The organism is Acinetobacter sp. GXMZU3951 (assembly GCF_054457875.1).
In genome coordinates this window covers 1-115,343 of record NZ_JBTLFO010000005.1, presented here as the reverse complement: position 1 = coordinate 115,343, position 115,343 = coordinate 1, and the positions used below count along the sequence as shown (strand labels likewise).

At 41.6% G+C, this 115,343-nt stretch carries 115 protein-coding genes, 3 tRNA genes and 1 pseudogene (1 of these 119 running past the window's edge); 31 read left to right on the top strand and 88 right to left on the bottom strand.

The window, feature by feature from the left end; all coding sequences use genetic code 11:
* Window positions 1–327, top strand: the 3' end of a protein-coding gene (locus ACX17N_RS09650) for an alpha/beta hydrolase family protein (RefSeq protein WP_458892360.1). It extends 540 nt beyond the left edge of the window; 327 of the gene's 867 nt are visible here — the last part of the coding sequence; its start codon lies off the left edge, out of view; its stop codon occupies window positions 325–327.
* Window positions 328–421: 94 nt separating this feature from the next.
* Here the strand turns inward: ACX17N_RS09650 and ACX17N_RS09645 are convergent, their stop codons facing one another.
* Entirely contained in the window at window positions 422–1,954 is a 1,533-nt protein-coding gene (locus ACX17N_RS09645; protein WP_458892359.1) for a TerC family protein, read from the bottom strand.
* A 514-nt stretch (window positions 1,955–2,468) separates the two neighbouring features.
* Between ACX17N_RS09645 and ACX17N_RS09640 the strand changes: the two genes are divergently transcribed.
* Together ACX17N_RS09640 and ACX17N_RS09635 are read left to right on the top strand one after the other, a co-directional pair.
* The gene (locus tag ACX17N_RS09640; protein WP_458892358.1) at window positions 2,469–2,609 is read left to right on the top strand and encodes a hypothetical protein; all 141 of its coding nucleotides are present in this window, start codon (window positions 2,469–2,471) and stop codon (window positions 2,607–2,609) included.
* A 110-nt stretch (window positions 2,610–2,719) separates the two neighbouring features.
* Entirely contained in the window at window positions 2,720–3,184 is a 465-nt protein-coding gene (locus ACX17N_RS09635) for a MarR family winged helix-turn-helix transcriptional regulator (protein ID WP_458892357.1), read from the top strand.
* 180 nt (window positions 3,185–3,364) lie between these two features.
* On the opposite strand, the gene ACX17N_RS09630 is transcribed toward ACX17N_RS09635, so the two are convergent.
* The 3 genes from ACX17N_RS09630 to ACX17N_RS09620 all read right to left on the bottom strand — a co-directional run bounded on the left by ACX17N_RS09630 (window position 3,365) and on the right by ACX17N_RS09620 (window position 8,131).
* Window positions 3,365–5,530, bottom strand: coding sequence for a malate synthase G (locus ACX17N_RS09630; protein WP_458892356.1), 2,166 nt, complete (start codon window positions 5,528–5,530; stop codon window positions 3,365–3,367).
* 361 nt (window positions 5,531–5,891) lie between these two features.
* Window positions 5,892–7,040, bottom strand: a complete 1,149-nt coding sequence (gene zapE / locus ACX17N_RS09625; RefSeq protein WP_458892355.1) for a cell division protein ZapE — start codon at window positions 7,038–7,040, stop codon at window positions 5,892–5,894.
* 83 nt (window positions 7,041–7,123) lie between these two features.
* A complete protein-coding gene (locus ACX17N_RS09620) occupies window positions 7,124–8,131 on the bottom strand; it encodes an AraC family transcriptional regulator (protein ID WP_458892354.1) in 1,008 nt (335 codons plus the stop codon).
* Window positions 8,132–8,331: 200 nt separating this feature from the next.
* Between ACX17N_RS09620 and ACX17N_RS09615 the strand changes: the two genes are divergently transcribed.
* The gene (locus ACX17N_RS09615) at window positions 8,332–9,240 is read left to right on the top strand and encodes a LysO family transporter (RefSeq protein ID WP_458892353.1); all 909 of its coding nucleotides are present in this window, start codon (window positions 8,332–8,334) and stop codon (window positions 9,238–9,240) included.
* Between the two features lie 62 nt (window positions 9,241–9,302).
* Here ACX17N_RS09615 and pyrF read toward each other — a convergent pair whose 3' ends face one another.
* From pyrF to ACX17N_RS09470, 29 genes and pseudogenes are all read right to left on the bottom strand, one after another.
* The gene (gene pyrF / locus ACX17N_RS09610; protein ID WP_458892352.1) at window positions 9,303–9,983 is read right to left on the bottom strand and encodes an orotidine-5'-phosphate decarboxylase; all 681 of its coding nucleotides are present in this window, start codon (window positions 9,981–9,983) and stop codon (window positions 9,303–9,305) included.
* A 103-nt stretch (window positions 9,984–10,086) separates the two neighbouring features.
* Window positions 10,087–10,182, bottom strand: a pseudogene (locus ACX17N_RS09605) (transcriptional regulator); the annotation flags it as partial.
* Between the two features lie 288 nt (window positions 10,183–10,470).
* Entirely contained in the window at window positions 10,471–10,836 is a 366-nt protein-coding gene (locus ACX17N_RS09600; protein ID WP_458892351.1) for a lipopolysaccharide assembly protein LapA domain-containing protein, read from the bottom strand.
* Between the two features lie 17 nt (window positions 10,837–10,853).
* Window positions 10,854–11,159 carry an integration host factor subunit beta gene (locus ACX17N_RS09595; RefSeq protein ID WP_458892350.1) on the bottom strand — a complete coding sequence of 102 codons (306 nt, stop codon included), beginning with the start codon at window positions 11,157–11,159 and terminating at the stop codon, window positions 10,854–10,856.
* A gap of 161 nt (window positions 11,160–11,320) precedes the next feature.
* Window positions 11,321–12,997 carry a 30S ribosomal protein S1 gene (rpsA, locus tag ACX17N_RS09590; protein ID WP_458892349.1) on the bottom strand — a complete coding sequence of 559 codons (1,677 nt, stop codon included), beginning with the start codon at window positions 12,995–12,997 and terminating at the stop codon, window positions 11,321–11,323.
* Window positions 12,998–13,107: 110 nt separating this feature from the next.
* A complete protein-coding gene (gene cmk, locus ACX17N_RS09585; RefSeq protein ID WP_458892348.1) occupies window positions 13,108–13,791 on the bottom strand; it encodes a (d)CMP kinase in 684 nt (227 codons plus the stop codon).
* Window positions 13,792–13,809: 18 nt separating this feature from the next.
* Window positions 13,810–14,241, bottom strand: a complete 432-nt coding sequence (locus ACX17N_RS09580) for an SRPBCC family protein (RefSeq protein ID WP_458892347.1) — start codon at window positions 14,239–14,241, stop codon at window positions 13,810–13,812.
* A 74-nt stretch (window positions 14,242–14,315) separates the two neighbouring features.
* Window positions 14,316–14,816 carry a tRNA adenosine(34) deaminase TadA gene (gene tadA, locus ACX17N_RS09575; RefSeq protein WP_458892346.1) on the bottom strand — a complete coding sequence of 167 codons (501 nt, stop codon included), beginning with the start codon at window positions 14,814–14,816 and terminating at the stop codon, window positions 14,316–14,318.
* Between the two features lie 4 nt (window positions 14,817–14,820).
* A complete protein-coding gene (locus ACX17N_RS09570; protein ID WP_458892345.1) occupies window positions 14,821–15,945 on the bottom strand; it encodes an enoyl-CoA hydratase/isomerase family protein in 1,125 nt (374 codons plus the stop codon).
* Window positions 15,942–16,655 (bottom strand): uracil-DNA glycosylase, encoded by a 714-nt coding sequence (gene ung / locus ACX17N_RS09565; RefSeq protein WP_458892344.1) that lies wholly within the window; start codon window positions 16,653–16,655, stop codon window positions 15,942–15,944. Before ung ends, ACX17N_RS09570 begins: the two co-directional genes overlap by 4 nt.
* 42 nt (window positions 16,656–16,697) lie before the next feature.
* Window positions 16,698–17,294, bottom strand: a complete 597-nt coding sequence (locus ACX17N_RS09560; protein ID WP_458892343.1) for a 6-pyruvoyl trahydropterin synthase family protein — start codon at window positions 17,292–17,294, stop codon at window positions 16,698–16,700.
* Between the two features lie 108 nt (window positions 17,295–17,402).
* Window positions 17,403–18,350 (bottom strand): type II secretion system minor pseudopilin GspK, encoded by a 948-nt coding sequence (gene gspK / locus ACX17N_RS09555; protein WP_458892342.1) that lies wholly within the window; start codon window positions 18,348–18,350, stop codon window positions 17,403–17,405.
* A 37-nt stretch (window positions 18,351–18,387) separates the two neighbouring features.
* The gene (locus tag ACX17N_RS09550) at window positions 18,388–19,020 is read right to left on the bottom strand and encodes a type II secretion system protein GspJ (protein ID WP_458892341.1); all 633 of its coding nucleotides are present in this window, start codon (window positions 19,018–19,020) and stop codon (window positions 18,388–18,390) included.
* 2 nt (window positions 19,021–19,022) lie between these two features.
* Complete coding sequence (gene gspI, locus ACX17N_RS09545; RefSeq protein WP_458892340.1) at window positions 19,023–19,394, bottom strand: type II secretion system minor pseudopilin GspI; 372 nt, start codon at window positions 19,392–19,394, stop codon at window positions 19,023–19,025.
* The gene (locus ACX17N_RS09540; RefSeq protein ID WP_458892339.1) at window positions 19,384–19,959 is read right to left on the bottom strand and encodes a prepilin-type N-terminal cleavage/methylation domain-containing protein; all 576 of its coding nucleotides are present in this window, start codon (window positions 19,957–19,959) and stop codon (window positions 19,384–19,386) included. The genes gspI and ACX17N_RS09540 overlap by 11 nt, the downstream gene beginning before the upstream one ends.
* Window positions 19,960–19,972: 13 nt before the next feature.
* Window positions 19,973–20,572 (bottom strand): TetR/AcrR family transcriptional regulator, encoded by a 600-nt coding sequence (locus ACX17N_RS09535; RefSeq protein ID WP_458892338.1) that lies wholly within the window; start codon window positions 20,570–20,572, stop codon window positions 19,973–19,975.
* 54 nt (window positions 20,573–20,626) lie between these two features.
* Window positions 20,627–21,400 (bottom strand): TatD family hydrolase, encoded by a 774-nt coding sequence (locus tag ACX17N_RS09530; RefSeq protein ID WP_458892337.1) that lies wholly within the window; start codon window positions 21,398–21,400, stop codon window positions 20,627–20,629.
* A 25-nt stretch (window positions 21,401–21,425) separates the two neighbouring features.
* Window positions 21,426–21,767: a PilZ domain-containing protein gene (locus ACX17N_RS09525; protein ID WP_458892336.1), complete on the bottom strand. Its 342-nt coding sequence runs from the start codon at window positions 21,765–21,767 to the stop codon at window positions 21,426–21,428.
* A gap of 11 nt (window positions 21,768–21,778) precedes the next feature.
* Window positions 21,779–22,765, bottom strand: a complete 987-nt coding sequence (locus ACX17N_RS09520; RefSeq protein WP_458892335.1) for a DNA polymerase III subunit delta' — start codon at window positions 22,763–22,765, stop codon at window positions 21,779–21,781.
* A 12-nt stretch (window positions 22,766–22,777) separates the two neighbouring features.
* On the bottom strand, window positions 22,778–23,539 hold the full coding sequence (gene kdsB / locus ACX17N_RS09515; RefSeq protein ID WP_458892334.1) for a 3-deoxy-manno-octulosonate cytidylyltransferase: 762 nt from the start codon (window positions 23,537–23,539) through the stop codon (window positions 22,778–22,780).
* A gap of 9 nt (window positions 23,540–23,548) precedes the next feature.
* Window positions 23,549–24,553: a tetraacyldisaccharide 4'-kinase gene (gene lpxK, locus ACX17N_RS09510; protein WP_458892333.1), complete on the bottom strand. Its 1,005-nt coding sequence runs from the start codon at window positions 24,551–24,553 to the stop codon at window positions 23,549–23,551.
* A gap of 3 nt (window positions 24,554–24,556) precedes the next feature.
* Window positions 24,557–26,284 carry a lipid A export permease/ATP-binding protein MsbA gene (gene msbA / locus ACX17N_RS09505; protein ID WP_458892332.1) on the bottom strand — a complete coding sequence of 576 codons (1,728 nt, stop codon included), beginning with the start codon at window positions 26,282–26,284 and terminating at the stop codon, window positions 24,557–24,559.
* Window positions 26,284–26,706 (bottom strand): ExbD/TolR family protein, encoded by a 423-nt coding sequence (locus tag ACX17N_RS09500; protein WP_458892331.1) that lies wholly within the window; start codon window positions 26,704–26,706, stop codon window positions 26,284–26,286. Before ACX17N_RS09500 ends, msbA begins: the two co-directional genes overlap by 1 nt.
* A gap of 8 nt (window positions 26,707–26,714) precedes the next feature.
* Complete coding sequence (locus ACX17N_RS09495; protein WP_458892330.1) at window positions 26,715–27,353, bottom strand: MotA/TolQ/ExbB proton channel family protein; 639 nt, start codon at window positions 27,351–27,353, stop codon at window positions 26,715–26,717.
* Between the two features lie 28 nt (window positions 27,354–27,381).
* Complete coding sequence (locus tag ACX17N_RS09490) at window positions 27,382–28,269, bottom strand: ParB/RepB/Spo0J family partition protein (protein ID WP_458892329.1); 888 nt, start codon at window positions 28,267–28,269, stop codon at window positions 27,382–27,384.
* Window positions 28,266–29,048, bottom strand: coding sequence for a ParA family protein (locus ACX17N_RS09485; protein WP_458892328.1), 783 nt, complete (start codon window positions 29,046–29,048; stop codon window positions 28,266–28,268). Before ACX17N_RS09485 ends, ACX17N_RS09490 begins: the two co-directional genes overlap by 4 nt.
* A 23-nt stretch (window positions 29,049–29,071) precedes the next feature.
* Window positions 29,072–29,704: a 16S rRNA (guanine(527)-N(7))-methyltransferase RsmG gene (gene rsmG / locus ACX17N_RS09480; protein WP_458892327.1), complete on the bottom strand. Its 633-nt coding sequence runs from the start codon at window positions 29,702–29,704 to the stop codon at window positions 29,072–29,074.
* 85 nt (window positions 29,705–29,789) lie between these two features.
* Window positions 29,790–30,479 carry an N-acetylmuramate alpha-1-phosphate uridylyltransferase MurU gene (murU, locus tag ACX17N_RS09475; protein WP_458892326.1) on the bottom strand — a complete coding sequence of 230 codons (690 nt, stop codon included), beginning with the start codon at window positions 30,477–30,479 and terminating at the stop codon, window positions 29,790–29,792.
* The gene (locus ACX17N_RS09470; RefSeq protein ID WP_458892325.1) at window positions 30,476–31,492 is read right to left on the bottom strand and encodes an aminoglycoside phosphotransferase family protein; all 1,017 of its coding nucleotides are present in this window, start codon (window positions 31,490–31,492) and stop codon (window positions 30,476–30,478) included. The genes murU and ACX17N_RS09470 overlap by 4 nt, the downstream gene beginning before the upstream one ends.
* A 120-nt stretch (window positions 31,493–31,612) precedes the next feature.
* Between ACX17N_RS09470 and ACX17N_RS09465 the strand changes: the two genes are divergently transcribed.
* Window positions 31,613–34,057 (top strand): LPS-assembly protein LptD, encoded by a 2,445-nt coding sequence (locus ACX17N_RS09465; RefSeq protein WP_458892324.1) that lies wholly within the window; start codon window positions 31,613–31,615, stop codon window positions 34,055–34,057.
* A gap of 16 nt (window positions 34,058–34,073) precedes the next feature.
* Window positions 34,074–35,384 carry a peptidylprolyl isomerase gene (locus tag ACX17N_RS09460; RefSeq protein ID WP_458892323.1) on the top strand — a complete coding sequence of 437 codons (1,311 nt, stop codon included), beginning with the start codon at window positions 34,074–34,076 and terminating at the stop codon, window positions 35,382–35,384.
* Window positions 35,385–35,578: 194 nt separating this feature from the next.
* On the opposite strand, the gene hfq is transcribed toward ACX17N_RS09460, so the two are convergent.
* The 4 genes from hfq to tsaE form a co-directional block, all read right to left on the bottom strand.
* Window positions 35,579–36,103 (bottom strand): RNA chaperone Hfq, encoded by a 525-nt coding sequence (gene hfq / locus ACX17N_RS09455; protein ID WP_458892322.1) that lies wholly within the window; start codon window positions 36,101–36,103, stop codon window positions 35,579–35,581.
* A 94-nt stretch (window positions 36,104–36,197) separates the two neighbouring features.
* On the bottom strand, window positions 36,198–37,142 hold the full coding sequence (gene miaA, locus ACX17N_RS09450; RefSeq protein WP_458892321.1) for a tRNA (adenosine(37)-N6)-dimethylallyltransferase MiaA: 945 nt from the start codon (window positions 37,140–37,142) through the stop codon (window positions 36,198–36,200).
* A gap of 6 nt (window positions 37,143–37,148) precedes the next feature.
* Window positions 37,149–39,086 (bottom strand): DNA mismatch repair endonuclease MutL, encoded by a 1,938-nt coding sequence (gene mutL, locus ACX17N_RS09445; protein ID WP_458892320.1) that lies wholly within the window; start codon window positions 39,084–39,086, stop codon window positions 37,149–37,151.
* Entirely contained in the window at window positions 39,076–39,555 is a 480-nt protein-coding gene (tsaE, locus tag ACX17N_RS09440; protein ID WP_458892319.1) for a tRNA (adenosine(37)-N6)-threonylcarbamoyltransferase complex ATPase subunit type 1 TsaE, read from the bottom strand. The genes mutL and tsaE overlap by 11 nt, the downstream gene beginning before the upstream one ends.
* A 132-nt stretch (window positions 39,556–39,687) precedes the next feature.
* Between tsaE and ACX17N_RS09435 the strand changes: the two genes are divergently transcribed.
* The 3 genes from ACX17N_RS09435 (at window position 39,688) to ACX17N_RS09425 (ending at window position 41,586) form a co-directional block, all read left to right on the top strand.
* Window positions 39,688–40,593, top strand: coding sequence for an RluA family pseudouridine synthase (locus ACX17N_RS09435; RefSeq protein ID WP_458892318.1), 906 nt, complete (start codon window positions 39,688–39,690; stop codon window positions 40,591–40,593).
* 109 nt (window positions 40,594–40,702) lie between these two features.
* Window positions 40,703–41,050, top strand: coding sequence for a type II toxin-antitoxin system RelB/DinJ family antitoxin (locus ACX17N_RS09430; protein WP_458892317.1), 348 nt, complete (start codon window positions 40,703–40,705; stop codon window positions 41,048–41,050).
* A 92-nt stretch (window positions 41,051–41,142) separates the two neighbouring features.
* A complete protein-coding gene (locus tag ACX17N_RS09425) occupies window positions 41,143–41,586 on the top strand; it encodes a GNAT family N-acetyltransferase (protein WP_458892316.1) in 444 nt (147 codons plus the stop codon).
* Here ACX17N_RS09425 and ACX17N_RS09420 read toward each other — a convergent pair.
* Complete coding sequence (locus ACX17N_RS09420; protein ID WP_458892315.1) at window positions 41,579–42,289, bottom strand: pseudouridine synthase; 711 nt, start codon at window positions 42,287–42,289, stop codon at window positions 41,579–41,581. The two genes, ACX17N_RS09425 and ACX17N_RS09420, sit on opposite strands and share 8 nt — an antisense overlap.
* 126 nt (window positions 42,290–42,415) lie before the next feature.
* Between ACX17N_RS09420 and ACX17N_RS09415 the strand changes: the two genes are divergently transcribed.
* Window positions 42,416–42,868 (top strand): DUF441 domain-containing protein, encoded by a 453-nt coding sequence (locus ACX17N_RS09415; protein ID WP_458892314.1) that lies wholly within the window; start codon window positions 42,416–42,418, stop codon window positions 42,866–42,868.
* Between the two features lie 69 nt (window positions 42,869–42,937).
* On the opposite strand, the gene ACX17N_RS09410 is transcribed toward ACX17N_RS09415, so the two are convergent.
* The gene (locus ACX17N_RS09410; protein WP_458892313.1) at window positions 42,938–43,858 is read right to left on the bottom strand and encodes a LysR family transcriptional regulator; all 921 of its coding nucleotides are present in this window, start codon (window positions 43,856–43,858) and stop codon (window positions 42,938–42,940) included.
* Between the two features lie 537 nt (window positions 43,859–44,395).
* Entirely contained in the window at window positions 44,396–44,908 is a 513-nt protein-coding gene (locus ACX17N_RS09405) for a hypothetical protein (RefSeq protein WP_458892312.1), read from the bottom strand.
* Window positions 44,909–45,330: 422 nt separating this feature from the next.
* On the opposite strand from ACX17N_RS09405, the gene ACX17N_RS09400 reads away from it, so the two are divergent.
* Window positions 45,331–46,275 carry a 3-carboxyethylcatechol 2,3-dioxygenase gene (locus ACX17N_RS09400; protein WP_458892311.1) on the top strand — a complete coding sequence of 315 codons (945 nt, stop codon included), beginning with the start codon at window positions 45,331–45,333 and terminating at the stop codon, window positions 46,273–46,275.
* 241 nt (window positions 46,276–46,516) lie between these two features.
* Window positions 46,517–47,758: an MFS transporter gene (locus ACX17N_RS09395; protein WP_458892310.1), complete on the top strand. Its 1,242-nt coding sequence runs from the start codon at window positions 46,517–46,519 to the stop codon at window positions 47,756–47,758.
* Between the two features lie 82 nt (window positions 47,759–47,840).
* Here ACX17N_RS09395 and ACX17N_RS09390 read toward each other — a convergent pair whose 3' ends face one another.
* The 3 genes from ACX17N_RS09390 to ACX17N_RS09380 all read right to left on the bottom strand — a co-directional run bounded on the left by ACX17N_RS09390 (window position 47,841) and on the right by ACX17N_RS09380 (window position 52,835).
* On the bottom strand, window positions 47,841–48,824 hold the full coding sequence (locus tag ACX17N_RS09390; protein ID WP_458892309.1) for an ion transporter: 984 nt from the start codon (window positions 48,822–48,824) through the stop codon (window positions 47,841–47,843).
* A 99-nt stretch (window positions 48,825–48,923) separates the two neighbouring features.
* Entirely contained in the window at window positions 48,924–50,639 is a 1,716-nt protein-coding gene (locus ACX17N_RS09385; protein WP_458892308.1) for an AAA family ATPase, read from the bottom strand.
* Window positions 50,640–50,816: 177 nt separating this feature from the next.
* Window positions 50,817–52,835, bottom strand: a complete 2,019-nt coding sequence (locus ACX17N_RS09380) for a hypothetical protein (RefSeq protein WP_458892307.1) — start codon at window positions 52,833–52,835, stop codon at window positions 50,817–50,819.
* Between the two features lie 285 nt (window positions 52,836–53,120).
* Between ACX17N_RS09380 and mdh the strand changes: the two genes are divergently transcribed.
* Both mdh and ACX17N_RS09370 read left to right on the top strand, forming a co-directional pair.
* Window positions 53,121–54,332: an iron-dependent methanol dehydrogenase gene (gene mdh, locus ACX17N_RS09375; RefSeq protein ID WP_458892306.1), complete on the top strand. Its 1,212-nt coding sequence runs from the start codon at window positions 53,121–53,123 to the stop codon at window positions 54,330–54,332.
* A gap of 217 nt (window positions 54,333–54,549) precedes the next feature.
* Window positions 54,550–55,518 (top strand): alpha/beta hydrolase, encoded by a 969-nt coding sequence (locus ACX17N_RS09370; protein WP_458892305.1) that lies wholly within the window; start codon window positions 54,550–54,552, stop codon window positions 55,516–55,518.
* Here ACX17N_RS09370 and ACX17N_RS09365 read toward each other — a convergent pair whose 3' ends face one another.
* Window positions 55,519–56,709 (bottom strand): transcriptional regulator, encoded by a 1,191-nt coding sequence (locus ACX17N_RS09365; RefSeq protein WP_458892304.1) that lies wholly within the window; start codon window positions 56,707–56,709, stop codon window positions 55,519–55,521.
* A 196-nt stretch (window positions 56,710–56,905) separates the two neighbouring features.
* Between ACX17N_RS09365 and exaC the strand changes: the two genes are divergently transcribed.
* Entirely contained in the window at window positions 56,906–58,417 is a 1,512-nt protein-coding gene (gene exaC / locus ACX17N_RS09360) for an acetaldehyde dehydrogenase ExaC (RefSeq protein WP_458892303.1), read from the top strand.
* Between the two features lie 125 nt (window positions 58,418–58,542).
* Here exaC and ACX17N_RS09355 read toward each other — a convergent pair whose 3' ends face one another.
* The 4 genes from ACX17N_RS09355 to ACX17N_RS09340 form a co-directional block, all read right to left on the bottom strand.
* Complete coding sequence (locus ACX17N_RS09355; RefSeq protein ID WP_458892302.1) at window positions 58,543–59,493, bottom strand: DMT family transporter; 951 nt, start codon at window positions 59,491–59,493, stop codon at window positions 58,543–58,545.
* Window positions 59,490–60,068 carry a TetR/AcrR family transcriptional regulator gene (locus ACX17N_RS09350; RefSeq protein ID WP_458892301.1) on the bottom strand — a complete coding sequence of 193 codons (579 nt, stop codon included), beginning with the start codon at window positions 60,066–60,068 and terminating at the stop codon, window positions 59,490–59,492. The genes ACX17N_RS09355 and ACX17N_RS09350 overlap by 4 nt, the downstream gene beginning before the upstream one ends.
* 173 nt (window positions 60,069–60,241) lie before the next feature.
* A complete protein-coding gene (locus ACX17N_RS09345; protein WP_458892300.1) occupies window positions 60,242–60,835 on the bottom strand; it encodes a DsbA family protein in 594 nt (197 codons plus the stop codon).
* Window positions 60,836–60,863: 28 nt separating this feature from the next.
* Window positions 60,864–61,616 (bottom strand): SDR family oxidoreductase, encoded by a 753-nt coding sequence (locus tag ACX17N_RS09340; protein WP_458892299.1) that lies wholly within the window; start codon window positions 61,614–61,616, stop codon window positions 60,864–60,866.
* A 90-nt stretch (window positions 61,617–61,706) separates the two neighbouring features.
* Here ACX17N_RS09340 and ACX17N_RS09335 point away from each other — a divergent pair, with 90 nt between their 5' ends.
* Window positions 61,707–62,267 (top strand): TetR/AcrR family transcriptional regulator, encoded by a 561-nt coding sequence (locus ACX17N_RS09335; RefSeq protein WP_458892298.1) that lies wholly within the window; start codon window positions 61,707–61,709, stop codon window positions 62,265–62,267.
* 78 nt (window positions 62,268–62,345) lie between these two features.
* Complete coding sequence (locus ACX17N_RS09330; protein ID WP_458892297.1) at window positions 62,346–63,059, top strand: glutamine amidotransferase; 714 nt, start codon at window positions 62,346–62,348, stop codon at window positions 63,057–63,059.
* A gap of 106 nt (window positions 63,060–63,165) precedes the next feature.
* Here ACX17N_RS09330 and ACX17N_RS09325 read toward each other — a convergent pair whose 3' ends face one another.
* Window positions 63,166–63,750 (bottom strand): YceI family protein, encoded by a 585-nt coding sequence (locus ACX17N_RS09325; protein WP_458892296.1) that lies wholly within the window; start codon window positions 63,748–63,750, stop codon window positions 63,166–63,168.
* A gap of 289 nt (window positions 63,751–64,039) precedes the next feature.
* The gene (gene tkt, locus ACX17N_RS09320) at window positions 64,040–66,028 is read right to left on the bottom strand and encodes a transketolase (RefSeq protein ID WP_458892295.1); all 1,989 of its coding nucleotides are present in this window, start codon (window positions 66,026–66,028) and stop codon (window positions 64,040–64,042) included.
* 847 nt (window positions 66,029–66,875) lie between these two features.
* Between tkt and metK the strand changes: the two genes are divergently transcribed.
* Window positions 66,876–68,042, top strand: coding sequence for a methionine adenosyltransferase (gene metK / locus ACX17N_RS09315; protein WP_458892294.1), 1,167 nt, complete (start codon window positions 66,876–66,878; stop codon window positions 68,040–68,042).
* A gap of 341 nt (window positions 68,043–68,383) precedes the next feature.
* Window positions 68,384–68,587, top strand: a complete 204-nt coding sequence (locus tag ACX17N_RS09310) for a hypothetical protein (RefSeq protein ID WP_016167644.1) — start codon at window positions 68,384–68,386, stop codon at window positions 68,585–68,587.
* A gap of 300 nt (window positions 68,588–68,887) precedes the next feature.
* Here the strand turns inward: ACX17N_RS09310 and ACX17N_RS09305 are convergent.
* The 5 genes from ACX17N_RS09305 to ACX17N_RS09285 form a co-directional block, all read right to left on the bottom strand.
* Window positions 68,888–68,972, bottom strand: a tRNA-Leu gene (locus ACX17N_RS09305).
* Between the two features lie 34 nt (window positions 68,973–69,006).
* Window positions 69,007–69,080: transfer RNA gene (locus ACX17N_RS09300), tRNA-Trp, on the bottom strand.
* A gap of 31 nt (window positions 69,081–69,111) precedes the next feature.
* A tRNA-Leu gene (locus tag ACX17N_RS09295) sits at window positions 69,112–69,196 on the bottom strand.
* A gap of 107 nt (window positions 69,197–69,303) precedes the next feature.
* On the bottom strand, window positions 69,304–70,140 hold the full coding sequence (locus tag ACX17N_RS09290; protein WP_458892293.1) for a protein kinase domain-containing protein: 837 nt from the start codon (window positions 70,138–70,140) through the stop codon (window positions 69,304–69,306).
* A complete protein-coding gene (locus ACX17N_RS09285; protein ID WP_458892292.1) occupies window positions 70,118–71,629 on the bottom strand; it encodes a DUF3336 domain-containing protein in 1,512 nt (503 codons plus the stop codon). The genes ACX17N_RS09290 and ACX17N_RS09285 overlap by 23 nt, the downstream gene beginning before the upstream one ends.
* A gap of 178 nt (window positions 71,630–71,807) precedes the next feature.
* Between ACX17N_RS09285 and ACX17N_RS09280 the strand changes: the two genes are divergently transcribed.
* Window positions 71,808–72,680 carry an ATP-binding protein gene (locus ACX17N_RS09280; protein WP_458892291.1) on the top strand — a complete coding sequence of 291 codons (873 nt, stop codon included), beginning with the start codon at window positions 71,808–71,810 and terminating at the stop codon, window positions 72,678–72,680.
* A gap of 198 nt (window positions 72,681–72,878) precedes the next feature.
* Here ACX17N_RS09280 and ACX17N_RS09275 read toward each other — a convergent pair whose 3' ends face one another.
* Window positions 72,879–73,502 carry a class I SAM-dependent methyltransferase gene (locus ACX17N_RS09275; protein ID WP_458892290.1) on the bottom strand — a complete coding sequence of 208 codons (624 nt, stop codon included), beginning with the start codon at window positions 73,500–73,502 and terminating at the stop codon, window positions 72,879–72,881.
* 553 nt (window positions 73,503–74,055) lie between these two features.
* Window positions 74,056–75,081: a tRNA (adenosine(37)-N6)-threonylcarbamoyltransferase complex transferase subunit TsaD gene (tsaD, locus tag ACX17N_RS09270; RefSeq protein ID WP_458892289.1), complete on the bottom strand. Its 1,026-nt coding sequence runs from the start codon at window positions 75,079–75,081 to the stop codon at window positions 74,056–74,058.
* Between the two features lie 145 nt (window positions 75,082–75,226).
* Between tsaD and rpsU the strand changes: the two genes are divergently transcribed.
* Together rpsU and ACX17N_RS09260 are read left to right on the top strand one after the other, a co-directional pair.
* Window positions 75,227–75,442 carry a 30S ribosomal protein S21 gene (gene rpsU / locus ACX17N_RS09265; protein ID WP_001136722.1) on the top strand — a complete coding sequence of 72 codons (216 nt, stop codon included), beginning with the start codon at window positions 75,227–75,229 and terminating at the stop codon, window positions 75,440–75,442.
* Window positions 75,443–75,479: 37 nt separating this feature from the next.
* Complete coding sequence (locus ACX17N_RS09260; RefSeq protein ID WP_458892288.1) at window positions 75,480–75,926, top strand: GatB/YqeY domain-containing protein; 447 nt, start codon at window positions 75,480–75,482, stop codon at window positions 75,924–75,926.
* 73 nt (window positions 75,927–75,999) lie between these two features.
* On the opposite strand, the gene ACX17N_RS09255 is transcribed toward ACX17N_RS09260, so the two are convergent.
* The 14 genes from ACX17N_RS09255 to ACX17N_RS09190 form a co-directional block, all read right to left on the bottom strand.
* Window positions 76,000–76,365 (bottom strand): hypothetical protein, encoded by a 366-nt coding sequence (locus tag ACX17N_RS09255; protein ID WP_458892287.1) that lies wholly within the window; start codon window positions 76,363–76,365, stop codon window positions 76,000–76,002.
* A 72-nt stretch (window positions 76,366–76,437) separates the two neighbouring features.
* Window positions 76,438–76,803 (bottom strand): GFA family protein, encoded by a 366-nt coding sequence (locus ACX17N_RS09250; protein ID WP_458892286.1) that lies wholly within the window; start codon window positions 76,801–76,803, stop codon window positions 76,438–76,440.
* A 50-nt stretch (window positions 76,804–76,853) separates the two neighbouring features.
* On the bottom strand, window positions 76,854–78,266 hold the full coding sequence (locus ACX17N_RS09245; protein WP_458892471.1) for a M48 family metalloprotease: 1,413 nt from the start codon (window positions 78,264–78,266) through the stop codon (window positions 76,854–76,856).
* Window positions 78,267–78,377: 111 nt separating this feature from the next.
* Window positions 78,378–79,343 (bottom strand): 2-hydroxyacid dehydrogenase, encoded by a 966-nt coding sequence (locus ACX17N_RS09240; RefSeq protein WP_458892285.1) that lies wholly within the window; start codon window positions 79,341–79,343, stop codon window positions 78,378–78,380.
* The gene (locus tag ACX17N_RS09235) at window positions 79,336–80,025 is read right to left on the bottom strand and encodes a hypothetical protein (protein ID WP_458892284.1); all 690 of its coding nucleotides are present in this window, start codon (window positions 80,023–80,025) and stop codon (window positions 79,336–79,338) included. The genes ACX17N_RS09240 and ACX17N_RS09235 overlap by 8 nt, the downstream gene beginning before the upstream one ends.
* A gap of 97 nt (window positions 80,026–80,122) precedes the next feature.
* Window positions 80,123–82,003: a M48 family metalloprotease gene (locus ACX17N_RS09230; protein ID WP_458892470.1), complete on the bottom strand. Its 1,881-nt coding sequence runs from the start codon at window positions 82,001–82,003 to the stop codon at window positions 80,123–80,125.
* 100 nt (window positions 82,004–82,103) lie between these two features.
* Window positions 82,104–83,645, bottom strand: a complete 1,542-nt coding sequence (purF, locus tag ACX17N_RS09225) for an amidophosphoribosyltransferase (RefSeq protein ID WP_458892283.1) — start codon at window positions 83,643–83,645, stop codon at window positions 82,104–82,106.
* A 24-nt stretch (window positions 83,646–83,669) separates the two neighbouring features.
* A complete protein-coding gene (locus ACX17N_RS09220) occupies window positions 83,670–84,254 on the bottom strand; it encodes a CvpA family protein (protein WP_458892282.1) in 585 nt (194 codons plus the stop codon).
* Window positions 84,251–85,261, bottom strand: a complete 1,011-nt coding sequence (locus ACX17N_RS09215) for a quinone-dependent dihydroorotate dehydrogenase (protein ID WP_458892281.1) — start codon at window positions 85,259–85,261, stop codon at window positions 84,251–84,253. The genes ACX17N_RS09220 and ACX17N_RS09215 overlap by 4 nt, the downstream gene beginning before the upstream one ends.
* Before the next feature lie 90 nt (window positions 85,262–85,351).
* Window positions 85,352–85,831, bottom strand: coding sequence for a type II secretion system protein GspM (gene gspM, locus ACX17N_RS09210; protein ID WP_458892280.1), 480 nt, complete (start codon window positions 85,829–85,831; stop codon window positions 85,352–85,354).
* Window positions 85,831–86,973 (bottom strand): type II secretion system protein GspL, encoded by a 1,143-nt coding sequence (gene gspL / locus ACX17N_RS09205; protein WP_458892279.1) that lies wholly within the window; start codon window positions 86,971–86,973, stop codon window positions 85,831–85,833. Before gspL ends, gspM begins: the two co-directional genes overlap by 1 nt.
* Window positions 86,974–87,001: 28 nt before the next feature.
* Window positions 87,002–87,457, bottom strand: coding sequence for a SixA phosphatase family protein (locus tag ACX17N_RS09200; RefSeq protein ID WP_458892278.1), 456 nt, complete (start codon window positions 87,455–87,457; stop codon window positions 87,002–87,004).
* Window positions 87,458–87,570: 113 nt separating this feature from the next.
* Window positions 87,571–88,644, bottom strand: a complete 1,074-nt coding sequence (locus tag ACX17N_RS09195) for an NAD(P)H-dependent glycerol-3-phosphate dehydrogenase (protein WP_458892277.1) — start codon at window positions 88,642–88,644, stop codon at window positions 87,571–87,573.
* 31 nt (window positions 88,645–88,675) lie between these two features.
* Window positions 88,676–89,251, bottom strand: a complete 576-nt coding sequence (locus ACX17N_RS09190; RefSeq protein WP_458892276.1) for a nitroreductase family protein — start codon at window positions 89,249–89,251, stop codon at window positions 88,676–88,678.
* 195 nt (window positions 89,252–89,446) lie between these two features.
* Here ACX17N_RS09190 and ACX17N_RS09185 point away from each other — a divergent pair, with 195 nt between their 5' ends.
* On the top strand, window positions 89,447–89,824 hold the full coding sequence (locus tag ACX17N_RS09185) for a hypothetical protein (RefSeq protein ID WP_458892275.1): 378 nt from the start codon (window positions 89,447–89,449) through the stop codon (window positions 89,822–89,824).
* Window positions 89,825–89,895: 71 nt separating this feature from the next.
* On the opposite strand, the gene rhlB is transcribed toward ACX17N_RS09185, so the two are convergent.
* Window positions 89,896–91,047, bottom strand: coding sequence for an ATP-dependent RNA helicase RhlB (gene rhlB / locus ACX17N_RS09180; RefSeq protein ID WP_458892274.1), 1,152 nt, complete (start codon window positions 91,045–91,047; stop codon window positions 89,896–89,898).
* 101 nt (window positions 91,048–91,148) lie between these two features.
* Window positions 91,149–91,361 carry a cold-shock protein gene (locus tag ACX17N_RS09175; protein WP_005177104.1) on the bottom strand — a complete coding sequence of 71 codons (213 nt, stop codon included), beginning with the start codon at window positions 91,359–91,361 and terminating at the stop codon, window positions 91,149–91,151.
* A 385-nt stretch (window positions 91,362–91,746) separates the two neighbouring features.
* On the opposite strand from ACX17N_RS09175, the gene ACX17N_RS09170 reads away from it, so the two are divergent.
* The 6 genes from ACX17N_RS09170 to ACX17N_RS09145 all read left to right on the top strand — a co-directional run bounded on the left by ACX17N_RS09170 (window position 91,747) and on the right by ACX17N_RS09145 (window position 95,271).
* Complete coding sequence (locus tag ACX17N_RS09170) at window positions 91,747–91,980, top strand: sulfurtransferase TusA family protein (RefSeq protein WP_458892273.1); 234 nt, start codon at window positions 91,747–91,749, stop codon at window positions 91,978–91,980.
* Between the two features lie 140 nt (window positions 91,981–92,120).
* Complete coding sequence (gene rpoH, locus ACX17N_RS09165) at window positions 92,121–92,990, top strand: RNA polymerase sigma factor RpoH (protein ID WP_458892272.1); 870 nt, start codon at window positions 92,121–92,123, stop codon at window positions 92,988–92,990.
* A 141-nt stretch (window positions 92,991–93,131) separates the two neighbouring features.
* Window positions 93,132–93,497 (top strand): DUF423 domain-containing protein, encoded by a 366-nt coding sequence (locus tag ACX17N_RS09160; RefSeq protein ID WP_458892271.1) that lies wholly within the window; start codon window positions 93,132–93,134, stop codon window positions 93,495–93,497.
* Between the two features lie 25 nt (window positions 93,498–93,522).
* Complete coding sequence (gene thiS / locus ACX17N_RS09155) at window positions 93,523–93,720, top strand: sulfur carrier protein ThiS (RefSeq protein ID WP_458892270.1); 198 nt, start codon at window positions 93,523–93,525, stop codon at window positions 93,718–93,720.
* A gap of 12 nt (window positions 93,721–93,732) precedes the next feature.
* Window positions 93,733–94,518, top strand: a complete 786-nt coding sequence (locus ACX17N_RS09150; protein WP_458892269.1) for a thiazole synthase — start codon at window positions 93,733–93,735, stop codon at window positions 94,516–94,518.
* A gap of 63 nt (window positions 94,519–94,581) precedes the next feature.
* The gene (locus tag ACX17N_RS09145) at window positions 94,582–95,271 is read left to right on the top strand and encodes a hypothetical protein (RefSeq protein WP_458892268.1); all 690 of its coding nucleotides are present in this window, start codon (window positions 94,582–94,584) and stop codon (window positions 95,269–95,271) included.
* 42 nt (window positions 95,272–95,313) lie between these two features.
* On the opposite strand, the gene gstA is transcribed toward ACX17N_RS09145, so the two are convergent.
* On the bottom strand, window positions 95,314–95,925 hold the full coding sequence (gene gstA, locus ACX17N_RS09140; RefSeq protein ID WP_458892267.1) for a glutathione transferase GstA: 612 nt from the start codon (window positions 95,923–95,925) through the stop codon (window positions 95,314–95,316).
* A 215-nt stretch (window positions 95,926–96,140) separates the two neighbouring features.
* Here gstA and ACX17N_RS09135 point away from each other — a divergent pair, with 215 nt between their 5' ends.
* Together ACX17N_RS09135 and trmB are read left to right on the top strand one after the other, a co-directional pair.
* A complete protein-coding gene (locus ACX17N_RS09135; RefSeq protein ID WP_458892266.1) occupies window positions 96,141–97,589 on the top strand; it encodes a SulP family inorganic anion transporter in 1,449 nt (482 codons plus the stop codon).
* A 223-nt stretch (window positions 97,590–97,812) separates the two neighbouring features.
* Complete coding sequence (trmB, locus tag ACX17N_RS09130) at window positions 97,813–98,529, top strand: tRNA (guanosine(46)-N7)-methyltransferase TrmB (protein ID WP_458892265.1); 717 nt, start codon at window positions 97,813–97,815, stop codon at window positions 98,527–98,529.
* 75 nt (window positions 98,530–98,604) lie between these two features.
* Here trmB and ACX17N_RS09125 read toward each other — a convergent pair whose 3' ends face one another.
* The 14 genes from ACX17N_RS09125 to ACX17N_RS09060 all read right to left on the bottom strand — a co-directional run.
* Complete coding sequence (locus ACX17N_RS09125) at window positions 98,605–99,381, bottom strand: Rossmann-like and DUF2520 domain-containing protein (RefSeq protein WP_458892264.1); 777 nt, start codon at window positions 99,379–99,381, stop codon at window positions 98,605–98,607.
* A gap of 87 nt (window positions 99,382–99,468) precedes the next feature.
* Window positions 99,469–100,509 (bottom strand): DUF1311 domain-containing protein, encoded by a 1,041-nt coding sequence (locus ACX17N_RS09120; protein WP_458892263.1) that lies wholly within the window; start codon window positions 100,507–100,509, stop codon window positions 99,469–99,471.
* 145 nt (window positions 100,510–100,654) lie between these two features.
* A complete protein-coding gene (locus ACX17N_RS09115) occupies window positions 100,655–102,706 on the bottom strand; it encodes a TonB-dependent receptor domain-containing protein (RefSeq protein ID WP_458892468.1) in 2,052 nt (683 codons plus the stop codon).
* Window positions 102,707–102,854: 148 nt separating this feature from the next.
* Complete coding sequence (locus ACX17N_RS09110; protein ID WP_458892262.1) at window positions 102,855–105,284, bottom strand: glucose/quinate/shikimate family membrane-bound PQQ-dependent dehydrogenase; 2,430 nt, start codon at window positions 105,282–105,284, stop codon at window positions 102,855–102,857.
* Between the two features lie 179 nt (window positions 105,285–105,463).
* Window positions 105,464–106,780: a carbohydrate porin gene (locus ACX17N_RS09105; RefSeq protein WP_458892261.1), complete on the bottom strand. Its 1,317-nt coding sequence runs from the start codon at window positions 106,778–106,780 to the stop codon at window positions 105,464–105,466.
* Between the two features lie 60 nt (window positions 106,781–106,840).
* Window positions 106,841–108,301, bottom strand: coding sequence for a right-handed parallel beta-helix repeat-containing protein (locus ACX17N_RS09100; protein WP_458892260.1), 1,461 nt, complete (start codon window positions 108,299–108,301; stop codon window positions 106,841–106,843).
* A gap of 27 nt (window positions 108,302–108,328) precedes the next feature.
* Window positions 108,329–109,189 carry a type I 3-dehydroquinate dehydratase gene (gene aroD, locus ACX17N_RS09095; protein ID WP_458892259.1) on the bottom strand — a complete coding sequence of 287 codons (861 nt, stop codon included), beginning with the start codon at window positions 109,187–109,189 and terminating at the stop codon, window positions 108,329–108,331.
* Between the two features lie 151 nt (window positions 109,190–109,340).
* Complete coding sequence (gene pcaG, locus ACX17N_RS09090; protein ID WP_458892258.1) at window positions 109,341–109,970, bottom strand: protocatechuate 3,4-dioxygenase subunit alpha; 630 nt, start codon at window positions 109,968–109,970, stop codon at window positions 109,341–109,343.
* A 15-nt stretch (window positions 109,971–109,985) separates the two neighbouring features.
* On the bottom strand, window positions 109,986–110,711 hold the full coding sequence (pcaH, locus tag ACX17N_RS09085; RefSeq protein ID WP_458892257.1) for a protocatechuate 3,4-dioxygenase subunit beta: 726 nt from the start codon (window positions 110,709–110,711) through the stop codon (window positions 109,986–109,988).
* A gap of 26 nt (window positions 110,712–110,737) precedes the next feature.
* Window positions 110,738–111,172, bottom strand: coding sequence for a 4-carboxymuconolactone decarboxylase (gene pcaC / locus ACX17N_RS09080; protein ID WP_458892256.1), 435 nt, complete (start codon window positions 111,170–111,172; stop codon window positions 110,738–110,740).
* 14 nt (window positions 111,173–111,186) lie between these two features.
* Window positions 111,187–112,542, bottom strand: a complete 1,356-nt coding sequence (locus ACX17N_RS09075) for an aromatic acid/H+ symport family MFS transporter (RefSeq protein ID WP_458892255.1) — start codon at window positions 112,540–112,542, stop codon at window positions 111,187–111,189.
* 41 nt (window positions 112,543–112,583) lie between these two features.
* Window positions 112,584–113,360 carry a 3-oxoadipate enol-lactonase gene (gene pcaD, locus ACX17N_RS09070; RefSeq protein WP_458892467.1) on the bottom strand — a complete coding sequence of 259 codons (777 nt, stop codon included), beginning with the start codon at window positions 113,358–113,360 and terminating at the stop codon, window positions 112,584–112,586.
* 8 nt (window positions 113,361–113,368) lie between these two features.
* Complete coding sequence (pcaB, locus tag ACX17N_RS09065; RefSeq protein ID WP_458892254.1) at window positions 113,369–114,724, bottom strand: 3-carboxy-cis,cis-muconate cycloisomerase; 1,356 nt, start codon at window positions 114,722–114,724, stop codon at window positions 113,369–113,371.
* Between the two features lie 36 nt (window positions 114,725–114,760).
* On the bottom strand, window positions 114,761–115,343 hold a 583-nt coding region (locus ACX17N_RS09060; RefSeq protein WP_458892253.1), incomplete at its 5' end, for an acetyl-CoA C-acyltransferase.

The following is a 115,343-nucleotide window of genomic DNA, read 5'->3' as shown; positions in this document are numbered from 1 at the left end:
GGAGAAAATCTACCCAAGAAGGTTGCCAAACAATGGGCACAATTTTGCGGGACACAGGGTTATGTCATGCATGCGGTGAAAAAAGAAAAACTACCTGACTTTCATGCTGAAATTACATGCCCGATTACTGCCATTTGGGCCTCTGATGATGAAATTGCCACCCCTGCTAATGTAAATGCTTTTCTTCAGCTCTATCCAAATGCCACTACCTCCATGATTGAACTTAAACCTCAGCAATATCAGCACAAAAGCATTGGCCATATGCACATGTTCCGCAAATCACACCGCAACTTATGGCAAGTTATTGAACAACAATTCAGGATCTAGTTTCGACATTAAGCCAACAACACGCTCCAATCTTACTTAATAACCTTTTTATAAAAAAAGCCCGAGAATTTCGGGCTTTTTTTATCAATCAAATTTAGTGACGATGAATAATCGTGACATATTTAATTCGATTCTCATCCAGTTCAGTCACTTCAAAATGAACGCCATGATAATCCAGTTGGGTACCCACCTTGACATCACCTTGGGTCTTATCCAGAATCAAGCCAGCCACACTCATATAACCAGCATCTTCTTCAACCAGATCCAGCATTCCCAGTTCAAGTTCTAATTGGTATAAATCTAGCATTCCTGATGCTTTCCAAGTTTCTGCATCAATCTTGACTAAATCAAGCTGCTCATCTGCATCAGGGAATTCACCCGCGATTGCCTCAAAGACATCCAAAGGAGAAATCAAACCTTTAACATTCGCAAATTCATCCGTCACCAAAACCAAAGAACCTTTTGAAGTTCTAAGGGTATTAATGGCATCAATAACCTTCATTTTTTCAAAAATGAAAATCGGGCGCTGACGCTTAATCAAAGCTTTTAAAGCTTCTTCGCCATCATCCAAGACATCCAATAACTCTTTAGCACGTACCACACTAATTACTTTATCCAAACTGCTGCGACAAACTGGAAATAAACTATGTGGAACCGCCAAAACCTGCTCACGAATCTTCTCGGGAGTATCATTGATATCCACCCAAGAAATTTGATTTCGCGGCGTCATGATTGAAGCGACTGAGCGCTCAGCTAAGGTTAACACCCCTCCAATCATATAACGCTCTTCAGCAGCAAATGCTTCTTGTGCTTCAATTTGCTCAGCATCTAATTGCGATGACTCAACTTTACCACCCATCAATTTTAAGATTGAATCCGCAGTACGATGACGCAGTGGTATTTTAGATTCATGTTTCGCCACATTACGTTTTGAATATTGATTAAAGGCTTCAATCAAAATAGCCACACCAATACCCGAGTAAATATAGCCTTTTGGAATATGGAAACCAAAGCCTTCAGCAATCAAACTAATCCCGATCAGCAATAAAAAGCTTAAACAAAGAATAACTACTGTTGGATGACGGTTCACAAAACTGGTTAGTGGCTTTGATGCAAACAACATCACGATTACTGCAATCGTCACTGCCGCCATCATCACATAAATATTGTCCACCATACCAATAGCAGTAATAACCGAGTCGAGCGAGAAGACCGCATCAAGGACAATGATTTGCGCCACAACAGCCCAGAAACCTGCATAGACAACCGATGAGGTTGATTTGATTTCGGGCTTACCCTCCATCTTCTCATGCAATTCCGTCACAGCCTTGTAAACCAAGAACAAGCCACCAAAGAGCAAAATTAAATCTCGCCCCGAAAATGATAGATCTGCAATTTGTATCAGCGGCTTAGTCAATGTGACCAGCCAAGAAATAACGGACAAAAGCCCTAAACGCATAATCAATGCGAGAGAAAGACCAATAACACGTGCTTTATCACGTTGTTCTGGTGGTAATTTATCGGCCAAAATGGCAATAAAGACTAGGTTATCAATACCTAAGACAATTTCTAAAACAATTAGGGTAAGTAAACCAACCCAAATACCTGGATCTAATAAGAATTCCATTATTTCATCACCTCAAAAAACTCAAGGCGTAAATTCGACAAACTAGACCTGCACGGCGACGGATCCATGTATAACCTCTTTTCAACTATAGACGGTTTTATTATGCATACTCTCAAGACTTTGTAATTACTTTTTTTATTTTTTTACAAAATCAAAAGATTAGATTTGATTTCACACATAGATTCACATAATATTTAACTGTACAATTCAACAACACTGATTAAGTTGATTGTCACAAAATAAGAAAACCATTCAGTCACTACCCACATTTCATGATTTTTAAAAAGGTGATAAATTTAAATAAGCAATTGTTATATAAAATTATTTTTAAAATAAATGAATTAATTTCTTATATTAATGTGACTGACAATTGAAATGTTTTGTAAACAAAGCCAGTTTTAAAATTATTTTTTTACACTAAAATAACAAGAAGTTTGTTTTGCCATGCTGTTGTTACCCCCTAAGCGGTGCATGCGTGCAATTCAAATAAAACAAATTTACAGGATGAATTGCTATGGCAAAGGAACAAGCATTAACCTTCACAACCATTGATTCTATTGCCAATGCTTGGGCGATAAACAATGGAAAATTGAAGTGTATAAAAATAAACGAGCAGCAACAGAAATACATTGTCGTCCCGCTTAATTTGGCTTAAAACTCAGACCAACCTCTTTATTTTCAACAATTTCATCACAATTATATTGCTTAACGTGAGTTTTTCCTCATAAAATTAAGTAATATAAAAATAAATGACGGAAATCACAAATGACTAAAAAGTATGCGAAGTTTTTACCAAGCTCTGATGACTTCACCTTAGAAAATTTCCCGTTTTTTTGGGTGACTCAAGTTTATTCGCAGCACGTACAAAAGGTCGATCAAGTCCTAAAAAAATATGGTCTAGATAATTCACGCCGTCGTATCTTGCTCGCACTCAAATCCAAACCCCATGCCAGTGTTTCAGACCTGTCAGACATGGTCGTTTCAAAAATGTCGACCACAACTAAAATCGTATATCGACTCAAGGATGAAGGTTTAGTTAATACTTACTCTTGTGAAGATGATGCTCGAATCACCCGTGTTGTACTAACGGAAAAGGGCAATGAAATGACTTATAAAATTAACGACTTAACTAATGCAGTACTAGAACAATCTTTTGAAGGTCTTACTCCACTTCAGATAGAAAAAATGATGGATAGCCTGAAGCACATTTTTAACAATCTCAACCGTTAAATTACCCCCCAGATAACCTCCTGATCTACTTAAAGTTAAACGATAAGTCGATCAGGCCATTACTTTTGTAATCCGAAATATAGTTTTAAGCTCTTCAAGCACACCCCTATCCGCACCTCTATGCCATATATTTTCCCCATAAAAAAAGCCTCCGAAGAGGCTTTTTTCTTAACAAGCAACTTAGTCGCCTGTATAACCTTTTAATTTTAAACGTGCAGCATGTAACAATGGCTCAGTATAACCTGAAGGTTGTACACCACCTTTGAAGATCAAATCTGAAGCCGCTTGGAAGGCAATATTATTAGCAAAATCTGTTGCCATTGGTGTATACAATGGATCATCAGCATTTTGACCATCTACAATTTTTGCCATACGCTTAAGAACTTCTTCAACCTGTTCACGCGTAACAATGCCATGACGCAACCAGTTCGCAACATGTTGCGAAGAGATACGTAATGTTGCACGGTCTTCCATCAAACCTACGTTATTAATGTCTGGAACTTTCGAACAACCCACACCCAAATCAACCCAACGCACCACGTAACCCAAAATACCTTGACAGTTATTTTCAAGTTCGTTGTTAATTTCTTCGGCCGACCAATTGGTGTCAGGTGCAAATGGAGGCGTTAACAAATCATCCAAAGAAAGCATTTCTTCTGCTTTTAATTGGTCTTGACGTGCCTTAACATTCACTTGATGGTAATGCATAGCGTGAAGCGCAGCACCAGTCGGAGATGGTACCCAAGCACACGAAGCTCCAGCATTTGGATGAGCCGCCTTAGTCGCCAACATATCCTTCATACTATCTGGCTTAGGCCACATACCTTTACCAATTTGCGCTTTACCTTGTAAGCCACACGCTAAACCAATCGCTACGTTACGGTTTTCGTATGCTGCGATCCATTTTTGTGTTTTTACTGCTTCTTTACGAACGACTGGCGCAGCTTCCATAGACGTATGGATTTCATCACCAGTACGATCCATAAAGCCCGTATTAATAAAGATCGTACGATCTTTTGCAGCCGCAATACAGTTCTTCAAGTTCACTGATGTGCGACGCTCTTCATCCATAATACCGATTTTAATAGACTTAGCCGGCAAACCAATGGCTTGTTCTGCGCGCTCAAACAACTCAACCGCAAAGGCAACTTCTTCCGGACCATGCATTTTCGGTTTAACGATATACATTGAACCTTTACGAGAGTTTTTATTCTCGTTTTCACCACGAATGTCCGCAACGCTGAGTAATGGCGTTACCAAAGCATCCATAATTCCTTCAAAAATCTCTTCGCCATCAACCAAAATTGCAGGGTTAGTCATCAGGTGACCAACATTACGAAGAAGCATTAATGAACGACCATGTAAAGTGGTTGTACCACCAATCAAGTTCTTAATGGTACGGTCTTTATTCAATCTACGAGTAATGGTCTTACCTTTTTTCTCGATAGATTCTTGCAAATCACCCTTCATTAAGCCCAACCAGTTACGGTAGCCTTCTACTTTTTCTTCAGCATCTACCGCAGCAACAGAATCTTCTAAATCCTGAATAGTTGTAATCGCTGCTTCAAGCACTAAATCTTTTACACCAGCCGCATCAGTTTGACCAACTGGACTTGTCGCATCTACTTCAATAATTGCATGTAAGCCGTTATTAAGCAGTACAACTTCTGATGGACTCGCCTCTTCGCCATTAAAGCCCACAAATTGTGCTTCATGTGCCAAGCCAGTTGTTGAACCGTCTTTCAGCGTTACAACTAATTTGTTATTTTCCACTGCATAACGAGTTACATCAGCATGTGAGCCTTGCGCAAGCGGGAAAGTTTCATTTAAGAAGTTTTTTGCAAACGCGATAACTTTGTCACCACGTACCGGGTTATACCCCTTGCCTTTTTCTGCACCACCTTCTTCCGAGATGACATCAAAACCGTAAAGTGCATCGTAGAGTGAACCCCAACGAGCATTTGCCGCGTTTAAGCAATAACGAGCATTACGCACAGGCACAACCAATTGCGGTCCTGCCAATAGAGCAATTTCTTCATCAACATTCTCTGTGCTGATCTGGAAATCTTCTACTTCTGGTAACAAGTAGCCAATTTCTTTAAGGAAAGCTTTGTAAGCCTCTAATTCAAATGTGTTGTTGCGGTGCCATTCATCAATTTTAGCCTGAAGATCTTCACGCTTCGCTAAAAGCGCTTTATTTTTTGGGCTAAGATCAACAACGACTTGCTCAAAGTTTTTCCAGTATGTTTCGCTGTCCAAACCAGAACCTGGTAAAGCTTCATTCTCGATGAAATCGTAAAGTTCTTTAGCAATCGCTAACTTACCTTTTTGAATACGTACAGTCATTGTCTTTCCTGATATTGCTACTTTTTATAACAAGAGATTCTAGTATACCGATTTATACTTTGCTGAATAGTAATATCACATTCCTAAATAGTAAGCATTTTCTTTAAAATAAATATTGACATCATCAAATTAAATGCTATTAAGCTTGTATTATTACTTCCATGAATACTCTTTTTACAGTGTATTAAGTTTTAGAAATGTCGAAATTAGACTTAAGTTCAGAACACACAACAAACTCATCCCAATTACTTATTATCATTTCTTGTTGAATCCCCACCATTTCCTATAAACAAGCAAAATGTCGATTTAACATACAATACTTTTAGCCATAAAAAAACGCCATTTCATGGCGTTTTTTTATTTATTCGTTAAAATCTTTAGCAGATTTCTCAATTAAACGATGCTCTGAATGCAAATATTCATCCGACTGCATTTCCAGCAATCTTGAACGCGTCCGTTCAATTTCAAATGCCAATTTATCCCCTTGATAAATATCAATGATCGCATCTTCCGAAGTCAGCAATAATTTGACTCCTCGGTCATAAAATTCATCAACCAGATAAATAAATCGGCGGGTTCCTTCAGATAAATAATCCGTTAGATGCGGAACATTACTCACCAATACCGTGTTATAGATATTTGCAATCTCAATAAAATCAGCAGGACTTCTTGGTTTTAAACACAATTCCGAGAATTCACACCATAAAACATCTTCGGTATGTCCAATCGTTTCAACTAAACGGCTATTAATCACAATTGGTTCTTGTGATTGGTGCTGTGTTTGGGTTAAAGCCGTAAAACGTTGCGCAATCCAGACCTTATGATCATGCGTCAGCGGATGCTTAAACAACTGCGCCTGTTTTAACACGCGTAAACGATAATCAACCCCTGCATCTACATTTAAAATAGCACAGTTCTTCTTCACCATCTCAATCGTTGGAATGAAGCGATCTCTATGAATGCCATTCTTATATAAACCATCTGGAGCAATATTCGAAGTTGCCACTAAAGTAACACCGCGGCTAAATAACTTTTGGAACAAATCACTTAGAATCATTGCATCAGTCACGTTCGATACAAAAAACTCATCAAAACAGATGATTACCGCATCTTTGTAAATTTGATCTGCCACAGCATCTAGCGGATTGCGCTGACCTGACAATTTATTTAATTCACGATGCACAAATTGCATAAAGTGGTGAAAATGCATACGTGTTTTACGACGGAATGGAATCGATTCATAAAATTGATCCATCAACCATGTTTTACCACGACCCACACCACCCCACATATACACACCCTGCGGGGAAGTTTGACGACGAAAGCGACGAAATGCCTTCTTCGATGCTTTATAGCGCTGAATCAATTCTTGCCAGACACGATCTAATTCATGCACAGCTTGAGCTTGTGCTTCATCGGGCATAAATTGTCCAGAAGCCAAGGCTTGCGCATAACGTTCAGCTGGCGATAAGGGTGCAAAGGCGGTGCTGTGAAGATTTAAATCCGACATATCTTGATTACTATTTTGGTCTGACGAAAGTATAACGAAAATTAAGAAACAATAAATAAAACTTTGGCATGAGTGCCAAAAAGCTACTTAGAATACTGCCTTGGACTTCGACCAAACCAACGTTTAAAGGCATGGTTAAAGGCTGCAGGTTCAGAATAACCCAGTAACTCAGCTATCATTTCTATGGTGTACTCCTGATATTCAATTAACCTCAAAGCTTTCTCTTTGATCAATTGCTCACGAATTTGTTTATAACTACTGTTTAACTGCTGTAATTGATGTCTCAATGTACGTTCAGGAATATGTAATGCTTGAGCGGTTTCTGCCATAGTCGGAATAGAGCCATGCTGTAAATCCAAATAATCATGCACACGCTCTACCAAATCAGGCAATGCTGGCTCTTGCAAGAGCCGCTTCATTTCCGCCTTACATTTGTAATCGTAAATCCGAAAAGTCATTTGATCCGCTGATGGTATTTTAATATCCAGCACCGTCTCATCAAACCAGAACGCTGCTTGTTGCTGCGAAAATACGATTTCAGCCCCGCAATACGCCTGATATATAGACAAGATTTCACTATTCTCAGGCGGTGCAAACGGCAATTCGACTTTTAACTGCGGTACCGCAAGCCCCATTTTTTTATATAATTCTCGAATAAATTTATACGTGCCAGCCAATTCAGATTGCGCACGGAGCATATTTAATTCATCCGTTAAATCCGGTGCGTCATAACACAATGCCACCTGATGATTTTGAAACTTGAGGCTTAACTTTGCCGTTAAATGCGTTAAAGGCTGATACGCTATGACTTTTTCCAAAGCCGTTCTTATGGTATCACTGGTGACCAACAACATTAACAAAGGTCCATAGCCAGCCAGAGCATAATGCTGACCTATATAAAGTCCCCGTTCAGGCGCAATATTCTGTCCTAAGACCTTCAACACATCTCGCTCTAAACGCGGGTGAATAATCGCTGTCGAATCCAGCGCATCTGCACTTAAACCAATACTACTCAATTGCTGATCAACATCAATCTCAGCTTTACGCATTGCTTGTATTAAATACATTAGACTGAGGATGGATCTTTTCATATTTGTTTCAATAAGGTTTAGAACCCATTTTTTAACCCAATTCTAAGCATTTGGAAATTGCCGAATCTATCAAACTACAATCGTATAAAAATATTACAGCCTTATTGGCAGAATCAATCTATCACTATATTTATTTTAGGTACCTGTATAATTCATAGCATTACGTTATGATGATATAACTCTAATAAATCCTTTCATCTATGCAAGCCCTTATTCTGATCACCCAACTACTTTTCTGTTTAGCCACTGGGTATATTTTTGCGAAAAAAATTCCAACAGCATTTATCCAGTTTTGCTTTAAAGTATTGCCCTATTTTTCTTATATCCTACTCATTGCAATAAGCATGGAATTCACCCATGCCCTACAAGATATGAGCGGGTCTTCACAAATACTCAGCAGTGCGATCACTTTAGCCTTATTCACAACACTCGGTGCTTTTTTTTGCTGTTTTGCCTTATATAAGTTTATCGGCCTACAACCCATGTCAGGCAAAATCTCACTCGCACTACTGTTAAAATCTTTTCTAAGCATTTCTTATGCCTGTTTAGCCCTAGCCGTCGGTTTTCTTATTGCGAAAACCCTTGAGCATCATGCCGTTAGTTTTCAAGTGAATACTTGGTATCTTTTACTGGTGTTTATGTTTTTGATTGGACTTGATCTTGCCTTTAGTCCATTAGATCGATCTTGGCTCAACCTGAAAATTTTACTTGTACCCTTCGGCTGTATCATCGGGTCAATCGCAGGGGCTTTGCTGGCGAGCCTATTTCTCAAGCACATTCAGCTTAAAGACATTATCATGCTCTCCCAAGGATATGGTTTTTACTCGATGAGCGGGATTGTGATTTCTGAGCTCAAATCGGCAGAACTTGGAAGTATTGCCTTAATCAATGATTTATTCCGTGAAATTATTGCAATTTTACTGATGTATTGTATTGGTTGGCGTTACCCACGTTCCGCAATTGCTTCAGCAGCAGCAACCGCGATGGATGTTTCACTCCCAATGGTTAAACAAGCTTGTGGTAATGATTTCATCCCACACGCTATGGTCAGTGGTTTTATTCTTTCAATACTTGCTCCTATCGCGGTCAGTATTTTAGCCGCCATTTAAAATGCATCAATGCAAAAAAGCCGACGTTAATGTCGGCTTTTTAATAACAATCTCTAAGAAGCTTAGATTGTTCCAAGAATATCGCGCAAAGTTTGGCTTGGATTTGCCGACTGTGTAATCGGGCGACCAATCACCAAATGTGTTGAACCATCTAGCATCGCCTGTTTAGGCGTCACAATGCGTTTTTGATCATCTGCATTTGCACCTTCTGGACGAATCCCCGGGGTCACCAAAGCAAAATCCTGTCCCAACATCTCACGAAGTAGTTTAGCTTCTTGTGCTGAACATACCACACCATCCAAACCACTTTCTTGAGTCAGCTTAGCCAAACGCTTAACTTGTTCCACTGGCTCGATATCTAAACCGATATCGCGTAAATCTTCACGACCCATTGAAGTTAAAACAGTCACCGCAATTAATTGGGTTTGGTAATTACCCGCTTTTAAGCGCTCTACGCAGGTTTCCATCATTTTACGACCACCCGAGGCATGCACATTCACCATCCACACACCCAAATCTGCAGCAGCGCACACAGCCTGAGCAGTGGTATTGGGGATATCGTGAAATTTAAGATCTAGAAAAACCTCAAAACCTTTGTCTTGTAAATTTTTAACAATAGATGAGCCTTCATGAGTAAAAAGCTCTTTGCCCACCTTAACTCGACAAAGTGATGGATCAAGCTGATCTACAATTGTTAAGGCGTCATATTGGCTTTTTGCGTCTAGGGCAACAATAATACTCACGTGTCTAGTTCCATCACATAAAAATCGGCTAATTATAAAGTGATTAACTCAATCAACAAAGCGCGAAAGCTCGGATAATGAAAAAAACCTTGAATGGCATCCCTCATCTTAGTTCCGATATACGCATAGCCCTTGTATCAGCTTCCAAGACTTCAAAAATATGCGCTTGATCAGCAGGATAACAAATGTAATTACCCTCATCTCAAAACACAGATGCCACACTTCAACCCACTCGAACCAACCTGATTCACCAAAAATGAATTCAGCAGCATACGTAAAACTATTAATGGTTTAATTACGCTTATTTTACATAGAAAAAATTTTCTTTAATGATCGTGATTCTTATCACAATGATTATGACTGCATTTTTAGGTTTAGGCTGTTTAGACTTTTCATAAGCAAAAAAATAGCTCTAACATTCACATATAGAGCTATTCAATACAGATCATTAACATCATCGGATTGTTAAGATCATATCAATTCTTAATTACAATGGAGTACGTGGATTATTGTCTGGGTGAATATCCATGACTGTTTTCTCGTGTCTCACATTTGCCGCAGCTTCAGCAGCAGCCAATTGTGCTGCATGTATCTGCTCTTTACGTAGATGGTCAATGTCTTTACGCAACCGCTTAATCTCCCAACTTGTTTGAAACACGCGGAATACTTGAACACCAAGTAATAATCCGACCACCACACCCAATGCCAAAGTCAGTAATAAAACCAAGCCTAAACGCATTGCTGGAACTTGTGTAAACAACAAATCGACCGTAACCTCAGTGCCATTTTGTAAAACCAAGGCCAAGGAGTAACCAAATAAAATGATTAATATAGCGACTAACACATAACGCATAGACACCCCACTTGTTATTATTTATTTATTGCTTCATTCACTGCATCACGAAGTGCCTTACCAGGCTTGAAATGCGGTACTGCTTTAGCAGCAACCTCAACAGATTTTCCTGTCTTCGGGTTACGACCAATACGTGGTTCACGATGATGTAAAGCGAAGCTACCAAAACCACGAATTTCAATACGGCTATCAGACGAAAGTGATGCGATCATTTGATCAATCATAATCTTAACAGCTTCTTCCACTAATGGTTCCGCTAAATGCGGGTTTTTTAGAGAAATACGCTCAATTAAGTCAGACTTATTAAGTGCTTCAGTAGTCATCGGCGACCTCTTTAATTATCAAGCTACTTGTACCTAAACTGATAATAACCTGTTTAAATACAAAACGGTAGCGCAATAATTAAATACTACGCTACCGTTTACAGTATTTGTGTAAAAAGTATTAGTTAATTTACATTAACAATACATTTTATACGACCTACTTAGTGGTTCATTTGAGCTTTGATCAAGTCACCAATAGTCTTAGGACCATTGTCTTGAGATGCAGAAGCTGTTTTCAAGTTAGCAACTGCTTCTTTCTCTTCAGCTTCGTCTTTCGCTTTGATAGACAAGTTGATAGAGCGAGATTTACGATCAACGTTGATGATTTTCGCTTCAACTTCTTGACCAACTTCTAAGAATTTAGTTGCATCTTCAACGCGATCACGGTTGATTTCAGAAGCTTTTAATTGAGCTTCTACTTCGTCAGCCAACTTAACAGTAGCGCCTTTAGCGTCAACTGCAGTTACAGTACCTTTAACCAAAGCACCACGTTCGTTAGCAGCTAAGAAATCGTTGAATGGATCGCTGTTCAATTGCTTGATACCAAGGCTGATACGGTTGCCTTCAGCATCTACAGACAAGATAACCGCTTCAACAGTGTCACCTTTCTTGTAACGACGGATAGCTTCTTCGCCTTGTTCGTTCCAAGAAATATCAGACAAGTGAACTAGACCGTCGATACCGCCAGGTAAACCGATGAAGATACCAAAGTCAGTGATAGATTTGATCGTACCAGAAACTTTTTCGCCTTTGTCGTGGTTCTTAGCAAACTCTTCCCATGGGTTAGCACGAGTTTGTTTGATACCAAGAGAAATACGACGACGTTCTTCATCAACTTCAAGAACCATAACATCAACTTCGTCACCGATCTGAACAACTTTAGATGGGTGGATGTTTTTGTTTGTGTGGTCCATTTCTGAAACGTGTACTAAGCCTTCAACGCCTTCAGCGATTTCAGCGAAGCAACCGTAGTCAGTTAAGTTAGTTACGCGAGCTTTAACGATAGAACCTTTAGGGTAACGGCTCATGATCGCTAACCATGGATCTTCGCCTAATTGCTTAAGACCTAAAGATACGCGGTTACGCTCTTTGTCAAATTTAAGTACTTTAACAGTAACTTCTTGACCAACTTCAACAACTTCTGATGGGTGCTTGATACGTTTCCAAGCCATGTCAGTGATGTGAAGAAGACCATCGATACCGCCAAGGTCAACGAACGCGCCGTAGTCAGTAAGGTTCTTAATTGTACCTGTAACTGTTTGACCTTCTTCAAGCTGAGCAAGAAGAGCTTCACGGTCAGCTGAAGATTCAGCTTCCATAACAGCACGACGAGATACAACAACGTTGTTACGTTTTGCATCAAGTTTGATTACTTTGAATTCTAACTCTTTACCTTCAAGGTGAGTCGTGTCACGGATAGGACGAGTATCTACCAAAGAACCTGGTAAGAACGCACGAACTGGACCGATGTCAACAGTGAAACCGCCTTTAACCTTACCAGAGATAACACCAGTAACGATTTCGCCATCTTCAAAGATTTTTTCGAGTTTAGTCCAAGTTTCAGCACGCTTCGCTTTTTCACGTGATAAAACAGTTTGGCCCATACCGTTGTCAAGAGCTTCAACAACAACATCAACTGTATCGCCAACTTGAACTTCTAGTTCACGTTGTTCGTTTAAGAATTCAGCACGGTCAACTACGCCTTCAGATTTAAGGCCAGTGTCAACTGTTACCCAGTCAGAGTCGATGCTTACTACAACGCCTTGGATGACAGCACCCTTTTCAACGTTGAGGTTTAATTCGCTTTCTTCAAAGAGGGCTGCAAAAGATTCGGTCATGATATACCCGATAAAGTATGCGGTCTTGGATCAGACAAGGCCGGTTTAGTTATGCGTCTACATAGTCCCTTATAAAAACTGATCAAGCTATGCTTTCGCTAAAAATTTCTTTACTTCGCTAACTGCTTGTCTATATATTGAGTCATCAGATTAAACACTTCATCAATGTTTAATTCAGAGCTATCAATAATAAAAGCATCTGCCGCTGGCTTGAGTGGAGCAACTTCTCGCTCCATGTCTCGTTTGTCGCGAGCTTCAATATTAGCTAAAATGTCGTTTATTTTAACATCCAGCCCCATACCCTGCAACTGTTTTACTAGACGCTCTGCCCGAGATTGTGCTGATGCCGTCAAATAAATCTTGGCTTGAGCTTCTGGAAAAATCGCAGTGGCCATATCTCGACCATCAGCAACCAAGCCTGGCAATTGTGCAAAAGCACGTTGGCGCTCAAATAATGCTGTTCTAAGCACTGGAATTGCTGCAACTTTTGAAGCAAACTCTCCCACACGTTCTGTGCGAATTGTCTGCGTTACATCATCTCCATCCAGCAAAACTTGCGTTCCATTGGCAGTTGTCACAAATTTTATGTCTAAATTTGTTGCAATTTCGGCACAGCGCTCGAGCTGCTGTTCTAATTCATCTAATAAGTTTTGCTTATGCAACGACAAACCCAATAAACGGTACAAAGCACCAGAATCTAAAAGATGAAACTGATAATGCTGAGCCAGCTTTGCCGCGAGCGTACCTTTACCTGAACCACTTGGTCCATCTATGGTAATAATCTTAACTGTCATTGCCTTTCCGTTATTGCCTCATATAGATTTTGCGAGTTTTGAAAAACCTAGTTTAATCGCAGATTTAAGCTGTGCAAGAATTAATTTATTTACAAAAGGTACACGTGCTTGCAATTCAATCGTATAGGTCACCATGGTTGACCCTGGATTTAAGGCTTCGAACTGAATAATACCAATATGATGCTTAATTAAAGGATTCTGAATAATTTTATATTCAATTCGCTGGTTTTCTTGCATCAGGGTAATTTCTTCTTTGAGTGGCTTGACTGGTCCAAAGCCTAAACGTCGTACCGAACCGAGTCCATCAGGACGTTGCGGATCTGATGAATCTACAATGCGTTCAACCTGTATCGGGGCAAAAGCAACATTATAGGTTGCATGCTGTGCTAATAAATTGAATACATCTTGAAGAGGTGCATTAAATTTTTTCTGTACTTGAATAGAATCCACGTGATTTCCCCAATTTGACAATTATTATTGTCATGAGATTCTACACGATATTCATCAAGAAGTTAGGAGATATTCTATTTCGCAAGTTTCTTTTCTTGCTTTTTTTGCTCGCGGCGCATTTTAAAAAATTCAGTCAACTGCTGTGAACATTGCTCTTGCAGACAACCTGCCACAACATCAAATTGATGATTATAATACCCCGTTTCTAACAATTTACGCGCACTCACCAAGGAACCAGCTTTGGGTTCCAATGCGGCAAATACCACCCGTGAAACACGCGCGTGAATCAGCGCGCCAACACACATCGTACAAGGCTCTAAAGTGACATATAGCACAGAGTCTTCAGGTAAACGATAGTTCTGCATATGCTGACATGCTTGGCGAATAGCTTGGATTTCTGCATGTGCAGTAGGGTCCATTTTTGAAATAGGAGCATTATGACCACTACCCAAAATTTGATTTTGGCTGACCAAAACTGCCCCTACAGGAATTTCCTGCTGAGATGCAGCGATTGCAGCCTGCTCAAAGGCAAGCTGCATCCAATATTCATCGGAATAAAGTTCGAATTCAGACATTAAGTTAGGCAATTACACCATATTGTTTTAACAATTGATTCCAGCTGTCAATTGTGGTCACTGGCGGGTTAGCAGACAGGATACCTTTTAAGGATAAATCTGTGCCTTTATCCCATTCTGGAGCCAAATCTTTATCGACCAGACGCGCACGCACCCCCTCAACAAAGTCAGCATGGCGAATTTTCCAGTTAGAAATTTGGGTTTCTAATTCAAAGACTTCATTCCAAGAGTGAACCTGCTTACCCCACTGCCACAACAACCAAGTGAGTGCAGCCGTAGCTGGAGAACCTTTTTGCAAGTTTTCGCTGGCTTGACGTAACCAATCACTGCGCGCATCTCGCAAACCAATGATCGACTCATAATCATGTTCAAAATTGACACCACGACAGACACTTTGAATTACATCCAAAGAATTCTGTAGCGGTCCAGGACCTACAGGACGATGTAAACTATTTAAAGTATCATCAATTGCACGGAAATCACCTGCAGGGTAGTGACCCCAATCAATATTGATGAGTTTATCTAATACCTTATCACGATGCGCATCACAAATATGTGTCGCCCAACCAATGCTATAAGCACCCGCTGCAGTCATGATAGAACCGGTTAAACCTGTAAATAAGCCAATTGCACCACGGTCTGCCAAGAAGCGTGTCGCCCCGACATCAGGATATAAACCAATATTGATTTCTGGCATGGCAAGACGTGAATATGGGGTCACCATACGGAATGGCGCCGCCATAAATAGACCTAAACCACCTCCCATGACATAACCTTCACCCCAAACCAATACTGGTTTCGCATAGTTATGCAGCAACAAATCCAGTGCATATTCTTGCTCAAAGAATTTATTTGCAGCATCTACTTCAGAGTTAATCACTAACTGGCGTAGTTTACGTACATCACCACCCGCACAGAATGCTTTTGGTGTGGTTGAATCTAGCCAAATCGCTTTGACTTGATCATCATGATGAAAGTCCTGAAAGACCTCTAATAAAGCCGTTACGATTGATTCATCTAAAGCATGTAATGACTTTGGGCGGTTCAGACGCACAATACGCCAACCATTTACCGCCTCTTCTACAAGAATGTCAGGATGATAACTTTTTAGTACGGGAGAATGTGTCATGCGTCCAGCTGCCAATCAATAGGCTCAATGCCATTTTGTTTAAGATAATTATTTGTTTTAGAAAAGACTTTACAGCCAAAAAAACCACCACGATTTGCAGCCAACGGAGATGGGTGTGCTGCTTTTAAAATCAGGTGTTTATTTGGGTCAATTCTTTGTCCCTTACGTTGAGCATATGCACCCCAAAGGATAAATACAATATGCTCTCGTTGTTCATTTAATACATCAATTACATGATCCGTGAAATGTTCCCAACCGCGCTTTTGATGTGATGTTGGTTGCCCAGCTTCCACAGTCAGTACACTGTTAAGTAATAATACTCCCTGCTCTGCCCAGTGCGTTAAATCACCGTGACGAGGAATATCAACACCCACATCTGCATGTAATTCGTGAAAAATATTGCGCAAAGATGGCGGAAGTGCAACACCTTTTTGCACCGAAAAGCTTAATCCATGGGCTTGATTCGGACCATGATAAGGATCCTGCCCAAGAATCACGACCTTCACTTGTGCTAAAGGTGTCGTATTGAATGCATTAAAAATCAAACCGCTCGGTGGATAGATTTCTTTCTGCGCTTGCTTCTCTAACAGCAAAAACTCTCTTAACTCATCCATTTTCGGGCTGAGCAAGAAATCGCTGAGTCCATATTTCCAACTTTCATCAAGCTGGACTTTATCCAACTTGTGAAGTTGTTGATCGGTATAAGACATGCTTATTTCCTAATCCCTTTAAATTCTTTCTTAATTTGTAAATTAAATTTTTACTTGTAAATCCACGCTCGGATTTTGAAATTTGTAGCCCTGTTTTAGCTTCTCGTACATAGCTGGATCAGTCCATTCAGCTTGAACTTGCTCTGAGAACACAATCTGGTCTAACAACAATCTACCCATCTGTTCATTTTCAATATCCTCTAAAAAGCTTTGTGCATATCCAGTATCGGTTTCATGCACGATAACTGAATACACTTCAACATCACCTTCACCATTTTGCGTTTCAGTTGAGGCTAAAATTTGTTGTGCTAGAAAGAAAAAAATACGGGAAAATTGTTCAGCTGACGGAGAAACAGGCAATGCAACCCAACGGGCGCTGAATTTTTGGCAGGCTTGAATATATTCTGGATCATCCTGCTGCCAGAAGCAGATGGCATGGTCAAAGCTGTCAAAGATATCTTTGATTAATCCTTTCAGCAAACCAAAATCATACACCATTTGACCATGATCCAATTTCGAAGCTTTAAGTAATAATTCAACTTTATAACTATGCCCATGAATCGAACGCTTACAGCGATCCGATGTGCAATTCCGCACAATATGCGCATTTTCAAACTTAAATAACTTACGAATTAACATGTGCCTTAATGGTATCTGTCTTCAATAAAATAATGCTAATTATAGAACAAAAGTGATCTAAAGCGCATTAATTTTACCATTTATCACGATCGTACAAACAAGAAATGTCTATTCTGGTGCAAGTGATTGGCTCACCACATAGACTTTCTTATCTTCTCGCAATAAATAGGTTCGAAATTGACGCTTTCGCTCACTCAGCATCACCTCAATTTTCGCTTGGAAATAGCTAGATTTCACCCCCATTAAGCCTTGTAGCGCAGTCCGTGTTTCCGAATTGATTTGCGCAAAAGGCGCAAGCCCCCATAATTCATCAGTATTGGAAAAGTGCTCCATAGATTGTTGTTTTTTTTCCAATTCCGCTTCTACAGCTTGCACATCGATATTTTCGCCCAAACTCGCCAAAATAAGCGCAGGTGCTGTATTTATATTCACCGTCACCGAGCTAAGCGGAATAGCACTCACATACGCTGATATTTGCAAATATTTTTCACCTTCGAAGCCACGTACCATTTTTAATTCTTCAACGCTGTGAAACTTTGCATTGGCCGGCAAATAGGCAGGTGCAAGACCGCGATAATAGTTTTCTTCCGCTCCCATTGGACCCATGACTTCATTATCAGCATCCTGCCAATCAATCACCGCTTGACTCAACTCCACCGGCAAACCAACATTGAGTAATATCCGCTCAAACCACTGCTTTGCAGCAATATTCACTTGCCCTGAGTCATTCACCAGACTATTGAGATTAAACTTTCCAGTTTCATCCCTTAATTGTCCAGTTATGTATCCGTCCTCCACAGGAAATGCTGGCATTGGTTTGGCCCAGTTTTCCTGCAAATGATCGACGTCCGCTGCATTTTCTGCATCTTCTTCCAATAATGCAGAAAAAAAAGTCTCTGCACTTTTGGCATACCACAGAGATTGATTCTGACGAATCAAATAGGCGGTGTTTTCTGTGGTAAATTTTTGTCGTTGAGCAATGGTTGCTGCCAAAATGGTTGCCAATGCCACCATGACTAAAATGGTAATAAGCGCAATTCCTTTTTGCTTTTTCATATGCGCTCCGCAATAGCAGGCAAACCCGTTAATCGTTTCATGTTGCTTTATTCTGTTTATTTTCTAAAAAATCCGTATTGAGTAGGCTAAAAATCCACTCATATGCAATACCATTCACGGTCAAATTAATTTTTATACCTTTAGGTAATCGTTGTTTTTGCTCATTTTCATCTTGCTGCCCCGCTACATCTGGCCAAGATGTCCTCTCACCAGGATTCAGCACAGCAACCTGAAATTGTTCAACATTCTCCAGCATTACACTATTCTCAGGCTGAGTCTGTCCCAATGAATTTAGGCCACGTGTACGCAATCGATTTAAGGTTTGCGTATCTGATTGATATTGATACTCTACGCGCTCTTCAGGAGGAATACCTTGCAGTAATGGATCTGTCACTCCAACTTTACTGAAAACAAAACGGCCATTTTGCAACATTAATGCAGGTTGCAGTTCTCCATTCTGATTGGCTGTCAGTGGAGCTATTTGAACACTGTCTTTTAATATTTGTTGATAGGCTTGTTGTAAATCTGCCAGTTTTTGCTCATGTTGAGCGTTACGCGCTTTGACCTTGATTAAATAGTCAAACACCTTCCACCCCAAAACGGATAAAACTGCAAAAATTGAAATTGCAACCAACAGTTCAACCAAAGTAAACCCTGCTCGTTTTTGCATGATTATGTTCTATTATTAAAAAAGATCATGTGTGTAACACCTGACTCAGCCTTGCCCGTTTCAGGATTAAATAATCGCACCTGAATCTCTACACGCTGCACATTTGGACTAATGGTCGATTGTGCTTTTTTTTCAATTTGCCAGTTTTCACCCTGTTGACTGATCTGTTCAGTTTGCGTGCCTTCCAACCACTGTGATTGTATTTGCATTTTTGCAATTTCATTTTGTGCAACAAATTGCGCTTTCGTCCTTAAAATGGCTTGTGCAGTCGCTTGTGTATATTGCATCGCCACTTTGGTCAACGCCATTGCAGCAGTAGAAAATATTGCCAATGCCACCATGACCTCTAATAGCGTGAACCCCTTATTTTTCATTGATTTTACCCAAGTGATCAATTTCGATTTCAGGACCTAATGGCTGTTGTGAAAAATAAAACTGAATGCGAACTGGCTTTAACTCACCATTCCCAAACCAGATCAATTTAGGTGCTTGAGCATCTAAGAGCTTTGCATTCTGGGCATTTTCATATTGGTAATCAGTAGACTGAATTTGGAAACTCACATCGTCTGGCAGTTGTTGGGTTTTCATCGACGTATATTGAGTCCAAGCCGATGCTGGTGTCGAATTAGTCTGATTCTTGTGGGTATTATTCGCAGCCGCCTGCTGTAAGGATTGATACTCGAAAACCGCATATTGAAATGGGCGTACATCTGTGGCAGGTTCTACATTCAGTGCCAGAATACGCGCTTGGTCATTCGCCTCACGACTGATGCGCTGCAGATCCATCAGGAAAACTTCGCGGGCTTGCATGGCTTTACGCTGTTCAATTCCGCCAAAATTCATCATGATTAATGAAGTCACAATGGCTATGACAACAATCACCACCATGACTTCTACCAGTGTAAACCCACGAATCGAAGCCTGTTGATGAAAGTGCATCGCGTAAAATCTTTTATGAGTTAACTTGCTTGGGCAAGGCAAGTGCTTGATCAATATAAGCAACGCGTAACGTATCCCGCGAGCCTAAATAACGCTGATAAAAGCTAGAATTTAAGATAGCAGCTGCGCCATGAGTTAATGACCAAATTGAAGCTAAATAATCACGCACTGACATCATGCTCTGAATAGAGGCCAAATACGTTTCTGTCATATTAATAATGAGTCGCAAACGATGGCGTCTAACTTTATATAATTCACTGAATAAGTGCTGAATGCCCTGCCCCGTGATTGACAAGCGCTCTTCAATTTGATGAAAAAGTACTGTCCGTTCCGGATGGTGTAAATGATGTAGCATAAAGAAAGCCAAATGCTCAGGAAAGGCCTTAGCAGAGTCCATAATCATTTCCAGCAACATGCGCTCATTGCGGATAATCAGCAGCATATAAAGCTCATCTTTACTTTGAAAATGCTTATATAGCGTACCTTTTGCTAAATCCAACTCCGCGGCCAAAGCATCGAGTGTCATGCCTGATTCGCCATTTTCCAATAACAACTGTTCAGCCACTTGAAAAATTAAGGTTTCTCTTGCTCGAAACTGAGCTTGACGATCCATCTTCACTCTACACTCTCTTCAATTCTTATATTCAGTCTAAAACAATGCAGTCTATTACTTATTTTGCAGTAAGTTTTCAAAATTCTGCGAGGTAATCAAAGCCATTTCTTCCAGCGACTTATCATATACATCAGCCAAGGCTTTGGCTACATATGGCACATATTTTGGTTCATTTGTTTTACCACGGTACGGTACTGGCGCAAGATATGGACTATCGGTTTCGATGAGCACGCGATCCAATGGGACTTGTTTGGCCACATCTCTTAAATCTTGAGCATTTTTAAAAGACACAATACCTGAGAAAGAAACATAATAACCGCAATCTAACACGGCTTTTGCAGTCGACCAGTCTTCGGTAAAACAGTGCAAAATACCATGGGTCGATTTTTCTGCGCGAATAATATCTACCGTGTCATGCTTTGCTGAACGGGTATGCACAACAACTGGTTTTTTCACAATTTGTGAAGCATGAATATGCCGAGCAAAACATTCTTTTTGCGCTTGAATAAAATCCGTACTGTGAAAATAATCTAAACCGGTTTCACCCAATGCCCAGACTTTATCCGCTTGAGCCAACTCAACCAAATACTCCGTAGTCGCTCGTGCCATAGTGTCTGCATTCTCACAAGGATGCACACCAACGGTATAGCCAACATCCGCATGCCGTGCAGCAATTTCAGCTAATGCAATATGATCATCCAAATCAACAGAAATACTCATGAATTTAGTCACACCAGCTTCACGTGCTTTTGCTAAAGCCATATCCAGATCTCCATTATAAGGAGTCAGATCAAGCATGGTTAAATGGCAATGAGTATCTACAAACACAATTATTTCCTATTTTCCAACCAAATTACATGGTGTAACTATAACGCCCTTCAGCTTTAAAGCCTGCGAGAATCTTTTCTGCTTCAGCCTTAAAATACACCCCTTTTTCACCCATCAATTGCATACCAAAACCCTGAGGCTTAATACCATTTTGCTTTTGCGAGATCCAAATTACTTTACCTGTTAAGGGGATTTTTTGAGACTGATCTGGCAATGTGGTCAACACAAAAACCTCATCACCCAACTTGACTGCTTGCTTTGAAGGAATGAATAAACCACCACCAGACACATAAGGCATGTACGATTTGTACAAGGTTTCCTTATCTGAGATATTCGCATGAATAATACCGCCCATACGTGGTTGCATTGTTTTCCCCTTTAAACATTCATTAGTTTTATACACAGCTGATCGAGTACTAAATTTGTTTGTACGTTTTGCTCAATAAACTGCTTGGACTGTTGTAATTCAGAATATAAATCGAATAGTGCCTCTAAAGAATATTGCTCCGCGAGTTGAGTTAATTGCAAATCAATATTTTTAATCGGTTGATTTAGCTTGACACAAATCAGGTCTGCCAACAAGTACTCAAACATGTGGCTGAAGTCATCAAATGGCAATGCTTTTTGCCATTTGGTTGCAATTGCCATAGGCATATTTTTTTCTTGTACCAATCTTTGCCAATCCAAGACAAAATCCTGTCTTAAATTTAACCATTCACTTTGGGCCAACACCAAAGCTTCCAGAGGCATATGATTGGATAAATTTAATAACAGCTGAATTTGCTCTTGGCTTAATGCGGTCGGCAAATGCGATGTAAGATAAGACTCGGTTTGTTCCGAACTAATGCGGTCCAAAGCAAAATGTTGCAAGCGACTGCGAATCGTGGCAGGTAATTTCAAATAGTGCTCAGCCAGCAAAATAATTACAACGCGATCACCGGGTTCTTCTAGTGTTTTCAGCAAGGCATTCGCAGATGCTGTATTCAAGGCCTCAGCAGGTTCAATTACAATCACTCGCCACCCATCGACAGTCTGCTGCACAAAGGGCAATAACTCTCGGATTTTTTCGATCTTTATTTTTGCATTTTGCTTTTTATTCTCTTCATCCGTCGAAATATAGACATAATTGGGATGGGTATCAGATTTTAACCACTGACAACTTCCACACTCTCCACAAGGCATGTTTCGCACATGGCGTTGCTGACAGAGAATCCATGCCAAGAAATATTGCGTAAAGGCTTCTTTACCACAGCCTTTTTTTCCATAGAACAACAAACCATGTCCCAACTGTGGAAATCGCCCCGTCAACGTATCCCACACCTGTTGTTGCCAAGGAAAAATTTGAGGCTGAATTTCTGTCTGCATTATGAATAAATCTTATTGAAAGTGATGAACATCCATCGCATTTAAGCGATCAAGATCTTCTTGTGTATCTACCCCAGGTGGCAGGTTCGCTTCAGCCACAGCAATCGCAATACGATGACCATTTTCCAAAACCCGAAGCTGCTCCAGGCTTTCCAGTTTTTCAAGCACACCCATATCCCAAGTCACATATTCCTGTAACAGACTTACACGGTAAGCATATAAGCCTAAATGACGGAATGCTTGCTCATGCAATGCTGGACTGGCATGTTTCGCACCATCACGATCATAAGGAATGGTGGCACGACTAAAATAAAGTGCTTGATTGAATTTAGATTTCACCACTTTCACAATACTGTCGCGCTTGAATTCATCCAGAGCATGAATCGGCTCACACAAAGTCGACATTGAACACTCTGGCTGGTTAACCAAAAGCTCGGCAACTTGTTTTACTAAGGTTGCAGGCAATAGTGGTTCATCCCCTTGCACATTCACAATAATATCGTCTTGATCCCAACCTTTAATACGCGCCACTTCGCTTAAACGGTCTGTACCTGAGGGATGATCCGCACTGGTAAGCACCACATCAACACCTTCTGCACGACACACTTCAGCAATACGTGCATCATCTGTTGCCACACACAGATCATCAAAGCCCTGAACTTTTTTAGCCTGATCAACCACACGTAAAATCATCGGACGACCGTGAATTTCCAATAGTGGCTTACCGGGTAATCTTGAACTGGAAAAACGTGCAGGAATGACGATATGTTTCATAGTTAACTCTTATTGAAGTTGAATGCCTAAATCAGTCAGTTGCTGATCTAGCACGCGGTAACAAGTACTGGAAAGAACAGCCTCTACAGGCACCACCCAAATTTCACGCTTGAAGTCAGGATACTGCTTTAAAATCGGGAGTAATTTCACTGCATCTTTTTCGGTCGTAATAATGGGATTACTGTCTTCAAACTGTAAGTCCGTTAAATCATAATCATAATGATCTGGAAATTCATGACATTGAAACTTCTGCACACCTATAGACTCCAGTGTGCGATAAAATCGCTGTGGAAAACCAATACCCACCACTGCATAAAAGTCTTGATCAGGATTAAAGCGACCCGCGTCATAAGCATTTAGCAAATAAGGCTCGCCAACTTCTAAATGCATATTCAATGCTGTTTCAGGTTGTGCTGCATGTTCTATGACCGTTCCAGTCAATAATCGACTTTTCGGTTCACGCAAATAACCCTCAGGTAACAATTTTTCATTACCCAAACCTCGATTACGGTCTAGAACAATCCATTCCAGCTGGCGAGCCAAGGCATGATGTTGCAAACCATCATCGCTGATAATTAAATCCAACTCATGTTTTGCCAGTAATAACTCAATACTCTGCTGACGGTTCGACCCAACCACCATGGCAACACCGGTTGACTGAACAATCAGACAAGGCTCATCACCCACTTGATCAGGCGTCGCCTCCAAAGTCACCAGTGCAGGAAAAGGCCCTTTACCACCATAACCTCGACTAATAATCCCGACTCGTACATTTTTGGCTTGCAAATAATTAACCAGATGAATCAGCAGTGGTGTTTTACCACTGCCACCAACGGTAATATTTCCAATAATCATGACAGGGACTGGTGCTGTATAAACCGGTATTAAACCACTGTCATACAACTTTTTATTCAACCAGAAACCAAAATGATATAAGCAAGACAATGGACGCAGCACAATTAACCACTTCGCCTGTGTATTCCAAGCATTTTGAATCAATTGTGCGACGGACATTGCTTAGTTTTCCTCGAAATTACGCTGATGTAACTGGAAATACGCACCACGCTTTGCTATCAATTCCGCATGTGAACCATGTTCAACGATACGCCCTTGATCCATCACCACAATACGGTCAGCATTTTCAATGGTCGATAAACGATGTGCAATCACAATCGTTGTCCGATTTTCCATCGCGGTATCGAAAGCACGCTGAATAAAATATTCAGACTCATTATCTAAAGCACTGGTGGCTTCATCGAGAATTAAAATTGGTGCATTTTTCAGAATTGCGCGTGCAATCGCAATACGCTGGCGTTGTCCACCTGACAAATTCAAGCCTTGAGCACCCAACTGAGTATCATAGCCCTGTGGTAAAGCCATAATAAAGTCGTGTGCATAAGCTGCTTTTGCCGCTGCAACCACTTCTTCATCTGTCGCATCTTGCAATAAGCCATAGGCAATATTTTCACGTACAGTCCGATTAAATAAGACCACTTGCTGATTGACCATCGCAATCTGTGAACGCAAGCAATTTACTTCAATTTCATCAATTTGATATTGATCTAATCGTAATTGACCAGAAGTGATTTCTTGGAATCTCGGTATAAGGTTAACCAAAGAGGTTTTCCCCGCACCAGAGCGCCCTACCAATGCTACTGTTTCCCCAGATTTCACCTGCAAGTTAAAATCTCGAATGGCATGATGACCATCGGGATAAATCAAATAGATATGATTAAACTCAATATTGCCTTTGAGCTTAGGCGTCAACGTTCCGGTATTTTTTTCTTCTGGCAAATCAAGAAGCTCAAAAACCGAGTGAGCTGCGGCCATACCCCGTTGTAGTTTTTCATTCACATCCGTCAATGCCTTAATCGGCTTGCTGAGCATACCTGCCGCAGTGATATACGCGACAAACTCACCTGCCGTCGTGTCTCTTAAAATTTCTGGACGTAAAGCAATCCACATGATGATGGCCATGGCAATTGACATAATGAACTGCACTATAGGGCTGTTCATCTGTTGTACCACCACCATTTTTAAACCACGCTTTAAGTTTTCAGTCGATGTTGCTTTGAATCGATCCTGTTCAAAGCTCTGCCCACCAAAACCTTTCACCACGACATTGCCATTGACCGTTTCTTGCACCACATGGTTAACATCCCCCATGGTGTCCTGCACTTGTAATGACAATTTACGCATACGTTTGGAAGCTTTACGAATAAGCAACCCAATTAAAGGAGCAAAAACCAGAATAATTAAGGTAAGACGCCAATTGGTATAAATTAAATAACCCAACAAGCCCAAGGTAATTAAACCTTGCTGCACAATGGTTTTTAACGATTCAGAAGAAGCCGCTGTCAGCTGCTCCACGTTATACATAATTTTGGAGGTAATATGCCCAGTGGTATTATCTAGGTAATATTGAGAAGGTAAACGCATTAACTTTGCGAATACCTCTTGACGGATATCGTAAACCAGATTTCTTGAGATAACCGCAGTGAAATAGCCCCCAATAAAGGAACCGACCCCACGGAAAAACATTAACAATACGACTAAAAACGGAATCAAGTTTGTAAAACCTTGATCCCGATGTTGGATTGCTGTAATGATTTTTTCTAGCAACTTTGCAATAGATACTTCGGTTGCCGCGTTAATAGCAAAACCAATGACGATTAAAATCGCTACGCCCCAAAATCGCTTCAGATAACCCAGAAGACGTAGATAGACCTTGAAATCCTGATTCACTAATAACCTCGAGATGGTACTTTGGTACTGATATTAATATTGACAAAACCGAGTTGCCCAGCAACATCCATCACTCGAATAACATCTTGATGAGTTGCTTTCGCATCTGCTGCAATGACAAACATTAAATCACGTCGTTCGTTAGAAATCTGTTTAATTGCAGTACTCAGGTCTGCGACTTCTTTACTTGACAGTGCCTGACCATTAACTGCGTAATGTCCCGAAGCATCCACAATCACTTCAATCTTCTGATTGTATTGCTTTGGCGGTACACCTTGAGCATCTGGCAAGGTCAGGTTCATACGACTAAATTGATTAAATGTGGTCGATAACAGCAAAAATACCAAGATAAACAATAAGCAATCTATCATTGGTGTCAAATTAATATGAATATCTTCAACTTGCTTACGCTTGAATTTCATATTCCACCTTAACCTGCTTTACGAAGTTCATGCTCTTCAACAGCAGAGTGTTGGTAGAAAAGTGCTGCGTGGAATAATGTAGATTGCTGCTCTAATTCAGCCACATATTCCTGAACCAAACGTTGAAAATAACGATAAGCGAACAACGCTGGAATTGCAATCAGCATACCCGCTGCAGTGGTAATGAGTGCCTTAGAAATCCCTGGAATCATCATGGTCGGATTACTATTGGTACCAACATCAATCACCAAAAAGGATTCAATAATACCAACCACAGTCCCCAGCAATCCTAATAATGGTGCAACTGCACTGAGCGTACCCAAGAAATTAATGTTCTTTTCTAAATAGCCAATTTCTTGAGATGCCGTTGCTTCCATTTGTGCGCGTGCATATTGTTCAGACTGTTTTCGACTCTGCAAACCAGCAAGCAAAATACGCCCTAGACTGCTATTTTGCAGTGGATTACTTTGTTGTAATTGCTGAACAACCTGCTGAACATCTTTTCCACCAGTTAAAAACAGCGCTTTTGGCAACACCATAGCTCGCTTCAATCGAACAAAACGCTCAATGGCAATTGCGACCGTAAAAATGGAACACAAAACCAGCGGAATCATTAACCACCCACCAGCTTTTACTAATTCCCACATTATTCTTCCCCAAGAATTTTTAAAAAAATTAATCAGCTAAACAAATATTCAAAATACCATCCAACTCATCTAGGGAATGATAATGAATCACCAGTTTGCCTTTACCCTGCTTATTATGATCAATTTTAACATCTGCGCTGAAACGTTCAGATAAACGCTGCGTCAGCTGTTGTAAATCTGATGCCACTTCCGATTTGGCTTTTTCGGTCTTTGGTGCCGTTAAATCACGCACCAACTGCTCTGTTTGACGTACCGATAAACTCTTCGCGATCACCAACTCAGCAATTTTTAATTGTTCTTTTGCTTTCAAGGTGAGGATCGCACGCGCATGCCCCATATCGAGCTGGCCTTGCTGCATAAAATCTTTAACTGGTTCAGCCAAAGTCAATAAACGCAATAAGTTGCTCACCGTAGTTCGTGCTTTACCGACCGTATCGGCAATTTCCTGATGACTTAAACCAAATTCATCATGAAAGCGCTGTAAAGCCAGTGCTTGATCAATCGGATTCAAATCCTGACGCTGAATATTTTCAATCAACGCTAATGCAATGGCGACTTGATCATTTAAATCACGCACTAAAGCAGGAATTTCAGTCAAACCTGCTAACTGTGCCGCACGCCAACGACGCTCACCCGCAATAATTTCATAAGGATGAGTTTCATCCGCAATGGGACGAATCACGATGGGCTGCATTACACCATGCTTCTTGATTGAAGCGGCTAATTCTTGCAAATCATTTTCTTGAATAAAGCGACGCGGTTGATACTCGCCACGTTTCAGCAAATTAACATCAATTTGTTTTAGCTGACCATGATCCAAAGCTTGCACTTCAAGTTGTAGTTTTTCTTTTTGGATTGACCCAAGTAAGGCATCCAAACCACGACCTTTGGCAAGTCCGCGTTTTTTTAAGGTCATGCTTTACTTCCTTTTTTCACTTTGCTTTTCTTTAACAATTCAGCCGCCAAATTTAAGTAAGCAACTGCACCCTTGGAACTTTTCTCAAAATAAATAATTGGTAAACCATGCGCTGGGGCTTCAGCCAAACGAACATTACGCGGAATTACTGAATCATAAAGTTTTTTGCCAAAATATTGCTCGAGTTCTGCAGAAACATCACGGGTTAAAGCATTACGCCCGTCGTACATGGTACGCAGCACACCAACAACTTCTAACTCAGGATTAAGTGCCTGTTGAATACGGTCAATGGTTTGGGTCAAATCTGCCAAGCCTTCCAGTGCGTAATATTCACATTGCATAGGAATAATGACTCCATGAACAGCCGCTAAGGCATTCACGGTAATTAAGCTCAGGCTTGGTGCACAATCAACAATAATATAATCATAAGCATGATCAATGCTTTGCAAAGCATCACGCAAAATAAACTCACGACCTTCTTGCTCGGCAATCGCTAACTCTACCCCAGCCAAGTCACGGTTTGCGCCAAGAACTTTATAACCAACTTCTGCTTTGGTGATTGCTGTTTCAATCGGCACTTCACCTAATAATACATCCGTCACCGAATATAAAAGGTCATTCTTTTGAATGCCTGACCCCATCGTGGCGTTACCCTGCGAATCCATATCCACAAGTAAAACTCGTTTTTTCAGCACCGCTAGCGATGCTGCCAAATTAACTGCGGTTGTGGTTTTTCCTACGCCACCTTTTTGGTTCGCAATCGCAATAATTTGAGCCATGGTAACCCCAGTCCTTCGAAAAATTAAATCTGTTTCAATAACAATAAATGGCGTTGCTCATCTAATCGAGGAACTTTTAACTCGATAATTTCACAACTATATTCATCTTTTAATGCAATAATTTCATCTTCAGGAATCAGCCCTTTCATCGAGGCAATAATGCTGTTCTCATGCATATATGGTTGAGATGCTGTGACAAAATCAGTCAGTGAAGCAAAGGCACGACTGGTAATGACATCGAACTGTCCTAAATCACGAATACTATCTTCATCTTCAACACGTGTTTGTACTGCGATCACGTTTTTTAATTTTAAGTCAGCAATAAACTGCTTTAAAAAGCGAATTTTCTTACCGTTAGAATCTAACAAAACACAGCGACGTTCAGGTTGGCATAATGCAATGATCATGCCTGGCATACCACCACCTGTACCAATATCGAGCAAACGACCTTCAGGTAAATCCTTCAGAATGCTAAGGCTATCTAACAGATGCTTCACCAACATTTCTTTGGGATCACGAATTGCGGTTAAGTTATACGCCTTATTCCAAAGAACCAAAGCGTCTTGGTATTTGAGTAATAAATTTAAAGTCTCGTCACTGAGCTCTAAACCTAAAGCCTGACTACCCTGCTTTAGTTCTTGAAAAAACGTGTGCATATACAATTAACGTCTCGAAAATATTAGGTGAAGTATACCGATTTATCCATGAAGTCATAGTAGCTTGTGCTTAGTGAATATGCACTTAAGCGTACATGCCTTGTCGAATCTGCAAATCTAGGGCAGATAAACGCTCTGGCGTACCGACATCGACCCAAGATGCCTGCATTTTTTCTGCAGAAACACGACCATCCAGCATGGCCTGTTTTAATAAAGGTGCCAATGGACGCTTACCATTTTCCAAACCAGCAAACATCTCTGGGTGTAATACGGCTACTCCACTATAGGTTAGGTCTTCGCCCTGTTGCTCCTGTTCAAAGGTATAGGCACGCCCATTCGCCAAAGTGAAATCACCCTGTAAATGCTGTGGAGGATTCTTTACAAACACCAAATGCGCCAAATCCTGATTGAGTTCGACATCAAGTAATGAGGCAAAATCAAAAGTCGTCCAGACATCGCCATTGACGAGAATAAACGGCTCAGTTCCCAACAACGGTAAAGCATTAATAATGCCGCCTGCGGTTTCCAAACCTTCCTCTTCGCGTGTCCACAAAATATTGACCCCAAATTGCGAGCCATCACCCAATGTACCAATCAGCACATCGGCCAACCACGCAGAATTGATAACAATCTCGGTCACACCAATTTCTTTGAGTTTTTCGATGTGCCAAACGATCAGAGGCTTACCACCTACTTCAAGTAACGGTTTTGGCTTATAAAGCGTCAAAGGACGCATACGATTACCCAATCCCGCAGCTAAAATCATGGCTTTCATGCAGCAACAACCTCGTATTTGCCATATTTTTGTTCAAATTTCGGCATTACTTTAACCTGAATGAACTGCATAAATGGTTGTAGTTCTGCATAGGACTGGCTTTCTTCCAGCAAATACCACATCACACGTGGTAAATCTTTGAGATAACCCGATTTGCCATCACGCTCAAACAGGCGCACAAAAATGCCTAAAATTTTAATATGACGCTGTATTGCCATTAAATCTGCATCGCGCTTGAATTGCTCAAAATCACGCCCTTCTTTAGCTGAAGCTGGCAACAAGTCATAAAACACTTTAAACCAACCATATACACGCGCAGGATCCCACTGCACATAAGCATCCCGTGTAATGGAGATCAGATCATAGGTATCCGCACCAATCACGGCATCCTGAAAGTCGATTACACCTTGCTCTTGCTCATCTGCCAAAAGCATTAAATTACGACTATGGAAATCACGGTGCACAATCACTTGAGGCTGCGCCAATGCTGAATTCGCTAAAATCGCAAATGTTCTTTTAATTAGGGCAGACTCTTCATCCGTAGGTTGAATCTGTAAACTTGGCAATAACCAATCAGTTAATAATGACATTTCAGCGAGCAGCTTCTCATAGCAATACGCTGGGAAATGCCCTTCACCATTAATTGACTGTAATTGAATCAACTGTTTAAAACTTTGCTCATAATGCGCATCAACCGTGTTGTCATCTAGTTGTGTTGACAGTAACACATCACCAAAATCTTCCAACAATAAAAAGCCTTGTGTTAAGTCTTTGGCCACAATACGTGGCACACGCACGCCATGTGCATCAAAAAATTCATCAATCGACACAAAAGGTACACAATCTTCTTTCTCAGGAGGTGCATCCATCAACATAAATGTTTTATTATTCAAATTGATTCGTGCATAACGACGGAAGCTAGCATCGCCTGCTAAAAAATTAATTTCAAATCGATCTGAACCAAGTACAGATGTAATCCAAGTTTGTATCAATTGTTCACGTTGTGTATTCATTTGCGATAAATTCTAATACAGGCTGAGTTTTTAAAGTACTAAGTGTAGCCACTTATCAACTTTTTCTCTATGATGCGACAATAATTAATTGCGATTAAGCATACTTGGTTAATGATACAAATGAAGCATCAGTTTAAATTCAATCCTTTAGCGACTGCTATTTTCAGCCTCTTATGTGGAAGCTCGATTACGGCATACGCCGATACATCTAATACTGTTTCATCCCTAACCAACGAGCAACTTAAAGCAAGCATAAAAGAAGCCTATGCAGGGCAACACTTCTTTGAACAATATTATGTGGATAAATCCGCACCTGAAGCACAACAACGCCAAAGCAAATCCCTGACTGGTGCATATTGCCAAGGGGCTTGGGTGACACCTATTGCCACCAATGCTGAAACAACAGATCCAAGCAAAGCCACTTCAGTAGTTACTGCTGATTATGGACATTATGATCCAAATGGCGATTCAGTGCTTGAAGGCAATGTGCTGATTGACCAACAAGGTCGCCAAATTCGTGCCGATAAAATTACCATTGATAAGACTCAGACCTATGCCAATGCGCAAGGTCGTGTGCAAATGGCGCAAGCTGGACTGCTCGCTCAAAGTGACCAAATTAACTACAACCTTAAAACACAGCAAGGCGACCTAAGCAATAGCTATTATATTGCTGAAGAACAGCATGCCCATGGTCGTGCAGAAAAAATCGCCCGCACTTCTGAAAGCGTCGTGGTTTTAAGCAATGCAACCTATAGCACGTGCCCACCTGAACAAAAACCGACATGGAAAATTCAAGCGAACAGTATCGAACTTAATCAGGATACTGGTCGTGGTGTCACCAAAGGTACCAAACTCTATGTCAAAGATGTGCCCGTTTTAGCGGTTCCGTATTTCAATTTTCCAATTGATGACCGCAGAACCACAGGGATTTTAACCCCTGGTTTTGGTTATACCAACGATGGCGGTATTGAATTTTCAGTGCCAGTTTATCTCAATCTTGCCCCTAATTACGATGCCACTTTAACACCACGTTATATGAGTGATCGTGGTGCAATGATTGATGCTGAATTCCGCTATTTAACGGAAAATTTTGGAGGGGGTAAAATCTGGGGTGGTTATTTACCTTCAGATGAAAGCTATGAAAATCAAGATCGTAAAGACTTACATGTCTTACATCAATGGCAAATCAACGATAGCTTTTCAACCAATCTGGAATATAACTACGCATCGGATAAAGACTATTTTACTGACTTAAATAACAATCCTAACACTAAAACAGACTTAAACCTGCGTCGTGCTTGGGAGCTGAATTATAAAAATGGTGTTCCAGGACTTACAGCACAATTAAAGGTCGAAGATTTCCAGACTTTGGATAAAACCGTATCTGATGAAGACCGTCCTTATGCACGTTTACCACAATTCTTACTGACCTATAAAGGCGGTAATCCGCAAGGTTTCCAGTACGAGTTTAATAACGATACCGCTTACTTCAAGAAAGATATTAATAGCACATCTTCAGCCACTTCTGAGCCGAGTGGTACGCGTTTCTACAATGATTTCGCCGTTCGCTATAACTACCTCAACCAATGGGCCTTCGTTATCCCTGAAGTTTCAGTACGCAGTATCAACACCTTCTATGATCAGGACACGATTACAGCTCAGCAAAACCAGACGACCAGTGTTAGCAATGCAGACCAAAATAAATCTGTGGTGGTACCGCAATTTAGTTTGGATGCGGGCTTAATTTTTGAAAAAGATGGTAAATATCTTCAAACCATCACCCCACGTGCATTTTACGCGTATGCACCGTATGAAAACCAATCCGACTATCCAAACTTCGACACGATTAGTGCTTCGATTAACTACGATCAGTTATTTAGTTCAAGACGTTTTTACGGGCATGACCGTTTAGAAGACAATAATTTCTTGTCTTTAGGTTTAAGTTACAGCTTATTTGATGAAATTGGGCTTGAGCGCTTAAAAGCTAGTGTTGGGCAAAGCTTCTATTTTGATGATCGCCGCGTCACTTTAGATGGCACAACAGACGAGCTAAACACAGAAACCCACACAGGCCCAATTATCAGCCTATCTAGCCAACTCTCAGAGCACTATCGCCTAAGTGCCAACTCAGCTTGGATGGCGAATGGTGATAATGCCCAACGTGATATTCAGCTTTACTATATGGGTGATCAAGGGAATGTGTATGGAGCTGGCTATTTCTACCGTAAAGAAATTGCCAATCGCCAAGATAAATATGACCAATTTGTTGCATCATTTATACAACCCGTTCACAACAACTGGCGTATTATGGGGCACGCTCAATATGACATGGATAACAATGTTGCACGTGAATACCTACTGGGTGTGAACTATGAATCTTGCTGCTGGGGACTCTCTCTCTACGGACGTTCATACTACAACGACTTAGATGATGTTAGTGATTCAAGTGTTAAACCAAAACGTGCTTTCATGGCGGAAATTAACCTGAAAGGATTGGCTGGTTTCAACAACAAACTTGCATCCATGCTTGAAAATCGAATTTTAGGTTACGATCGTATTAATTAATTTGGACACGATGTTAATGAAGACAAAACAGTTAAAACAATTCTTTAAGGCGACTGCGCTTGCGATTGCCCTCTCTTCATCAATGCCGACTTTTGCACAAACATCAGATGAAGTTGTTGCAGTGGTCGACAATAGTGTCATCTTACGAAGTGATTTAGAGCAAAGTGTCGCTGAAGTAAAACATCAACTAGAAGCACAAAAAAGACCTGTTCCGCCCCAACAGTATTTGGAGCAACAAGCTTTAGAGCAATTGATTATTCGTCAAACTCAACTTGAGCAAGTCAAACGCTACAATATTAAAGCAGATGAAAAAAGTTTAAACGAAGCCGTTTTAAAAGTTGCCAATCAATCAGGTGCCACCTCACTAGAGGCTTTCCAGCAAAAGCTCGATAAGATGGGACCAGGTACCTATGATGCTTTACGTAGTCGTATTGCTGAAGATTTAGCCATTAACCGCTTACGCCAACAAGTCGTGATGTCACGTATTAAAATTAGCGACCAAGATGTTGCTAACTTTTTAAAAACCCCTCAGGGTCAAGCAGCGTTAGGCAGCCAAGTGCATGTAATCCACGCACGCGTATCAGGTGATACTAATGTCGAAGCGGTAGCCAAACAAGTTCGTAGTGCATTAAGCAATAGCAATGATATTAATGCTATTAGCAAACAATACAGCAGCAAAGATGTGACTGTAGAAGGTGCTGATATGGGCTTCAGAAATCTCTCTGAAATCCCGACAGAACTCGCAGCACGTGTAACCCCTTTACAAGTGGGACAGACCAGTGAGCTAATCACTGCACGTGATGGTATTCATATTATTAAGCTTTTAGAGCGTAAAGGTTCTGAGCAGAAAGCCATTATTCCGCAATACAAAACTCGCCATATTCTGATTCAACCCTCAGAAGTGGTGAGTCCTGATAATGCAAAACAAATGATTGATAGTATCTATAATCGTCTAAAAGCCGGTGAAGACTTTGCTGTACTCGCAGCAACCTTTTCTAACGATGCAGGTTCTGCACGTGACGGTGGTAATCTTGGCTGGGTAAGCCCAGGTGTTATGGTGCCACAGTTTGAAGAGAAAATGAAAAGTACTACAGTCGGTCAAATTAGTGAACCCTTCCAAACGCAGTTTGGTTGGCATATTCTCCAAGTGACAGATACACGTCAACAAGATATGACCCAAGAGTATCAAGAGCGTATGGCCCGCCAAATTTTAGGTGAGCGTCAATTTGATACCGAATTAGACAGCTGGTTACGCGAAATTCGCAACAATGCGTTTGTCGAAATTAAAGATCCAAGTTTAGATCGTAAAAATAACAAGACTTCATAAAGTAATTTTGTTTTTTATGAAAGCCAGTCTCCGGACTGGCTTTTTTTATGGCTTAGACAGCACATTTGAGTAATAGCTTTACATCATATTTTTAGACATAAGCCAGTTAAATAAATGGTTCTTTTAAGAATGCCATCACACGCAGGAATAAAAAAAAGCCTCTCATATTGAGAGGCTTTTCAAGCAACCATCAATTAACGATTGTTATCGTCTTCTTGAGAGTCATCAAATTTAGTTTCGCCATCAAAACCGCCTTGACCACCAAAGCCAGCGCCTTGACCACCAAAGCCACCTTGACCACCAAAGCCGCCGCCTTGACCACCAAAGCCGCCACCTTGACCACCAAAGCCACCTTGACCACCAAAGCCACCTTGACCACCAAAGCCACCACCTTGAGCACCACCAAAGCCACCGCCTTGACCGCCACCAAAGCCACCGCCTTGACCGCCACCAAAGCCACCGCCTTGACCGCCAAAACCAGCACCTTGAGTGCCAGCAGGAGCGCCAGCAGGACGTGGATTACGTGCAGGAACAACCGTAGAAATCGCATGCTTGTAAACCATTTGGCTTACAGTATTTTTTAGTAAAACAACATATTGGTCAAAAGATTCAATATGACCTTGTAACTTAATACCATTTACAAGGAAGATAGATACAGGAATACGTTCTTTACGGAGAGAATTCAAGAACGGATCTTGCAAAGTTTGACCTTTAGACATGTTATACAACTCCAAAAATATTAAAAATCAGCGCAAAAAACTATCTTTATTTTTCAATTAAAAATTATAAAAAAGACAGTATGTAAATTTTGCTTTATCCGTAACAGTTTCGCAAGTCTTCTTGAGCCTGCTTTATTGTTAAATATGTTTTAAATTTATGCGACTGTTGCAAAGATCTTAACCAAGTATATTGACGTTTCGCAAGTTGTCGTGTCGCAAAAAGGGCTTTATCCTCCATTTCTTTCTTATTTTCGAGACTTTTGTCGCTTTTTAATAAAAAATCTAAGGCTTGTCGGTAACCTACTGATCGCATTGAAGGTAAATCATCAGATAGATCGTATTTTTCAATTAGGGATTCGACCTCATTTAAAAAACCGATTTCCCACATAATTTCCAAGCGTTTTTCAATTCGCTTATGCAATTCTAACCGATCTGGAAGCAAAGCATAATTATGAAAAGTGTAACGATATGGTACATTTTTAGGCTGCTCTGCTTGTAATTGTGTAATCGGCTGCCCCGTGATCCGAAACACCTCAAGCGCACGGATAATTCGCTGCTTATCACTCACTTTGAATTTCTGCCCTGCAAGTGGGTCAACCGCACATAACGTCTCGTAGACAGCTTCCCAGCCCTCACGTTCACCCTGCGCTTCAATTTCTGCACGAATTGAATAATCGGCGCTAGGCAAATTACTCGATAAACCTTCTAACAAGGCTTTGAAATAAAGCATAGTGCCACCCACCAAAATTGGTGTTTTGCCCTGAGCATGAATTTCATCAATCAAGTGAGATGCATCTTCGACGAATTGCGCAGCAGAATAGACTTCTAGAGGGCTGATGATATCGATCAGATGATGTGGATATTGTTCCTGCTCCGCTTCACTCGGCTTGGCAGTACCAATATCCATATCGCGATAAACCAATGCCGAGTCGACAGAAATCAATTCGAAATTGCCCTGTTCATATAACTCACATGCTAAAGCCGTTTTACCGCTGGCTGTAGGTCCCATCAAATTGATGACAGGCAATTGATTCGACATTTAAATTTACTCTCCTCGAGCAAAAAGTTTATCTAGCTGAGCCAGTGGGAAAGCGCGCCATGTTGGTCGCCCATGATTACACTGACTCGCAAATTCGGTTTGCTCCATTTGACGAAGCAACGCATTCATTTCGGAAAGACTTAATAAGCGATGCGCACGTACAGCACCATGACAAGCCATCCCTGCCAAAATCTGATCACGCTTAAGCAGCAATCCACGCACTTCATCATTCGGATCTAAATCATTGAGCAATTCAGGAATTAACGCAGAGAAATCCGCCTTATGTAGGATTGCTGGTACACCCCGTACAATTACCTGCTCATCTCCATATTGGTCAATTTCCAATCCTAGACGCGCTAGGGGGGCTTTTAAATCTTCAACGCGCAGTGCTTGCATACGATTGACACTCACTACTTTCGGAATCAACAATTGTTGCGATATCCAAAAATCAGGGTTATCCCAAGCCGATTTCATTTGCTGCAATAAAATTCGCTCATGTGCAGCATGCATATCCACAATAATCAGACCCTCTGTATTTTGAGCCAGAATATAAATGCCATGTAACTGCGCAATCGCAATACCTAAAGGATGTTCATCCGTTTTGGGAGCAACATCGTTTTTCGCTATTTCCGTCGTAAATTGGTTGGCGGCTCTTAAAGGAGCAAGATAACTTTCTAAGGCTGCTCGACTTGACTGTGGTGCATTTGCATGCACTTGATAAGCCTTGGTTTCCTGCCCGACATAATGTACTGATTGCGGCTGCGAAGATTCAAAATCAGTCAATAGCCCTGCAGAGGCGGGGTTTACAGCCTGCTCCACGACCCGATGCAATTGAAACTGCTCTTGATAACGTGGTTGTTGAGTCTGTATTGGGCTAGAAGATTCAACTTTCAAGGCTTGTGCCAAATCCGCGCTCGCGGTTTGAAACTGCGCCAAGGTTTCTTTAGCAAAATGGCGAACGAACTCATGGACTTCACGTTGATTCAGAAAACGAATTTCATGCTTGGTCGGATGGACATTCACATCAATATTTTCAGGGTCAACTTCTAAAAAAAGCAAATAGGCTGCGTGTTGATGACCATGTAGAATCCCTTCATATGCCATGCGCAAGGCATGTGAAATGGTTTTATCTTTAACGATCCGTCCATTCACGTACACGTACTGCAAATCTGCTTGCGCGCGCGCATCGGAAGGATGTCCCAACCAGCCAGTCAAACGCATATTGACGCTATCAGCATCAATCCAGTAGGCATTTTCAGTAAATTGACGCCCCAGTAGCTGCTGTACACGCTGGAAACGCAATGCACCACTATCAGCCACAGGTAAATTTAAACGGATATTATTGTTATGCTCGAGTACAAAGCGAATATCGAAATGAGTAAGCGCCATACGACGCACAATTTCTTCGATATGACCAAATTCAGTACCGGGCTTTTTGAGAAATTTCCGACGCGCAGGCACATTAAAAAATAGATCCTGCACCCGAATTTGTGTCCCCTGTTGCGCAGCAACGGCTTGAATCTCTTGATGCTGAAAGGCGGTACCATTGACTTCAACCTGATAGCCAACTCCATCCTGAGTTTGACTACTGGTTAAGGTTAAGCGCGAAACAGCCGCGATAGAGGCGAGTGCTTCACCACGAAAACCCAAACTCACAATCGCATGTAAATCTTCAGCCGTTTGAATCTTACTGGTGGCATGTCGCATGACGGCCAGTGACAAGTCTTCGGGATGAATTCCACGACCGTTGTCTATGATTTCAATCAGTGTGCTTCCACCCTGTTCTACCCGAATAATCAACTCGGTCGCCCCTGCATCAATGGAGTTTTCTAATAACTCCTTAACGACCGATGCAGGACGCTCAATCACTTCTCCCGCAGCAATTTGGTTGGCTAAGGCAGGATCAAGGGTCTGAATGCGACGCAATGCGAGTTCATTCTGCATGCTTAAAAGCCTGTTCTAAAACTTGAAGCATATCCGCTGATTGAAAACTAAGCGTTGCTTGACGCGTAAGTTCATCATCTGATTTTAAAATTTCAATGGTTAAATCTGCTGGCGGGATTTCATCTCCGCCTTTACTTGGCCATTCAAATAAAAATAAAGCATGCGGGGTATCCAAATAATCACGGATCCCCATTAATTCAAGTTCATAAGGGTCATTCAGGCGATATAAGTCAAAATGAAAAACCGCTTTCCCTTGAATCTGATAAGGTTCAACCAAGGTATATGTCGGACTTTTTACTGCACCTTGATGACCTAAATGCTGTAAAAAATAACGAGTGAATGTCGTTTTTCCTGCACCTAAGTCCCCAATTAAATAAACCACACCCTCAGTAAAAGATTGAGCAACAATTTGTGCAAGTTGCTGAGTCTCTGTTTCAGAGTTTAAGGGCAATTGAAATGAATACGACATATGACTCACGACATGATTCAAAAGTAGAAATATGATAGCATCGCCACGCTTTTAAAACCTATGCCATGCATACGAAATGTGTATTTTTAATACAGTACCTGCTTTACGCTAACCTATTGTGATTGATAACTTATGCCAACGCATGACTTTGTACCGCCCATGATTCGTGGTGTGACTGCCAGTAAACTGTATTTACCTGCACTGCAACCTGCACCTTTGTGTTTGTATGAGTATCTTTGTCAGGAATTTAGCCATATTTCAGCAACTGAGTGGCAACAGCGCTTTGATGATAAGTTGATTTATGCAGCGGATGGCACAATTTTAAGCTCCGACAGCCCATATTTAGCCAACCAACACATTTACTACTACCGCTTTCTGGCACATGAAATACCTGTGCCTTTTCAGCATCAAATCCTGTTTGAAAATGATGACTTATGTGTTGTTGATAAACCGCACTTTCTGACCATCAGCCCATCAGGTCAATATGTTCAAGAAACGTTGCTGGTTCGTTTAAAGAATCAAACCTCGAATCCAGATTTAACTCCGATTCACCGTTTAGACCGAGAAACTGCAGGGATTGTACTTTTTTCCAAACGTCCTGAAACTCGTGGCGCATATCAACAAATGTTTGCGCATCGAACGGTGCATAAAACCTATCATGCGATTGCAGCTTACCAGCCTCAGCTTGAATGGCCACGTACGCTTCAACTGAGAATGGAAAAAGGGCATCCCTTTTACACCATGCAAGTTACTCAGGGTGAAGCCAATAGTGAAACTGTTATTCACCTGTTAGAACACAATCAAACTTGGGCTAAATATCTGCTGCTCCCTTCTACAGGAAAACAGCATCAATTGCGCGTGCACTTGAATTACTTAGGTATTCCAATTCAAAATGATCCTTTCTATCCTGTGGTGCAGCATAAAGCTGAAGATGACTTTTCCCACCCACTTCAGTTGCTCGCCAAGCGCATTCAATTTCAAGATCCGGTTACTGGACGATCTATGGATTTTTCATCCAAATTTGAATTGACACTGTAATATGTTTGTCATTACAAATAAAGCTAGATTTCCATCTAAAAATATTGAAATTACAATCAAATTGATTAAAATGAAGGCTTAAATTTTAATCTTCAAATTTATAAAAATCATGAGAAAAACCGAAGTTTATCAAATTCGTCTTGATTCACAGGAAAAGAAACAGGCTTTTGCGGTATTTAAACAACTGGGTATTACACCGGCGCAAGCAGTTCGCCTGTTCTTCAAACAAGTTGTACTGACAAAGTCTATCCCCTTTTCGATTGAAAATCAGAATATCAATTTAGAGCAATTGATTAAATTAAGACGTCTCAAGCAAGAGCAAAAAGCAGCTGGGCCCATCACTGCTGAAAGCACTGACATTGTGAATCCTCAAAATATTGAAGACTATCTAGATGATGACCATCTAGACTTATTTGAAGAACTCAATGCAATTTTGGGTGAAAGTGATAAAAACTGAGCCTGTTGCATTTTTATACATAATTTAAATTTTTTCATTTAAAAACTTAGGTATGCTTCATGCAAGGATAATAAAAAAGCATGGAGCTATAAATGATTGTAAGAAAAGCGACATTAGATGACCTAAATCAACTTGCTGTTTTATTTGATGAATACCGTCAGTTTTATGGGGCTTCTTCTAATTTAAGTCTTTCTCAACAATTTCTAAAACAACGCTTTGAAAACCAAGAAAGTGTGATTTTCATTCACATTAAAGATGATGTATTTACCGGATTTATTTTACTATATTTAGGTTTCTCATCTGTTGCTTGCTCTACCTATTATATTTTAGATGATGTCTATGTGAGCCCCCGGTTCCGTCGGCAAGGCTCGGCTAAACAACTGATTGATACCGCCATATTATTTGCGCGCCATGAAAATGCTCTACGCATTAGCCTAGAAACCCAAAAGACCAATCGTGAATCACATCGTCTTTACGAAACCATGGGCTTTATTGCGGACGATGAGTTTCGGATTTACCACTGTTTCCTTAAGTAGTTTCGCGAGTTCGCGCCAACTCAATCTGTTCAGGATTTAAATACATCCATTCGCCTTGCTCTAATTCAGCACATTGTAATGCACCAATTTGTACGCGATCTAACTGCTCTACTTTATTGCCCACCGCAGCCAACATTCTTTTTACTTGATGATAGACACCTTGATGAATCGTCATTTGCAATTCACATTCTGCCAATTGCTTTACATCTGTAGCCGCAAATACCCCTTGCTCATTACGTAATTCAACACCCTGCTCTAACTGTGAAATCTGCTCTGCACTAATCGGGTCAGCCGTCTGCATACGATAGACTTTTGCCACATGTTTTTTCGGGTGAGTTAATGCCTGTAAAAATTGTCCATCGTCAGTGAGTAATAACAGGCCTGTCGTATCCTGATCCAAACGTCCGACACACTGTAAACCACGATTTAAAAGCACATCATCAAACAGATCAAACACACTAAAATGATGTGTGGCTTGATGAGAACATTCATAACCTGCGGGCTTATTCAGGGCAATATAGACCTTTTCCCGATATTGAAAGGACTGTCCGTACACCTCAAAGCTCAAGTCCTGTAAATTGAGTTTCTGCTTAGGATTATGCATAATTTCTTGGTCAATGCTCACGGCACCAGATTTAATCAACTGCTGACAATGCTTGCGTGAACCAAAACCTTGAGACTGCAACATTTTTTCCAAATACATTTTATAAAACCCAATCAATGACCCAAGCATTTTAAACAATTTTGCCAGCTCAGGCTTATTTTCTAGCTGTTCAGGTTAAAAAATCGCTACAATAGTTGCATTTTCACACATTCTCCCCGCTTAATTATGCCCAATATAGATTTGAATTTGATCGTACTTCTGGTTTTATTGGCTTGTGGTATTTTTAGCCATAACACTGCTGTGACGATTGCCGCAGGTGTATTGATTGTCTTTAAAATCACTCCTCTGAGTGAGTTTTTCCCATTATTACAACAACATGGTTTAAATATTGGGATTATTATTCTCACCATTGGCGTTTTAACCCCAATTGCCAGTGGTAAAATTCCAGGGGAAGCGATTCTAAAATCCTTTCTTAGCTGGAAATCTTTACTGGCCATTGCGATTGGGCTATTTGTTGCCTGGTTGGGTGGTCGAGGGGTCAAGTTAATGACCCATCAACCCAATGTGGTGGCAGGGCTATTAATTGGTACTGTAGCTGGGGTCGCCCTTTTACGTGGGGTCCCTGTCGGCCCATTGATTGCTGCTGGGGTATTATCGTTATTTATTGGACAATCTTAGTTGTGTAAACATGATAAGAGTGAGGATATTGCACTGCATAGCCTCACTCTTATCACATTCCCCAAAGCATTAAGATAAGTAGTACTGATGACGTTTTTGCGAGAACTTTTCGAGTTGCTTTAAAAAACCTTCAAAGTAATTTTTCTCTTTTTCTTCGGTTCGGTAACCTGCATATAAGGTACGGCGTAGTCCTGTGGCAGAGACACAATCTAAACGACGTGATGTCACCCAACCTTTCTGTTCATATTCATTCACCACCCAGTCAGGCAAGGCAGCTATCCCCCTGCCACTTGCGACCAACTGAATCAGCATTTGAGTTAAATCAGTGGTACGGATCTGCTTGGGTTGAATATTTGCAGGAAGAAACAACTTTGCCATGATGTCTAAGCGGTGTTTATCGACAGGATAGGTAATTAAAGTTTCTTCTGCCAATTCTTTCACTGTAATACGTTCAGCACGTACCAAGGGATGAGTATTCGACAACACTAAGCGTGATTCATATTCAAAAATTGGAAAATAATCGATACCGCTTAAAGCAATCGGATCTGCGGTAATGAGTAAATCAAATTCGCCATTTTGTAAAAGCTCATGCGGATTTGCCTCAAAGCCTGAAGCGAAATCCAGATCAACATCGGGATATTGCTGACGATATTGGTTCAGTAGTGGCATCAGCCAGTCAAAGCAACTGTGACATTCTGAAGAAAAAATAATCCGCCCAGTTTGACCATGCACAATACGCGTAATGTCGGTTTGTGCAATTTGAATCTGTGGCAAAACATCATCAGCCAGCTTGAGTAAGCGCTGTCCGACATTAGAAAAGGTCACTGGACGGCTACGGCGATTGACCACTTCCACACCATACCAATGATCAAGCTCTTTAAGCTGATGTGAAATTGCCGAAGGGGTCAGGCATAAATCATTGGCGGCGGCAACCAATGAACCATGTTCACGTAAAGCCAATAGTGTTTTTAAATGTCGAATTTCAAGCATGTTTATTTTAAATCCGCAAAAGGTCAAATCAGAAAGTGAGTCAAAAGAGTCATCAACTTTATGAATCAAAGCGCAAAATTAGGAGATCAATATCAAATCAGTGAACTGGCCGAATTTTCATAGCCTATTCATATGAACTGATTATATTCAATAAGTGAATTAATTTCATTTTATCATATAATTATTTAGTTTATTTCATATTTGCTTTTATTTCTTTATGGCTGCATCAAATGCAATCCATATTTAAATTCAGGCTCAGCAATGCAGCTGCAAACACACATTGTCGTTACCTCATTTAAAGTAAAACCTGTGCACTATTTTTTAGATGACGCTGATTGGAACAGCAAAAGCACCGCAGCGGCATTTTAACAGCTACATGACAAAGCTCACTCATGAAAAGGATGAACATAATTTGTAAGTAACCGCCTAAATCAACATAAGTATTATAAAAAAGTTAAAAATGACTCTCTCTGCAAAATCAATAAGTATTTGGACACTCATTCTTCTTTAACTTGGACGCTTTATTAAACGTATTCGTTAATTTTTGCAATGTTCCTCAGTTGGCAATGTGAAGGCCATGCCACTCACCAATGAGCTAATACGATTACTTTCAGCCATACGTTGCTTAGTATTCACCGACAGAGCATAGATGATCATTGTGTCCTGATACATTTTTTCAGGCTCAACTTCATAGTCAATTTTCGAAGCACAAACCATTTGCCTACTAACTTTGTGTGACGCTCTACGATAGACTTCACGATCATCACTAGCCAAAGTTAGCTTTCTTCGTAATTCTTTTGCATACTGCATATATACGCTAACAAATTCGGGGTTATTTCCATATTTGAGATTTATGTATCCCTCAATATCATCGCGCACACCATTACTGTTTGCATCAATCCCACCGATGGTTTTCGTTTTATCTTCATTTTTTAGGAACTTCGATGTTCTCACTTCTTTTAGTGAATTCTGAATACTTGGATTAAGAAGCGAGGAACAGCCCGTCAAAAGTATACTTAAGCAACTCAGTGCAATAACTGCTTTTTTCATAGGAATCATTTTACTTTTTTCATTTAAATTTCGTTTTAGATACAAAGAGTGTCCAATTAAAAGAAGAATCTATGTCCAGTACGATATACTATTAAGTGTCCAATTGGACAAGAATATACATCTCCCATCTAAAAGCTAAATCGCGAGATCAAAACACTTTAGACCAGACAAGATTTTTCAACTTTGGTCGAATCAATATTGCTGGATTGACTCGAAACAAGCCTCAAGCTCGTTCAGATTTAATGACAAAGCCGATTAATAAGTATAAATCCTTACTTTGATTAAGATTTAATTGAGCAGTTACGCTGATTAGCGCTAAGGACAATCTTCCAGCTATGATTCTATCAGGGATAAATATTGTATTTTCATGAGGACTTCATTTTATGCTCAATGCCAATCAAACTGGAATTTGAGTGTAAAACATGGCTGTAAAATTAATTTGTGTTTCACACACCCCGCTTTTGGACTTCGCTTCACCGCCAGCTGAAATTGAAGCTTCTGCACGTGCCGCCTTTTCACAACTTGCAGAACAGGTTAAAGCTTATCGTCCAACTTTAATTATTTCGTTTGGTCCAGACCACTTTAATGGCTTCTTTTACGACTTGATGCCAAGTTTTTGCGTGGGCGTACGCGCAAGCGCAGCAGGCGACTGGAACTATGGTCCAGCAGCTTTAAATGTCCCAGAGCCTAAAGCTTTAGCTTTGATTGAACATTGTCTAGCGCATGGGATTGATCTCAGCTATTCCTATCGGATGCAGGCCGATCACGGCATTACCCAACCCTTAGATTTATTCTGCGATGGAGCATTAGATCGCTATCCCGTTATCCCTATCTTTATTAATGCTGCTGCTCCCCCTATGCCACCAATCAAACGTGTAATCGCACTGGGGAAAGTGATTGGGGAATATTTAAAAACTCTGGATGAACGCATTCTCATCATTGGTTCAGGCGGCTTGTCACATGACCCTCCAACGCCACAAATTCAAACAGCCCCAACCGAAGTACAAGAGTTCTTGATTGCAGGACGAAATCCGACGCCTGAAGCTCGTCATAATCGCCAATCCAAAGTGATTGCCGTTGGACAACGTCTTGCCAATGGGGATTTGAGTGCCGCCCTACCACTTAATCCTGAATGGGACAAAGATTTGCTGCAACGCTTTAAACACGCAGATTTTGACTATCTGGCCCGCATGACCAGCGAAGAAATTCGTCGTGATGGTGGCCGTGGCGGTCAGGAAATTCGAGCTTGGATCGCAGCCTTTGCTGCATTATCGGCGTTTGGGGAATATGAGGCCGAAATTCAATACTATGAACCCATTCAAGAATGGATTGCAGGTATGGGGATGATGACTGCTGATCCAATCTAAATTACTTCTTTGAACCGAAAATCAGGCAAGTGTGTTATTATACTTGCTTCAGTCTATTACACCTTTTCCTTTTCTTAGCCCATGTCATAAGACATATCTCTTGCGTAGTATTACCTCTGCTTTATGTGACATTTACAGTTATTTTACAAAATATTTGATAATTCCAAGTACTTTACTCGGCTTATTTTTTAGCTTTCAATTATAATAACCAACTCTCCCACACCCACTTATATTGATTAAAATGACATCAATAAATACCAACCATTCTATCGATGCAAAGCCGGCTTATTCCTTATTTTGGGTGATTTTAGCCCTCGCGGTTGGCGGTTTTTGCATTGGTACCACTGAATTTGTCGCCATGGGACTGATTCAGGAAATTGCACACAACCTGCAAGTGAGTATTCCTATTGCAGGTCACTTCATCAGTGCCTATGCCTTAGGCGTCACGATTGGTGCACCTATCATTGCGATTCTTGCCGCCAAAGTACCTCGTAAAGCTTTATTAATTGGCTTGATGCTTTTTTATGGCGTAGCCAATGCCATGACAGCCTTTGCCACAAATTATGACAGCATGTTGCTCTCTCGCTTTATAGCAGGATTACCACATGGCGCCTATTTTGGTATCGCAGCCCTAGTCGTTGCAGAGTTTGCCGGAAAACAAAAACGGGCATCCGCTGTGGCTAAACTGATGATGGGCTTAAATGTTGCAACTGTGATTGGTGTTCCATTTGCCACTTGGCTAGGTCAGCACTATGGCTGGCGTGCAGGTTTTGAGTTTTCTGCTTCCATTGCTTTCTTAACAGTGGTTGCCATTGGTGTGTGCTTACCTCGTATGCCACAGCAGCAGAGCGCAAGTATTCGCAATGAACTGCAAGGGCTTAAAAATACGCAAATGTGGTTGACGCTTGCCGTTGGTGCGATTGGTTTTGGTGGGTTATTTTCCGTATACAGCTATGTATCACCTATCCTCACGGAATACACACATGCCCATATTCAAGTTGTGCCATTCGCTCTGGCCAGTATTGGTCTAGGTTTAGTTATTGGTGGACTGGTCGCAGGACATTTTGCTGATAAAAATTTAAATAAAGCAATTATCTGGGTACTGCTTTCTAATGCCAGCTCTTATGTGATTTGTGCCATATTTATCGGAAATTTATATACTGCTTTTGCTGCCTTGTTCTTGGTAAGTTTTAGCATTGCAGGTTTAGGGCCTTTACTACAAACCAGACTTATGGATGTTGCTGGCAACGCCCAAAGCTTGGCAGCCTCGCTCAATCACTCTGCTTTCAATATTGCAAATGCATTCGGTGCATTTTTAGGGGGCTGGCTCATTAGTCACGGTATGGGTTGGTTAGCCCCGATTTGGATTGGGATAGTTTTAAGTCTGGGTGGTTTGGTCATTTTATTATGGGCATTTCAGCATGAACGAAATTATCCAGTTGAAACACACATTTGCCAAGAATCTACTGAGCAGCCACTCTAAGACATCAAAGTGATGTCCAACCGATTACAGCAATCAAAGCACCATCCGCTTTTATTGCTGTATTTAGCCCAAATGAATATCGCTATTCAGGTAATTTTTTCCCACAATGTGGGCAATAAGCATACTGATCACGTTCTTGCCTCATGGATTCTTCTTTTTGCTCTCGAATCAATTGCAAAATAATATCTTGGGTCTGCTCACTGGTTAGCCCTACTTCTTTACGAATCTCTTCAATTTTTTCTTTATCTAAAATAAAGTCAATTTCACTGTGCTGAATTAACTCTCGAAAGCGCAATTCTAATTCTTGTTTGCGTAACTCCAATTCATTGGCCAAACCATTCGCCAAAATACCTGCGGGCAAAGCAGCTAAACCGACCCCTAAAATGGTGATTAAAGCGCCAAGAAAACGCCCCAACGGCGTGATGGGTGTCACATCCCCATAGCCCACTGTGGTTAAAGTTACCACCGCCCACCACATCGAGGCTGGAATGGAACTAAACACATCTGGTTGTACACGGCTTTCAATCAAATACACACCTGCAGCGGCCATAATGATCATGATGACCAAAATAAAAATGACCGCCTGAAAAGATCCCTTTTCTCGCTCAATCACACGCAGCAAAATTTGCAAAGAAACAAAATAACGGGTGAGTTTTAACAGTCGTAGCAATCGCACAATACGTAAGAAGCGTAAGTCGAAATGTACAAAGAAATTGAGATAGGCAGGTAAAATGGCCAATAAGTCAATGATGGCTCCACCACTAGTGACCCATTTCAGACGGTTTTTCCATGCTGATTCAAAGCTGTTGTGCTCTGCGATCGACCAAAATCGCAATACATACTCAAGGGTAAATACAACGATTGAAAACAATTCAAAATAATAAAAATAATGATGATAAAGCTCATAATATTTCTGAATCGACTCAATCAGTACCGCTGCCGCGTTCATCATAATCAGGGTGATCAAAAATAGATTCAACCCACGACTAAAACGCGTTTCATAGTCATCATTGTGCAAATTGTTATAGACAAATCTGCGAAGCGTATACCATGCCGTAAATTTCATCTTTAAACTGTTATTGTTATTCCATACCCAGCAGTTTAGCTGAACTTTTTAGCAAAGTAAGCAAGAATCTTGCCTGCCTACTTTCGCTATAACATGTTCTTATTCAATATAAAGTAATGCCAACCGCACTTGGTCATATGCCATTCTCGGGTTGGTCGCTTCCACAATTGGACGTAATTTAATTGCGCCATCATCGGCAAAATGATCTGGGCTTTGACGCTTTTGTAAACGTTTATAGATTTTACGCACTTCTTCGACAATTTCTTCTCCCGGATGGGCAACTGAAATATCTAAACCTTGTTCTTTGTGCAAACGCCCCAGATGATTAATGATGGTTGCAGGAGTTAAACCACGTTCCTGCGCAATATCTTCAATATCATAGCCCGATTCAAATAATTCACGAGTTTCATCCAAAGTGGCGGAAGCATAATTTTGCTTACCCGCATTGCGCGCAATTTTCTTTTCATTGCGTTCAATTTCGACGTCATTCAAAGTTCCACCACAATGACGGATAAAGGCCTTATGTTGTACTGTTAAATCTTGTAGTTCAAAATGCGTCTCTGCCTCTTCGGACAATTCCTGAAAACGGCGATCGGCTTTAATGGCCAAACTATCCAGCTCTAAAGCCTGCATATTAAAGCCAAGCAGTTTTAAGCCCTGTAATGACTTTAAACGCGACAAGGCCACATAACCTTGCCCTTTTTCAAAGGTATGGCTTAAATTAATTTCGGCGGCTTCCAAAGTCATCCCTTGCGATTTATGAATGGTAATCGCCCAAGCCAAACGGAGAGGAATTTGTTGTAAGCTGGCAATACTTTTTCCTGCATCATTGTCTACAGACCATGTTTCAGGCTCTACCAATAACACCGTTCCATCGGTGAGTTTAACTTTCGGCAAAATGCCGTGATCATCATCTTCTTCAAAGCCAATCACTTCACCTAAGCTGCCATTAATATAGCCCATGTCAAAATTGTTTTTGACAAACATCACTTTGGCATTTTTCTTTAAAGTTAAAGCTTCAGGTGCACGTACAGACGATTTCAAGGTTTCAATTAACTTGTCATTCCCGTCGCAGACTGCCATAAACTCATGACCTTGCTGCTCAATCGCATTTAAATGCTGAAAGTTAATCGAATCGACATCCATATTATGCGTGTACAAACGAGTAAAGGTTTCACCAATATCTTGTGTTCGCGTCTGCTCCAGCGCCTGTAAATGTTGCTGGGTAATACTTTGACTGCGAATGGCGTTAAGAATGTCATTTAAATAGTCATTGCCTTGACGGTGCTGCTCAGTCAGGTAACAGACCCGAAACTTGGCTTCCACCCAGGCTTCCGACATAAAGCAGAATTTATCGCGGTTAAGTTCTTCTTTTTTTCCGACCGGTGGTAACTGAAAGAAGTCTCCAGCCACAATCACCTGAATACCACCAAAGGCCTCTTCACTTTCTTTAAAGTACTTTAATACCTGATTGACTAAATTCAGTTGTTTGGCATGCAGCATTGAAATTTCATCAATAATCAACACCTGCGCATTTTCTAAATGTTCTTTTAAGTATTTGCGCTCTTTCATGCGCTTTAAGTCGTCGTCACTTAGGCTATCTTTAATGCCGATCCCCGCCCAAGTATGAATGGTCATCCCATTCATATGCGTGGCTGCAATCCCAGTGGATGCGGTAATGGCGACAGGAACTTTACGTGCTTTTAAATAATTGATGTATTGATTGAGGGTATAGGTTTTTCCTGCACCAGCGGAACCTGTAAGGAAAACATTTTCGCCAGCTTTAAGTAGCTTAAGTGCAGTTTCTTGTTTCATAAGACCATTCATCATTCAATAACGGCTATAGCCTAACGAGTTTTTTCGCAAATGTTAAGCCAGAAACAGTTCGCACATTTATATAAGCCGCACCCGAACTCTGATTTAAAACAGGAAATGAATGTGAATATAAAGACTAATCGCTTTAAATTTGATGGGATGGCCTTATTGATCTGACTAAAGTGATTTACTTTGAGCAGAAAACTGCTGATTGAACCACTCTATAAATTGCTCTGCAATTGTGACCAGTAGATGTTCAGCTTTTTGATTATTTGGATATTCCAATTGATCGAACACCAATTTTCCTGACTGTATATGACAGCCCAGCGTTAAGGACTGATCATAATGGGGCGCAGACATATGAAACGCCACATATTCACCCTGCATAATCCGTTCAGCATAACTCACTGCCAAACAGTGATGAAAAATATTCGATTCTTCAATAATTCGCTCAATATGATGTAACTCTTCAAAAGTCCACCCCGAATATTGCAAAATCGTTTGCGGGGAGACGGCACTCCAAGTATTTACAGCAAAACTCTGTTTTAAACGCGCCAATATTTCATCTTTATGCAATTGCCGATGCCACTCGACCGCATGATGAAACAGGCCTAACCACGTTGTACTTTTGGCAATGTCCCGATTTTCATTAAAACAATAAATCAGATAGTCCCGCACATAGGCATCAAATACCGATACTCTCAAGTTCTGATACTTTAAATAAAATAAGGCTCTAAATTCATTCACTGGAACGTGATGACGGCGTAAGGTGCGATAAAAGCCTCGATTTTGATGGGTACTCGGATGCACATAACTAAGCAATTCTTGCGGTAAGTCCTGCACAATATGATGTAAATGCAGCATATAGGCTTGCATGACCCGACTGATTTTTTTATAGACCTGTTTGACAATTGCTTCATTCTCATCAGCCACATTTCTTAATAGATTCATCCATTCGTCTAAATACAAAATTGAGGGGCTAATCGCGATTCTTTGGTCTTCTACCGCTTGCTGCTGCCCTTTTAACACCACGCTTTGATTATTCTGATGCTCAAACCATTGCTCGGTGGTGGCATGCATATCACAACTTTGAATAAACATCCGGGCACAGGTATGCTGAAAATATTGCAAGGTCAATAAAATAATACAAGGATGAATCTGGCTGGTATCGACAAAACTTAAAGCAGTCACCGCCACACGAACATGACTGTGCTGGATATGGGTACTTAACCAGTCCAGTACCATGGCATCTTGTTTAAACAACCAGTTGACCGTACGCGAATAGTCAAAAATCGGGAGTCGCGCGACCTTCTTTTGCCAAATTTGCACCTGTGGTTGTAAAAAATTCTGCTTTGCCAGTAAATTATCCTTATGCCAGAGCTCACGGTTCATTAAGCGCACAAAGGCTAAAACATGACTTTGTTGTATGGCATAGGGCTGTAGCAAAGCAAAATCCGCTTGGTGATCGAGCAGCTCATCCAAATTAAATTTCTGCTCAAAAGTTAAGGTTGCAATACGGTATAAAGCGGTAGGCAAAAATTGTGCAGCACTATGACAAAGCTCATCATAGCTATCCATAAGTCCTTGCAAAGGCAAAAAATCCTCGCCATTCACAATATGCAAAGCACAAATCTGACTAAAATATTGTTTTAATGCTGGATCTAAACTGGCGTCTAAATCTTGGGCATGCGCAAAGCAGGCATATTTAGCCATCCCCAAGGCAGTCAAACGACGGTCTAATAAGGTGGCCTGCGCATCGGTCATCTGGTTTAAAAAAGCCAATAACCTAGCTGGCCCACCTACCCATTGATAAATCTGCTTGGAAATTAATTCGCGTAATTGCTGTGCCTTATTTTTTAAAAATAGTGAATGTTGTTCGTTCAGATGATCTGTAAGAAAACCCACATCATGCAAAAAGAAATCTTCCAGTAGCTCGGCATGCTGCCCTTTATAGCTAAAATTATGTTGAATAAATTGAGCAGGCATTGCACCTTGTACTAATTCAAATTTAATCTCAAACATGCCATTCATGATTGAAATACGATGTTGTTCCTGATCAATCTGAAACATATTTTGCGCATTAAGATGCCCCAACAATTGTAATTGTTGTTGTTGCATTGCGCTTAGGTCTGAAGAAAACCCCAGCAGCAGTTGAGCAATTTGACGATGTTGCGGTATTAAACGCTCTTGTTCCATACACGCCCTCATTCTACTTTTGTATAATGCTTCTCTTTATTTTAATCAAATTTTGAAAAAAAACACCTTTCTGAAACATTCTTCATATTTTATTAATTTTCATATAGATAAAAACTAAATTCTCCGATCTACTCAAAAAAATCTCGGTTATTAGGATTCTTGGTGCGAGGTTTTCGATCCGATGGTAGGTATTTGGTAGGTAGGCTTTCACCGACCTTCAGACAATACTCGAATTACGGTGAGAGTCACCGCTCAAAACATAACAATGGTAGAAGGAATCACACCATGGCTTTTAAAAATATTGCGGATCAAACAAACGGTTTTTATATTCCATGTGTTTCACTCTTTGGGCCAGGCTGTGCCAAAGAAATCGGAACGAAAGCTCAAAATTTAGGTGCAAAAAAAGCACTGATCGTGACCGATGCTGGTTTATTCAAATTTGGTGTAGCAGACACCATTGCAAGCTATCTTAAAGATGCTGGTGTAGATAGCCACATTTTCCCTGGCGCAGAACCCAACCCAACCGACATTAATGTACATAATGGTGTACAGGCTTACAATGATCATGCTTGTGATTTCATTGTGTCTTTAGGTGGCGGTTCATCTCATGACTGCGCTAAAGGTATTGGTCTGGTTACTGCTGGTGGTGGTCATATTCGCGATTACGAAGGTATTGATAAAAGCTCTGTACCAATGACACCGCTGATTGCTGTGAACACGACTGCGGGTACAGCATCAGAAATGACACGTTTCTGTATTATTACCAATACCGACACGCATGTAAAAATGGCAATTGTGGACTGGCGCTGCACCCCACTTATCGCAATTGATGATCCAAAACTGATGATTGCTAAACCAGCAAGCCTCACAGCAGCAACGGGTATGGATGCGTTAACGCATGCTGTTGAAGCCTATGTTTCTACTGCAGCAAACCCAATTACCGATGCCTGTGCAGAAAAAGCCATCTCAATGATCAGCGAGTGGTTACGCCCAGCAGTTGCAAATGGTGAAAACCTTGAAGCACGTGATGCGATGAGCTATGCGCAGTATCTTGCAGGTATGGCATTTAACAATGCATCCCTAGGTTATGTCCATGCTATGGCACATCAATTAGGTGGTTTCTACAACCTTCCTCATGGCGTGTGTAATGCGGTACTACTGCCACATGTCTGCGAATTCAACCTGATTGCCTGCCCAGACCGTTATGCCCGTATTGCAGAGCTAATGGGTGTCAATACTGATGGTTTAACCGTCACTGAAGCTGCCTATGCTGCAATTGATGCGATTCGTGAACTCTCTGCGTCTATTGGTATTCCATCAAGCTTGGCTGAGTTGGGCGTGAAGGAACAAGACCTTGGCATCATGTCTGAAAATGCCCAAAAAGATGCCTGCATGTTGACCAACCCACGTAAAGCTACTCATGCTCAAGTGGTAGATATCTTCAAAGCAGCGTTGAAAAGCGGTGCATCAGTGGTAGATTTTAAAGCAGCCGTGTAAGTTCTCTCCAATCTCTTACTTTTTGCTTTTGGCAACCCAGTTCTGGCTGAATCAGGCATGGGTTGCAGTCACTGTAGACTAACCAGTGATTGCAACCTAGATTCTCTACAGAAGAAGGCACTGGGTTGCATTTTTTTATTCTGTTTAGAATTCAGTTTGACAAACTCTCCGACTTCATCAAGGATTAAAGCCATAATAAATCCTGATGAGTATAACAATGACCTCACTTAAAATTCCAACGACCTACAAAACAGATGTGCTCGGTCCCGAATACCAACAACTCGTACTTGAATTTCCCGATGATTATGAAGGGAAAGTTATTGCCACCTTAGTGCGTAAAAAAGCAGATCAAACCACAACCAAAGCAGTACTGTATATTCACGGTTTTATTGATTATTTTTTTCAAACGGAAATGGCCGAACAATTTAATCAACACGGCTTTGACTTTTATGCCCTCGACCTACGTAAATATGGGCGTTCGCGCCTAGGGCACCAACAACTTTATAATGTTCGTGATTTACGGGAATATGATGCTGAAATCAGCAAATCCCTAGAAATTATCCAACAAGAAGGTCATGAGTCGGTTTTGCTGTGCGGACATTCTACTGGTGGTCTGATCACTACGCTTTATGCAGCACATTTCCCCGATCATCCGCTGATTAAAGGCTTATGGGCAAACAGTCCATTTTACGATTTCAATATGAGCGATTTTGAAAAGACCAAAGCCCTCCCGCATCTCAGTAAGCTTGGGCAACATTTACCCAACCTGCCCATGCCCAGCGGTCTAAACCCATGGTACGTGCCGAGCCTTCATTGTCATTATTCTGGGGAATGGAATTTTAATCTAGAGTGGAAACTTCCGAAATATCCTAAAGTAAAACTGAGTTTCATTCGTGCCATTCACGAAGCGCAAAAAGAGATTCATGCCGGTGTTACACTGACTGTACCGACTTTGGTGATGCACTCACATAAAACCACCAATCCTAAAAAATGGGGAATTGAAGCACAAACCAGTGACATCATTTTAAATGTAGCCGATATTCAAAAATATGCTGAGAAAATTCAGGGCGATGTCAGCATTGAAAGCATAGAAAATGGCTTACATGATCTGATCCTGTCAGCAAAAAATGTCCGAGAACAGGTCTATCAGTCGCTGTTTGATTGGATCAAGGAAAAAGGGATCTAATTAAAGATCCTCTCTATCCTTCAGTTTCAAAAGCGTTTGATGGACTGGGTGCGATTTTGGCATCAACTCGATCAAACGCTCAACAGCATCAATCGCTTCTGGAAAATGCGCGACATGCTTGAGTAATACATCGGTTTCATTGGCTTTAAAAATCGCATCACTGAGGCGTGATTCCAAACAATCTCGCCAAGCACACAAGAACGGACTTTCGGTTTTCGCCAAGAACACACCGGTATACAGTTTGAGCGCTGTTTCCAAATAACCTGCATCTAAAGCCTGTTCCGCCTGTAAAAAGTCTGCATCGACATTCACCAATAAGCGATAAGGTCGTGAGCCTAACATGCCCCCTAAAATATCGCGTAATTGCGACATTTCTGCCTTTAGCGTACCGATACTGACTTTACGTTCGCCATATAAGGCCTGATGCAAGGTATCTAAAGTTAAACCTTGTGGACAGAGTGCCAAAATCGCCAAAATTTCAATTTGGCGAGGCGTGAGCACCAAGACTTTGCCATTAAATAAAATCTGTGGCACTGCAAATGCCCGAATAAAAAGCTGCTGTTTCTGGTGCTCCAATAAAGCCATCTGGATAATCGAAGCGCAGCGCTCTGCGGCCAATAAACCTAGACTGTTATGGTTTTTCCATGTGGTAGATAAATCAATCACCCCCAAAACCTGCTTGGAGTACGGGTCAATAATCGGGGCTGCATAACAGACCCAATCCTGAATCGAGGTCATATAATGCTCATTCGAGAACACACAACTCGACTGCTGGGTTTTTAAGGACAATGCCAGCGCATTGGTACCAACCAATTCTTCACGCCACTGACCACCTTCAACAAAATGTACACTTTCCGCAGCACTTTGCATTTGATTACTAGATGCTGACCACACAATAGTACTGCCGATATCACCAACAGCAACCACCATAGAAGACTGTTCAGCAATATGTTTTAAATCTTCCGTGCAGCGTTGTAATGCATGCTCTAATGCGGTGTTTAAACCACGGCGATGCTGATGATTGATCGGTGCTGCCATACGATCTTTCGGAATCGCTGCAGAAGCTGAACGTTGCCATGAACTCGCAATACTTTGCCCTAATTGCTCTGCATGTAAAGGCGAAAGACTGCTACTTTGGCGATACTGATCAATCCTTTGTCTTTTTTCTAATAATGCCTGCTTATTCATCATTGCTTTCTCTCAACAACTAATGATTCGACGTCCTGTACTTAACTGTTTTTGTAAGCATTTGTCGTCCTGTTGTAAACCTTCTACATTCCAACCTTTCTCCAACCTTATGCTAGTTATGCTAAACAAATAATGTACTCATGTACCTTATACCAAAGCTGTAGATGCTTAAATAAACAACAAGCAAAGGAAATTATATATGCGTTATGCCGATCCTAATCAACCTGGTTCTAAGGTTCAATTTAAAGCACAATACGAAAACTTTATTGGCGGGCAATGGGTAGCACCTGTTAAAGGAGAATACTTCGAAAACATCTCCCCTGTCGATGGCAAAGTATTTACCAAGGTTCCTCGCTCAACGGTTGAAGATATCGAACTTGCGCTTGATGCAGCGCACAAAGCTAAGGCTCAATGGAGCAAATCCTCTCCTACTACTCGTTCAAATCTACTGCTTAAAATTGCAGATCGTTTAGAACAAAACCTTGAATTACTCGCAGTTGCAGAAACTTGGGACAATGGTAAACCTGTTCGTGAAACGCTTGCAGCTGATATTCCTTTAGCAATCGATCACTTCCGTTATTTCGCGGGCTGTATTCGTGCGCAAGAAGGTGGTATTTCTGAGATTGACGAAGACACAATTGCTTACCATTTCCACGAGCCATTGGGTGTGGTAGGTCAAATTATCCCATGGAACTTCCCAATTCTTATGGCGGCATGGAAACTCGCTCCTGCCTTGGCAGCGGGTAACTGTATCGTACTGAAACCTGCAGAACAAACCCCTGTCAGCATTTTACTTGTGGCTGAATTAATTCAAGACCTACTGCCTGAAGGTGTTTTGAATATCGTCAACGGTTATGGTGCTGAAGTCGGCCGTCCACTAGCAACTAGCCCACGTATTGCTAAAATTGCATTTACGGGTTCAACCCAAGTGGGTCAGTTGATCATGCAATATGCAACTGAAAACATTATTCCGGTTACTTTGGAACTTGGCGGTAAATCACCAAACATTTTCTTTGAAGATGTAATGGACCGTGAAGATGACTACCTAGATAAAGCCCTTGAAGGTTTTGCCATGTTTGCTTTGAACCAAGGTGAAGTGTGTACTTGCCCTTCACGTGCTCTAGTTCAAGAAAGTATTGCCGACAAATTCCTTGAAAAAGCCATTGAGCGTGTGAAACGTATTAAAACGGGTCACCCTCTAGACACTGAAACCATGATTGGTGCTCAGGCATCTCAAGAGCAACAAGACAAAATCTTGAGCTGTATTGCAACAGGTCGTGGCGAAGGTGCTGAGGTGCTTACTGGTGGTGGTTCACGTAGTGAAGTCGGCAGCGGTTTCTATATTGAACCGACCATCTTCAAAGGCAACAACAGCATGAAGATTTTCCAAGAAGAAATTTTCGGCCCAGTATTGTCTGTGACCACGTTCAAAGACTTTGATGAAGCAATCAAAATCGCGAACGACACCATTTATGGTTTAGGTGCAGGTGTTTGGTCTCGTTCTGCTCATACCTCTTACCGTGCGGGTCGTGCAATTGAAGCTGGACGTGTTTGGACCAACTGTTACCACATTTACCCTGCGCATGCGGCATTTGGTGGTTACAAGAAATCTGGTATTGGTCGCGAAAACCACAAAATGATGCTTGATCACTACCAACAAACCAAAAACTTGTTAGTGAGCTACTCAACCAAACCAGCGGGCTTCTTCTAATTCTTTATTGAAACTTGTTTCCTTTGCAAGAAAACTGAAAACAGCGAACCACGGTTCGCTGTTTTCTTATTAAGTTGTTCATTTTATTTCTTTATTTTGATGGCTTTTTTACAATGCCGCAGCCTTTAAGATTCAGCAGTCGGCTGCATCATCTGTTGAACCTCTGTTTGATCTTCAGCTTTAAATAATATTGCTAAACAGACAAAAATAAGTCCCATACCCAACCAACCTAAACCATCCAATTGCTCACCGACAATCAGCATTGCAAATATCGCAGCCATAAACGGTTCAAACAAGGTCAAGGTCACAGCGCGACTCGCAGGCACAGTTTTTAGTCCATAGCCAAACAATAAATAGCCCAAAAACATCGGGATTAACATCATGTAGCCAACTACATACACATTGACGGCTTCATCAAACAGATTTGCTCCTGTATAGCATGCGGTTGGTAGCAACAACATCGCTCCGAAACCAAAAATCAGTCCGATGGAGGCTTTGGCATCTACACCACGATCAATCATTTTCTTGGCTGCCCATGAATACAGCGAATACGTCAGCCCTGCGACCAAGCCCAAAATGATGCCCAAAATTTTCTGATCAGTCGAATGTGCTTGTAGATTGCTTGAAGTATGAGACTCACCTAAAGACAATAACAGCACCCCCACTATGCCAAAGCAGCAGCTCGCAAACCAGCGTTTTGATAATTGCTTTTGGTCAAAAATCCGCTCGAATAAAGCGGTAAATAACGGCGCAGTACCAATAGAAACCACCGTGCCTATGGTGATACCAGCCATATGCATAGAGCTATAAAAAGCCAAGGGATAGATAGCAACAGATACAGCACCTAAGAGCAAAATGCCTTTATGCTGCGGGATGTCGTGGAGATGCTGAATAATCTGTTTTCTTGCCAGTAGTGCCTGTAGCAGCCCACCGCCGCCCATTGCCAAAGCACCAATCGCCAGCGGGCTTAGATTCGGCGCAAACGAAGCCGCTGTACCCGTAGTTCCCCACAATACCGATGCAATCAGTACTGCAATAAAGCCATAGTGAGCCGTGAAATCAAATTTCAAGTTCACGTGTGCATCTCCTGCTGCAACAAACGCAGGATCATTTGTTTCGCTGCATGCACTTTATTCCCATTGCCTTCCAGTCCTGCACGAGCGATAGAGCCTTCCAACACAAAAGAAATTAGCAGTGCCAACTCCTGTACTTTGTTCTGGTCTTGCAACATCTCACCCAAATGCCCCAGCACAATCTGCTCAACTTCATCTTTATGCTGTTTAACCACCATACGCTCAGGGCTTGCAGCAGGAAATTCCGCGGCTGCATTCAATAAACCGCAGCCTCTAAATCCTTTTTCATAAGCATATTCGGCATGATCTTGATAGGCATCAAACACCGCAAGAATTCGTTCAAATGGCGTTCGAGCATGGGCTAATCGCTTGGCATACAGATCTAACCATTCTTGATGTCGCGCTTGAATATAGGTCGCAATCAGATCGGATTTAGTCGGAAAATTATTATATAAAGACATTTTTGCAACCCCAGCTCGCTCGGTAATTGCATTAATGCCGGTATTGGCAATTCCATCGTTATAAAACAAAACTGCTGCCGCATCTAATATTTTTTCTTTTGCACTCTTATTGCCCATTGCCCTCACCAAATAGGTATACCGATCTACCTAATTTATAAAAAAGCACAAAAATTTGCAATCAGAAATGAACGCATGAATTTAATCTAAGCGTTTTTAAAGTTTAGAACATAGAAAAAAATAAGCTCTTGTACCACCACTGTCATACAAGAGCGCTGAGGCTAATGTTGAATTTAAGCTTCAGCTAAAGCCTGTTCTAAGAAGTGCAAATGGTCGATACCCCAGTAAATTTCACCTTGATTAAACCACGTCGGCGCACCAAAAACTCCACGCTCAACGGCTTCCTCGGTCACTAATTTTAACTGCTGTTTAACCTGTTCATCTTGCAACCAAACTTGAACCTGTTGCATTTCCAAACCCAAATCTTGCAAAACTTGCTTTAGCACGTCCAAATCATTGAGATTTTTAGGCTCACCAAACATGGCATGAAAAATTCCTGTTAATACTGGCAAGAACTGCGCTGGCGCGTAAAGCTGTACAGCCGTGAGCAAACGCATAATTTGCAAGGTATTTAGCGGGAAATAAGGATTCATGTGCATAGGGATATGCCACAGCTTCGACCAGCGCTGCAAATCATTCATGGCATATTGTGCTTTTGCAGGGACGGTCATGGGGCTACTATTTCCCGTAGCTTTAAACACGCCACCCAATAGCATCGGTTTCCATATAATTTTTGCGTGTTGCTCTTCAGCAATTTTTTGAATGCGATGGAAACCCAAATAACTATAAGGACTGCCTAAATCAAAATAAAACTCAATTTTTTTCATAACTCTCTCCCTGTTTAGCTTAAGTCAATTACCAACGTTCCATCCATGGTCTAAGATCAAGCTCATGTGTCCAAGCATCACGTGGTTGGTGCGCTAAATGCCAGTAGTTTTCTGCAATATGCGCAGGATTCAAGATTCCATCTTGTTGTTTCAATGCATAAATTTCAGGAAAAGTGGTTTCAATAAAATCAGTATCAATTGCCCCATCCACCACAACATGCGCAACATGAATATTTCTTGGACCTAATTCACGCGCCATACTCTGCGCCAAAGCACGTAAGGCATGTTTTGCCCCTGCAAATGCCGCAAAATTTGCTGCCCCGCGAATGCCTGCGGTTGCCCCTGTAAAAATAAGTGTGCCATGTTCACGTTGCACCATACGTTTAGCAACTTCCCGCCCCACCAGAAACGCACTAAAACATGCCATTTCCCAAATTTTAAAATACTTACGGGCCGTTTCCTCTAAAATACTGCAAGGCACATTAGCACCAATATTAAAAACCATTACAGCAATTGGACCTATTTCAGACTCGATTTGCTCAATTAACTCGACCACCTGTTCTTCTTGACGTGCATCGGAAGCAAAGCCATATGCAGTGCCGCCAAAATTCTGAATCTCGTCAATTAACGGCTGTAACTTTTCTGCATTACGTCGGGTCATACACACGGTATACCCACCTCGCGCAAATCGCTTGGCAATTTCACCCCCTGTGGCGTCGCCCGCACCAATAATTAAAGCAACCCCTTGTGGGCGATTTCCCTGCTTATTTTCTTTTTCCATTTTAAAAACCCATTAACATAACGATCGTTACTATAACGAATACTATGTTATTATTTTCACATCGTCAAACCTCCTTTTAGGTCTAGTGCTATGCGATATAAACCGGGATATAAACAAGAAAAACGCAAAGAATTGCTACAGATCAGTGGTCAACTGGCGAAACAACAAGGTTTTGCAGCGACAGGCGTAGATGGTTTTATGAAAGCTGCTGGCGTAACCAGTGGTGCCTTTTATTCGCACTTTTCATCCAAACATGAATTGTTTAAGGCACTGGTAGAAGCCGAGCTGCAATACAGTTTAGACATGTGGCAAAAAAATCCCCATGACAATCCTCAAGACTGGATTGATTTTGAACTGAATCGTTATTTAAATATCAGCCATCTGCAACATGCTGATCGAGGCTGTATGTTGCCTGCTCTAGCCAGTGAAGTTGCGCGTTCTGATACAGAAGTGAAACAGCTTTATCAGCAAGAGTTACAACGTGGACATGCACTTTTTGCCCAGCATTTAGGCTGTGAAATCAAGGCTTGGGCTGTTCTCAGCCAACTGGTTGGCAGTATTACCCTTGCGCGCGGCATGGCTGATTTAGCGTTACAAAAGCAAATCCTAGAATCTAGTCGCACATTCCTGAAAGCCAGCTTATTTAACTAAACAGAATTCCTTTCGGATTCAGCAGCATTTGGTTTATAGTCAGCTGAATCTAATCGTATTTCTGACGAACCAAACCGCATGAAAACAACAGATCCCGACTTTCCTGAAACCATTTACGCCATTCAGCATCTTGCTTTTGAAGACCTCGGGGCTTTGGAAGATACTTTTTATCAACTCGGCTTTCGTGTGCGCTATGTCGAAGCGGGTGTGGATGATTTGACTAAAGCCCTTGAACACCCAGGCTTAACCGTCATTTTAGGTGGACCGATTGGTGTCTATGAATCAGCAGACTATCCTTTCCTTACACAAGAAATTGAACTCCTCAAGCAACGACTGGCCCTTAATTTACCCACACTCGGTATTTGCTTAGGGGCACAACTGATTGCCCATGCGCTTGGCGCTAAAGTCTATGCCGGTACGCAAAAAGAAATTGGCTGGAGCAGTTTAGAAATTAAACCTATCGCTCAGAACCCGCTCGCATTGCTTAAGGAGATCCCTGTTTTACACTGGCACGGCGATACCTTCGATTTACCCGAACATGCTGAACTTTTGGCGAGCTCTACCCTCTACCCGCATCAAGCCTTTAAGCTAGGTTCTAATATTCTGGCTTTACAATTTCATCTCGAAGTAGCGGCAGATGCGATGGAAAAATGGTTGATTGGTCATACCTGCGAATTACGCCATGCCAACATAGATATTCAAACCCTACGGGTGGATAACCAACGCTTTGCACCCGCTTTAGAGCAAAATGCACCGCAAGTGCTTGAGTTTTTTATGCAACATATTGAGTAAAATTGCTAGATCAAATCGATCCGCCATGTCTCTCTAATAATAAATGGACATAAAAAAGGCACTCAATCCGAGTGCCTTTTACTTTCCCGAAGAAATCGTGGGGAGATTATTTCTTCGCAGGAACTGATGCTTCAGTGGTAATGTTTACAGTAATTTTATCACCGACATTTGGTACATAAGCACCTACACCAAATGCAGAGCGATCGAATGAAGTTGTGGCATTAAAACCAATGGATTGTAGTTTGGTCATTGGATGCTCACCTTGCTTGTTCATTACTGCATCAAGCACCACAGGTTTAGTCACATCTTTAACAGTTAAGTTACCTGTAATTTTATATTGGTTATTACCTAAAGCTTCAACTTTAGTACTTTTAAAGGTGATGTTTGGATAATTGATGGCATCAAAAAATTCAGCTTTTTTCAAATGCTCATCCAACACTTTTACATTGGTGTTCAAACTCGCCAAAGGAATCGTTACATCCACTGATGAATTGGCGGGCTTTTCATTATCGACATTAATGGTACCTTGAATATCGCTAAAGTTTGCAGATGGTGTAGAAAAACCAAAATGGCTCCATGAGAACACCGTTGCCGTGTGGGTCGGATCAATTTTATAAGCCACTGGCTTTGCCATCGATAGTGTTGCTACAGAAGCAACCGCCAAACCTAATGTTAATGTTTTCAAGTTCATATGATTCTATCTCATCTCAGAATGATTATTAGTGTATAGCTTTCCATTTTTTATTCACTGTTATGGATAAGACGATATGTTGCAATTATAGAACAGTTGATTGAATTTAGATTTTTTAAGATAAATCGCAACAATATTGATGACTGACAGCGAGTTTTAATCATGATATTAAAATACATGAAAAACAACTGAAACTGCCCATAATTAAACTTTAATCGTTCTGATTTAGATTTTTTTAACCATAAAAAAACGCCTCTAATTAGAGGCGTTTTTCTTCAGAATGAACAGATTAAGCTGTTAATTCTTTTACTGCATTCACAACCGCTTCAGTAGTAATACCGAAGAACTGGAATAAATCTTTCGCAGGTGCAGATTCACCATACGTTGTCATACCAATCACTTTGCCGTCTAGACCAACAAACTTCCACCAGTAATCAACGTGAGCTGCTTCAACCGCAACACGCGCACGAATATGCGCTGGAAGTACGGCTTCACGGTAAGCAGCATCTTGCTTCATAAATTCTTCAGCACATGGCATAGAAACGACACGCACGCCTTCTAATTGCGCATAAGCTTCCATCGCTAACGATACTTCAGAACCCGTCGCAATAATAATTGCTTTTAATTCACCTTTTTCTTCAGCCAATACATAACCACCTTTCGCGACGTTCTCAATTTGTGCTTGAGTACGTGCTTGGAATGGTAAGTTTTGACGAGAGAAGATTAACGCTGAAGGACCGTCTTTACGCGACAATGCAGACTTCCAAGAAACTGCTGTTTCTACGGTGTCTGCTGGACGCCATGTATTTAGATTTGGCGTACCACGTAAAGATGCAATTTGTTCGATTGGCTGGTGCGTTGGACCATCTTCACCTAAACCAATAGAGTCATGAGTATACACATGAATAACACGCTGTTTCATCAATGCAGACATACGTACTGCGTTACGCGCATATTCCATGAACATTAAGAATGTTGCCACGTAAGGAATGAAACCACCATGCAAAGCAACACCGTTTGCCATTGCAGTCATACCAAACTCACGTACGCCATAGTGTACGTAGTTACCCGCTGGGTTGTCTTGAACGCCTTGGCAACCTTTCCAAAGGGTTAAGTTAGAACCCGCTAAGTCCGCAGAACCACCCAATAATTCAGGCAACAATGGACCAAATGCTTGTAAAGTATTTTGGCTTGCTTTACGCGTTGCAATGGTTTCTGCTTTAGCATTGGTTTCAGCGATGAAAGCATCTGCTTGAGCAGCAAAATCTGCTGGTAAGTCACCTTCAATACGACGTAATAATTCAGCGGCTTCGGTTGGGTACTTCGCTTGGTATTGAGCAAATACTGCATTCCAAGCTGCTTCAGCTTCAGAACCTTTAGCTTTTGCATCCCATGCTGCATATACGTCAGCTGGAATTTCAAATGCACCTTCTGTCCAGCCTAATGCTTCACGGGTTAATGCAATTTCATCATTGCCTAACGGAGCACCGTGACAGTCTTCTTTACCTTGTTTATTTGGAGAACCTAAACCAATAATTGTTTTACAAATAATGATAGTAGGTTTTTGAGTCTCAGCTTTAGCATCCAAAGTCGCTTGACGGATTGCCGCAGCATCATGACCGTCTACACGAAGTACTTGCCAACCATAAGCTTTGAAACGTTGTTCTGTATCGTCAGAGAACCAACCTTCAACTTCACCATCAATTGAAATGCCATTGTCGTCGTAATAAGCAATTAACTTACCAAGACCGAGTGTACCTGCAAGAGAACATACTTCATGAGAAATACCTTCCATTAAACAACCATCACCTAAGAAACAGTAAGTGAAATGGTCAACAACCGTAAGATCTTCTTTGTTGAATTGAGCAGCTAAAGTTTTTTCAGCCAGCGCAAAACCAACCGCATTGGCAATACCCTGACCCAATGGACCAGTTGTGGTTTCAATACCAGGTGCATATCCATATTCTGGGTGACCCGGTGTCTTAGAATGAAGCTGACGGAACGCTTTTAAATCTTCAATTGAAAGCTCATAACCCGTTAAATGTAATAATGCATATTGCAGCATTGAGCCATGACCATTCGACAATACAAAACGGTCACGGTTCGCCCATTGTGGGTTCGTCGGGTTATGGTTTAAAAATTCGCGCCACACGACGTCTGCAATATCTGCCATCCCCATTGGTGCACCTGGATGTCCTGAGTTGGCTTTTTGCACAGCATCCATAGCCAATACACGAATTGCATTTGCAATACGACGTTCGTTCAAAGGGGTTGTCATAGATCAGAGTCCAATTAAAACAATTTAAAGAAGATGAATATCACATTCAAAACTAGGCACTATTGTCTTAAAAAAAGTGGGATGGGTAAAGCCTTATACGCAATTTTTACCGATTAAATGCTACTTAAGTGGACTTGAATGAATCAAAACTTTGGGATTCTGATTTCAGCTGCAAACAATGGGCTTAGTGCTTTATCAACACCATAAAATTTTTGATCTTTTAATTGTTATACTTTTTACAAAATCAGATTCCAAACGCATTGTGTTGTAATAGTTGTAATAATTGAATGATCAGGAACAATCTATAGGCATATTTTCTGCAGATGCAATGCAATACCCACCTTAGCACTTAGTTAATCTAGTCTTGATAGATGCAACCTCATCTTTTATCCATCTATGTATTTAAACCTCTACCCGCATTGAAATCTCTAGTTAATACGATGATGTACTTATTCCACCTAGCTTTAACCAACTAGCATACGAAATACATTGTCAGTGCTGCAATTCACACGCCACATCAAACTGTTATGAAAATGTTTAACTAGAGTTGGAACAAACAAAGCGTTCACTGCAGAGAGCGAAAAATTACTGTCCAAAAAATACCTTTTCTTGAATAATCCTCCCGATGTGCAAACACCTCAACTTGTATCAATTTGTGTTTATTTTCATCAATAACACCCCTTTTAAAAGGCAATTAAAGCTTCGTTATCAGTTTTTTAGATGCTTATATCAAATAAAAAGTCATTGAATTGAAATAAATTCATCCTTTTTTATACAAGATGAGCTAGTCCTAAAGTCTAACTCGATGTAACATATTGCGTCTTTAAAATTAACTGTGATAGGACTTATGCGCGAGTACGCTGTATTTACTTCGGAATCTGTAAGCGAAGGCCATCCAGATAAAATGGCTGATCAGATCAGTGATGCTATCTTGGATGCAATCTTAAAAGAAGACCCATATGCGCGGGTTGCTTGTGAAACGCTTGTAAAAACGGGTGCTGTCGTACTTGCTGGCGAAATCACAACAACTGCGAATATCGATGTTGAAGCGATTGTACGTCAAACTGTTAACGGCATTGGCTATCATCACTCAGACTTAGGTTTTGATGGTTCAACTTGTGCTGTCATCAACATGATTGGTAAACAATCTCCTGAAATTGCTCAGGGTGTTGACCGCCAAAAGCCTGAAGATCAAGGTGCAGGCGACCAAGGTTTGATGTTTGGTTATGCAAGCCGTGAAACTGATGTACTGATGCCAGCACCAATTTCATATGCTCACCGCTTAATGGAAAAACAAGCTGAATTACGTCGCAACGGCTCACTACCGTGGTTACGCCCAGATGCTAAAAGCCAAGTCACTTTTGCGTATGAAAATGGCAAACCAGTTCGTTTAGATGCTGTTGTATTGTCAACTCAACATGATCCTGAAATTTCACAAGCGAACTTAAAAGAAGCTGTGATTGAAGAGATCGTGAAGAAAATTATTCCTGCAGAAATGTTCCATGCAGACACTAAATTCCACATCAACCCAACGGGGATGTTTGTGATTGGTGGCCCTGTAGGTGACTGTGGTTTAACAGGCCGTAAAATCATTGTAGATACCTACGGCGGAATGGCACGTCATGGTGGCGGTGCTTTCTCGGGTAAAGACCCTTCTAAAGTTGACCGTTCTGCAGCATACGCGGGTCGTTATGTTGCGAAAAACATTGTTGCAGCAGGTTTAGCTGACAAGTGTGAAATTCAAGTGTCTTATGCAATTGGTGTTGCAGAGCCAACTTCTATTTCAATCAACACTTTTAACACAGGTAAAGTGCCTGACGAACTCATCATCCAATTGGTTCGTGAACACTTTGACCTACGCCCATACGGCATTACCCGTATGCTAGACCTGATTCAACCTATGTATAAGCAAACGGCTGCATATGGTCACTTTGGTCGTGAAGGCTCAGACACCGCATTTACTTGGGAAAAAACAGACAAGGTTGAAGCGCTTAAATCTTCTGCTGGTCTCTAATATTTTCCTTACAAAAAAAACGCTCACTTCGGTGAGCTTTTTTGTGCCATTCAAAAAAAAATTCTCATAACAAAATGTTTCAAGTGTTGTTATAGCATGCCGACCTATTCAACTCGCCATATAGAAAAATAATTGAATAAAATCGAAACATTAACCCACAAAGACACTCTCAACCACATTCAATTCAACCTTTTCACTACAATTAGATTCCACCATTCCAATTTACACATCAGCATAGAAATTAGGCAAAAAAGAGCTTATAAATAAAAAAATAGGTTTTTGCCCTTTAAAAAATTTAGCCTATCCCTATTAAATATTTATATGTTTACAGGAGTTGTCTCGTGAAAAAGGTTGTGAAAGCAAAAAATTTAATCGCATTTCGTATTTGGTTAGAAAAATTAGGTTATTCAGTAAAAAGCCTAGCAGATGACCGTGGCTTTACTTTTAGTTTTAAAAAAGAATATGGCTTAGTAACTTGTGATTTGGCGGGCAATTCTTTAGCAATGCAACTTGGCGAAGAATTTGAAGATCATTTAAAAGCATAACATCTCAATTTTTCTGTTCGACCGTATAAGACCATCACACATCAGCGAGTCGCTATTCCTTTATATTTTAAGCCCTACGGGGCTTTTTTTGTTGAGGAGGAATACCCTTCACCGAACCCTTTATACTACCCACAAAGCAGCGATTTCAACGCAGAATGGCTTAGGTTCGTGAATGCTCCAATTATGTATTCTGACCGCAAGATATAAAAACTTTAAGTCATCAAACCCAACCACTTTCTTACAGGCAACAAAAAAGCAAGGTATTAACCTTGCTTCATTATTTTAACCCAAAGTATTAAGTGGTGGGGGCGAAGAGACTCGAACTCTTACACCTCGCGGCGCTGGAACCTAAATCCAGTGCGTCTACCAATTTCGCCACGCCCCCATCATACTGGGTTTCACACTGAGTGTGAAAAATTTGGCAGAGGATCAAGGACTCGAACCTTGACGAACGGTTTTGGAGACCGTCATGCTACCATTACACCAATCCTCTGTTACCTAAACACCATCAACTGATGATTAAGTGGTGGGGGCGAAGAGACTCGAACTCTTACACCTTGCGGCGCTGGAACCTAAATCCAGTGCGTCTACCAATTTCGCCACGCCCCCGATGGCTGTGTATATTATAGAGATCACTCCCCTCTGGCAAGCCCTTTTTATGAAAAAAACTCTTGTTTGATTAAATATAAAACAAAAACTGCAATTATGTACTTTTCTTAAGCAATTTCAGTAACTAAGGCACGTTTTATTGCATAAATATTGTCAAATCTAGCAGCTTTATGCTTTGCCAACATCTTCGACAAAAGTGATTGAAATACTAAAAATTTCTCAGGCAGTACAATTTCTAAGCGCTGACAATGTAAATAAGCCCAATCTTGGTAATTTTCTGCAGATAAGCGCTGCCCAGACAACCATTCATAGAAGATAATGCCTAAAGCATAGATATCAGTCTGTTCACTTTTAGCATCCCCATGAAACAGTTCGGGTGCCATATAGCGTGGGGTTGCATTCATTGCGATCTGGTTGAGCGCATGCATAGGCTGCGTCTGCTCAAAATCAATCAGCTTGAGCTGCCCCGCATATTCCACAAAATGTTCCCGCTTCAGATCGGCATGCAACCACTGCGCGTCATGCATCAGCTGAACCACGGTTAAGGCACGTAAAAAATGATGCTGAATAGTAGAAATATCCTGCCGCTGTGCATCGAGGGCGAAGTATGCTGCTGCATCAGGCACAATCAGGGCTTGCTCGAATAGCAGCTCTGTTTCGTTCGCTAGCCCCCATTCAAGCAGTGCCGACTTGGGCAGCGTTTTGAATGGTAAGGTTATTTGGGTAAGTTCAGTGGCATTCTGCCCCTGCCGATAAAACTCAAGCTCACGCTGGAACCCCTGTTGATACATCGGATGTCCCTGCTGCAATTGCAGCTTTAGCCAAAAGTTTTGATTGTTAGCTTGAAAAGAATACAGCCTGCGTCCAAATTGCAGGCTGTTGTGTTTGGTTTTTAATTGCAGAGCTTGAATATCTGAAACTTCAGGCAGTATGGGCTTGAGCATGTGTTTGTGGGTGTGTGAGTTGATAGTTGATTAACTCCAGCGCATGCTGAATCGTTTTGCCAATCCGTGCATGTGTTTCAATACTGGAAATTTTAGGCCATGTGGCACGCTCACCTTCGCGTTGCAACAGCTTGAACAAATGTGGGCGTGGATTTTGTAGCATATAGCTATAATGCCGTAGGCTATAATTTCCAATAATATTCACATCACCATAGTAACGCTGATCAACCACACCATAACCATGATCAAGCAAGCGCCTTACTGATGGAATTTTACCAACACGCTCTCGGGCAAAATCCATAATCCCCTTGGTAATCACTTCACCCTGTCGTCGAATAATCCGTTCGGGCCAACTCAATACATCTCGACGGAAGCGAGATAAGTCATCTTGCATGAACGGTACAATATGTGGATTGACTTGACTGGCAATGCTGTAGTTCAAATTATATAAGCGTGCCATTTTTTCCTGCGGGAAATCGCTACGCACACTACCATCGACCCAACGCGTTGTTGCCATATAAGGGGTATGCTCACCATCATAGCGTTTACTGGTCAGCTTTACAGGCGGGAATAGAATAGGAACAGCACACGAAGCCAGCACAGCGCTCCAAACCAATAAATCTGGAGATGTATAGGTATTCATAATACGTGCATCTTGTAAGGCATCATAAGGCGCTACTGCAATATTGATATACAATCCTGATTGTTTATAGGCTTCATCAAAGGTGAGATCGCCCATATTTTCTATCAGGAATTTCTTTAAATACTTCACATCAGCTACGCCACCATTTCGCTTTAACAAATCACCAAATTTACGAAAATGAAAAGCATCACTAAAGAAGTTATCACCATTTAAAATACTAGAGATATCTTTCGGCTTAGAAACTCCTAGCATCGCGGTCATGATGGCTCCCGCGCTAGAACCCGAAAGCACTTTGGGCATCAAGTCCTGCTCAATCAGTGCCTTACACACTCCCGTATGAAACAACCCTAAAGTTGCTCCCCCAGAAAACATCAATGCTGGCTGCCCATAGGCTTTTTCACAATGTCTAAAGAAATCGAGCTTTTCTTGTAAAGTGAGACAATCACACGCTTCTGAAGCCACGAAAGCCAGACTGGCACTCACCTCTTCAACATAATCTTCAATAATGGTTTTAGTGCCAACATAAGTTGCTGCAAACAACATCGGGTGGGCGATATTGGCAATATCGTAAGTTAAGCCTTCTCGCAGCAAATACATCAAATCACGCGAACGGTGCTGAAAGCGGTAGCGTTTTAATAATTTAAGCCGATAGGAAATCATCTCGGCATCAAAATACGGTGAGCAATTGTCATACTTCCATTCTTGTGCACCAGATTCCTGATCAATTTTCAGCGCAATACTTTTCCACTCTTCATAACTTTCGGCTTGTTCTAATTGTCTTTTTAACTTTTTTATACGATAGGCTTGATGCGGATTCATGTCCTGTAAGAAATCTTGAAATAACATAGCTTCCCTCAAACACCTGTTCTTAAATACATAAACTTTAAATCTTCGACATTCATTATTTTGAAATTTACGCTCACGGATAGTGATTCGCTTTCACTCACATAATACTATACAGTCTAAGCCCAAGGCTGATGTTGGTCTTATGTGCTACTTTATCGTAATTATAAGCTGAATGACTATGGCAACTATTGAATTACCTGACGCGATTTTGCAATCCCTCTCTCAAGTGCTTTCGCAATTACAACAAAGCCTTCCTGCGCTTAAACAAGATCCCGATTTTTCTGCTCCTGCATTTAAATGGCAGAATCAACAACTGATTCCGATTTATCATCCCAAGAAAATTGAACTGGATGATTTAAAAGGCATTGAGCGTCAAAAAGCCAAAGTCATTCAAAACACCCTGCAATTTTTAAATGGGCTGCCTGCCAATGATGTCTTGTTGACGGGTTCGCGCGGTACAGGTAAATCCTCTATTGTCCGTGCGCTTTTAAGCCAATATCAAGATCAAGGTTTACGTTTAATTGAAATTGAGCGTGATGATTTATCTGACTTACCGCAAATTCAAGCCATTATTCAAAACCGTCCTGAAAAATTCATCGTCTATTGTGATGACTTGGCGTTTAACGCAGAAGACGAGAACTACCGCAGCCTAAAAAGTGTCTTAGATGGCTCGCTTCAGTCTGGCTCAAGCAATTTTATTATTTATGCCACCAGTAACCGTCGTCATTTGTTACCTGAATTCATGCATGAAAATACGCCTGTGACGCGTGTAGATGTACCTCAATACACGGAACTGCATCCGCAAGAAGCGATTGAAGAAAAAATTTCCTTGTCAGATCGTTTTGGTTTATGGCTCTCTTTCTATCCGATGGATCAAGCCCTATATTTAGAAATTGTGGCGCATTATTTGGCGAAATCAAATATGCCAATGACCGATGAAACCCGAGCAGAAGCACTCAGATGGTGTCAGGCTCGTGGGCAGCGTTCAGGGCGTGCCGCCTATCAATTCTCCAAACACTGGGTGGGTTCGCAACAGTTAAATCAGCTCTAATTTTTTATAAAATAAGTTCGCTTAAACAATGTGTGAAACGATATTTACTTTTATTCGCAATACATCATTTTTATGGCAAGAAGCCCAATCTTTGAGGATTGGGCTAAATCCAATACGATAAACAATTGATTTATATTTGAGTATAAAAATAATTTCGTATAGTTGCCTGTATGTTAATTTTAGAAATAAGAAACATAACTACCCATTAAACCTCCATACACTGGTCAAAAAATTTTGAGCAGAATCCCATGGCGTTTTATGCAGATCTTTTTGAAAATGCACCAAAGTAAAATCAGACCCGAGTCTCGTTTGTAATTGCTCAATACGATATCTTTTGACTGGCAAACCACTGCATTGTGTTGGACCATCCTCAGCAAAAATGGACATAACTAAATATCCACCCTTCTTTAATGCACCTTTTAAGTTTGCTAAATAGTGCTCTTGTTGCTCATCAGTGACCATAAAATGAAATACCGCTCGATCATGCCATAAGTCAAAGCACTGTTTTGGCAATGAAACAGCACAGATATCTCCAACTAACCAATGAATATTTTCTTTTGTTAAGCCTTTATCAACTAACCTTGATTGCGTCTTTTCAAGTGCTGTTTCAGATAGATCCAATACATACAAGTTGGCATATCCAGATTCAACAAGTTGGTCAATTAACATCGATGCACCACTGCCAACATCAATAATTTGTTGATCGGGTTGAATGCTTAATCTTTTTAAAATATCTAAAAATTGATCATCTCTAGCCTGATACCAGCTGACCTGATCCACTTCTTTTGTTTGATAAACATTTTCCCAATGATTTTGACTCATACTTAATCACGACCTACACCTTCTTCATGCTCTCTAGATTAGCAGCGTTTCAAGTTAATTAGACTATGTATTTTTCTACGCCATTTAACCTACTCGCAATTACAAGAAATTCTTATAGTATCCGAATATAAATCAATACTTTAATTAAAAAATTAGCCATTAGAAAAGTTCACTAATCCGTCTTTTAAACCTATTTGAAACTTTCAATGAATAAAATAGAACAAAAAACACTCTAAAACTTAATAAATCGAGTTAAATCAATGCTTACCACCCCAAAATTTATCCGCAATTTCTGTGGATAACCCTAGGGGTAAATATTTTACAGTGGCGTAATCCAGAGCTTACAACAATTCAGGTTTATAACGGCTACACCTCCATCTCAAATATTTATAGGATTAATCTCATAGAGAACAGGATGTTCCAAAACATAAAACAACAATCATAAGTTCAGCATCAGGACGTGAGGTACGACAGGAGTTATACCTAACCAAGTAATACGAAAAAGCCCGACAGGATGTCGGGCTTTTTTACTTTTCTAAACAAAAATTGGTTTTTATATTCCTGATATATCAGCAGGATTCGACAATTCAGTCATTGGCCAACGCGGTGTTGTGGTAACCGACAATCCATCATGCTGCCCAGCCTTCAAACGTTGGTAGCCTGCAAAAGCAATCATGGCACCGTTGTCCGTACATAAAGCGGGTTCTGCATAATACACTTGCCCACGAATCTTAGTTAAGTCGGCTTCTAAACGCTCACGTAAGCGTTTATTGGCACTTACACCGCCTGCAATCACTAAACGCTTTAAACCTGTCTGTTTCATTGCTTTTACAGATTTCTTCACCAGAGTATCAACCAGCGCCTCTTGGAATGACGCAGCAATATCGGCTTCGCGCCCTTCGCCTTGCACTTTTTTTAACTGAACAGAAACAGCTGTTTTTAGCCCACTAAAAGAGAAATCTAAACCTTGATGTAACATTGGACGCGGGAATTCAAATGCAGTGCTGTCGCCTTGCTCAGCCAATTTAGAAATATTTGGACCGCCTGGATAAGGCAAACTCATCATCTTCGCCACTTTATCAAAAGCTTCACCCGCAGCATCATCAATTGACTCACCGAGCAATTCATATTGCCCAATACCATAGGCTGCCATTAATTGGGTGTGCCCACCCGAAACCAGTAAGGCCACAAATGGAAATTCAGGCGGAGTTGCAGACAACAATGGTGCCAGCATATGTCCTTCCATATGATGCACACCAATTGCAGGCTTATTTAAAGCAAAGGCCAAAGTTCGTCCAAATAATGCACCTGTCATTAATGCCCCCATTAAACCCGGTCCACGGGTATAGGCAATCGCATCAATTTCAGATTTTTTTACGCCACTGTCTAACAACAGTTGATCTAACAAGGGAATAAGTTTACGCACATGGTCACGTGAAGCCAATTCTGGAACAACTCCGCCATATTCTGCATGCAGCTTAATCTGACTATACAAAACCTGCCCGCGTAAGCCGTTTTCACTGTCATACAGTGCCAAACCTGTTTCGTCACACGATGTTTCTAAGCCTAAAACGATCATTAAACTGCCTACAACCTATATCAAATCTAAAGCGAAACCTATTATAGACTTGTGATATGAGATGTAAATGAGTAAAATACTGACCTTCACTTGTGATCAAGGCAATCATGCCGAGATCTTATCCATAACTTAATGAGGATTCTTCATGCCACAAGTTAAATTGAAAGAAGGCGAACCAGTAGACGTAGCTATCCGTCGTTTCAAACGTTCATGCGAAAAAGCGGGTGTTTTAGCTGACGTACGTAAGCGCGAGTTCTACGAAAAACCAACTCAAGAACGTAAGCGTAAAAAAGCTGCTGCTGTTAAGCGTTACCAAAAGAAATTGGCGCGCGAATCAGTTCGTACTACACGCCTTTACTAAGATTTATTTGTGATTGATTGACGACTTGGAAAAATAAATGACTACTTTAAAAAACCAAATAACTGAAGTTTTAAAAGCAACAATGCGTGCGAAAGAAATGGATAAGTTAACGGTCATTCGTAGTCTACAAGCCGCAATCAAGCAAATCGAAGTCGATGAGCGCAAAGAGCTTGACGATGCTCAAACTCTTGCGGTCATTGAAAAGCAAATCAAACAACGTAAAGAATCGGTTAAAGCCTTTGAAGGCGCTGGCCGTGATGATTTAGCTAGTAAAGAACAAGCCGAAATTGAAATTTTATCTCAATTTCTACCAGAAGCTATGACTGAGGAAGAGCTTGATTCTATCATTGAGCAAACTATTGCTGCTCAAGAAGCTACTAGCATGAAAGATATGGGTAAGGTGATGAACTCTCTGCGTCCGCTCATAGCCGGGCGCGCCGATCCTGCTCAAGTTTCTGCTAAAATTAAAGCAAAACTCGCATAATCTTTCCTAAAATTCCCCTCTTTATCGTTGAACTGCCTTAATAATCAATAAGACAGTTCTTAGATAACAGCTTTTAAGTCAAGTTACACTGCACATTATATTTCTTCAAAATCATCATTTCTTTTGATGACATGACTTGTTGAATGACATCCTGTTTGTTGAGATTTCGATACTGAGCATCTAGCGAACTTCTATTTTTATCCGCTGCTGTATAAAGCTGATTGACATAACGCCCCACTATGCTGCAATAACGCACCTGCTGGTCTGCCGTAAAACTGGTCTGCTGCGGACTCAATTGACCAAAAAATTGACGCATATCCGCCTTGTAGGTCTGATTAATCTTATCCACTGCAATCACATAGTCTTCAACACTAGCAACTGCTGAACCAGAGCACAGAACAAGTGAAACTGCCGCCCAAAATCGTATTTTATTTTTCATGCGAACCATTAAAAATCAAAAAAATGATTAAATGCCATCATACCGTTCTCAGTATTGCAAAACTAGCGTTGTTTATTTAATTTCAATAAAATCAGGCTTATATTGCTTATAAGCTTCTTCAGTTGGTGCTGGTATCTTGCCCGAGGTTACCGTACCTAGGCGTAGTCGAATTACATCTGGCAGGTCCACTCGATATGAAAAAATAGGACTTCCACATTCCTGACAAAATACCCGTGCTTTATTTGGACTATGAAAATATTCCTTCAGCACTTTGACCCCGCGCACAATTTCAAACAAAGACTTCTGCAATGGACTATTCCAACCCGCAAAACTGCCTTGCGCTCTCTGACAATGCAGACAATAACACAAAATCGATTTTTCAATTTCTCCATGATAGCGATAGCTCACCGTACCGCATAAACACTGCCCCTCAATCATTTTTTACTCCTTTATTCTTATCTATTATTGGTATTATTTTATTCACAGCATTAGATTTTATACTGACGCTCTTTTTGCATTTGATCAATACGTTGTTTTAATTTCTCAGACATCGCCATATTGTCTTTGGCTAACCGCTGAGCGTGTAACAACGATTTGATTGCTCCCTCTTCTGAACCACTCCAATACTCAACCTCAGCACGATAACGCAATACATTGACTGCTCTAAGTGGAGAGTCTAGATCTGCATTTGCGGCCTGCTGCAGTAAATACCAACCCGTGATATCTCTAGGATTTTGCTTCACAAAATTTTGCACCAATGTCGTCGCTTGCGCAGCTTGCTTTTGCCGAATCAATACTTCTGCCAACTTATACGCCAATGCTCGGTTTTCAGGCATAATTCGTGCGGGTGAAGCAATCGTCTGATACGCATCATCCAACTTATTTTGCCCCAAATAAATATCTGTTTGAATTAAAGTCTGCAAATTATGTAACTTTTTTTGTTTCTTCAATTGCTCAAGCTGAATTTGTGCAGCCGCAAAATCTCCCTGTTGTGCATAAAAAGCCGCTAAGGCCAACTGTCCGGCATAATCACCTTGCTTGGTTAAGGTCTGCAATTGAAGCTCGGTAGCCTGATTTGTGACCACTAGGGTATACCATTTCAAAACTTCAAAATTTTCATCGCGCATCGCACTTTTAACTTGTGGAAGCTGATTTGCACGTAATCGCGCTTCGCTCATACGCTCTGTGGTCAGAGGATGCGTTAACCAAAAATCCGGTAAAAAACTGACTCGGCTGGTGGCGCGGTGCATAACTTCAAAAAAATCAGCCATGCTTTGCGGATTATAGCCAGCAGCATACATATATTGCATCCCGATACGGTCTGCTTCTCGTTCCTGATTGCGACTATAGGTTAACTGGTTATCCAGTAAAGCTGCTTGAGAGCCCATTATTACCGCAGCACCTGCATTACCATCGGCCTGTGAAGCTACCAATGCACCAACCAGAATTCCAGCCAATGCCAGCAAACCTTGCCCCTTAAAAGCCTCTTGCGAACGACTGTAATGTCGCTGTGTCACATGAGCAATCTCGTGTGCCATCACCCCCGCAATTTCATCCATATTACGTGCAGAGGTAATCAGACCTGTATTTAAGGCAAATAATCCGCCAGGCACAGCAAATGCATTAATTTGTGCATCGTTAATCAAGACCATCCCTATGGGCTGCCCCAATTGCGTCTGACTTAAAATATTTGAAAAGACACCAAATAGCTGATCTTCCAACCAAGGATTATGCGCAACAGGCATTTGCCGCTGCACTTCCCGATACACTTTCTCGCCAATCATTTTTTCATTTTGGCGATCAATCAAACCGATACCACTTCCGATTTCAGGAACATTAAACTGAGGAGATGATGAAAAATGCGTAACATCCGCCCATGCTACATGGGAAAGTACACACAAACTACCTACAACCAAAAACCGTTTCAATGTTAAGTCTCAAAATCATCCGCGATCTGGATAAACTATAACATTGAAACTCAGTCTCATTTGCAATGATGTGTTATCAATATTTTAAAATTCTGGATTCACCAGATAGCGCGGCTGTTTACCGTGCAAAGCATCGACCAAATTACGATAAGCCAGTTCTGCCATTTTTTTACGTGTTTCTGCCGTGGCTGAGCCTACATGAGGTAAAGTCACCACATTGTCTAAAGCAAACAATTCAGAATGTTGCAGCGGTTCCTTTTCATAAACATCCAGACCTGCCGCAAAAATTTTTCGCTCCTTAAGAGCCTGAATCAATGCTTGCTCATCAATCACTGAACCACGAGCAATATTCACCAATACCGCATGTGACTGCATGAGCTCCAATTGAGCCGAAGAAATCAATGCTTTTGAGTCTGCATTTAAATCCACCGCAACCACCACAAAGTCTGATTGCTGTAACAACTGCTCCAATGAGCAATATTGCGCATTCAACGGCTGTGCCAGTTCTAATTTCTCTCGGCGACTATGGTACAGAATATTCATATTGAAACCATACAAACCACGACGGGCAATTGCAGCACCAATATTACCGAGACCAATAATCCCTAAGGTTTTCCCAAAAATATCTTGACCAAACTGCGCCTGTGAAACGGTGCGTTTCCACTCTCCCTTTTTAGTCCATTGGTCCAAATAAGGCACTTTACGCGCAGCGCTCATTAATAATGTAAAAGCGAGGTCCGCAGTCGTTTCCGTCAACACATGCGGCGTATGACTTAACCAGATATTTTTTTGGTTTAAATAGGCTACATCGTAATTGTCATAACCCACACTTACACTGGAAATAATTTTAAGTTGTTGCGCTGCGGCAAGGTTTGATTCATTTAACAATCTCCCCGCCCCAATCATGCCATCAGCATCCTGCACCTGTTGTTGAATTTGCTGATTAACATCCCCCTGTTTCGGATCAATCACCACAACCTGAAACTGTGCTTGTAAGCGTGCAAGAATTTCAGGATCAATTTGACTAAAAACAACAACTTTCTTATTCATCAGGCATCCGTGTATTTAATGATTTTTGCATAAACTGCCACAACCGTTTTTTTAAGATCGGTTGATCCAACATCTCTTGTAAGCCGGCCAAACGATGCACATCTGCCTGCTGTAAATATGGAACCGCTCCCAAAGCTATCAGATCTTTATCCACACTGATTGCATCAACAAAACCTTGCACATAACAGCCTGCACCGCGCCCATCCTGCATTTCTGCAAGTGGAAATGGCCACTTAAGCTCTGCAAATTCAGCAGGAATGGCCTGTTGAATATTCAACCAAAGCTCGGCTTGCGCTTCTGTGAGTGAGCTGGTATCCAACAGAATGGTACAGCTGGTTAAACTGATCGCCTGAATGGCAAAGGCAGCAATTTGGATTGCAGGTTCAGGTTGTAACTCAGGAGGCTGTGGCGCTATTAACTGTTCAGCTCTATTCTGTTCTGGCTCAACTTCAATAAACTGCGTGAGTTCAACTGCAATATCCTGCTTCTGCGGGGTCACCAACTCAGGTGAAACAAACACCGTTTGCGGCAATTCAAGTAAAGGCTCGGGTAATGCCTGATCACGCCACAATGTAGATGACGGTGATTGTTGCAGACGAGCAGCATGCTGAGGAATCCAAATATCAATTCCCATCGTTGCCAATATATCGCGCTGGTGCCCCATCATCTGTACATTCAACATCTCAATCTTTGACGCTATTTTAACGACATTTGCACGAATTTGCTGTGCTTTATTACAACACTCATTTATACCTATGCAGCCTAGAGCTATTGATAAATTACATAATCATTAAACTATTCTTTTTCTGCATTTGCTCTACAATTTCAGAGGTTTCGAAACCAAACCGCCAGTATAACAACTCCAAGACATCCAGCTCATCTTGGGTAATGATACGATCATTCCATAAGCACAACTCAGCAATCCCCAAGATAATTAAACGGTCTCGCAATAGCAATCCAGAAATATCATGAACAATTTCCGCCAGGTCAATTGGCTCATCTGAAATTTCTTCATAAATTTCCAATTCTTCAGGCGTTAAAATACGCTTCAGAATTTTTTCTCGCACGTCTAACTGATTATCACTGTTAATTTGCTGCACATGCAGCAAGGCATCGATCAGCCGGACAATTTGCGGTTTGACCTCATCCAATGCCGTAGGAGTATGCACTGGTAATAAATTGAGTTCTAATTTAACGCGCTCCAAAAGCAGCGCATCGAGTAATCCAATTTCACCATCTTCCTGAATAATTCGTGCCAGTTTAGTTACAAATTGGCGCGCAATAGTTGCAGGCATTCCTCCAATATTGGCGCAGGCTTCATGAAAAATGGATAAATGCACTCGCCCATCTAAATGCAACAAAGCATCAATAATCGCCCGACTGACTTCGGCTTCTGCAGGAATAAATTCACGATACTGGCGAATCATTAAAATCGCCACCATGACCTCTCTAGAGCCTGTTGCTGTTTGTAGAGCACGCTCTATCAACTCAGGACGTTGCATATTGCTGCGCACATCAGGGTTTAAGGGTTTAATCGCATCTTTAATCGCAAAACTTATTGGCGATAAGCGCAATAGTGGCAGCGGCTGCGGTGAACTCCATGGGGTATGGTATTCCGCATTAGTTTCTTCCAAGGAGCGAAACAAGCTAAATAGTGGCTGATTACGTAAACGTTTAAGATTTTCCAGCTGTAAATCTTGCACCAAACCTGGATTTAACTCATAAATACGTTGCTCAATACTCGGATGAATATTCATCCAGCTTTGTGGGCTTAAGGAGTTAGCAAAGCACATGTGTGAAATCGATTCTGAGTATTCACTATGAATTTGTGAACCAGCATGATGCACATAAATCCTCAATAGGGTTTGAATATTGGCATCATTCTGAATGAGACGTTTGGTTCTTAAATCATTTTTAAAGGTTCGGCTTCCCAAGGTGAGGTATTTAATGAAACGCGTCATTAACACCCCTAGACTACCCACCAACCAAACAACACCCCCCAAGGCCACCAAAATGGTTTCAAATTTTTGCGGCTGATCATATCCGTGCCGGCTAAAACCCAGTTTAGCCACCTTACTTCCCCACTGGCTAAACGTGGTCAAACCACTATATAAAATTTTCAGGCGAGTATTGTCTGCCGTTTCTCCAGAAAGGATTTGATTAAATTCATGACTAAGCAGCCCATACAATTCAAACTCATCTAAATTCTGTAAAGCACCCCACGTTAAAATAATCGCAATATCTCGCGGCAAAAAACCAGCGGTCAAGGCATTCACGCCAACTTCATCAGGTAAAACATAGACTGCGGGTGTATCAATTAAAAACCGTTCTGAAAGTTGTTCCGTAATTTTGAGTGCAACAAATTCTTCAGGGGTACTTTCAATTAGACTTAAACGTCTCGCACGCAATTGCTTGGCGAGCGAATGCCCACCAGAACGAAATACATAAAATTCATATAAAATTGATGAGCCAATGATCAGCAGCAACAACCCAATCACATAAGGACTCAGCTGATGCCAGACGATAGATTGCGTTTGATCAAAATAATAGACCAATAAACCAAGTACGGTATTAAGAATAAACATGGTCAACAGGACAGCCAAAGCACAAATACTGGCAGACCACAGCATATTTTTATTTTTGATCAAAAAGCCACCCATTTCTGTCAATGTAAAGTTCCTTCATTACATTGTAATTCAGCCACATCATAAATGAAAAAGGCGGGTAATACCCACCTTTTTCACGCAGAATAATTGAAAATTATTGCTCGGTCACACCGGTTAAATCTACCGATGCCGCATCGATATTTACATCAATATAACCATCTTTAGATTTTTTCGCTGAGTCATTGCGCTTCTGTTCCAATTCATCCAGATACGCAGCATCAATTCCACCAGCCACGTAAACACCATCAAATACAGAACAGTCAAATTCTTGTAAATGCGGGACTTTGCTGGTACGAATAGCTGCTTTTAGGTCTTCCAAGTCTTGGAAAATTAAGCGATCAGCTTCAATAATTTCACGAATTTCTTCAACACTGCGTTCAGAAGCAATCAGCTCTTTTTTCGCAGGCATATCAATACCGTAAACGTTTGGATATTTCACCATTGGCGCTGCCGAAGCGAAGAATACTTTTTTCGCACCTGCATCACGTGCCATTTGAATGATTTCATTACACGTCGTACCACGTACAATCGAGTCATCTACCAGCAAAACATTTTTGCCTTTAAACTCAAGCTCTACAGGGTTGAGTTTTTGACGAACCGATTTTTTGCGTTGCTGCTGACCTGGCATAATGAAGGTACGACCGATATAACGGTTCTTCATAAATCCTTCACGGAATTTTACACCCAAGGTGTTTGCCAATTCTAAAGCTGAAGTGCGTGATGTATCTGGAATTGGAATCACCACATCAATATCATGCTCCTCACCCCATTCGCTCAAAATTTTGTGCGCTAACTTCTCACCCATTTTCAAACGCGCTTTATAGACAGAAATACCGTCAATCGTTGCATCTGGGCGAGCAAAATACACATATTCAAAAATACATGGACGATATTCTGGGTTTTTAGCACATTGCTGTGTGAACATTTCCCCATTGGCATTAATAAAAATTGCTTCACCTGGCGCAATATCACGCTCCACTTTAAAGCCAAGTGCAGTAATCGCAACAGACTCCGAAGCAATAATATATTCTTTCTCACCGGTTTCAATTTCACGCGAACCATAAATCAGTGGACGAATACCATTTGGATCACGGAAGCCCACAAGCCCCTGACCCGTAATCATCGCTACAACACCATAAGCACCTTTACAACGCTCATGTACACGTGAAACTACATGGAAAATATCTTCTGGAGTTGGCTCTAATTTGCTACGTTTTTGCAACTCATGTGCAAACGCATTCAATAATACTTCAGAGTCAGAATCGGTATTCATGTGACGTAAATCTGTTTTAAACAAATCATCATGAATTTCTTCAGCATTGGTTAAGTTACCATTGTGTGCCAAAGTAATACCGTAAGGTGAGTTTACATAAAAAGGTTGAGCCTCAGCACTGCTCGATGAGCCTGCTGTAGGATAACGCACATGACCAATACCGTAATTACCTAGTAATGCACGCATGTGACGGGTATGAAATACATCACGTACCATGCCATTGTCTTTGCGAAGAAATAAACGTCCTTCGTGGCAAGTTACGATCCCAGCTGCATCTTGTCCACGATGTTGTAACATCGTTAATGCATCAAACAACATTTGGTTAACGGGTGATTTACCAGCTATACCAACAACTCCACACATAGCAACCTCGCAGACAAGCTAGGATTAATAAAAAGGATTATTTGTTGAGTTGCCTGAACGCGAATGATCTTTTTGCGTTGGTTCAGACAAGGAGTGGGAAGATTGCTGAGCACCTTCCGACTGAATATGTTCAAGCGCTTCGTGCGCTGCATCTTTTGACATTTGGGCAGCCCATGGTGCATAAGGCAATAATGATTGCACCATTTTAGATTGCTTCCAATGCGGAGAACTTTCTACCCATGGACTCAGGCCCTGCATGGTAATTAGAACCACCAACAACCCCTTCAGCGTACCAAATGCACCACCCGCAAGGCGGTTCAAAGGTCCCAACTTCAAGCTGCTGAGCAAACCATTTAATAGTGCCGTAGCCAACCACGTCAGTACAATAATGACCAATACAATAAAGGCAAATGCTGCTATTTTCTGAACCACTGGATCTTGACTGAGCACACTCATTGAGGGAGCAATGATAGCGGCATATTTAGCACCAACAATGAGTGCAAAAATCCAACCCACCAAGTTCGCAAAGGCTTTAAAAAATCCTTGTCGCAAACCGTTTAGCCCTCCAATGAGCAAAATGATCAGTATGAAGATATCAATGGTATTCATTTTGCAAGCATAGCATCAACACAATCTTTAATCAGCTTTGGTCCTGTATATATGAGGCCACTATACACTTGTACAAGTGTTGCCCCTGCATTTTGCTTAATCAGTGCTTGTTCACCAGCTAGAATCCCGCCTACCCCGATTAATGGGACTTGACCATTCAAGGCTTGCGCAAAAGCCGACAAACAAGCTGTGCTCTTTTCAAATACTGGTGCACCAGAAAGACCACCTGCTTCATCACCTTGAGGTAGATTTTCTACACCTTCACGGGATAGCGTCGTATTGGTGACAATCAAACCATCAATTTTGTTTGCAATCAGTTGCTGTGAAATAAAAGCAATATCTTCTGGAGTTAAATCTGGCGCAACTTTCAAGACCAAAGGCACATAATGCTGATGCTCATCCGCCAATTCAAGCTGACGTTTCTTTAAAGTCACCAACAATTCGGTCAGTGCATCACCGCTTTGCAAGCTGCGTAGGTTTTTGGTATTTGGAGATGAGATATTAACGGTGACATATGAAGCGTAGTTATAGACTTTTTCCAAGCAGATTAAATAATCATCTACTGCTTTTTCTACAGGGGTATCGGCATTTTTACCAATATTAATCCCTAATACACCTTTAAATTTGGAAGCTTTGACATTTTCAATCAGCTTGTCCACACCATCGTTATTAAAACCCATACGGTTAATAATCGCTTGTGCTTGCGGCAAACGGAAAAGACGTGGTTTTGGATTACCTGCTTGAGGACGCGGTGTAATGGTACCAATTTCGATAAACCCAAAGCCTAGACTAGCCAAGGCGTCGATATAAGCACCATTTTTATCTAAGCCAGCAGCCAAACCTACAGGATTTGGGAATTCAATCCCCATGCAGGTCACAGGTTTTGCCGCAACACTTTGTCGCATCAAGCCCATCACATGAGCTGATTTTAGCAAGGATAATGTGAGCTCATGTGCACGCTCTGGTGCTAAAGAAAACAACAAAGGGCGGGCTAGAGAATACAACATATCTAGAAAAGTCTACTGCTTTTTAAGTCGGTACATTATAGGCATAGCCCACTCAAAACACCATGCTTGGCAACTGTTTATTTTGACCTATTATTGTACTGTCGCTGTTAATTTAATCTGCCCTGCGGTTGACTGAAGTTCCATTTTTTCAATGCTTAAACCCATCTGTGCCAATTGAGTCAGGAAATTGGCCAAAACAGAATAGTTCGCATGAGTTATAACAACTTGAATTTGCTCACCCATTTGCTGTGATGCAACACCCAAGCCTTGCTGCTGGGCAACACGTTGCACTTTTTCCGCAGCACTAAGTTGCACATCACCCGCGGGTTTCATGGTAACCGCATTGCTTTGCATCCATACCACCAAATCCTTCAACTCGCTGACACGCTGCTGTTGATACTCAGCAGCCTTATGCATATACCATAAGGCTGAGCCAAGCGCGGCAAATAACACAAAAATGATGGTAAAAATGACCATGACACGCTCACGAACAGACAAGCGCTCTAAGTATTGGGCAAATTGCTCATAAGCAGAATCGAATGAGTTGCTCACTTTTTCTAATACTTTCATTATTGTATTTTCACCGATCCAATCACACCCGCACCATTCGGCTGAATATTTCCAAGTTCAACCTTAAAACCCTGTTGACTCAGCTGCTGGGTCAAATTTTGCAATATTGCAGATGAACTGGCCTTTAAATCCAGATTTAATCCTGCTGTATCAGAATAGACACGATCCGCAATAATCTTGTTTTGCATTAAAATCGGACCGACCCGACTTAACAACTGCAAGCTGTTATTCTGCCCGATTTGATTGCTTCTCATTTGAAACTCAAACTGGCTTTTCAAGGTTTGTTCAGTTACAGGATAATTTTGCCCAAACCAGTATTTAAATTGAGTAACGGCTTGCTGGGCAGTTTCATCTGCGACCTTTTTGTTTTTATACCAACGACTAGCATCGTAACCAAACTGCACCACCAATAGAGCCAATGCCACCGCTCCACAGGCTTTCCAGTACCCCGAAAGGTTCGATTCCGACTTAAGCTTAGGCAAAACATTAAAAGGATGCTGCTTTGGTTTTTTTAACGGTGTAAAAACATAGTCAAAATGACTGATCTGATCTTGAGTTACACGCGCCTCTAAAGCTTCATGCTGCCTATCATTTAGATGCGCTATATGGTAGTGGCGATTGGCATTCTGATAATCCAAATACAAAGATAAATCATCAACAGAGCAACCCAAATACTCATTTTCACGAGCTAGTAAACGCCCATGCAAATTTAAGAGCACTGTTTGATCAGGTTGTTCTGGTTGAGGCACTGCATAAAAATCTGGAATAAGTACAGCAATTTTCACCGGCAATAATGCCAGCGAATGCTGTAGTGTTTCGACCAAATGCTGTGAGACCCCAAGCAGCGTTAATTGATCTGGATTTTGAAACTGATGCAATACCTTCATACTATCAATTGGAAAAACAATATATTCCTCCAAAAGATATTTAATCCCCTCTTGCCCCAATTGCTTGTACTGCACTTTATTGAGGTTATGTTGCAGCATCTGTATATGCCGACTCGGAAAGAACACGGTTGCTTCTTGAGTGGCAAACGGTTTTAAGTCTTGAATCAATTGCTCCAAACTTAATGCCGAGTGCCAAGTTTCCCCTGCTGACCACTGCCATGCGTCATTGGCTTCTGGCATCCATATATACAACATTTATTTTTATCTGCCGTTTTAAATCTTTTTAAGCCTTAGGAATGAATTGCTTTTTCAGCGTAGACAGCCCAGCCGCAATGACCGTTTGATCATAGCAACGCGCTTCTGCAAGTGCAAAAGGATGAAATGGCTCAGAGGTAAGCACTTCTTCTATATGTGCCACAACATTCATATGACACACCACCACAATCGACTCATAAGGTAAATGAGACAACCATTCAACAGCAACCTGCGCATCATCATCCGGTTTAATTGCATTGCACAATAAAACGGGCACACCTTTAAAATAAGTCTGAATATGCGCCAAGGTTTCTTGCGCCCTTAATAATGGACTAACAATAAAAATATCAGGTTGCACTAAATCTTTTAAGAAATCTGCAGTTTCTTGAGCTTGTTGATGACCACGCGCTGTCAATGGACGTTTAAGATCATTACCATCAATAGGTGGCGAAGCTTCACCATGACGGACTAATGTAAGCAACATAATATTTCCTTATTATTTCAGAGCACTCAACCGATGTTTTAAAAATAGTTGGTGCTCATTTATGAAGTATATACAGTATTTATGACAATTCTAATGCATTCAATGAATTAAACTTAAACCGCATGATGTGGCAAAACAAACTCCACATCACTACGATGTCCATTTTTCATTAAGGATACCGCAATAGATAACGGTGGAGCCCCTTCAAAAATCACATCATATAAAGCACAAGTAATTGGCATATAGACATCGAGTTCCTGAGCACGTGCTTTCACCTGAACCACGGTATTAATTCCTTCCGCGGTTTGTCCAAGTTCTTTGGTGGCCTGTTCTAACGTTTTACCCTTACCCAAGGCATAACCGATCTGATAATTGCGACTCAAAGGGCTATTACAAGTGGCGAATAAATCACCAACCCCCGACAAGCCCAAGAATGTTAGCGGGTTTGCGCCGAGTTTTACCGCAAAACGACTCATTTCTGCCAAAGCACGGGTTAGAATCATACTCTTGGTATTTTCTCCCACGTTAAAAGCAGCAGCCATGCCCATAGCGACCGCATAAATATTTTTTAATGCGCCACCCAATTCAACGCCATGCACATCATCACTTGCAAAAACACGGAATAAAGCACTATGTAAAGCCTGTTGCACTGCATAACGCACTAGCTCAGAATCACTCGCAATGACTGTACCAGCTGGTTGTCCGGCAACAATCTCTTTGGCTAAATTAGGCCCCGAAAGCACACCAAAAGGCACTTCTGGCAATTCTTGCTGAATAATATCGCTCATAAAACAAAAGGTATTTGCTTCAATACCCTTGGTTAAAGAGATCACGGCTTGCGAACTAATATAGGGACGAATTTGCTTCAGAACGTCACGGAACGAATGACTCGGAATCGCCACCAAGATAATATCTCGATCTCGAACGGCTTTTTCTACATCTGAAACAGCAACCAGACCTGGTTCTAGTTGAAAATCTGGCAAATAACGCTGATTGATATGCGTACGATTAATTTCATCGGCAATAGCCTCATCACGAATCCAAATCATGGTGTCACAACCATTTCGTACTGCTGTATTTGCCATTGCAGTACCAAAACTACCACCACCCAATACGGTCACTCGTAATGCCGTTTTACGGTCAATTACAACAGGTTCAACCAAGTCACTAAAATTTAATTCAGACATTTATTTTTATATCCTAAAGCGTATTTCAAACTTATTTATTCCAATAACTCACATATTGTTCGGTATGAATTTCAGCACGCGCTGGAATCGCTTTGGCTGCTGTTCCAATATAAATAATACCAGAAACAAGATCTTGCGCTGTGAGGCCCAAGGCCTGTTTTAACAAGGTAGATTCAACCACCGCCCCACTCCGCCACATAGTCGAAAAACCTTGTGCTTGCAAAGACAGTAAGAAATTTTCAATGGCAGCACCAGTACTTAACGTCTGCTCAAAATAAGGAACTTTGGCGTGATCCTTAAACTGCGTTAAGGCCAAAACCAACACTGGCGCTCGAAATGGATGCTGCTTCACGCGATCTAATTGGACTGGATCTTGCTCACCAAGATCTGCGAGTGCATCTGATAACAATTGACCAAAAGCGGCTCTTTGTTCAGGCTCAATCACCACAAATCTGGTCGGCTTTAAGCGATGATGATCGGGTGCAGTCAATGCCGCTTGAAAAGCAAGTTCAAGTTGAGCTGCATTTGGAGCAGGCTCAACAAGATGTCCGATAGACTGACGTTGATGAATATTTTGGTGAATAAGGTCTGCTGTTAAATCCGTCATCGACTTTGAGATCTATACATTAATACTCCTGCAAGAGTATCACAATATTTTCATAATGCTCTAGCAGACTGAATAAATTGTCTTTATCGGCATTTTTTCACACAGCAGTAAAATAAAGCAGCACTTTTTATACATCTTCTTTGGTCATTATCATGAACACTATGTTGCAGTACTTCACTACAAAATGGGGAAAACATGAACAATAAATTTGTCTTGAGTGCAGCTATTTTAGGCTCAATTTTACTATCTGCATGTGCCACAACACCGACATCATCCACGGTAATTCAAAAAGAAAATAACCAATTTGAGGTTACCGGTCTGGGTAAAACCAGCATTATTTCCAAAAACAATGCGGTCGCAGCAGCCAATAAAACCTGCAAAAACTCAACGCCAATCGTGGTGAGTGAAAAAACCGAATACAATGGTTCGCTCAAAGGTGTAGTTGATGACCAAACAGGTCAAATGATTCAAGCAGCTGCTGATGTAATTGGCAGTATTGCAGGCACCAATACCAGCATTTCAAAAGATACCGATTATCAAACCGTTGTGACTTTTTACTGCAAAGCCAATTAAGTCCAACACTCAAAAGAAATCCATAAAAAAAGGCTAGTATTTACTAGCCTTTTTCTCGTTTGTAGCAAAAATTAGCAATAACCTTCCAAACGAGTTAACGGTAATTTCTGTCCAATCGCTTTTTCAATCTCTGGCAAATGAAATGCATCATCTTCTGAAAGGAAGCTAATGCTTACCCCACGTGTTCCTGCACGCCCCGTACGGCCAATACGGTGTACGTAATCATCCGACTGTTCAGGTAAGGTAAAATTCACTACATGCGACACGCCATCAACATGAATACCACGACCCGCCACATCGGTGGCAATCATGATGTTGTGCTTACCATGTTTAAACTGGTCTAGCATTTTGAGTCGCTTGTCTTGGGCAATTTCACCAGACAACATCACAACTTTATAACCATCACGCTTCAAGGTGTCATATAACTTACGGACTTGATCACGACGATTGGCAAAAATCATGACTTTTTCAATTGGCTCATCACGCAAGATATCTTGTAGCAATTTATATTTATCCGTCTTCGCGACCATATATACACGTTGCTCAACATCAGCATTGGTCTTCTTTTCTGGCTCAATTTCCACAGTTACCGGTTCAAACAACCACTGTTGTGCCAAATTCAAAACATCATAGCTAAAAGTCGCAGAGAACATGAGAGTTTGGCGCTGCTCTTTACGCGGAGAATAACGCACAATACGTTTCACCGAAGGAATAAAGCCCATATCCAATAAACGGTCGGCTTCATCAATCACTAAAAACTCGATTTGATCGAGCCATACTTCTTTTTGTTCAACGAAATCTATCAGACGACCTGGTGTCGCCACAATAATATCGACAAAATTTTTGTCGAGCTGTGCTTTTTGCTTATCGAAATCTACACCACCCAACAAAGTCACCAAATGCAGATCGGTAAATTTAGTGAGATGTTTCGCATCACTCTCGATTTGTAAAGCTAACTCACGTGTTGGAGCTAAAATCAGTGCACGTGGCTCACCACGAAAACGCTGCTCTTTAATTGGATTGTTCAGCAAGTCATTAATCACACTCACCAAAAATGCAGCAGTTTTGCCTGTTCCTGTTTGTGCACGCCCAATCGCATCATGTCCAGCCAAAGTAAACTTCAGTACCTTCTGCTGGATTGGTGTCATTTCCTTAAACCCCAAAGCATCAATCGCTTGTTTAAGTTGAGGATGTAAATTTAGGGTTTCAAAACCAGATGACATAAATACTTGCTCAAACTAATGAATAAAGAAAAGACGAGGGCTTATTATAAACAAAAAACGCCCCAATAGACATTGGGGCGTTTCGAAGATTCTTTAGCGTATTAGTCTAAAGGTTGAACTTCTTCAGCTTGGAAGCCTTTTTGGCCTTTTACAACACTGAATTCAACACGTTGGCCGTCACGAAGTGAACGGTGGCCTTCGCCTTGAATCGCACGGAAGTGAACAAATACATCATCACCGCCATTGCGTTGAATAAAACCAAAACCTTTAGTGTCGTTGAACCATTTAACTACGCCTTGTTCACGAGCTGTCATAAGTTAATCCTCATTGTATTTAAAAGAAGGACCACCCGGTGTTGCAAACAGCAGAGCAAACAAGGTTTAAAAACATTTATTATTTCTAAGCTTGTAATCATTCTGTATAACTATTAACAAAATCCCGGTTACATCCATTTGTAGTGTAGGGTTTTAAAACAATGTAAAGTTGCGATAAATCCTCAATACGGCATCGAGCTTAACATGGGTTTGTGACAATTAATAGAATTTTTTTCACTTAATTCAGCTAAAGATTAAGTAATTTTTTTTAGATGCATATTTTAGATCAATATAAACATTCATATAGTTTTACTATGTTTTTATTTGGGGTTTGGCATTAAATTTGCTAAGATTTTAACAGTATATTTCTGCAACCTCACTCAGTATGACGAACCAGACCGAATGTGAGCTGATTATTGATGCAATGGGTAAGCCTTGCCCCATGCCATTATTGATGCTTAAACGTTCCCTAAAAAACTCACCTTCACATCGGATTTTACTCAAATCTTCCGATCCGCATAGTCAAATTGATGTGACACGTTATTGTCAGATGCATCAGTTAAGCTGTGAAGTGAGAAAAATTTCAGAGCATGAATACCATTACTTAATTGAATCTTAATTATTTTCAGTTAGACTCAATGGTTTCAATTTGGCATAAAAAATTACATAACGCTACCCAAATTTCCTTAATGTGTGAGCTTATTGGCATTAATATGAAAGGTAGTGGAACATCAATGTCCAATTTTATAAGGAGTACCTATGAGTGACAGCAGCAATCAATTGATGCCCCTGTCATTATCTGCGCCAGGTGTAAACCTTGGGGCATATATTAGTACTGTCAATCAGATTCCGATTTTAACAGCCGAACAAGAAAAAGAGTTGGCTGAGCGTTACTACTACGACCAAGACCTTGATGCTGCTAAAATGCTGGTAATGTCGCATTTGCGTTTCGTTGTTCATATTGCACGAAGTTATGCAGGTTATGGCTTGCCACAAGGTGATTTAATTCAAGAAGGCAACTTAGGCTTAATGAAAGCTGTGAAACGTTTTGACCCGAACATGGGCGTGCGTTTAGTGTCTTTTGCGGTACACTGGATTAAAGCTGAAATTCATGAATATGTGATTCGTAATTGGCGAATTGTTAAAATTGCCACCACCAAAGCGCAACGTAAATTATTCTTTAATTTACGCAGTCTGAAAAAATCCAGTAAGAAACTGACCTTAGAAGAAGCGCAGTCGATTGCCAATGATTTGAATGTGACGCCAGAACAAGTGCTAGAAATGGAAGGCCGTCTCACCGCCTATGATGCTGCTTTTGAAGCGCAAGGTGATGACGATGATGAAGGTTCAACGCATGTTGCTCCTGCTTTGTATTTAGAAGACAACCGTTATGATCCTGCCCGTTTGGTTGAAAACGAAGACTATGAAGAACAAAGTACTTCCGCTTTGCATGAAGCCATGGAGCAACTCGACGATCGCTCACGTAATATTTTACAGCGCCGCTGGTTAGATGATGATAAATCGACCTTGCATGAATTGGCTGCTGAATATAATGTTTCTGCTGAACGTATTCGCCAATTAGAGAAAAATGCGATGGAAAAAATCAAAATCGCAATGTCCTCAAATTAATTCTGCTGTTCAAATTTTTAAAGGGTATAACTTTCGGGTTATACCCTTTTTATTTACGATAGCACAATGTCACATTTCGCTTTTTTCACTAGGGCAGGATATGCTAAGGTTATGCGCAAATTTGTTTAGGTCTCATAGCTTATGTGGATCGCAATCTCAGCACTCAATTTAGCCATTGCTGTCATGTTAGGTGCTTTTGGTGCGCATGGCTTAAAAGCCCGCGCAACTGAGGCTCAATTGGCTTGGTGGCAAACCGCGACGGATTATTTTTTCTATCATGCTTTGGGCTTATTGATGCTCGCGATTTTGGCAAAAGTCGTTCCTCTGCTGCCGATTAAAGTGAGTTTCACCCTCATTCAAGTTGGAATTTTCTTCTTTTGCGGCTCACTGTATGTGATGGCTTTGGGTTTACCTCGCGGTTTGGGTGCCATTACCCCAATTGGCGGAGCATTGATGATTGCTGGATGGTTGGTCTTAGCGTGGAATGCCTATAAATACGCCAAATAGGTCAAAACTTGTTGGAAATAATGACATGCAAATTTTTCTGAACGGTGAAGCAAAAGACACCACGTGCTGCAATCTATTACAACTGATTCAAGAATTAGAATTAGAAGGTAAACGTTTTGCAGTCGAACACAATGAAATGATTATTTCAAAATCTAAACTCGAACAAACCCCTATTTGTGATCAAGATCGCATTGAAATTATTCATGCCGTTGGTGGCGGCTAATTTGGAGCTCCCATGGAAGATACCCCTCTTATTGTCGGTTCAAGAACCTTTAACTCACGTTTGTTGGTGGGTACGGGTAAATATAAAGATTTAAATGAAACTGATTTAGCCATTCAAGCCAGTGGTGCAGAAATTGTTACTGTCGCCATTCGCCGCGTCAATATTGGCCAGCATCCCGATCAGCCAAATTTGCTTTCGGTTATTCCACCTGAAAAATATACGATTTTGCCAAATACCGCAGGTTGTTTTGATGCCAATAGTGCGATACGCACCTGTATGTTGGCACGGGAACTATTGGATGGTCATAATTTGGTCAAGCTTGAAGTTCTCGGTGATGAAAAAACGCTTTACCCCAACATTACCGAAACCCTTAAAGCTGCCCGCACCTTGATTGATGATGGTTTTGAAATCATGGTCTACACTTCTGATGACCCTATTGTGGCGCAAGAATTGGAAAGCATGGGTTGTGTAGCAATTATGCCTTTAGGTAGTTTAATTGGCTCGGGTTTGGGGATTTTAAACCCACACACGATTTCGATTATTAAAGAAAATGCCAAAGTTCCAGTGTTAGTCGATGCTGGTGTAGGAACGGCCAGTGACGCTGCGATTGCCATGGAACTCGGTTGTGATGGTGTATTGATGAATACCGCGATTGCTGCTGCGCAAAACCCAGTGTTAATGGCTTCTGCCATGAAAAAAGCGGTAGAAGCAGGACGTGAAGCCTTCCTCGCTGGGCGTATGCCGCGCAAACGCATGGCAAATGCCAGCTCACCAGAAACAGGCTATTTCTTTAAATAAAACGCCTAGCAAAGGATTCTTCGGAATCCTTTGCTTTTTAAGAATAAATAAAGAGTCAATTACATGATAAAAACCATTCTGCCTTTATGCTGCTTGGGTTTCTGGATTCCTAGCTTTGCAGCAACACCCTCTTCAAGCTTCAGTCCATTCATTCCTAAAAATTGGAAAATCATTGAAACCGTTACAGGAGACCTTAACCGTGATGGTCTAAATGATAGCGTTTTGGTTATTGAAGACAATAATCCGGAAAATGTGATTGCCAATGCCGGTTTAGGCAGTGATCGCTTAAATCTGAATCCGAGAAAACTATTAGTGCTATTTCAAACAGCACAGGGTTATCAAGTGATCACTGAAAACGACTCGCTTCCAACTGAGAATGACGAAGAATCCCCTTGCTTGGCTGACCCAATGGAAGATGGCGGGATAAGTATTCATAAAGGCATACTTAAAATCAACCTGCATTATTGGCTCAGTTGTGGTTCTTGGTATGTCACCAATAACAGTTTTAGTTTTCGCTATCAAAATAATGCCATGCGCTTGATCGGCTTCGATCAAAGCGAGTTTCATCGTGCTTCTGGGGATCAATCCTCTCGCAGTATCAATTTTTCGACAGGAAAAGTGAAAACCATGACTGGAGAAAATGAATTCGCGGAGTCTACTCAGCCTGTTCAAGTCAAGTGGAGTAAGCTCCAACAAACCTACAATCTAAAACTAGAACAAATTGATTTTAATGAACCACCTGAATTTAAATAAAAAAACGCCCATTTGAGGCGTTTTTCTATTTTTAAGAATTGATCAAGGAATCAAACCCTCATCGCGCATCGCCATTTGCACCGACTGACGCTCTGCGACTTTATTACGAATAGCAATGATATTTTTATACGGCGTCAAATCATGCTCAATGGCATTTGACCAGTTTGTCAACACGAATAAATAGGCATCGGCAGGTCCAAAGTTATCATCAACCAAATAATCATTGTCTGAATCTGCAATGGCTTGATCGATATAACTGAGTAAGCGATCAATTTCTGCATAGGCTTTGGTTTTCGCTTCTTCCGACAAAGGTCCGCAGAATAATACGGCATAGGCATCGTGCAATTCTGAGTTGAGATAACCCAACCACTCGAGTACCTTGGCACGGCCTAGACCTGAGGGTGGAATCAAATCCTGCTTGGGATCATGCTGCGCCAAGAAGGGTAAAATCGCCACATTTTCAGTCAAAATTAACCCTGGGTTGATTTCGAGTGCAGGCACATAACCTTTTGGATTAATTGCATAATAATCTTCGCCTTTTTCTGTTTTATGTGTTTTTAGGTCTACGCGAACCAGATCAAAATCGACATTAATTTCATTTAGAATAATATGTGCTGCTAAAGAAGATGCACCTGGGGAATAATAAAGCTTCATATATAATCCTTGTTATCGAACTCTTCAATTTTTTAAATGCCTTCAGACAAACTTTCAAGCGCTCAGACCTGTAAATTGCAAAAAAGCGTAACGACTTATAAATAGTACTTCTTGAATATTGTTCAATTTTTACAATTTTTCAAGACAATCTCGTGTGCTTTTTTATTGTTAGATGTTTTAACATACACATTCTTTAAATTTCATGAAATGCTGTAGTGATTAGCCTTAAAAGAACAGAATGGTTTTCGAATATTCGTACTGATGTACTTGCGGGTATTGTGGTTGGTCTTGCACTAATTCCTGAATCGATAGCTTTTTCAGCAATTGCAGGTGTAGACCCTCAAGTCGGTTTATATGCTTCATTCTGTATAGCCGTCAGTATTGCTTTTTTTGGTGGTCGGCCTGCGATGATTTCGGCAGCTACAGGTGCCATGGCGTTGCTGATGATTACCCTAGTCAAAGAACATGGGCTGCAATATTTATTTGCAACCACCATTTTAACGGGTCTGATTCAGATTATTGCAGGCTACTTTAAAGTCGCAAAACTGATGCGCTTTGTCTCTCAATCTGTGGTTTACGGTTTTGTGAATGCCCTAGCGATCCTTATTTTTGTGGCACAGATTCCTGAGATCAAAAAAATGGACTGGATTGGCTATAGCTTTGTCGCTTTAGGTTTAGTCATCGTTTATCTGTTCCCATATCTTCCTAAAATTGGCAAATTACTGCCTGCCCCATTGGTTTGTATTATTCTTCTAAGCTTAGTGGCACTGGTATTTGGTGCAGACATCCGAACCGTCAGTGATTTAGGACAATTTCCAGATACACTACCTGTATTTTTAATTCCAGACATTCCACTTAATCTGGAAACCTTAAAAATCATCTTCCCCTATGCCATGACTTTAGCCACAGTCGGCTTACTGGAAACCATGATGACGACGACCATTGTGAATGAAGTCACCGGCACTGAAGGTGATCGTCATAAGGAATGTCGTGGACAAGGTTATGCCAATATTGTCAGTGGTTTTATGGGCGGTATGGCAGGTTGTGCGATGATTGGTCAGTCGATTATTAATGTCAGTTCTGGTGCGCGTACGCGACTTTCAACCCTAGTGGCAGGTGTGTTCTTACTTTGTCTGGTGGTGTTTTTAAAAGACTGGCTGGCCTATATTCCAATGGCAGCATTGGTGGCCATTATGATTATGGTGTCCTTTACCACTTTTAATTGGGATTCAGTCAAGCAATTTAATAAGCATCCGAAGCAAAGTAACATTGTCATGCTGAGTGTCGTGGTGATTGTATTGGCGACCCACAATCTGGCCTTAGGTGTTTTTGTTGGGGTCTGCCTCTCTGCCCTGTTCTTGGTCAATAAGCTAGAAAGTGAAGTTAAAGTCCAAGCGCTACAGATCAATACCGATACGCTTGAATATCGCATTTCAGGACAAATTTTCTTTAGCAGCTCGGAAAAATTCTATCAATTTTTTGATTTTTCAACTCCTGCCAAACGCGTCATTCTCGATTTAACCCATGCTCATGTCTGGGATATTACTTCGGTGAATATGCTGAATACCGTGGTGCAAAAATTTCGGGATCAAGGTATTGCAATTGAGGTGGTGGGTTTGAATGAAGCCAGTAGCACTTTGATAGACCGCTATAATCCGCTTTAAATCCTATTTCATATAAAAAAGAGTTGGTTAGACCAGCTCTTTTTTTTGTTGTGTAGTCATAAATCCGTAAGCTATAGATCATCCCCCAAGCCAGTTTCTGCTGGATGAACTTCACTCTGACAAAATCAAAAACAATTTAATTGCCGAAATAACGGTAAAAAATTTGACTTGCCAGTCTCAGGATTTAAAATACCGCTTTCGAATTTTTACATTTGCCAAAGTTATGTCAACCGATCTATTAGAACCGCAAGTCGTCGAGCTAGACAACTTAAATGAGCATCGTGAAATTGTGACTTATATGCGTCGCTCTGCTCCGCTGAATACCTCTCAACGTACTGCGCTTGAACAATATGGTCACTTAATTTTGGAATATCCAGTAGGTGATTTGCGTCAGCATTTTGAACACCCTGAACGTCCTTTGACTGTTGAAATCGGTTTTGGTATGGGTCGCTCACTGGTACTGATGGCGAAAGCAAATCCAGAACGCAACTTTGTTGGTATTGAAGTACACATTCCAGGGATTGCGCAATGCGTTTATGAAGCAGGCATGGCTGAGCTGAAAAACCTTCGTGTTTTAGATGCCGATGCAATTCAAGTCCTTCGTGAAATGCCTGACAATAGTATTAACTGTGTGCAGTTATATTTCCCAGACCCATGGCAGAAAAAACGTCACTTTAAACGTCGTTTCGTTTCACATGACCGTATGCCATTGGTTGAGCAGAAGTTGGAAATGGGTGGAACATTCCATGCAGCCACTGACTGGGAACCGTATGCAGAATGGATGCTGGATGTATTAGACAACCGTCCAAATCTTGAAAATATGGCAGGTAAAGGCAATAGCTATCCGCGTCCAGAATGGCGTCCACAAACCAAATTTGAACGTCGTGGCTTGGAAGCTGGTCACAAAATTAATGACTTTATTTTCAAGAAAATTAAGTAATTTGTCTCAGTAAGATTTTTCTCAAGCATGCTGCACTACATGCTTGAGATTCCCCTCTCAATTTCACGCCAACGCTTAGGCTTGATGTCGCTGCATAATCTGCTGACTCATTAAGGCATATACTTCAGCCAAATCAGATCGTTGCAATTCCGCTAAAATTGACTGATGCATCTGTAAAATATTCACATCACCGCGTACTGCCGGACCCGTCTGCATATTTTTGGGATCATTCTGTGTGGCTTTAGCGGCTGTTTCCAAAATCAATGGATACAACAGACTAAAATCAACCTGTGTCTGATCGACAATCTGCTTGCTCATGTCATAACAGTAATTAGTAAAATTACAGGCAAACACGGCTGCCAAATGCAAACTCAAGCGTTGCTGCGAACTATAGGCATAGACACGTTCACTAAGTTGTTGCGCCAGTTGCAGTAAAAGCGCTTGATCTGCTGCGTGTACTGCTTCCACAAAAAGTGGCGTGTGCTGCCAGTCAATTTCACGCTCAAGACTAAACGTCTGTAAAGGATAAAATACGCCCGAACGTAGATGATATTGCTGCAATCGCTGAAGATCGGTACTGCCCGAAGTATGCACAATCAGCACATTTGGCAATAACGGGGCAATTTCTGCAATCACCGTAGTAATGGATTGATCACTCACCGCAAGAATCAACAGGTCAATCTCTGGATTTAACTCGCTAAACGAAGGACAAGCGTGTGCTGCCACATGCGTAGCCAAACATTGTGTTTTTTCCCAAGTCCGACTATAAATTTGTACAATTTGATGTTGTTGCTTTAAAACGGATGCCAAATGGTAGGCTACGCGCCCTGCACCGATAATACTAATTCGCATATTTGCTTACTCTTCCTTTCTGCTGTAAGCATGCCAATAAAAAAAGGACGAAGCAATTCGTCCTTTTCATTTCAATTCGGTTTCTGATCAGTTAAAAACATTATTCAGATAAACAATACGCTCTGAGGTTTTTTGATTAAAACATTTGGTGTATTGCATCTCCTGATTTTGTTCTCTCATGTTCGCATCCCAATAATCGTGATGCTGTTGATAGGTTTCACGATCTTTTTCGGGAATATTATAAAGGCTCGTTTGCGCAATCACTTTACAGTCTACATCCCGTTTTTCAAACCAGTCCGACTGGTCTTGTTGCAACTGGGCTTTTTGCTCACTGGTGAAATGATCCCAAGTTTGATTTAAGCGCTCCACTACTTTTGCTTGATCGGTATTCAGCTCTTTTTGACGGATATCCATAGATTTCTGAGCCAGTTCTTGTTGTTCAGCATTTTTTTGTTCTTGCTCATCTAATTGATCATCATACTGTTTATTTTCTTCTTCATAAGCAGCAAGTTGTACCGCTTTTTCTGTAATAAAGACTAATCCCTCTATCACATTATTTTCTTTGGGTAACTGGAGTTGAATGCCCTCTTTATCCGTTTTAATCAATTGATAATTAAATGATCCTTTCAACTGATCTTTCTGCAAGCTCAAACCATACGCTTCGCTTTCTAGAGAATCTTTCAACGTATCGCCATAATAACCTTCGCACTCATCGCACCGCATCGCTTTATAACCATTTTCAGCACGCTGTTGTAAACCTTTTGGCATTTTCACAATCAGCTCGCTACGGCATTCTAGTTGCTTTGCGGTTTCTGGTTGTTCCGTCACTGTGGTAATATTTTTCACTTCAAAATGAATATTCTGGGTGATGGTATCGGTCAGATTTTTATCCGCCTGATAATAGCTAGAGTTACGCAAAGCTTTATCTAGTTTTTTCAGATAGTCTTGCTGTAGTGCAGCCTTAATCTCTTTTAACTTTGCTTCATTGCTACAGTCCCATTCATTGACTGCGGGCACAGCTTGTTCTGCTTCAGCACTGTCTTTCTTACCTTTAAAGAAATCACAACCCGTGAGAAGCATGCTGCTACACAAGGTTACAAAAACTAAAGTATTGCTTAATTTATTCATATAAAGCCTGTTATATGTTGTTATTTTTCGAGGCGTATTTAAGCAAATTTAGGCTAAAAAAACGAGTATCTATACCGTGAAAGATTTTCAGGCGTCAAAAAAGGAGGCAATTTAGCCCCCTTTTTAAGTTCCAGATAAGATCCTATTAAAAGGTCTTGTTTACACTCATCCCCACACTAAAATTACGCCCATCGGCAGGTTCAAAATAACGTCCATTACTGTCATTCACAATCACTGAACCGACATAGTTACGGTCAAACAAATTATCGACTCGCGCATAAGTATTGATTTTCCAGTCTCGATTCACCCATAAATAGCCGATGTTTGCCGCCACAACTGTATAGCTTGGTGCAGTATCCGAGTTGATATCATCGACATAAATTTTATCCATATAGCGTGCGTCTAAGCCGGCCTGAAAACCCTGCTCAGGTTGCCATGCCAAAGCTACAAAGGCTTGGTTTTTAGCAATCCCTGGGATATAAATCCCCTTCTGAATCAGTGGCTTGGTGGTGGTCGCAGGAATAGCGGCATCAAATGTTGCATCTAAATAACTATAACTGGTTCGGATATTCAACGCTTGCCAGAGTTGCTTTTGCCATGATAGTTCTAAGCCTTCACGTAAAGTTTTTTCCGCATTACGGAAGGTACTGCGTCCGCCGTTGGCATCATCAGGCACAATGTCATCTTGGGTTTCAATATGAAACGCTGCGAAGCTAAACTGTCCCAATGCATTTTGAGATTTCAAACCCAACTCATAGCTATCACTGCTTGAAGGCTTTAAATCAAAGTTAATACCTGACGTTCCCACCGTCGGATATGCCATCTCGGTAAAAGTTGGTGTTTCAAAGCCTTTGCCATAACTGGCATAAGCATACAACTCAGGTAATACTTCCCAACCCAACGCCACGGTAGGTAATAGTTTTTGATAGTCAGTACTGCCACTATCGTCGCCATTACCTGCCACAATATACTGATCTTCAGATTTATAATTGACATTGCTATAGCGTAAACCTGCATCTAGATGCCATTGTGGTAAAAACTGCCACGAGGCTTGGATATAGGGATCGAGATTCCATAAGGTATTGATCTCATCACGACGTAGATTACCTTTCACTCCGTAATGCCCTGTCGCATCAAAGTTTTCATAACCTTGGCGATCTTCACGCATCTGGTCGAATGCCAAACCAGCAATCAAGGTGGTATTTGGCAGTAGCTCCTTACCTGTCCAACGTAAATCCGCACCGTAATAGTCCCGATCAAAATCAATCACACCACCTGCATGACGCGGATTTTTTTGCGCACTGCTTGGAATGGACTGATATTGCACCACTTGACGATTGCCCAAATAGAACATGGCATAGAGTTCGTTTTGGTCATTCAGCGGTTTGCTCCACGTCAACCCTGTCTGAGTCTGATCAATACTTTTACGTACATCATAGATATTTTGACTGTCATTGACCTGTTGTGGATTGGCTTGCCATTGTTCCCGCTTTAAACCTTGTGGATCATCCGCTTCAATTTTCACTCGGTTCATGAGCCAGTTTATTTTGCTGCCATCATCTAATTTCCACGTTAGCTTGGCATTATTCAGTACTTTCTGTGCTGCACTATGGTCACGGAAACCATCTGTGTCGAAATAAGATGAGCTAATCACATATGCAGGCTGATTAGCTTGATCTGAGCCACCTTGTAATTGAATATTGGCTTGCTGCTTGTGATGGCTACCTGCATTAAAACCAACTTGAATGGTATCCTGCCCTTGCCCTTCTTTGGTCTGAGTCAAAATGGTGCCACCCGATGAGTTGCCATAAATGGATGAAAACGGTCCTGTCAAAACCTCAATATTGTCTAGGCTGTCTAAATCAATATTGGAACTCTGCCCCTGACCATCAGGCATGGTGGCGGGAATACCATCGACATATAAGCGAATGCCGCGCACACCGAAGGTTGAACGTGCACCAAAGCCCCGCATGGAGATTTGCAAATCTTGTGCATAATTTTCACGATTATTAATTTGTAAACCTGCAACGCCTTGCAATAGCTCCGAAACATTCACATTGGCATTTTTTTGTACCTGAGGCGCTTGCACTTTCTGGATAGAAGCCGAGGTCTGCAACAATTCACTGTCTGTTCGAACCGCTTGGACTTTAATGACAGGAAGTTGATATTCCGCTGTCTCTTGAGCATGCAGAACCATCGACTGCAAGATAACAGCAGTCAATAACGCATATTGAAAGGGAAATGGAGTCGTATTGAGTAGTCTCACAAGATATCCTTTTCTTATCATTTGATGGAGTGTAAAAAGCCCCTCTGGGACAGAAGGGCTTTCCGTTTATGCGTCTGTATTACTCACCTAAACTATAAGCAATCACATAGTCGCCATGATCTGGGGACTGGCGTGCGCCACCCGCAGAAACAACTACATATTGTTTACCTGTTTTAGGTGAAATATAGCTCATTGGGGTACCCTGACTACCGACGGGTAAACGTGCTTTCCATAACTCTTTACCATTTGAAGAGTTAAAGGCGCGTAAGTAGTAGTCCTGTGTTGCCGCAAAGAACACCAAGCCACCTTGAGTTGCCATTGGACCGCCAATCGTTGGCATACCAATGGGTGCTTTTAAGCCCATTTTGATACCCATCGGACCTGTATCTTCGACCGTACCCAATGGAACCTGCCATGCAATTTGACGAGTTTTCATGTCAATTGCCGTCATGGTGCCGAATGGTGGTTTTTGACATGGAATGCTCAACGCAGACCAGAAACGGTTTTTGTTGACTTTGTATGGGGTGTCTTTCATTGGCACTGCACCCATACCGGTATTTACTTTTTCACCGCCATTGGCTTGAATCGCCAAGTCTTCAGGGGTTTGTTTGATTAACTGAATCCAAAGCCCTAAGCGCATGTCATTCACAAACATATAGCGATGTGTTGGATCAAATGCCATAGAACCCCAGTTCATACCACCCAACGACCCTGGGAAGCTCAAGGAAACATCCGTACCTGGTGCAGTAAATAGACCTTCATAACGCATCGATTTGAAATTAATGCGACACATCAATTGGTCGAATGGCGTTGCACCCCACATGTCCGATTCAGTCAAAGTCTGGTTGCCAATTTGTGGCATTTCAATAGAACGTGGTTGGGTCAAACTGTATTGTTCATTTGGAATGTCGGCAGCTTTAACTGGCTGTTCCACCACTTTGGTTAATGGTTTACCTGTAACACGGTCAAGCACAAAGAACTGACCAGACTTGGTCCCAATCACCACAGCAGGTTTAGTCGAACCATCTTTCAGTGGAAAATCGACCAAGCTTGGTTGCATTGGTAAGTCAAAGTCCCATAAGTCATTATGAACCGTTTGATAGACCCACTTTTCTTTACCAGTAGTCGCATCAAGCGCCAATACCGAGGTATTGTATTTATGGTCTAAAGGTTGACGGTTTGCCCCCCAAAGGTCGACCGAAGAACTCCCCATTGGTAAGAACACGGTATTCATTTGTGGGTCATAAGACATTGCAGCCCATGAATTGGCTGAACTGCGCTTATAGGTTTCACCTGGTTTTAGCACATAGTTTGGATCTGGATTACGTGGATCGAATGCCCAACGCAGTTTACCTGTAATGACATCGTATGCACGAATTACACCACCTGGCATGTCGGCTGCAACGTTATCGGCAATACGGCTACCAATCACAATTGAAGTGCCTGCAATGGTTGGCGCTGAAGTCACTTCAAAACGTGGGGCTTTGGTGCCATCGCCCAAGCCTTCAAGTAAATTGACCGTACCATCGACACCAAAGTCTTTACAGCGTTCGCCTGTATCCGCATTCACTGCAATTAAGCGACCATCAGGGGTATTGGTATAGACACGTCGTGGACATGCGGTATTGGTCGCAACTGCTGTCACGGCTGTTGCACCTGCCAATGTTGGCTGGACCAAGGCTTGAGTCGAATCGAAATACGCCACACCGCGGCAACGCTCCCAAGCATCCGCTTTAGAGTTGACCTCGGCCTTCCAGATTTGCTTACCGGTGTCTACATCCAACGCAATAATATTGTTATGCGGGGTACACAACAATACTTTGTTGCCCACTTGCAATGGGGTCATTTGATCTTCTGCACCATTGCCCGAACCTGTGGTCATATCACCTGTTTGGAAACGCCAAGCTTCTTTGAGCTTAGAGACGTTATTTCGGTTAATTTGATCGAGTGCTGCAAAACGGCTACCGCCTGCATCACTACCATAGTGATCCCAATTCACCTGCTGTTTATTCGGGGTAACGGGTACTAATGGTAATTCCTGACCCGATGCTTCCACAGTCGGATGTGGAATAAACATGCCGTATAAGCCACCGAACATACCTAACACAGTCAATCCACCCACCACATAAGCTGGTGCGGACATTGCGGTTTGTTGCTGGTATTTACGAATAGAAGGCAAAGTAAACAGCACCGCAGCAAAGAGTCCTGCTGGGAACATTAAGCGTGAATGTAGCGGCCAGAATTCAAAGCCTGTATCAAGCAATGCCCAAATCACGGTACCGATAAAGACTAAACTGAATAATCCAACCCCAAGGGCTTTTTTTCTAAAAATGAAAATCGCTGAAACGATGGTCACTAAGCCTGCAATAAAGAAGTACCATGAGCCACCTAAACTGATGAGCTTTCCGCCACCAATTAAATAAAATAGGCCTGTTAACAATAAGGCCAAGCCAAGGACAAAGCACCATATTTTAAATATGGCTCCTGGCTTTGATTGAGCTTCAGACATACATCTTACTCCTAGTGCCGTGCGTTTAAATGATCACTCCCTCTCTCCTTTGAGTATCATTTATCTTCACGAATAAATTCTTTTGCTTGCGCAGCTGTACTGCACAAGCCTTGATTCAAGTGTTTAAACTAAACAGCACTACTGCTTATATTTTAATCACCTTTTCAATTTAAATACTGTTAAAAATTCACTTTCATACTTAAACCAGCCACCCATGCATCTTCGACTTCTTTTATGCCTGTTGGTTGATAGATGTATTGCAAGTTTGGTCGAAGCATAATCGCGGGTGACCATTGGTAGGTGTAGTTCAATTCAACATTCAGTTCATCGCGTTGAATCGGAACATAGTCACTGGCCACTGCGTCGTAACTGTAATAACCACGACTTTCATTGCTGGCAATTTGTTTATCCGTTACGCGATCATTCACGACATAATTGGCAAAACCTAGTCCAATCGAATCGTTCGGACGACTCTCGAATGGTCCTTTGTACCAAAGCGCCAGTTGTTGGGTACTTTCAACCGAAGTCGTGGCTTTATCATTCACAACACCATTAAAGCTGATGTATAAACCACGTTTAGGATCAGCAGCGTGTTGAGTGAGTTGTTGCTGAGCATTCAGCCAGAAACTGTATTTGCCATCTTGCATTTCGCCACTACGGATATCTTTGGCTTCTGCTGTGGAATATAGCGCTCCAAGTTTATATTCACCCGGTAAGCCATTTAATGCAGCTAATTTAGGTTTCCAAGCCAACTCCAGTGGAATGGTTGCCCCTTCAACATTGTCCATATCAAGGTTAAAACCATCACTATTGGATTGTGTTTTGACATTATCAGGATTGACTTCGTATACGCCCAAACCGAGTGACCATGCTGGTGCAAACTGATACTTCAGGTTGGTGCCCCAAACCCCGACTGGCCAGTTGTACCAGATCGAGCCTATTGATTTACCGAGCTGACCACCACAAAGCAGTAAGTTCTGGAATTCACATTGCGAACTGTTAAAGTCATCCGACATGCCCATACGACCAATCTTGAATTGCACGCGATTGTCATCAAATCCTGTTTTGATCCAGGCTTGGGTCAGACGCCAAATTTTTCCACGCCCGTAAATTTCTTGAGTATTGCCTAAGGTGCTGGCACGCGGGTCTTTAATTCGTTCTAGGGTTAAAGCGTTACCATCACGTTTGGTAATCATTAAACCTGCCGTAGTATTTTCCCAACCTGCAATTTTGTTCAAATCAAAATTGGCACCTAAAGTTAGTTGTCCTGCATTTTCCAGCGTATTGTCATCGTTATACCCCCCATCTAGGTTGGTTGCTGCCTGACTCATAATGGCTGCAGTGAATTTATAACCTTGATCTTCTAGTTGCTTCCGTTCACCGTTCCAATCACCAAATAACCATTGGCGGTCTGCCGAATAAAATTCATTGGCTGAAGCCAATTGGCAAGTGATTAGCGCCAAAGATAATGTGCCAAGTTTTAATAATTGTTGCATACCAAACATCCTTTTCTGTTTGGAAAGCTCAACATAGCTGAGCTTTCCATGCGATTCTTATTATTTCGTTTTAACTGCTGGACTCAGTTCTGAGGTTGCACCCAAATGGTCAGTCACATTCGCTGTCACGCTTGCAAAGCCACTTACTGCTTTCCACATTGCCTGACCTTGACCTTGCGCATTGGTGGTCACCACTTGCGTACCTAAATACTGCTCTGCTTCTTGGCTATTCGCTTGACGGTTGGCAAAGAATTCAACTTGATAGCGCTGATTTGGTTGCCCTTGAACTACAGCGCTAATTTGTCCTTTGTTGTAGCTTAAACGTGGCGCGTGGATATTTTGGTTTGGCATGGCATTACAGCCCTGCTCATTTGGCTGTGTACAGGTTTTTTGCAATTTAGCTGGCTCAATCACCACACCACCACCACGAGAACCCACAAAGCCGGCATGCTCTAAAGCAGGTACTGCAAATACAATCGCACCTAAATGCTGGTCAGGTACACAAGAACCACCCGCTTCACAACGCTTAATATCTTTACCGTTGTCCCAAATGGAGTTTTTCGTCAACGTGGTACGTGCATTAGCATCTTTTTCTGAACGAATGGCGATACCTAGGCGGTTACCATGCACTTTGTTGCTGTCAAAGATGTTGCCATCACCCGTTAAGTTAAAGCCAATCGAGTTATTGCTCAGTTCGTTGTACGCAACGTAGTTACGTTTACCCCAGTTAATTTGGAGACCATCTGAGTAGTTCTCAAACTTGTTCCCTACGACCGCATTGTCATTGCCCCAAAGGATTTCAATGCCCTGAGATGGCTCTGGATTAGCTTTGGTTGAAGTAAACAGGTTATTGGCAACAAGGTTGAATGCCGCTCCACGCGTCAGTTCAAGTCCATCACCATTATCCACAAACACGTTGTTTAAGACTTTGTTGTTATTGGTGGTGGTTGAGGTTGGATTGCCTTTACCATCATCACCTGTCAACATCACCCCAGAACCACCGTAGTTGTTACTGATACGGTTATGTTGGATGAGGTTATTGCTCGAACGGTTAATCAAAACCCCAATACAGAAACGGTGAATATCAAGACCTTTTAAAGTCACGCCATTTACATCTTGCAATACCAGACCCGGTAACGTCATGGTTCGCACGTTAGTGCCATACTGTTCAGGGTTTGCCCCTGGGCAGGCTTTCGCGCCTTCGCCTTTAATGTAGTTCGAACCATCAATGGCAATAAACTCACCGGTTTTATCCCACTGCGTGCCAATAATCTTTACGGAAGATTTAATCGGAGGTAAAGGCTGATTTAGCTTAATGACATAAGGAGCTTTGCCAACGGCTTGAATCTGGATTTCATTTTCTTGTGCTGCATTGGCATTGGATTGTTCAATTGCCCAACGTAAAGAACCTTGGTTACTATCGTCCTGATAGCGGTCAACCATATAAGTTTCTGCACTAGCAAAACCTGAAGCAGCCAAACTTAAAACCAGTGTGGTTAAACGTAAAGTGGATGATTTCATATTCAAATCCTTTTATATTTTTAAGTCTTAAGGTGTAGGCTGCACAGTTTTAAGGAACTGTTTAAGTTGGGTCACATCAATTTGACCCGGTGCTGACGCCTCACCAATCATGCCGAAACTTAAGCTGCCGCCCATGTTGGCCGTGGCTACACGCGAGATCGTGCCCAATTGCCCCATCGACATGGTCAATAATGGTTTTTGACTTTTTTGGCTCACCGCTAATGTTGCATTCATTAAGGTCATGACATCTTGTTTAGACTTCGGCATCACTGCAATTTTCAGAATGTCTGCACCCATTTGATCTTGTTTGAGCAAACGGTTTTCGATTTCTTGTTGTTCTGGGGTTTTATTAAAATCGTGATTCGACATAATCACTAATACATGTTTATCGTGCGCCAATTTGGTCAACTTCGCAACGCTGCCTGCATCACGGAACATCTCAATATCCAGCAACTGCATAAATGGTGCTTTGAGATATTCACGATAAATTTTTTCATAATCTTGATCAGTCACCGTCATTTTACCACCTTCGCTATGGGTACGAATGGTCGCAATGAGCGGTTTGTCTTTTAAAATTTGATTCAGTTGCTGACCAAGTGCAATCACTTTTTTCGTGTCAGCAGAAAATTCGAGTAAATCAATACGAAACTCGGCTAAGTCTGCATCGGGATTAGCCGCAATCACTTTGGCTTGCGCTATCGCTTGTTCAGCAGTTTTTGCCGTAATTGGTACGATAGTTTTAACAGGTAAGTCGCCAATATTGACGCTTTTCACCACATAATGCTGGGTGCTTAATGGCATGGCCTCGGCTGCAAATGTAGATGGCATTGCTGCAAGTACAGCACTGCTTAAACATAATTGCATCGCTAATTTTTTGATCGTAATCATTACAGTTCCTTGTATTATCAATACTATTGCCTGACTTCAGTCATCAGCCGAAAACATACGTGGGATTCATGCAATGGGACATGGAACCCCCACGTATAAACTTCTATCTATAAGCCCTGTGCAGGAGGTTCTGCACCAAGTCTTGGGGAGTTTAGATATCTAAAAACACGGTTTCATCTTCGCCTTGAATGCGAATATCAAAGCGATAAACCACTTCACCATCACGTTCTTCACGCTTGGCAATGAGCGTTTGACGACGTGGTGCCCACTCAATGCCTTTCAGCACTGGGTCTTGCGTATTGGCTTCGGCTTCATCATCAAAATAGACACGGGTGTTCAAACCAATGTTGATCCCGCGAGCAAAAATGATTAATGCAATGTGTGGCGCTTGTGTTGTGCCTTTACGTCCTGGAACAGCACCTGGTTTAATGGTGTCGAAACTCCAAAAACCTGTTTCAAAGTCTGCACCGGTACGCCCCCACCCCAAAAAGTTTGGATCAGCCTGTTTACCTTGACTATCTGCAGCACTTGGATACACGCCATTGGCATCGGCCTGCCAAATCTCGATTAAAACATCACGTAATGGTAAACCTAAGCCGTCAAACACCTGACCTTCTAAGCGGATACGCTCGCCTAACGTGTTTTCTTTCACTAGCTGGTTGTTAAAGTTATTTTCAAACACTTCAATGTTGGCTTGTTTTGGTAACAAGCCGATGTGTACGTATGGTCCACCTGTTTGAGATGGAGTTTCATGCAATTCCTGAAAATTCCAATTGTTCATGTTGTTCTCCCTGAATTAAGTCAAATCATTTTCGAAATAAGTCGCACGACGACCACGTAAGGTGATGTCAAAGCGGTAACAACGGCTGTCTGCTTCAATGAAATTGCTCTTGTCTTCTAAAGCAATCAGTGCGCGACGTTGTTCTTCCGAAGGAATGGTTTTAATAATTGGACACGAATCAATCAGCGTATCGCCTTCAAAATAGAATTGAGAAATCAGACGCTGTGCCCAACCATCGGCAATCAATGAGAAGTGAATATGTGCAGGGCGCCATTCATTGATACGGTTACGCCATGGGTAAGGACCTGGTTTAATCGTGCGGAATACAAAGTAACCATTGGCATCGGTCATCATACGGCCACAACCACCGAAGTTCGGATCCATCGCACCAATAAACTGGTCATTGGGATGACGGTAACGACCTGACGCATTGGCTTGCCACACTTCGAGTAAGGCATTTTTCACAGGGCGACCAAACTGGTCACGTACATAACCATGCACAATAATACGTTCACCAATTGGCAAACCTTCTTTGGCATAGTTCAAGATCAAATCGTTATCTTTAGGACCAAACTGATCGGCGCTAAAATGCGGTGCAGTCACTTCAGTTAATGTTTCTGCAATTGAGATCAATGCATTTTTAGGCGAACGCAATACACTGGTTTTATAGCCTGGTGTATACGCTGGCGGATGATCATCGGTATTACGCTGTGCATATGCACCTAAAATAAGTTGTGACATGTGACGTCCCTCTTAAACTTGTTCCATTACTCTTGGTTGGTCTGTTCTTGGTTTAACTGCTTTTCACTCAGCTTTTGGGGTGCAATGCCCAAATCTGCAAAAACTTCTTCTGCCATGTGCATGGCTGCATTCGCTGCTGGGAGACCTGCATAAAGTGAACAATGCAGAATCAACTCTTTTAAATCGTCCTTGGTCACACCATTGTTAAAACAAGCGCGTAAATGCATACGCAATTCTTCTTCGCGACCTAATGACAATAAAATGGCAATGGTCACTAAACTACGGGTATGACGCGGTAAACCTGGTCTAGACCAAACTTCACCCCAAGCAAAACGACTAATAAAATTCTGAAAATCTTCATTAAAGTCATTCAGGTTCTCGATCGAACGATTCACATGCTTTTCACCCAGCACTTCAGTTCGAACTTTGATCCCTTGTTCATAGCGTTGTTCATCATTCATGGGAGAACCCTCAATTACGTTGCATCCGTATGTGCAACAAGTGATTTAACAAAAATAGCGACTGCTGCTGCGGTTGCAGGAATCATGAGCAGGCTTAAAATTGCAGTAAATGACCAGTCATTGCCGAGTAATACCGCACCAATCCAAGCACCAAACACGGCACCGAAACGCCCAATCCCAGACATCCACGCCACACCTGTTGCACGGCATTGTGTTGGATAGAAACGCGCGCTTAACGCTGGCATTGAAGACTGTGCACCATTAATCGCGATACCTGCACATAACACTAAGATGGCAAGTAAAGTAGGATTCGCTAAGCTCTGACCGACTGCCACGGCAAACAAACCTGCAACTAAGTAAAAGCCCGCGATAATTTTATTTGGATTGAAACGGTCCATTGCCCAGCCAATGAATAAGGCACTGAGTACGCCACCAAACTGGAATAAACCACCAATAAATGCTGCACGCTCTAAAGTTGCACCTGTCTCACGCATTAAGGTTGGTAACCAGCTGGTCAACAGGTAAATCACGACCAAGCCCATGAAGTATGTCAACCAAAGTAAAACTGTGCCTTTAACGTATTTCGGTGAGAACAACATGCCGAATACACCTTTTTTCTCTGCACCATCAATCTGTTCTTCTGGTACATGGAACTCCGTCACACCCTGAACTTGTTCAGGAGCAATACGTGACAAGATTTGGTGCACTTTGGCGTTATCACCACCTTTGACAATCAAGAAACGATACGATTCAGGCAAGAAGAAAATCACCAAGATCATCAAGATCAGTGGCGACCAACCGCCTAGTAAAAACAGACTGTGCCATCCAAAAGTCGGAATCAACCAACTACTGATAAAGCCACCAGTCGCCATACCCAAGTTGTAACCACAGAACATGCACGTCACGAGCAAAGAGCGTGAGCGTTTCGGGCAATATTCGGAGAATAGCGTGGTTGCGTTTGGCATTGCCGCACCCAAACCAATACCTGTTAAAAAGCGTAAAATCACCAAGGTGTCTAGGTCAGACGCATAGGCAGATGCCAAGGTAAAACCACCAAAAATGAGCATGGAAACAGTTAGCACCACTTTACGACCAAAGCGGTCAGCGGTTGGACCCGAAACCAAAGCCCCAATAATCATGCCGCCTAATGCCGCACTCATCACTGGACCAAGCTGGGAACGGTCTACACCCCAGTCTTGTGCCAAGGCTGGTGCAATAAACCCCATTGCTGCAGTATCAATACCATCAACAAAAACAATGAAAAAACATACAATTGCAATAAGCCACTGATACTTGCTAATTGGTGCTTCATTAATCAGTGCCTGCGCGTCTATACTCGTTTTTTGAGTAGCGTATTCCTGAGACGCCATACCTGCCTCCTTAGGCTGAAAGTCCTTTTTAAATCCTTAAACTATTGAATCGAACCAATGAACTGACTGAGCATTTGATTGAACTGCTCAGGTTGTTCAATATTGGAAAGATGCGATGCGTCAATCACCGCCAATTCACTATTTTGAATCTGTTGTTGCATGAAAATGCCATCAGCAACTGTGGTCACAGGGTCAAATGCGCCTGCAATCACTAAAGTTGGAATATGAATGTTTTGAATTTCTTGGGTTAAATCGGCTTGTGCTAATGCACGGCAAGATTCTGCGTAACCCAGTGCTGGTGTTGTTGCTAAAGACTGGATGGTACGTTGTGCTAAAGCGTTATATTGATAATCAAACTGTTCGCTAAACCAGCGGGTATGTGTCGTTGCAACTAAATCAGCTAAACCGTTGGCAACCACAGCATCTGCACGGGCGTTCCAACCTTCTGCAGTCCAAATTTTGGCTGCTGAATTGGCAACGGTAATGCTATGAAAACGTGCTGCATGATAAATACCCAACCATAAAGCGGTCATTCCACCCATGGAAATCCCGCAAAAATGGGCTTTTTGAATATTCAAACCATCCAAAATATCAATCACATCTTCAGCAAGATTTTGCACTGAAGTCTGCTCAATCACATCGCTATGACCATGACCACGTGTGTCATAGGTCACGACTTTAAAATGCTGTTCAAATGCCGCAACTTGAGGTTGCCACATGCCTTTGTCTGTGCCGAGTGAATTTGAAAATACAATTACAGGTGCATTTTCTTGACCGCTAATTTGCACAGCCAAACATTTGCCCTGACGATTGATCATTGTAATATTCACTTTGCCTCTCCTTTTGCTTCCTGCAACACCGCATCAATCTGGTCTTGAATGTTGCCAAGATAAGATTCGGGTTTAAAAATTTCTGAAATCTGATCCGCGTTAAAATAGGCTGTGACTTGATCCAATTCCGCAATCACATCTTTTAAATGCACGCCTTTTTCTACAGCTGTTTTACACGCCGCTTCCACCACATGATGAGCCTGTAAACGCCCCATATGAGGTGCCAATGCCATCATGACCGCTTCTGCCATAATCAAGCCTTGGGTGCATTCCAAGTTACGCTGCATGTTCTCAGCATTCACTTGCATACCCTGTAAAACGTCTAAAGTCCGTTCTAAAGCACCTGCACAGAGTTGGAATATTTCTGGTACGGCAAGCCATTCCGCATGCCAAGCGCCCAAACTACGCTCATGCTCTTGCACCATGCTTTGGTACAAACTCGACATCAATACAGGCATACGGTTTGCTGCAGCTAAAACTGAAGCAGCGGCAACAGGATTACGTTTATGTGGCATGGTCGATGAACCACCACGACCTTTTGCTGTTGGTTCAAAGATTTCTGCAATTTCAGTTTGCATCATCAAAGACCAATCACGTGCCATTTTACCCAAGCTACCTGTCACCATCGCTAAAACACTTGCTACTTCCACAATACGGTCACGCTCACCATGCCAAGTGCAACTAGGCGCTGAAAGCTGTAACTGTGCTGCAAATGCCTCCACTACGGCAGTACCTTGGTTCTGTAACGATGCCAATGAACCCACTGCACCACCCAGCTGAGCTGTAAACACACGTGACTTCATCGCTTCAATACGTGCTAAATCACGATGAAATGCCGATGCCCAGCGCGCCAATTTATGACCCAGCGTAATCGGCAAACCTTGCTGCAACCACGTACGACCAATCATGACTTGGGCACGATACTGTTCGGCTTGAGCCAATGCTGCGCGATAACAGTGTTGAATTAAGGCGTCAACATGAGTCAACGCTGCACGGCACTGCAAAATACATGCGGTATCTAGAATGTCCTGACTGGTTGCGCCCCAGTGAACATAACGCGCAGCATCGTCATCGGTTTGTTTGGCAATTGCAGTCAATTGCTTTACAAATGGAATTGCAATATTGCCCGCCAAGCCTGTTGCGACAGCCAAAGCATCAAAATCAATCTGATCCAACGCTGCTTCTGCAATTTGGCTAATTGCGGTAGCCGCCGATTCCGGAATCACACCAACCTGAGCCTGTGCTTGTGCCAACGCGACTTCAGCCTCAATCATGTAAGACACCAAAGCACGATCACTGAAAATTTCAGTCACGTCTTTTTGGTAGAATAAGCTGGCATATAACTGGCTCATGATGGTCTTTTCCTTAATCCGCTTTGCTAATCCGATTTAAACCCGCTGAATAATCAGCGCAATGCCTTGACCCACGCCAATACACATTGAACACAGTGCATAAGTACCACCAGTTTGTTCCAATTGGTTTAAAGCCGTGATCACTAAACGTGCGCCTGAAGCACCGAGTGGATGACCAATCGCAATCGCACCGCCATTCGGATTCACTTGCGTGGTATCGTCGGCTAAACCCAAATCACGGGTCACCGCCAATGCCTGTGCGGCAAACGCTTCATTCAGTTCAATCACATCCATCTGCTCAATCGTCAGATTGGCTTGTTTCAGCAATTTCTTGATCGCTGGTGCCGGAGCAAAGCCCATGATGCGTGGCTCAACCCCCACAGCCGTAGAGGCAATAATCTTGGCGCGTGGTTTAAGCTGGTATTGTTCAACGGCTGCTGCTGAAGCGATGAGTACAGCAGCCGCACCGTCATTGATGCCTGACGCGTTTCCCGCTGTGACGGTGCCCTCTGCTGTGACGACTGGCTTCAGTTTGGCCAAACCTTCGAGTGTGGTCGATGCACGCGGATGTTCATCCGTGTCGATCACAATTGGATCACCCTTACGCTGAGCAATGCTC

Excerpts from the sequence above, each read along its gene's own strand:
- ACX17N_RS09640 (WP_458892358.1), top strand. The coding sequence starts at position 2,469 with ATGGCAAAGGAACAAGCATTAACCTTCACAACCATTGATTCTATTGCC.
- ACX17N_RS09370 (WP_458892305.1), top strand. The coding sequence starts at position 54,550 with ATGACCTCACTTAAAATTCCAACGACCTACAAAACAGATGTGCTCGGT.
- ACX17N_RS09420 (WP_458892315.1), bottom strand. The coding sequence starts at position 42,289 with ATGTATTTGGAAAAAATGTTGCAGTCTCAAGGTTTTGGTTCACGCAAG.
- ACX17N_RS09390 (WP_458892309.1), bottom strand. The coding sequence starts at position 48,824 with ATGAAATTTACGGCATGGTATACGCTTCGCAGATTTGTCTATAACAAT.
- ACX17N_RS09195 (WP_458892277.1), bottom strand. The coding sequence starts at position 88,644 with ATGTCTGAATTAAATTTTAGTGACTTGGTTGAACCTGTTGTAATTGAC.
- exaC (WP_458892303.1), top strand. The coding sequence starts at position 56,906 with ATGCGTTATGCCGATCCTAATCAACCTGGTTCTAAGGTTCAATTTAAA.
- ACX17N_RS09490 (WP_458892329.1), bottom strand. The coding sequence starts at position 28,269 with ATGACCTTAAAAAAACGCGGACTTGCCAAAGGTCGTGGTTTGGATGCC.
- zapE (WP_458892355.1), bottom strand. The coding sequence starts at position 7,040 with ATGTCGGATTTAAATCTTCACAGCACCGCCTTTGCACCCTTATCGCCA.
- cmk (WP_458892348.1), bottom strand. The coding sequence starts at position 13,791 with ATGACAGTTAAGATTATTACCATAGATGGACCAAGTGGTTCAGGTAAA.
- ACX17N_RS09615 (WP_458892353.1), top strand. The coding sequence starts at position 8,332 with ATGCAAGCCCTTATTCTGATCACCCAACTACTTTTCTGTTTAGCCACT.
- ACX17N_RS09345 (WP_458892300.1), bottom strand. The coding sequence starts at position 60,835 with ATGAAAAAAATTGAGTTTTATTTTGATTTAGGCAGTCCTTATAGTTAT.
- ACX17N_RS09465 (WP_458892324.1), top strand. The coding sequence starts at position 31,613 with ATGAAGCATCAGTTTAAATTCAATCCTTTAGCGACTGCTATTTTCAGC.
- mdh (WP_458892306.1), top strand. The coding sequence starts at position 53,121 with ATGGCTTTTAAAAATATTGCGGATCAAACAAACGGTTTTTATATTCCA.
- ACX17N_RS09215 (WP_458892281.1), bottom strand. The coding sequence starts at position 85,261 with ATGTTGTATTCTCTAGCCCGCCCTTTGTTGTTTTCTTTAGCACCAGAG.
- ACX17N_RS09415 (WP_458892314.1), top strand. The coding sequence starts at position 42,416 with ATGCCCAATATAGATTTGAATTTGATCGTACTTCTGGTTTTATTGGCT.
- ACX17N_RS09385 (WP_458892308.1), bottom strand. The coding sequence starts at position 50,639 with ATGAAACAAGAAACTGCACTTAAGCTACTTAAAGCTGGCGAAAATGTT.
- ACX17N_RS09255 (WP_458892287.1), bottom strand. The coding sequence starts at position 76,365 with ATGAAAAATAAAATACGATTTTGGGCGGCAGTTTCACTTGTTCTGTGC.
- ACX17N_RS09325 (WP_458892296.1), bottom strand. The coding sequence starts at position 63,750 with ATGAACTTGAAAACATTAACATTAGGTTTGGCGGTTGCTTCTGTAGCA.
- ACX17N_RS09570 (WP_458892345.1), bottom strand. The coding sequence starts at position 15,945 with ATGACACATTCTCCCGTACTAAAAAGTTATCATCCTGACATTCTTGTA.
- ACX17N_RS09395 (WP_458892310.1), top strand. The coding sequence starts at position 46,517 with ATGACATCAATAAATACCAACCATTCTATCGATGCAAAGCCGGCTTAT.
- rhlB (WP_458892274.1), bottom strand. The coding sequence starts at position 91,047 with ATGTCATCTGGTTTTGAAACCCTAAATTTACATCCTCAACTTAAACAA.
- pcaG (WP_458892258.1), bottom strand. The coding sequence starts at position 109,970 with ATGAACAATTGGAATTTTCAGGAATTGCATGAAACTCCATCTCAAACA.
- hfq (WP_458892322.1), bottom strand. The coding sequence starts at position 36,103 with ATGTCTAAAGGTCAAACTTTGCAAGATCCGTTCTTGAATTCTCTCCGT.
- aroD (WP_458892259.1), bottom strand. The coding sequence starts at position 109,189 with ATGATTACGATCAAAAAATTAGCGATGCAATTATGTTTAAGCAGTGCT.
- ACX17N_RS09400 (WP_458892311.1), top strand. The coding sequence starts at position 45,331 with ATGGCTGTAAAATTAATTTGTGTTTCACACACCCCGCTTTTGGACTTC.
- gspM (WP_458892280.1), bottom strand. The coding sequence starts at position 85,831 with ATGAAAGTATTAGAAAAAGTGAGCAACTCATTCGATTCTGCTTATGAG.
- ACX17N_RS09150 (WP_458892269.1), top strand. The coding sequence starts at position 93,733 with ATGGAAGATACCCCTCTTATTGTCGGTTCAAGAACCTTTAACTCACGT.
- ACX17N_RS09405 (WP_458892312.1), bottom strand. The coding sequence starts at position 44,908 with ATGAAAAAAGCAGTTATTGCACTGAGTTGCTTAAGTATACTTTTGACG.
- ACX17N_RS09485 (WP_458892328.1), bottom strand. The coding sequence starts at position 29,048 with ATGGCTCAAATTATTGCGATTGCGAACCAAAAAGGTGGCGTAGGAAAA.
- ACX17N_RS09595 (WP_458892350.1), bottom strand. The coding sequence starts at position 11,159 with ATGACTACTGAAGCACTTAATAAGTCTGACTTAATTGAGCGTATTTCT.
- thiS (WP_458892270.1), top strand. The coding sequence starts at position 93,523 with ATGCAAATTTTTCTGAACGGTGAAGCAAAAGACACCACGTGCTGCAAT.
- murU (WP_458892326.1), bottom strand. The coding sequence starts at position 30,479 with ATGAAAGCCATGATTTTAGCTGCGGGATTGGGTAATCGTATGCGTCCT.
- purF (WP_458892283.1), bottom strand. The coding sequence starts at position 83,645 with ATGTGTGGAGTTGTTGGTATAGCTGGTAAATCACCCGTTAACCAAATG.
- ACX17N_RS09500 (WP_458892331.1), bottom strand. The coding sequence starts at position 26,706 with ATGAAATTCAAGCGTAAGCAAGTTGAAGATATTCATATTAATTTGACA.
- ACX17N_RS09525 (WP_458892336.1), bottom strand. The coding sequence starts at position 21,767 with ATGCAACCACGTATGGGCGGTATTATTCATGCGAATATCTCAGATAAG.
- ACX17N_RS09410 (WP_458892313.1), bottom strand. The coding sequence starts at position 43,858 with ATGCTTGAAATTCGACATTTAAAAACACTATTGGCTTTACGTGAACAT.
- ACX17N_RS09380 (WP_458892307.1), bottom strand. The coding sequence starts at position 52,835 with ATGGAACAAGAGCGTTTAATACCGCAACATCGTCAAATTGCTCAACTG.
- ACX17N_RS09520 (WP_458892335.1), bottom strand. The coding sequence starts at position 22,765 with ATGCAGACAGAAATTCAGCCTCAAATTTTTCCTTGGCAACAACAGGTG.
- rpoH (WP_458892272.1), top strand. The coding sequence starts at position 92,121 with ATGAGTGACAGCAGCAATCAATTGATGCCCCTGTCATTATCTGCGCCA.
- ACX17N_RS09335 (WP_458892298.1), top strand. The coding sequence starts at position 61,707 with ATGCGATATAAACCGGGATATAAACAAGAAAAACGCAAAGAATTGCTA.
- ACX17N_RS09600 (WP_458892351.1), bottom strand. The coding sequence starts at position 10,836 with ATGCGTTATGTGTTAGTCGCTATATTAATCATTTTATTTGGTTACTCC.
- ACX17N_RS09630 (WP_458892356.1), bottom strand. The coding sequence starts at position 5,530 with ATGACTGTACGTATTCAAAAAGGTAAGTTAGCGATTGCTAAAGAACTT.
- ACX17N_RS09260 (WP_458892288.1), top strand. The coding sequence starts at position 75,480 with ATGACTACTTTAAAAAACCAAATAACTGAAGTTTTAAAAGCAACAATG.
- ACX17N_RS09430 (WP_458892317.1), top strand. The coding sequence starts at position 40,703 with ATGAGAAAAACCGAAGTTTATCAAATTCGTCTTGATTCACAGGAAAAG.
- gspL (WP_458892279.1), bottom strand. The coding sequence starts at position 86,973 with ATGTTGTATATATGGATGCCAGAAGCCAATGACGCATGGCAGTGGTCA.
- pcaB (WP_458892254.1), bottom strand. The coding sequence starts at position 114,724 with ATGAGCCAGTTATATGCCAGCTTATTCTACCAAAAAGACGTGACTGAA.
- ACX17N_RS09460 (WP_458892323.1), top strand. The coding sequence starts at position 34,074 with ATGAAGACAAAACAGTTAAAACAATTCTTTAAGGCGACTGCGCTTGCG.
- ACX17N_RS09425 (WP_458892316.1), top strand. The coding sequence starts at position 41,143 with ATGATTGTAAGAAAAGCGACATTAGATGACCTAAATCAACTTGCTGTT.
- ACX17N_RS09280 (WP_458892291.1), top strand. The coding sequence starts at position 71,808 with ATGGCAACTATTGAATTACCTGACGCGATTTTGCAATCCCTCTCTCAA.
- ACX17N_RS09540 (WP_458892339.1), bottom strand. The coding sequence starts at position 19,959 with ATGCACTTTCATCAACAGGCTTCGATTCGTGGGTTTACACTGGTAGAA.
- ACX17N_RS09350 (WP_458892301.1), bottom strand. The coding sequence starts at position 60,068 with ATGGGCAATAAGAGTGCAAAAGAAAAAATATTAGATGCGGCAGCAGTT.
- mutL (WP_458892320.1), bottom strand. The coding sequence starts at position 39,086 with ATGCAGAATGAACTCGCATTGCGTCGCATTCAGACCCTTGATCCTGCC.
- ACX17N_RS09365 (WP_458892304.1), bottom strand. The coding sequence starts at position 56,709 with ATGATGAATAAGCAGGCATTATTAGAAAAAAGACAAAGGATTGATCAG.
- ACX17N_RS09235 (WP_458892284.1), bottom strand. The coding sequence starts at position 80,025 with ATGTTGAATGTACAGATGATGGGGCACCAGCGCGATATATTGGCAACG.
- ACX17N_RS09435 (WP_458892318.1), top strand. The coding sequence starts at position 39,688 with ATGCCAACGCATGACTTTGTACCGCCCATGATTCGTGGTGTGACTGCC.
- ACX17N_RS09075 (WP_458892255.1), bottom strand. The coding sequence starts at position 112,542 with ATGGCGTCTCAGGAATACGCTACTCAAAAAACGAGTATAGACGCGCAG.
- ACX17N_RS09190 (WP_458892276.1), bottom strand. The coding sequence starts at position 89,251 with ATGACGGATTTAACAGCAGACCTTATTCACCAAAATATTCATCAACGT.
- ACX17N_RS09495 (WP_458892330.1), bottom strand. The coding sequence starts at position 27,353 with ATGTGGGAATTAGTAAAAGCTGGTGGGTGGTTAATGATTCCGCTGGTT.
- ACX17N_RS09220 (WP_458892282.1), bottom strand. The coding sequence starts at position 84,254 with ATGAATACCATTGATATCTTCATACTGATCATTTTGCTCATTGGAGGG.
- tsaE (WP_458892319.1), bottom strand. The coding sequence starts at position 39,555 with ATGTCGTATTCATTTCAATTGCCCTTAAACTCTGAAACAGAGACTCAG.
- ACX17N_RS09330 (WP_458892297.1), top strand. The coding sequence starts at position 62,346 with ATGAAAACAACAGATCCCGACTTTCCTGAAACCATTTACGCCATTCAG.
- ACX17N_RS09340 (WP_458892299.1), bottom strand. The coding sequence starts at position 61,616 with ATGGAAAAAGAAAATAAGCAGGGAAATCGCCCACAAGGGGTTGCTTTA.
- ACX17N_RS09550 (WP_458892341.1), bottom strand. The coding sequence starts at position 19,020 with ATGCAAAAACGAGCAGGGTTTACTTTGGTTGAACTGTTGGTTGCAATT.
- pcaC (WP_458892256.1), bottom strand. The coding sequence starts at position 111,172 with ATGAATGATGAACAACGCTATGAACAAGGGATCAAAGTTCGAACTGAA.
- ACX17N_RS09645 (WP_458892359.1), bottom strand. The coding sequence starts at position 1,954 with ATGGAATTCTTATTAGATCCAGGTATTTGGGTTGGTTTACTTACCCTA.
- ACX17N_RS09230 (WP_458892470.1), bottom strand. The coding sequence starts at position 82,003 with ATGGGTGGCTTTTTGATCAAAAATAAAAATATGCTGTGGTCTGCCAGT.
- ACX17N_RS09635 (WP_458892357.1), top strand. The coding sequence starts at position 2,720 with ATGACTAAAAAGTATGCGAAGTTTTTACCAAGCTCTGATGACTTCACC.
- ACX17N_RS09105 (WP_458892261.1), bottom strand. The coding sequence starts at position 106,780 with ATGCAACAATTATTAAAACTTGGCACATTATCTTTGGCGCTAATCACT.
- ung (WP_458892344.1), bottom strand. The coding sequence starts at position 16,655 with ATGTCTTATACCGATCAACAACTTCACAAGTTGGATAAAGTCCAGCTT.
- ACX17N_RS09275 (WP_458892290.1), bottom strand. The coding sequence starts at position 73,502 with ATGAGTCAAAATCATTGGGAAAATGTTTATCAAACAAAAGAAGTGGAT.
- ACX17N_RS09240 (WP_458892285.1), bottom strand. The coding sequence starts at position 79,343 with ATGAATAAGAAAGTTGTTGTTTTTAGTCAAATTGATCCTGAAATTCTT.
- lpxK (WP_458892333.1), bottom strand. The coding sequence starts at position 24,553 with ATGTCCGTCGCACAATTGATTCAAAATGCTTGGAATACACAGGCGAAG.
- ACX17N_RS09175 (WP_005177104.1), bottom strand. The coding sequence starts at position 91,361 with ATGACAGCTCGTGAACAAGGCGTAGTTAAATGGTTCAACGACACTAAA.
- tkt (WP_458892295.1), bottom strand. The coding sequence starts at position 66,028 with ATGACAACCCCTTTGAACGAACGTCGTATTGCAAATGCAATTCGTGTA.
- kdsB (WP_458892334.1), bottom strand. The coding sequence starts at position 23,539 with ATGAAACATATCGTCATTCCTGCACGTTTTTCCAGTTCAAGATTACCC.
- ACX17N_RS09470 (WP_458892325.1), bottom strand. The coding sequence starts at position 31,492 with ATGAATACACAACGTGAACAATTGATACAAACTTGGATTACATCTGTA.
- pcaH (WP_458892257.1), bottom strand. The coding sequence starts at position 110,711 with ATGTCACAACTTATTTTAGGTGCATATGCACAGCGTAATACCGATGAT.
- rsmG (WP_458892327.1), bottom strand. The coding sequence starts at position 29,704 with ATGCACACGTTTTTTCAAGAACTAAAGCAGGGTAGTCAGGCTTTAGGT.
- ACX17N_RS09100 (WP_458892260.1), bottom strand. The coding sequence starts at position 108,301 with ATGAAATCATCCACTTTACGTTTAACCACACTGGTTTTAAGTTTGGCT.
- trmB (WP_458892265.1), top strand. The coding sequence starts at position 97,813 with ATGTCAACCGATCTATTAGAACCGCAAGTCGTCGAGCTAGACAACTTA.
- ACX17N_RS09185 (WP_458892275.1), top strand. The coding sequence starts at position 89,447 with ATGAACAATAAATTTGTCTTGAGTGCAGCTATTTTAGGCTCAATTTTA.
- ACX17N_RS09250 (WP_458892286.1), bottom strand. The coding sequence starts at position 76,803 with ATGATTGAGGGGCAGTGTTTATGCGGTACGGTGAGCTATCGCTATCAT.
- ACX17N_RS09115 (WP_458892468.1), bottom strand. The coding sequence starts at position 102,706 with ATGGTTCTGCATGCTCAAGAGACAGCGGAATATCAACTTCCTGTCATT.
- ACX17N_RS09160 (WP_458892271.1), top strand. The coding sequence starts at position 93,132 with ATGTGGATCGCAATCTCAGCACTCAATTTAGCCATTGCTGTCATGTTA.
- metK (WP_458892294.1), top strand. The coding sequence starts at position 66,876 with ATGCGCGAGTACGCTGTATTTACTTCGGAATCTGTAAGCGAAGGCCAT.
- ACX17N_RS09110 (WP_458892262.1), bottom strand. The coding sequence starts at position 105,284 with ATGTCTGAAGCTCAATCAAAGCCAGGAGCCATATTTAAAATATGGTGC.
- gspK (WP_458892342.1), bottom strand. The coding sequence starts at position 18,350 with ATGAAAAAGCAAAAAGGAATTGCGCTTATTACCATTTTAGTCATGGTG.
- ACX17N_RS09120 (WP_458892263.1), bottom strand. The coding sequence starts at position 100,509 with ATGAATAAATTAAGCAATACTTTAGTTTTTGTAACCTTGTGTAGCAGC.
- ACX17N_RS09200 (WP_458892278.1), bottom strand. The coding sequence starts at position 87,457 with ATGTTGCTTACATTAGTCCGTCATGGTGAAGCTTCGCCACCTATTGAT.
- gstA (WP_458892267.1), bottom strand. The coding sequence starts at position 95,925 with ATGAAGCTTTATTATTCCCCAGGTGCATCTTCTTTAGCAGCACATATT.
- pcaD (WP_458892467.1), bottom strand. The coding sequence starts at position 113,360 with ATGATCAATCGTCAGGGCAAATGTTTGGCTGTGCAAATTAGCGGTCAA.
- ACX17N_RS09290 (WP_458892293.1), bottom strand. The coding sequence starts at position 70,140 with ATGCTCAAGCCCATACTGCCTGAAGTTTCAGATATTCAAGCTCTGCAA.
- ACX17N_RS09125 (WP_458892264.1), bottom strand. The coding sequence starts at position 99,381 with ATGCGAATTAGTATTATCGGTGCAGGGCGCGTAGCCTACCATTTGGCA.
- ACX17N_RS09145 (WP_458892268.1), top strand. The coding sequence starts at position 94,582 with ATGATAAAAACCATTCTGCCTTTATGCTGCTTGGGTTTCTGGATTCCT.
- tsaD (WP_458892289.1), bottom strand. The coding sequence starts at position 75,081 with ATGATCGTTTTAGGCTTAGAAACATCGTGTGACGAAACAGGTTTGGCA.
- rpsU (WP_001136722.1), top strand. The coding sequence starts at position 75,227 with ATGCCACAAGTTAAATTGAAAGAAGGCGAACCAGTAGACGTAGCTATC.
- gspI (WP_458892340.1), bottom strand. The coding sequence starts at position 19,394 with ATGAAAAATAAGGGGTTCACGCTATTAGAGGTCATGGTGGCATTGGCA.
- ACX17N_RS09285 (WP_458892292.1), bottom strand. The coding sequence starts at position 71,629 with ATGTTATTTCAAGATTTCTTACAGGACATGAATCCGCATCAAGCCTAT.
- tadA (WP_458892346.1), bottom strand. The coding sequence starts at position 14,816 with ATGTCTGAATTCGAACTTTATTCCGATGAATATTGGATGCAGCTTGCC.
- ACX17N_RS09560 (WP_458892343.1), bottom strand. The coding sequence starts at position 17,294 with ATGTTAATTCGTAAGTTATTTAAGTTTGAAAATGCGCATATTGTGCGG.
- miaA (WP_458892321.1), bottom strand. The coding sequence starts at position 37,142 with ATGTCGAATCAATTGCCTGTCATCAATTTGATGGGACCTACAGCCAGC.
- rpsA (WP_458892349.1), bottom strand. The coding sequence starts at position 12,997 with ATGACCGAATCTTTTGCAGCCCTCTTTGAAGAAAGCGAATTAAACCTC.
- ACX17N_RS09620 (WP_458892354.1), bottom strand. The coding sequence starts at position 8,131 with ATGAAAAGATCCATCCTCAGTCTAATGTATTTAATACAAGCAATGCGT.
- ACX17N_RS09170 (WP_458892273.1), top strand. The coding sequence starts at position 91,747 with ATGACGAACCAGACCGAATGTGAGCTGATTATTGATGCAATGGGTAAG.
- ACX17N_RS09535 (WP_458892338.1), bottom strand. The coding sequence starts at position 20,572 with ATGGATCGTCAAGCTCAGTTTCGAGCAAGAGAAACCTTAATTTTTCAA.